Consider the following 111,280-nt stretch of genomic DNA (forward strand, 5'->3'; position numbering starts at 1 on the left):
ACACGAGCCGATCTGTTTGACGGCGTAGTGACGCTGAAAGCGGATGCCCTGGCAATCAATGAAGCGGACTGGACGAGCTTATACCGGACCCGCCCGCCTCGCGAAGAGCCAGCTACGCTGACTGCCCTTCCCTACTATCTCTGGGCCAATCGGGGGCAAGGCTCGATGGTCGTTTGGTTGCCCGAAGTCCATTGACTGAGGGCACGCCTCACACTCCAGAGGGAACCCGGAACACCGGCAAGCATTGGAAAGGAAACTAGTCCTTTCAGTGCTTCAGAGGCGTACATGGTGTCCGACGGCCAAGGTGATGAAAGAAGTGGGCAGGAAAGCATTTCGCCTTCCGCAATCGCCCACAACGATCTTTTCACAGCCAAGGAAAAAATCGACCTGCTTAGCCAGATGAAAGCGGACTTGAGCGTGGCCCAGCAAGAAGGGCTCGAGCCTGCCTTTTCCCTGGAGGCTATAGACCAGGCAATCGCCGAAGTGCGCAGGGATATAGAGGACGGCCACGGCACAGAAACATTGTCACGAGGAGACGCCTGATGGCTACAGCACCCCACACACCAACGCCAACGATTGCCAACGTTGACCACCTTGTTGACGAGAACGGTGCCAGGCTTGATGTGCCCGATAATTCATCGATCAAGGTAGCAGGCGAGCATGAAGCCACAGTCGGCTCAACGGGCCCGACGAATTGGTGGCTCTATGGACTTATTGGGCTCGCCATCGTTATCGCCGTGCTCTTCGTTCTGCAGATGCTGAACGGAGCGCCTGCTACCGATGTCCAGCCAGGCACGCCAACATCTGAGAGTGTCGTGGCGCCTGTAACTGACCCAGCAGTTCCCCCTGCCGTTCCAGCAGTTCCTGCGGCCCAATAAAAAAGCGCGGCTCGTTGGCCGCGCTTCAATATTCAATCCTGTCTTGGATCAGCCGTTGATCGGCGCAATCTGGATTTCCACGCGGCGGTTCTGGGCGCGGCCAGCTTCCGTAGCGTTAGAGGCGATTGGGCTCGTTTCACCTTTTCCTTCGATATAGAAGCGGCGCTGATCAATGCCTTGGTTGGCAAGGATAGTCGCGACAGACACGGCGCGACGCTGGCTAAGGCTCAAATTATAGGTGTCGTCGCCTTCGCTGTCGGTGTGGCCGTAGACGTCGACGATAGATTTGTCGAACTTCTTGAGCACAAGCGCAACCGAGACCAGGGTCGAATTGAATGCAGGCTGGACCGTAGACTGATCAGTCGCGAAGGTGATGTTGGATGGCATGTTGAGGACAATATTCTGTCCCACACGGGTCACGGAGACGCCGGTACCCTGGAGCTGTGCGCGCAGCTCGGCTTCCTGCTGATCCATATAGTTGCCGATGGCGGCACCCGTAAGCCCACCGACACCGGCGCCGATCAGAGCGCCAACGCGCGGATCACCGCCAACGGCCGCGCCCACCAGGGCGCCCGCAACAGCACCACCGCCAGCGCCAAGCAAACCACCGCCGGCCGTGTTGGAGAGTTGGGACTGGCCCGTATAGGGATTAGTGGTTGTGCAGGCGGTCAAGGCGAGCGTTGCTGCCAGCGTGACCAGGATTTTGGACTTCATAGGTGGTCCCCCAATAGAATCAAAGTGGCCGGCTTGGTGACCACTGAATAAGGCAGGACGGTGATCCACCACTGGTGGTGAACGGCAGATGAACGCTGCCACTCTTTGCTGCGGCATTCGAGCATCAGCGCTCAAGTGTTGCGTACTTGCCATGACCAATCATGGACAGACACCAATAGCGCAGCGGAGTTCCCCTTGGTTCCCCAATCAAGGCTGGATGTCGCGCTGCTCGGTTGTTTCCAGCAAGGCGAGCACGTCATCCACGCGGTCGAGGAAGCGTTGCTCCATGGCGAAGTTGAACGTCACATACTCGCGTGCCGGCACAAAGGTGCACAAATTGGCGCTTGGGTGAAACGAGCCGACATAAACGGGTTCAACCAGGCTCCTGGTCATGTTGCCATACATGCGATGGGGCGGCACAAGGGTCAGCACCACGTCAGTGGAACCGTTGAAGCGGAAGAAATGCTCCCGATAAAGAAGCGGCAGCACCCGTGAAATCTTGCGGTGTATCGCAAACATTTTCATCAGGATGAATTGGAAGGTAGTCGTGTCCTTGGACTCGATCTCAGTTAGGGACTGATCGATTGAGCGGACATAGTCAATGAAATCGCTTTTGACAGTGAACTTGGCGTTCAGTGCGCGAACCCGGAACTGATCGTCGTCCACCTCCGAACGTTCAGAATTATCAAGCATGGTGTAGGCGGCAGTAATCACATCGGCCGTCTGGCTCTTGCCGGCAAAATTGAGCGCTTGCGTAATAAGGCCGAACATAAGCGAGCGCTGGCGCACGCCGATCCGGTTGGCGAGCTCTCGCAGGCGCGAGCGCTTAATCGCCAGAGACCGAAAGCCCAAATCCTTGATCGGAACAGGGCGGGAGTTAGCTTTGTAGAGCTGGATGGATACGCCAAGCAGCGCACCAATGCTCAACCCGAGCTGACGCTTGAAGGGCAGTTTGACCTTTGGCTTGGCGGCCTGGGTGCGGGCAATCGAGTGCGAGCGGGTGAGGAGCGAGGAGTCGTGGCCCTCCAGCAAGGCATGGCTGGAGCGCACCAGAACCATCGATGCACGGCCGTGTTTATCGGGTCCGCCGCGCCGCGTAATGGCATATACCCGAAAAAGGGGCAGATCCTTGCGCTCGAAAATATCGAGCCCCTTACCGAGCCACGCATCCGGATAGCCCTCGAAGTCGTCAACTTCTTGAACAAACGTAATGGCATCAAGGATATGCTTGGGAAACGGTTGGCCTGGCAGAGCTCCAACAAAGCCGTGTGTTAATTGCGGTGCCAGCGACACCATTTCGGCAACGAAGTTCTGCAGCCTCTCGGCGTCAAAAGCCGTCTCCGAGAAGGCGGTGAAGTAAACAGTGTTCTTGCTGTTGAACAAAAACCACTGGAAATTAGTGAATAGAGCCTGCGGATTTTTGCTGACGGCCTGGGCAGCGCGGCGAAGCAATTCTTCGCGCTGAACGGCGGTATTGTCCAATGAGCCTTCCAATGCAGTTCCTCCCAAAACCATATTGAAGCCTTCGGCCATCTTACCTCTTGCCGTAATGTCCGCAATGGGGGCCTTTGACGAATTGGAGGCTCTATAATGGTGATCACGAGCAGGCGATGAGACGCGGATTTTCATGCCTGCGGGATTCTGGCGCATTGGCAGATTGCCTCGGGCAGTTTAGAACGAGTCTTACTTGAGCCTGCATATTGCGGCTCTGTTCTTGCGAGCCCAAGGACCATCGAAGGCGCTTCGATCATCCGGCGGTGCAATTTGAACCGGATCCTGCTGACCATCTTTGCAGGTGCGGAACAGAAGGACGAATGATGGACTATCGCGGTATCTTCGAAGATGCAGTGGACACGCTGCGGGCCGAAAAACGCTATCGCGTCTTCGCCGATCTGGAGCGCATAGCCGGCAAATTCCCGCGCGCCATCTATCGGGATGACGCGGACAATCAGCGCGAAATCACCATCTGGTGCTCCAATGACTATTTGGGCATGGGCCAGCATGCCAAGGTAGTCGGCGCCATGCAGGAAACCGCTGGCCGGCTGGGCGTGGGCTCGGGCGGTACGCGGAACATCTCGGGCACCAACAGGCCTTTGGTGGAACTCGAGCGGTCATTGGCAGATCTGCATCGCAAGGAAGCCGCGCTGGTTTTCACTTCGGGTTTTGTGTCCAATGAAGCGGCCATCTCGACCATTGCGCGCCTCCTGCCTGAATGTGTGATCTTTTCGGACCAGCTCAACCACGCCTCGATGATCCAGGGCGTGCGCCAGTCGGGCATGGAAAAGAAGATCTTCCGCCACAATGACGTGGCGCATCTGCGCGAATTGCTCCAAGCCACGGATCGCAAGCGGCCCAAGCTGATCTGCTTTGAATCGGTTTACTCGATGGACGGCGATATCGCTCCAATCGAAGCAATCTGCGATCTGGCCGAGGAATTCGGCGCGCTGACCTATATCGATGAAGTTCATGCCGTGGGCATGTATGGCCCTCGCGGCGGTGGTATTGCCGAGCGGGATGGCTTGATGGAGCGTATCGATGTCATCGAAGGTACGCTAGCCAAAGGCTTTGGCGTGATGGGCGGGTATGTTGCAGCCAATCGCTCCATCATTGATGCGGTGCGCTCCTATGCGCCCGAGTTCATTTTTACCACATCGCTCCCCCCTGCCCTCTGTGCCGCAGCGCGTGCGTCGATCGAGCACCTTAAGGACAATGCGCATGAGCGCATGATGCATCAGCGTCAGGCGCGACTTACCAAGGCTATCCTTGCCGATGCCGGCCTGCCAGTCATGGAAACGGACACGCACATCGTGCCGCTGATCGTGGGCGATGCCCGCCAGTGCAAGGCTGCCAGCGACATGCTGCTCGACAAGCACAACATCTATATCCAGCCGATCAACTACCCGACCGTGCCCAAGGGCACCGAGCGCCTGCGCATCACACCCACGCCGCTACACAGCGATGAGATGATCTTTGCGTTGCGCCATGCGCTGGTGAGCGTCTGGACGAGTCTGGAGCTGCCACGCGAAAAGGCCGATGCCAAGATCACGGCGAGTAAGCTGACCTCGGGTGACCTGACGCTGCCGACCATCGGGGGTTGATGCCCAAGCCGAACGGCTTCAGCGAGGAGCAATTGTCCTGGGCAGTTGAGGCGCCTTAGCGCCTCGCTCACTAGCTCGTAAGGACGATCCGGATCAAATCGGCTGTGTTCCGTGCGCCAAGCTTTTCCATCACGCGCGCGCGGTGGACCTCAACGGTACGCGGCGAGATGCCAAGTTCAAGCCCGGCTTCCTTGTTGGACTGGCCGTTGGAGATCAGTTGCAGCACTTCGCGTTCGCGGGGTGTCAGCTGGGAAAAGCCTCGCACTTCGACCGGGCGGCGGGAATGCTGGGTGGTGCCGGATTGCATCTCGCGTCGCAAACCATCGCGAACGGAGGCCAAAAGGTGTTCTGTGTCCACCGGCTTGGACAGAACATCCGCAGCACCCATTTTCATGGCGTTGATGGCCGCTTCAAGTTGCGCCGTGTCCGAGAGCATGAACACCGGCGTTGTCCGCCGAAGGGTCTTGATGCGGTGCAGCAGCGTCAAGCCATTGACCGGCCCGATCTGCAGATTCAGGACAACCGCATCCGGCATGCGCCGCTCCAGACTTGCAACAAAGCTGCCTGCATCTATTGAGAAATTGGTCTGAAACCCTTCGAGCCGAAACAGAACGCTAAGCGCCTCACAAATGGCGGGATCCGCATCAACGATGTGGATCAGCCGGTCCCTGTTCAAGAATGATTGGTAGTAGTCCTCGGTGGTCATGTGCTCCCCCGGCTTAGCGCGCGGCTTCATGGACAAACTCTGCTTGCAGCAAAGCCGCCCAAAGCGAACTGAACCTCTTGCGTTCACTTGCGCGTCTCTACGGCAAGTCTCGGAAGTATTTTAAGCTAGGTGCTGTTCCGTGTCTCAGCTCCAGATTACGTACGTTTTGGCGCGTATGTATAGGCATATTTTCATATTCTGCGGGCGTCAATGACTATTTTCCTAGATACTAGCAACTCCGCACCGACATCCATCCGTTCTGACCCGGTCGCCAAAGAGCCAGCAAGCTGGGCGCCAGGAAATCCTCGCTTGCTTCGCTTGTCCGCAGGTAGATAGTTGGCGCATCTGTTTTCTGCCGGGACTGCTGATGGCATTTTCCTCTCCAAACGCGTTGGATAGCCTGCGACAAGCAATTGAATTCCTGCCACAGGGCGTAGCGGTGTTTGACGCCGAGGCACGGCTGGTGATTTCCAACGGGCGCTACCAGGCTCTTCTGGACTTGCCCAGCGCTCTGGTGGAGCCGGATACGGGCCTTTCAGATATCCTTGCGTTCCTGGGAGAGCGGGGTGATCTGGGCATCGGGCTAGTAGGCGATCTTGCGAGCGAACGCATCAGCCACCTATATGCCGCGCCCACAAGTGTCATGCAGCTGATCGGCAATGCTGGCCAAGCCTTGGAGCTCCAATCAAGCCGATTGCCCGATGGCGGGCTGGTGATCAGCTTTTCCGATGTGACGCAGCGCATCGAGGCGGAGCGGGCGCTTGAGCGCATGAACCAATCGCTGGAACAGCGAGTGGAGGAGCGGACCGCCGCACTTACGCGGGTCAATGCGGAGCTGGAAAGCGCTCGAGCCAAAGCGGACGCTGCCAATCACGACAAGACACGATTCCTGGCAGCAGCAAGCCATGATCTCCTGCAGCCCCTTAATGCCGCCCGACTTTATACCTCTACCCTGATCGAACGCGCCAAACTCACCGGCTTGTCGGATCTGGCGAACTCAATCGAGGCCTCGCTGACGGCGGTGGAAGAGATCATGAGCGCCCTGCTCGACATTTCGCGTATCGATAGCGGCGCCCTCAAGCCTGCACCAGCGCCGGTTTCCGCGCGCGACCTGCTCAAGAAAATGGAAGTGGAATTCGGGCCTCTCGCGCGCGAACGAAACATTGCGCTAACGATAAAGGACACCGATGTCGCCGTCCTGGTCGACAAGGCGCTAGTGGGCCGCATCGTGCAGAATCTCGTCTCCAATGCCATCAAATACACGCCACCGGGTGGTCGTGTTCTGGTGGGCATCAGGCGGCGCGGCAGCCGCATGCGCCTTGATGTGGTCGATACCGGCATCGGGTTCAACCGGGACCAACACCGGCTCCTCTTTGCCGAGTTCTCGCGCCTGGAACGAGGCGCGCGCATGGCGCAAGGTCTCGGCCTAGGCCTTTCCATCGTACAACGCCTGGTCTCGGCAATGGGGCTGACCTTGGAACTCGATAGCCGTGAGGGCAAGGGCTCCCGCTTTTCCCTGTTTTTGCCAGCGACACGCACTATCCGCACAGCCAATAACCAAGGCCCTGCACAGCCGGAGGCAAGCGTTGGCGCACTGGATTACAAGGTCTTGTGCGTAGACAATGAGCGCGCCATTCTTGAAGCGATGGAAGGCCTCTTGCGCCACTGGGGATGCGATGTGCGTACGGCCCTTTCGCTTAAGCAGATTGATCGGGAACGGCTACTTGAGGGATGGTATCCCGATCTGGTGCTGATGGACTACCATCTCGACCAAACCTCAGGGCTCGATGCCATTGAATGGTTGCGGCACAATCTCGGGGGACATCTACCGGCAGCACTGGTGACGGCAGACCGCAGCCCGGCGGTGCGAACCCTGGCGGAAGATCGGGGCATCGCTGTGGTTACCAAGCCAGTCAAGCCCGCAGCCCTCCGGGCGGCAATCAGCGGCCTAGCCAACCAGAGCCGGAGCCCTGCCAAACGGGTAGGCTAGCCTGCGGCGCCACGACGGGCGGCAGAGCCGGTTGCTATGCAGCCGCGGTGAAGAGCCCGGCACGGCGGCGCTCGAGCGCCCACCAGTAGATTGCGCCACGCGCAATGAACCAGCAATGCAAGGCAGCCCACAGGCCCAAATTGCCAAAGCTTGGCTGCAGCACAAGGGCAGCGGCCAGGAACACCAATAGGGAAAGTACCATTCCATTTCGCATGGTGGCGTTGAGGGTAGTGCCGATCAGTATGCCATCGTAGACAAAGGCTGGCATAAAGGTGATCGTGCATAAGGCGGCGATCAGCAAGTGGTCCATGGCATAGGCCTGAACCTCAGCGTTCGTGGTCATGAGCCCGATGACCCAAGGGCCGCTGGTATACCAGGCCAAACCTAGGCCCAGCGATATAACCAGCCCCCACAGGAAGCTCAAACCATAGGCCTGGTCGAAGGCCGGGCGCCAATTGGCTCCTACGGCCTTGCCCGTCAGCTGTTCCGCAGCCTGCGCTATGCCATCAAGAAAGAAGCCCACGACCATAAGCAGGTTCAGGAGCACAGCATTTGCGGACAGCGCCACCTCGCCCATGCGCGAGCCCTGCGCGGCAAACCAGGCATAGGCGCCCATCAAAGCCGCCGAGCGGATCATCAGATCGCGGCTAAGGCCGAACATGCGCTGAAGCGCATGAGCATTGTGCAACTCCGCAGGCCTGATCTTGTCCAGTACAAGAGCTGGCCCACCATAGTGGCGCAGAAACAGGAGCGTTCCGGTTCCGGCCGCCACAGCCTGTGCGATCACCGTTCCGTAGGCAGCGCCTGCCACGCCCCAGCCAAGCCCATGTACGAACCAGATAGAGAGGGTGATATCGATGCCGTGCAGAAGCAATTGCAGCATCATGCCGGTTTTGGCCGAGGCACGGCCATAGAACCAGCCGAGTAGGGCGTAGTTGACGAGGCTGAACGGCGCTGACCATATCCGGGCACCGAAATAGCCGGCCAAGGCGGCCGATGCCCCAGGTTCAGGCGCCAGCAGCGATGTGGCGAGCCACAGGATCGGCGAGGCAAGCATAATCATGCCAAGGCCAATAAGTGCGGCCAGGATCATGGCGCGACTGACATGCAGGAGGCCGTCAAGCGGATCCCGGGCTCCGATTGCTTGCGCCGTCAGCCCCGCCGTGCCGATGCGCAGGAAATAGGCGAGCGAAAACAGAACATCGAAGACCAGCGCACCCAGCACCAACCCGCCCAGCAGACCAGCGTCGCCAAGGCGGCCGATGACAGTAATATCAACCAGTCCCACCAATGGCTCGGTGATGAAAGCAACCGAGGCGGGCAAGGCGATCTTCCACACATCGGCGTGGCGGACATTGAATGGGTGTTGGGGCCGAAGAAGGGTCATGAGATGTCGAGTCTAGAACACGGCCAGAATATCCACGAGTTCATTCCCGCGAGCCGGGAACAATCGCCTGCTTCCGTCGGCACCAGGTTAGTGCTCCACATCCATGGCGATGATGACGTCTCCACGATGCCGGGACTGCTGGACTAAATCAAAATTGGGCAGGTCGGTCCGCTCTATGTGGGCGCGGTTGCGCTCTTCGGTGAAAAGGCCTTCTTCGCCATGCCGCTTGAGCAGCCTTGCCCTGACGAGTTCGCGCGGAACATCGATGAACACAGCATAGTCAAGCAGCGCGCGTACACCGGCCCAAGGGCCTTCGGTCAAGAGCAGGTAGTTGCCTTCCACTATCAGGATCCTGGCTTCGGGCTGCACGGTGAAGGCGTCTTCAACCGTGTCCTCGATCTTGCGGGAATAGCCGGGGCCACTGACAGGCTCGGTGGCATTCTTCAGGTGATGGAGAAACGACACGAACGCCGCGCCTTCGAAAGTATGTGGTGCGCCTTTGAAGTCGACCTGCCCCATTCCCTCGAGCTTTGCGTGCTTCATGTGGAAGCCATCCATGGGGACTAGCGCAGCACTACCCGGATGCGTGGCGTTGAGGATGTTCACCAGTTCGCCTGCAAGGGTCGACTTGCCCGTACCTGGGCCGCCTGCAAGACCAATGGCGATGCGGTGCTGTGCATCGCTCGCCATTTGCAGGATATGCGGCACCAGCCTGGAGAGCGCCTGCTGAGGCGTGAGGGTGAGCCGTTCGGGTTTCATCTGCGAGCCTTGCTTAGTCGGATCAGGAACCAGATTGGAACGACCAGAACGGCACCAGTAAGGACATAGGCACCGATATCGTGGAACACGCCAAAGCCATCACGGATTGCTGCGTGGAAGAGGTCAATTGTGCCATCAACGACGTCCTGCGGCCGAATGCCAAAGATGCTCATGAAGAAGCCGACAATCAGCGAAACAACAAGGAGGCGCAGGATAACGCCAGCGGGGCTACCACCTAGAAAGCGTTCAAGGCCACTCCGAGAGGGTGTTTGCATGGGATATTGATCGCTCATCGGATGACCTCACGGGACTTCATGGCTTGTGGACGATCATATAGGGTATTCTTGGTTTTGCAGAAGGTGTGAGTTGAGAAGTTTGTGTCTAAACAGAACCTCGACACGGCCTTCCCAAGAGGCTGACGAGCAGGATCGGGTATTGGGCGACATTCTTCCACAAACACAGTCTTCGCTCCTCGGCCCACCAAAGGGAGGCGGCAGAGGGTGTTGTTGAAACCAGATCTGCCACCCGTCATCAGCAACTGGTTCGCCCAGAAGGGCTGGGCGCCGCGTGAGCATCAATTGGCGGTTCTCCGAAGCTGGCAGGCTGATGCTTCGGCGCTGCTGATTGCGCCAACTGGTGCCGGCAAGACGCTTGCGGGGTTTTTGCCCACGCTGGTTGATCTGGCCGAAGGAAACTTCGAAGGGCTGCACACGCTTTACATCTCACCGCTCAAGGCTCTTGCGGTGGACGTGCAACGCAACCTCAATGCGCCGCTCCTTGAGATGAACCTGCCGATCCGTGCCGAGACGCGAACCGGCGATACGCCAGCGAGCAAACGAGCGCGACAGCGCACCAACCCGCCCCATGTGCTGCTGACGACCCCCGAGCAATTGTGCCTGCTGATCAGCCATCCCCATGCCAATCTCCTGTTCGGCTCGCTCAAGCGCATCGTCCTGGACGAACTGCACGCCCTGGTGACGTCCAAGCGCGGGGAGCTGCTGTCGCTTGCCCTGGCACGCGTCGCGCGTCTTGCACCTGACATGAAGATCACTGCACTGAGCGCGACTGTGGCGCTCCCTGATCTGCTGCGGGACTGGATTGCACAGCCCCTGCCCGGCCGAGAAACCCAGCTCCTGGTCACCGAAGGTGGCGCGCCGCCGGTGCTGGAGATCTTGGAAACCGAGCAGCGCCTTCCTTGGGCTGGGCATTCGGCCAACTATGCCCATCACGAGCTCTACGAAGTAATCAAACAGCACAAGACGACGCTGCTTTTCGTCAATACGCGCTCCCAAGCCGAAATGCTGTTTCAGGGCTTATGGGCCGTCAATGATGACCTGCTGCCCATCGCGCTTCATCATGGATCACTTTCAGTGGAGCAGCGGCGCAAGGTTGAAACCGCCATGGTCGCTGGATCGCTCAAGGCGGTGGTTTGTACCTCAACGCTGGACCTTGGCATCGACTGGGGTGATGTGGACCTGGTGGTGCAGGTGGGGGCGCCCAAGGGCAGCTCACGCATGCTGCAGCGGATCGGGCGAGCCAATCACCGGCTCGACGAGCCGTCCAAGGCCATGCTCGTGCCCTCCAACCGCTTCGAGGTTTTGGAATGCGAAGCAGCACTGGAGGCAGTAGCCGAGCGGCAGCAGGACAGCGAGGATCCGGTTGATGGCGGCTATGACGTGCTGGCGCAGCATGTGCTGGGCATGGCCTGTGCCGCGCCGTTTGCATCCGATGCGTTGTTCGATGAAGTTCGTTTGGCCTGGCCCTTTCGGGATTTGCCCCGCCAGCAGTTTGATCGAGTGGTGGAATTCGTGGCCACTGGCGGCTATGCGCTGCAGGCCTACGAGCGCTATGCGCGGCTCAAGAGAACCGAAGATGGCAAGTGGCGCATCGCCAATGCGCAGGTCGCGCAGCAATACCGGCTCAATATCGGCACCATTGTTGAGGAGCCCATGGTCAAGGTGCGGCTGATCCGCGGAAGGCTGACCAAAAAGGGGCAAGCGGAACGGCCGCTCGGGGCAGGCGGGCGGGTGCTGGGAGAAATGGAGGAGTATTTCTTTGGCACGCTGCTCCCCGGCGACACCTTCATGTTCGGGGGCGAGATCCTCGCGTTTCAGGGCATGCGCGACAATGAAGCCTATGTCACCCGGGCCCAGGCAACCGATCCCAAGATCCCCTCCTACATGGGCGGCAAGTTTCCGCTTTCAACCTATCTTGCCGCGCGGGTACGAAGGATCATGGATGACCCTTCTAGTTGGGACAAGCTGCCAAACCAGGTCAGCGACTGGCTAAGGCTCCAGCGCGACGTATCCGTGTTGCCGGGGCGAGATTCCCTGCTGGTGGAAACCTTCCCGCGTGGCACGCACAACTACATGGTCTGCTATCCCTTTGAAGGACGGCTGGCGCACCAAACCCTGGGCATGCTGCTGACGCGCCGGCTGGAGCGTGCCCGAGCGCGCCCGCTTGGATTTGTAGCTTCGGAATATGCCCTCGGCATTTGGGGACTGGGAGATCTCTCGGCGCTAATCCGAACCGGCCGGCTTTCACTCGATGAACTGTTCTCCGAGGACATGCTTGGCGAGGATCTGGAAGATTGGCTAGACGAGTCGGCGCTGATGAAGCGCACTTTCCGCAACTGCGCAATCATCGCGGGGCTGATCGAGCGGCGTCATCCGGGCAAGGAAAAGACTGGGCGGCAGATCACGATGAGTTCAGACCTGATCTATGATGTGCTATATCAGCACGAGCCAGACCACATCCTGATCCAGGCCACGCGCCGTGATGCCGCGCGCGGATTGCTGGATATCGGGCGTTTGGGCGACATGCTGCGCCGAATTCGGGAGCACATCGTGCATCAGCCGCTTGAGCGCATCTCGCCCCTCGCGGTGCCGATCATGCTCGATATTGGTCGCGAGCCAATTTATGGCGAAGCACGCGAATCAGCTATGGCGGATGCAGCCGATGAACTGATGCGGGAAGCTTTGAGCGGCCCCGGACCGGCAAGTCGCTCCCGTGGAGCGACTTGACGTCAAAAGGCCACGAGAGCTGTGCTCGAATGGCGGAGCAAGAGTTGAGCCAGACGCCAATAAGAGCCCAGAGCACGGAGACCCCGCTCTTGCGCTTCGCCGGAAAGAATTTCGAACCCCTGCCCTCCGGTGCGCTGTTCTGGCATGCCGAGCAGACCTTGCTGGTAGCCGATCTGCATCTTGAGAAGATGAGCAGCTTTGCCCGGCGCGGACAGATGCTGCCGCCCTATGATACCGGCATGACGCTGGTGCGGCTTGAAGCCGACATGCGCCGGACAGGAGCCAGCCGCGTCGTATCGCTGGGCGACAGCTTTCACCGCGACGAGGGCACAACGACGCTGAGCGAAATGGATCGGGCGCGGCTCGACGCGATGACCGACATGGCCGAGTGGCTTTGGCTCTCCGGCAACCATGATCCCAGGCCACATGCCCTAGGCGGCCGGTGTCTGCCAGCGCTGCAACTGGGCGGACTAACTCTGACCCATGAGCCACAACGCGGCGCCAGTGGTTTGATGGCCGGGCATTTGCATCCGGCAGCACACATTCATATCGATGGCCGCTCCAGCCGCCGTCCCTGCTTCGTGCATGATAACAGGCTGATGATCCTTCCGGCTTATGGTTCATCGACAGGCTCGATCAATATCCTTTCACCCGCCTTTGTGGGGCTCTTGCACTGGCCTGGACTAGAAGTGGTGATGCTGGGCAAAGACCGGGTTTATCCCGTCAGTCCCAAGCGATTGGTCCGCGGCTAGCGCTTGAAGATCACCCCACCAAGCCAGCCGGTAAACAGGGCAAGGATCACGCAGACAATACCGTAGAGCAGCGGGTACTGGATCGCCGAGAGCGCAATAAAGCGCTCGAAACCGATCTTTCGCACCGCGAAGCCTTCGGATTTGCGCGCGATGATCTCGCCATTCTTGAACACATAGGTCAGAGCTATATAGGGACCTGGCGGTGCATTGCTGGGCAGCGTCAGGCGGGCCGAGTAGAAATTGTTCGACAGAAAATTGACACCGTTTTCCTGAACGCCGAAAAAGCCTTGCTGTGTCATCAGGCGCACCAGTTCGCGGCCAAAGACTGGCCCACTCCACCAGTCCCCGGAGTCTGATGAAAGCGTATAAGCCTCGGGTAGGATGTTGTTGGTAGTCAGCGTCGTGATGTCGCTGATGTCCTCCAGCTTGCCGCTGGCCAAGACATGGAAGTAACTCGGGAAGTTATCGTATTCGACCTGCTCGGTGTTGATCCAGATCCCGAAATTGTTGGTCTTGCGGCGAGCAACCCGATCCTGCGTGGGACCCACAACCACCACAACAACATGGAACGGTCCCTCGACCCGTTCAGTGGATCCGGCATCTGGCTCGATGGAGCCAAAGAACGTCAATCGCTCCCCTGCATAGCTCGAGGTAATCTCCACACTGTCGTTGCTCAACTGGGAGACCAGACGGGCGCCATGGGCTGGGACGAGCAGCAAGCACAAGCCGAGCAGCGCAAGAACAAGCCTCATCGGGCGCCCCCAACCACTGCAGTGCTGAATACGTCGCCGGGAGTAAGCACGAGCGACAAGCCGAAGCGGATCGCGACTGCTAGGATCAGTAGCGCCAGAAGGCCGCGCAACTGTTCGCCCCTCAATTGCTTGCCCGCGGCCGCACCAAACTGGGCACCTGCAGTGCCGCCGACCATAAGGCAAAACGCGAGGAGAATGTCGACGCTCTGGCTCTGAACAGCATGGAGAATGGTGGTTGCCGCCATCATTGCAACCACCTGGGCAAGGGAAGTGCCGATGACGACATTGCCGGGCACCCGCAGCAGGTAAACCAACGCCGGCACCATGATGAAACCGCCGCCGATGCCCAACAACGAACCGACAAAGCCGATAAAGAGGCCGATCAGAAGCACCGGCAGCACACTGATATAGAGCCGCGATTTTTTGAATCGCACGCGCATAGGTAGCCCATGAATCCAGCTATGCTGGTTGGGCAGGCGCTCGCGCACCACGACGCCTTTTCGTGTCCGCAGCAGGGCCCGTGACGATTCGATCAGCATCAGCACGCCAACCGAACCGAGCAGGATCAAAAAGCCCAGTGAGATCACCAGATCCAACTGGCCCGCGTCCCGCAGGAGGGCGAAAGTGGCAACGCCGCCGAAAGCTCCCAGAATACCCGAGAGCACCAGATACATAGCCAGATGCAGATCGATCCCGCCGCGCCGGTAGTGACTGAGCGCCCCAGAGGTCGACGCCGCCACCACCTGCCCTGTGACAGAGGCAACGGCAACAGGTGCCGGAACCCCAGAAAAAATCAGCAAGGGCGTGAGCAGGAAGCCGCCACCAACGCCAAACAGGCCCGACAAGAAGCCGACCGCCCCTCCGATCCCGACAAGAAAGAAGAGGTTTACGGAAAGCTCGGCGATCGGCAGATAGATCTGCAAGACCAGATTCCGTTCGAACTGATGGCACGCACCGCCAGCATAGGGGCGTGTGAGTCAACAATAGGTCAAAGGTCCCCGCTTTTTGGCGAGAACCCCAATGGCCCTATTGGCTTAGGTCCGACACCTTGTGGTGTCAAACACCGCTTTGAGTATCACACAGGCTGGCTGCCCAGAACCGCCAGGAGGCGCGGATTGATGGTACCGACCTCCGTCATGCCGGTGCCGCGCTCGAAGGCCTTGATGGCGTCGGACGTTTTCGGCCCGGCAAGCCCATCTGGTGTTCCCACATCAAATCCCAGCTTGGTCAATGCCTGCTGCACCTTGGCAACGACATCCTGCGTTGTAATGGCGTCGCCCGGATCAAAGCTCGCTGACCAGGTGCCCAGAGGAGCATAATTGGCAGCAAGGTCGATCGGCTCGGCCTTCCAGCTTGCAATTTCAGCGCCTATGCGGCTCACCGCGTCAGCATTGAGTGACTTGGCGATGTCGTCGCGCGCCTTCGCAGCATCCGCATCGCCGCTGTTGGCGGCCAACGCGAACCATTTGTAGGACTGCTCGAAATCCTGAGCGAGGCCAAGCCCCCGGGCATAGAGCATGCCTAGATTGAACTGGGAGTCCGTCATGCCGCGCGCAGCGGCCTGCTGGAACCATTCGGCCGCGCTTTCAAACTCCTGCTCGCCCAATTGGCCGCTTGCATAAAGCGCTGCCAGATTGTGCATGGCCATCCGGTTACCCGCTTCGGCCGCGCGCTGATACCATAGCTTGGCAGTCTCAAGGTTCTTTTCGACGCCGGTGCCTGTTTCATAAAGATTGCCGAGCCGGTACTGGGCTGGCACCAGACCCTGTGCGGCAGAGCGCTCATACCATTTTGCCGCTTCCACATAGTCCTGCTCGACAGCGCGGCCTTCGGTGTAGATTGCAGCGATCTCGAACTGGGCACGTGCGTCGCCATCGGCAGCAGCCTGGCGGAGTTCCATGGGTCCGACAGCTTCCGCTGGCAGTTCAAAGGTGGCCGGAACTGCAGGATCTGCTTCGCCGATGCTGCCGGTCGTTTCCGGCGCCAAGCTATCGGGAGCAACAAGAGGCTCCATCTGCATGGCTCTTTCCTCGACGCTTGCGATCAGCGTCGAAGGCATGGGGGTTACCGGCGCCGGCTTGCTGAAGGTCGAAGCGGTAGCGGGATTGATGGAGCCTGTTGCGGTGTTATCGACCATGTCGATGACACGTGGCTCGGGCAGAACCAGCGAGACGTCCTGATCTGCTGCAGGTTCGGCTTGGGGCATCGAGCTTGAGGTCTCCGCCGGCACTGGTTCCCTAGCCGTCTCGGCCGTGCGCTGCAGGACGAGGTTGAGCGCGAGAACCGACACGGTTGCCAGAGCCGCCGCGAGCAGGAGCGGACGGCGATAGCGAACCAGAAAGCTCGTCTGGGGAGCGGTCTCGTCGGCTGTGTCGGCGGGCTGCGGCGCTTCTGGCTCGCCGGCAACAGCAGGAGCCTCTTTGCCGCGCTTGGGCCTCCTGATCTTTTCCGCCTTAGCAGGCTTAGTTTGCTCGACTTCAGCCGCAACCTCGACGGGCACAGCTTCGCTCTCGGCCGGCTTGGTTGGGCGGAAGCGGGCGAAGGCGCGGCCCATTGCCGAAGCGGACGCGTCGGCAGCAGCAGGTGCTTCCTGACGGGCACGCTGGGCACGACGGGCAGCGGCCACGAACGTGCTGGTGCTGCTTGGGGCTGGTGAAATTTCTACCTGCGGCGTTGGGGCCGCCGCCGGGGCTGCGAATGGATCGGGGTCGGAGGCAAAGCTCGACTGGGGGCGAGCAGGGCGCTCGATCTCACTGGGGTTGAACGGCGGCCGCGCCATCGCTTGCGGGCGTGGCCCCTGCTCTGGTTCGACCCGCCGCTGGTCCCTAGGCCCCATCTTAGCTTCCCATGCCGCCCAATCGGGATCGGCGTGTCCAAAGCCTGGATCAATCAGCGGAGCATCTTCGGCTGGATTAGCCGGCATGACGTCCTCGTCCGATTCAGCCTGTTTGGCAGCCAGGGCCATGAGCATGGCGTCGAGCTTGCCTGATGTGGCCTGGGGCGCAGGTTCAGCTTCAGCCGACTTTGAAACGACGACTGCCGCCGCTGGCTGCGTTTGTACTGCAGCCTGGGGCTCCTCACCGCTGCGCTCGTTCCGCGCCGCCAATGCCGCTTCCAGCCGGGTAAGTCGCTCGGCGGTCTCACGCCCAGTGGTGTTGAGGATGGCAGTGACGCGCTGCTCCAGAGCGTCCATGCTTTCTTCGCTGATGGTCGGCTTGCCTGCTTTAGGCGCCGACTTGGCAACAGCCGCCGAGGTCTTTTCGGCAACCATGGACGCGATAGTCTCGTAGTCCGGGCCCTTTCCGGCAGTTTTGATCAGGCTATGAATGCGGTCTTCAATGCTCTTGAGGCTGTCCGGCCCGAACATGGCCACCGGCGCTGGCGCCTTGCGCGTCATGGCATCGCTCGTGCGCTCGGCAACAAGAGTTGCCATGGCCTCGAGTTCGGCAACGTCCGAGGGGGTAGAATAAAGCTCTGCCAGTCCGTCGAGCTGGGCGCCGGTTTCATCCATGCGCTGCATCAGGAGCTTAAGCTGGGTCTCGACCTCGCCCTGGTCGGGCATTGCGCCCATACGTTCGGAGAGTTGCCCAATCTGGGTTTCGATGTGGTTGAAGCGGGGCTCCATGGCTGCAAGAACGGTATCGCGCAGAGCTACGATATCGCCCTTGAGCCCGGCGACATCACCATTGGCCGTGTGCAGATCACCAATAGCGCTCGCCAGCGCCTCAACCTTGGACACCAGCTTGGTGGGCGCGGTTTTCTGATCCTTCATGGCCTGCGTGAAGCTGGCCATCTCCCCCGTCAGCCGCTCGAAATCGTTCGAGGACAGCGCAACATTTTTTTCAATCGAGTCGATGCGATCGTAAACATTGCGCACGCTCTTCTCGATGGCCTGCATGGCCGGCGCCAGGGCGCTGGCGGGCTCAGGCTTTGGCTCGGCGGCACGTACGTCCTCGCGGACGATCTCGCGTTCCATCTGTTGGGCCTGCAGTTCGGCAAGCTTGCCAACAGTGGCCGACACGTCATCGAGGCGCTTGTTGATGGTGCTGAGGTCAACCTTTGGCCCCTCGTGGATCAGCGCGGCCAGCGCACCAATCTGGGACTCCAGTCGCTTGACCTGGCCGGTTTCGCCCACGGCGCCCGCCAATAGTTCCACGACATGGGTGAGTTGCTCGACCTGGCTGGCCACCTCGCGCACACCGTTGCCGGTTCGCTGCGCCTTGAGCTCGCCTTCAAGGCGCTCCAGGCGCCCTGATAGGCCACCAACCAGGGTGTTCAGTTCGCGAAATTCGGTATCCACAGGCAAGCGTGTTTCGGCGTGGGCCGCAGCAAAGCGCGGTGCCCGCTGGCCACGGATCTCGGCAATGGCATTGCTCAGGGCTTCTTGCTGCCCATGCACCGTTGCGTCGTCACGATCGCTGAACCGGTCTACGGCACGCTTGACGGTACGCAGCGTGTCTTGGCGCCGCACAGTGGGTTCGGGTCCAATTACTTGGTCGCGCAAATTGCGCACGCGCTGTGTCAGCCCGGCAAGAGCGGGCTCTGGCTCAGGCTCTTCCACCCGTGCATAACGTCCTTCCACCTGGTCGAGCAAGGCGACCAATTCGCCGCGCAGCGCCTGCCATTGACCGGGCTGGGGGTCGATCGGCAGATCGGCATCATCGTGGACGGAATAGGCGCGGGCCATGGCGTTACCTGTCGCAAAAGAGACGGTCCCTCCGCATTCAACACGAAGGTCTAAGCGCTACTCTTGGAAAAACATGGTAAAGAACCCGTTAAGCATTGACCCATTTTGCGATAGTGCCGTCTCAAAACCGCTGTTTTGCAGCAGTTTAGCGCGCTAGGCTGGGTCGACCTAAGCGTCCTTTTCCCTGTGAGGTCGAATTTGACTCGCCGCCGCATAATCATTGTTGATGACCATCCCCTGTTCCGGGCCGCCCTGCGCCAGACCTTGGCAGGTGGGGACGCTACCGTCAGCGTGGAGGAAGCAGGCGATCTGAATGGCCTCAGCACGGCGCTTGATGCCGACCGGGATTGTGATCTCGTGCTGCTTGATCTTAACATGCCCGGCGTGCGTGGCTTTTCCGGGCTCCTGTTGTTGCGCGCCCAATATCCCGACATCCCGGTCATGATCATTTCAGCGGTCGAGGACAGCACCGTGGTGCGCCGGGCCTTCGAACTGGGCGCTGCGGGCTATCTGCATAAGTCAGTCGGTCCAACAGAAATCCGCCGTGCCATCGAAACCGTGCTTTCCGGCGAGGTGTTCGTGCCAGAGGGAACCATCATGGGCGGCGATGATGCTCATACAGCGCTGATGCGGCGCCTCGCGACACTAACGCCGCAGCAGGTGCGCGTTTTGATGATGCTTAGCGACGGGCTGATGAACAAGCAGATCGCCTATGAGCTCTCGATTTCAGAAGCCACGGTAAAGGCGCATGTGTCGGCCATTCTGCAGAAGCTGGACGTCGACAGCCGCACCCAGGCCGTTATCGCAGCCGCCCGGATCGAAGACGGGCAGTTCGAGGCGTTGTTCTCGGTCGGGGCAGAAGGCGCGCCGAGCTAGGCCCCCTCGCGGCCGTCCGCCCACTCACCCGTACGCGTACCCACCAGTTCGGCAATGCTGCTCTTGCCTTGGGCCCGCACTGCGGCAACCAGGCTGCTCTTGATGCGGTCGAGCAGATCAAGCCCGCCAAACACCAGTGCCGAATAAAGCTGAATGGCATCGGCACCCGCTTCAATCTTGCTGAGTGCTGATTGAGGCGAATGAATGCCGCCTACGCCAATGATCGGCAATCGGCCGACCCGTTGACGCATCTGCGCCAGGCGCTGTGTGGACAGCTCAAAGAGGGGCTTGCCGGAAAGCCCACCCGTTTCGCCCGCATTTTCTTGGCCCGCTACGCTATCGCGGGTGATGGTGGTGTTGGACACGATCAGGCCATCGAGATCTGTGGCCAGCACCACCTTGGCGATGCTATCGAGCGCCGCCTCGTCGAGGTCAGGCGCAATCTTGAGGAACACCGGAACTCGCGTCCGTGCCTTGGCGCGGGCGCTCAGGACTTCTCCAAGCAGGCGCCGCAGCGCCTCGTCAGCTTGTAGATTGCGCAAGTTTGGCGTGTTGGGAGAGGACACATTTGCCGTCAAATAGTCCGCGATATCAGCAAATCGCTCCACGCCCTTCACATAATCGGCGACAAAATCCTCGCTGTCCTTGTTGGCTCCAATGTTGACGCCCAGAGCCGCGGGCACGCGCAGGTCCTTGAGCCGCGCAAGGGCTGCTTCGTGCCCTTCATTGTTGAAGCCCATACGGTTGATCACGCCTTGGCTCTCGCCAGTGCGGAACAGGCGCGGCTTGGGATTTCCCGGTTGTGGGCGTGGCGTTACCGTGCCGATCTCCACCAGACCAAAGCCCAGGAGCGCGAGGGGGCGTGGCACCTCGGCGTTCTTGTCGAAGCCTGCAGCCATGCCGACCGGGTTCGATAATTGGAGACCACATAAATTGGTGTGCAGCTCAGGCAGATCCGGCTGCGTCTGCACGGGTGCCAGGCCAGCGCGCAATGCGTTGATGGTGGCGCCATGTGCCGTTTCGGCATCCATCTTGAGCAGAGCTTGCTGCGTCAGACTGGAAACAATGGGATTGCGCAAAAGCGGGGAGAGCTTGGAAAAGATCACCGGACGGCCTCGGGCAGTTCACAAGACCCATCAGCGTCAACGCTCACCGGCGCTTCCCAGGCAATAGCGCTGGTTTTCAAGGCCCCCCCATAGAGATGGGGAAAGAGCGCGCCGCCACGGGAAGCCTCCCAAACAAGATCTGGGCCCAGATCGGCTGTGCGAACCGCAAGGATCACCAAACCGGTTTGGCCGGGAAAATGAAGCCGCAGGGTTTCGCGGAGTTGCGCGGCCGTGGAGAAGTGCATGTAGCCATCGGCAGCATCGATCGGCATGCCAGAATAACTGCCGCTTTGACGCGCTGGGGCATAGCTCGCTTCTGTCGCGATCTTGTAGATAAGTTCAGGGGTGCTCATGAGCGCGGACCCTAATCCGCAGCCCGGCAAGGCGCAAGTTCGCGCGACCTTTTGCCTATTGTGAATACACCGAAATAGGACTAAATTCCGGCAATAAGAAGCTTTTCCTTTTGGGCATTGTCAATGCTATCGCACCGAGCTATTTGGGACGGGATTGATGCCTTGGCGCGCCGCCAGGGTATTTCTGTTTCTGCGCTTGCTCGCATTGCTGGTCTTGATGCGACGGCTTTCAATCCCTCCAAGCGGGTTAGCAAGGATGGCCGGGAGCGCTGGCCTTCGACGGAAAGCCTTTCAAAGATTCTGGAAGCCACAGGAGAAAGCTTTGAGAGCTTTCTTGCCGGAGGCACGTTTTTGCATATGAACGACAATGCCCCAAGAAGCCAGACGGTGCCCCTGCTTGGCTTGGCCCGTGCAGGCATTGGTGGGTTTTTCGATAGTGCAGGATTTCCGGTGGGTCAGGGCTGGGAAGAAATCGACCTGCCCAGGCCAGGAGAAGGCGGTGTGTATGCCCTCGAAGTGACCGGGGATTCCATGGAGCCGCTGTATCGCGAAGGCGACCGGATCGTGGTTTCACCCACCGAGGCGGTGCGGCGCGGTGATCGCGTGGTGGTCAAGACGCGCGATGGAGAGGTGATGGTCAAGATCCTTGCCCGCCAGACCCATAAGCAAATCGAGCTACGCTCGGTAAACACAGCCTATGAACCGCGTATCGTTGACCTTGCCGATGTGGAATGGATCGCGCGCATCATCTGGGCAAGCCAGTAAATGGAAGAATTGCCCTAGTGGCGGGATTGCACTGCCGGCCTTGTGGTTCGACAGGCTCACCATGAGGCCCTGACCACCATTGTGCGAGCAGGCAGCACATCCCAACTGCCACATTCAGCACAACAGACAGTAGACCTCATCCTGAGCCTGTCGAAGGACGAGCTCGTGGCAATCAGACCAGTGCCGCTCCTAGCCGAATAGGTTCGCGCGACCCTACTTCGCCAGCATTTTTCCCGCCAAAGCATCGGCGATCAGCTTACGCGTCTCGGTCACACCGAACAGCGCAATGAACGAGCCGAAGCGTGGTCCCTGCTCGTCGCCCAAGAGCACCTGGTAAATAGCCTTGAACCAGTCGCGCAGGGGCTCGAACTTATGCTCATTGCCCACGGCATAGACCAAATCCTGCAGACCTGATGCATCGGTTGAGCCTTCATGCTCAGCCAGCCGATCATGCAGATCCTGCAGCGCAGCGCGCTCGATGTCCGTTGGCGCACGATAGGTCTTGAACGGCTTGACCTTGTCATTGAAGTACCGCACCGCATAGCCGGCGAGCTTATCAAGCTCGGGATGGGTTGCCGCGGTGGCGCCCGGAATGTAGCGGCCGATAAAGCCCCACATCACCTTGGTGTCCTGGGCATTGGCCGTTGCCACCAGGTTCAGCAGCAAGGCAAAGCTCAGCGGCACTTCGGGGTTCGGCACGGTGCCATAGTGGACGTGGAACGCGGGGTTCTCTAGCCGAGCGGCTGCATCCTGCCCCTGATATGCGGAGATGAAGCTGTAATATTCGTCCACAGCGCGCGGAATGACATCGAAGTGCAGGCGCTTTGCCGTGCGGGGCTTCTGGAACATGTAGAGCCCAAGGCTGTCGGTGCTGGCATAGGTCAGCCATTCATCGATGGTCAGTCCATTGCCCTTGCTCTTGGAGATCTTCTGGCCCTGGTCGTCCAGGAACAGTTCATAGACATAGTGCTCCGGAGCCTTGCCGCCCAGGATCTCGCAGATGCGGTCATAGATCGGGGCATTGGTCTGGTGATCCTTGCCGAACATTTCGAAGTCGACACCCAGTGCAGCCCAGCGCATGCCGAAATCGGGCTTCCACTGCATCTTCACATGCCCACCCGTCACCGGCACTGTCGTGTCGCGCCCATCTTCATCGGCGAAGGTGATCGTGCCGTCCTTGGCATTGACCTCCTTCATCGGCACGTAAAGCACGCGGCCCGAGATCGGGGAGATCGGTAGGAATGGCGAATAGGTGGCCTGACGCTCGGCCCCGAGCGTTGGGAGCATTACCTTCATGATATCGTCATAGCGCTCGGCGGCACGCAGGAGCACTTCGTCAAACTTGCCAGAGCGATAATATTCGGTAGCGCTGGCGAACTCATAATCGAACCCGAAGGTATCGAGAAACCGCCGCAACATTGCGTTGTTGTGGTCGCCAAAGCTTGCGAACTCATTGGTCCAGGGGTCCGGTACCGATGTCAGCGGCTTTTGCAGATGCGGCTCCATGACCTCCTTGGACGGCACATTGTCCGGGATCTTGCGCATGCCATCGAGATCGTCCGAAAAGCACAGGAGGCGCGTCGGGACCTGGTCGCGTGTCAACAGGCGAAAAGCCGTTCGCACCATCGTGGTGCGGGCCACCTCGCCGAACGTGCCAATATGCGGCAGGCCCGAAGGACCATAGCCGGTCTCGAACAAAGCTTCGCCCTTACCTGACTTTTCGATCCGCTTGACCAGTTTGCGTGCTTCTTCGAACGGCCAGGCCTTGGCGGTCTGGGCAGCATCAAAAAACGCGGGATCGAGCGGGGGCAAGGAAGCGGGCGACAAGGGGCTCATGCCTTTCAACGATAATCTGAATGGCGGTGTGTTGCATTCCCTGCTTTCGCCGTCAATGCGCCAACGTCTTGCCAAGCCTTGTCGTGCCGCCTACCTGTTGAGCCACGGACAGCCATTTGGAACAATTCTATGCCCAATCAAGCCCATGACGCACTGATCCATTTGATGATCCTGGCGGCATCTTCCGATAGCCAGATGACGGAAAGGGAATTGGTGCGGATTCAGGCTTTGATCGGGCGCCTGCCAGTGTTTGAAGGGTTCGACAAGAACCGGCTGATGGCTGTGGCTAATGCGTGCGCAGACAAGCTCAATGGCCTGGGCGGGCTAGACCAGGTTATGGACGAGGCGATTGCCGCTATTCCCAAAAAGCTGCAGGACACCGCCTATGCGGTGGCGGTGGAAGTTGCTTCGGTTGATCTGCACCTTGAGCAGGAAGAGCTCCGCTACCTCGAGATGCTGCGCGACAAGCTTGATCTCGACCGGCTTACCACCGCAGCGATCGAAGTTGCCGCACGGGCGCGGCACCGACGCATGCCTCAGTAGAAGCCGACGGGGAACCAGCGCAGGTATAATTCGTCAAGCGCGCCATTGTCCTTGAGCTTGATCAGCGCCCAATCAATCGCGTGCCGGATCGCGTCGTTACCCGCAGGAACGGCGATCGACAATCCCTCTCCGAACAGCGCCGGGCGGAAATAGGCCTCGCCAGCAAAGGCGCAGCAGCTCAGATTTTCGTTGAGCCAGAAGGACGAGCGCATGCCGTCACCAAAAAAGGCATCGGCCTGGCTGTCGCGGACAGCTTGAAGCCCTTCGAGCTCAGTCGCAAAACCTGCAAGCTCAGCATCAGGTAAATAGCGCTTCATAAAGGCCTCATGAGCGCTGCCGCTACGCACGGCCACGGTCTTGCCGCTCAAGGCACCAGGATTGAAACCTTCCACGTCCGGCAGGCGAGTAACAAAACGCCCCGGCAGAGCCATGTAGACGGCAGAAAAATCAAACCGCGTTCCGTTTTCGGGGGTCATCTGAAGCCCCGCAATCAGGGCATCGCCCTGATTGTCGCTTAATGCATCCGCCGCCTGCTCCCACGGCCAAGCCTGGATGGTGCAGGCAACATTGGCTTCGGTGCAGATCCGGCGCGCCAGATCGACGTTGAAGCCGATCAACTCCCCGCCGGCATCTCGAAAATTGAACGGCGGGAAGTCTGCCGTGGTGAGAAAGCGAATTGCCGGCACGGGCGTCAGCGTCGGCGACATTTCGCGCGCGCTGGGATCGGCGTGGTAGGGCAGCGCCTGGGCGAAGGCAGGGGAAGCTGCCGCGAACATCAACCCAAACAACCAGACTAGAGCTGTTTTCATCATCGGCGGCACCGGGTCATGTCTGAACCTGATCCAGGCCATACATCAAATCGGCAAGCAGGTCCTCAGGGTTCTCCAGCCCCACCGAAAGCCGCAACAGGCCCGGCGTGACACCAGTTTCCAGCCGCACCTCTTCGCTCAAACGCTGATGGGTCGTGGTGCGCGGATGCGTGATGATGGAGCGCGCATCGCCCAAATTGTTGCTGATCAGGATCACGGACAGGGAATCGGACAGGGTGAACGCTGCCTCCTGTCCGCCCTTGACCTCGAACGCGACCAAGGTAGAACCCGTCTGCATCTGCCGCTTGGCCAAATCGTATTGCGGATGACTGGGGTGGTGGGGATAGATTACCCGGTCGATCTTGGGATGGTTCGCCAAAACTTCGGTGATCTTGGCGGCGCTCTCGGTCATCTGGCGGACGCGGAGGGGAAAGGTTTCCAGCCCCTTAAGCAGTACCCAGGCATTAAAGGCGCTCAGCGTGGCGCCGGTCTGGCGCAAAAGCGTGTGCACATCCCCTTCGATCACCTTTTTGGAGCCCAGCACGATGCCGCCGAGTACCCTGCCCTGCCCATCCACATGCTTGGTGGCCGAGTAGGTCACCAGATCCGCGCCCAGCTCAAGCGGCTTTTGCCAAAGAGCAGTCGCAAAAACATTGTCCACGATCAGCACCGCGCCATGTGCATGGGCAATGTCGGCCACAGCTTTGATGTCTACCAGTTCCAACGTGGGATTGGTTGGGGTTTCAATAAACACCAGCTTGGTGTTCGCCTGCATGGCCCGCGCAAAGTTCTCCGGATCGCGTCCGTCCACCAATGTGCTCGCCACGCCCCAGCGTGGCATGAAATCCTCCACCACATAGCGGCAGCCGCCAAACAGGGCACGTGATGCCACGATATGATCACCTGCTCGAACCTGGCTCATCACCGCATTGGTGACCGCCGCCATGCCGCTCGCAAATGCCCGCCCCGCCTCGGCGCCCTCCAAAAGAGCCATGCGCTCCTGAAACACATCCACGGTCGGATTGGCAAAGCGTGAGTAATTATGCCCGCCTGGAATTTCGCCCTTGAACAGCAGTTCGGCATGTTCGGAGCTGGGGTAGGTGTAGCCCGAGGTCAGAAAAAGCGCGTCGCTGGTCTCGTTGAAAGGGGAGCGCTCGGTGCCGCCATGGACCAGCTGTGTCTCGGCCGCGCGGCGGGCTGGATCATTGAGCGGGTTGTTGGCTTTGGACATGGTCACGCTTTCACAACAAAAAACCGGCGCGCAGAAGGCGGCCGGTTCCAACGGTCTTTAGCGATTTCTTTTAAGTGGCTGCAAGCGACCGGCCAAATCACCACTAGAGCGCGATCTAAAGCCAATTGCCTCACGGCGTCAATAACAGTAGGAACAGCCAGCATCACCCGGGGCATTCCATGGACACGCAACAGGCCTGGCCGCAGGGCGTCTTTCCGGCGCGATTGATTGAGCAACTTGCCAAAGGGGGCGCGATATACAGCGCCCGCGCCTTTGACGCCGACCAGGTGCAGCCCGCTAGTCTTGATCTGCGGCTTGGAAATGTTGCCTATCGCGTGCGATCGAGCTTTTTGCCGGGCCCAAGTCATTCTGTTGCCGAGCGGATCGAAGCTCTCAAACTGCACGAAATCGACCTCACAAAGGGTGCCGTGCTGGAGCGCGGCTGCGTGTACCTGGTACCACTCCAGGAGAGCCTCGCCCTGCCCCAAGAAGTCAGCGCCTCGGCCAATCCCAAGAGCTCCACCGGGCGCCTCGATGTTTTCACCCGCGTCATTGGCGATCGCGCCCGCGGGTTCGATCAGATGCCTGCAGGCTATCAGGGGCCGCTTTACCTCGAGATCAGCCCACGCACCTTCCCCATTCTGGCACGCACTGGCTCACGCTTGAGCCAGATGCGATTCCGCAGCGGCGATCACCGCCTTACCGCGGCCGAGCACCAGGCACTGCATGCCAGCGACACCCTGGTGTTCGACAACTCCGTTCAGGTCGGCGATGGCGTTGCCCTGTCCATCGACCTCAAGGGGCAGGATCGGAATGGTCTTGTCGGCTTCCGCTCGCGCCGCCACACGGCAGTGGTAGACGTCGACAGGAAAGCGGCCCTGGATGTGCTCGACTTCTGGGACCCCCTTTACAGCCGCGGCCGGGACGAGCTGATCCTTGATCCAGACGAGTTCTATATTCTGGTGTCAGACGAAGCCGTGCATGTGCCACCCACTCACGCCGCCGAAATGGTGCCGTTCGACCCGCTCGTCGGCGAATTCCGCGTCCACTATGCTGGCTTCTTCGATCCAGGTTTCGGCCATTCAGAGGCCGGCGGCACGGGCAGCCGTGCGGTTCTAGAAGTGCGCAGCCGGGAAGTGCCGTTCCTGCTCGGTCATCGGCAAACCATCGGCCGGCTCGTCTATGAGCGCCTGGCCGAATTGCCCGATCGCCTCTATGGCACCGCCTCGGGCTCCAACTACCAGGCACAGACCCTGAAGCTCTCCAAGCATTTCAAGCCGTTCGCCAGCTAAGCTTAAGACCCGCTTGACGCCCACCGCGATTTGCCGCATCTATCCGCCTGTTGCGGGTGTATCTCAATGGTAGAGAAGCAGCTTCCCAAGCTGATGACGAGGGTTCGATTCCCTTCACCCGCTCCACTTGCGCTCATTGTCAGCATAGATGAACCGCAGCGATCGCTCGGTGATTTTGCCTGAAGCTGACGCACAAATTGCCTCCTTCAGCAGATGTGTGCAGGACCCCGTATTAGCCGGACCACGCAGAACGCCGCGCATCCCAGTTGCCGACAAGATCGCCATCTCGCCGGAACGTAATTCGAATACACCCTAATCGCACCTTTATTTTCTGCGATGGGGATTAAACCTCCGGCAGCGGTGTTGACGCTGGTGAGGGCAGCAGACGCCGCTCTCCTGATGGAGGAAAAATACCATGAAGTTTCGTTTGATCCTGGCGACCGCTGCGGCAGTGGCGCTGTTTGCGGCTCCAGCCTTTGCGGAAGATTATCTGGGCGGTGCGGTCAAGACCGTTGAAATCAATGGCAAGCAGGTCTTAACCGATGCTCAAGGCATGACGCTCTACACTTTCGACAAGGATACGGCCGGCAAGTCCAACTGCAATGGCGATTGCGCGGTGAAATGGCCCCCGCTGATGGCCGAAGACGATGCCAAGGATGAGGGCGACTTCACCGTCGTGACCCGTGACGACGGCACCAAGATGTGGGCCCACGGAGGTATGCCGCTTTACTACTGGTACGAAGATACCCAGCCCGGTGACATCTCGGGTGACGGCGTCGGCGGCGTCTGGCATCTTGCGGTAGATTGACCGTTGCGAGCTTGAGCTTTTGAGCGATTTCCTCGACCAGGTCGAAGCCTGTGTGCCGGCCCTGAGGCGCTATGCCCGGGCCCTGACGCGCAATGTCGACCTGGCCGATGATCTGGTGCAGGATTGCCTGGAGCGGGCAATCTCACGGCCAGGGCTGTTTCGCCCTACCGGACCAGTTCGGGCCTGGCTCTTTACCATCCTCTTGAACCTTTATCGCAACTCCCTTCGTTCCTCCAGACGTCGGACTTGGATGCTCGACAGTGCCGCCCCCGATGAACTATCCACTCCCGCTCCACAATTGGGGCATCTTGCCTTGGCTGAGATGGGGCGGGCGATAGACGCGCTGCCATCCGAACAGAAGGAAGCCTTGCTGCTGATTGCCCTTGAAGGTTTGCCGTACCAGGAGGCTGCCGACATTTTGAAGATTCCGCTGGGCACGCTGATGAGCCGATTGGGCCGGGCCCGTGCCACCTTGCGTTCGGTCACTGGAACACCGGCCGAACCACGCCTGAGAACGGTCAAATGAGCGAGATCACCCGCGACATGCTGATGGCCTATGCCGACGGGCAACTTGATCCGGCAACGCGTCAGGCCGTGGACGAGCATCTTGCCACAGACGGGGAGGCTGCAGCAGAAGTGGCGGTGATGCAGCGGCAGTCGGACGCCATTCGCGCGCTCTATGGTCCTGCTGGGGCCGAGGTTGTTCCGGGCCGCCTTGATCCACGAAGGATCGCGGCCGGCATGTCGCGCAATAGGGCGAGGCGCTTTGTCTGGGCTACCGCTGCTGCTGTGTTGCTGGGGCTCGGCCTGGCCGGTGGTTGGTTCCTGCGCCCTGTGCTGGAACAGCGGCCCGCGAGCGCAGTGCTGATCGCCGACGCAATCAACGCCCATAGCGTCTATGTGGCAGAAAACCGGCATGCGGTGGAAGTCGGGGGAGCCGATAGCGAGCACCTGAGCACATGGTTGTCCAATCGTCTGCAAACCAATCTGGGCATGCCCAACCTTGAAGCCGAAGGCTTTACGCTTGTTGGAGGGCGGCTGCTGCCCGGGGAGCCAGAACTGGGCGGCCGGGCTGCACAACTGATGTATGAGGACGCCGGCAAGGAGCGGGTGACTATCTATGTCACGGCAGCCCTGCCGGACAAGGAGCCCACTTACCAGTTCAGCCGGTATGAAGGAACGGACGCCTTCTACTGGGCCAACAGCCGTATCACCTGCACTGTCGTGGGGACGCTGCCAGATGAGCGCATGAAGGCCGTATCGCAAATGATCTATGCGCAACTGACCGAAGGCGAGCCGGAGCAAACACCCTACCGCGGGTCGTGAATGGCGTGCTTGCAACTGAGCAAAAGGCCCAGATGGCTGGGGGCAGCGTAGGGGCGGGACGCGGACTGTGGTTTTAGATGGTGAACCGACAGCAGAGATCGATGGAAGGCGGCAGAAGTTTGTATGCCGTGAGCTATTCCATTGGCGCTTACAGATCTTGGCGACCTGCTTCCTTTGCCAGGCGCATGAGCGTGCGCGCCATTTCGCGGACGCGCTTGTTTTCATCCCCAACCAAAGGTGCAACTGCCTCGAATATGTCTTGGTGCGCCGCTCGATCAACAAAGGAGGAAAGCCCATAAAGAGCTTGATACCTCACCTCCCAATCGGGGTCACTGAGACTAGCCATCAGTTTCGGTACCGCAGTAGCATCTTCGCTTCGGCCCAAAACGTCGAGAGCAGCGACTCGCACACCATGCCACGGCGACTGCAGTGCTTGCACTGCTGTGTCCACAATAGCCGATCGATGGTTCTTGCTACCTGCCAGAAGGTGGGCGAGCACTTTCAGAATATTGGCCTGCCTGTCGGCCCCGGAACGATGGAAAGCGTCGATCAGTCTGGGTATTGCTGCTAAGTCCGCATCGGTTGGATTGTGCTGCAGCAGCCGAAGCACCTCCACATTTACGTCCTGCAAGAATTGGTCGGTATCAACAGAGATATCCGTGGCTCTCTCTGCCAGGCCGCTCAATGAGCCTTCCGCCGCTGCGGGCACCGCCGTTATGAGCCAAAGCACCAGAACTGCCCTGAGGCTTGTGATGTTGGGCATCCAATCTGTCCCCAAAGCTTGCCAATGAAGATACGACGTTTGTTGGTCAGATAAGTTTTGTCACCCCAGCACCGGTTCAACGGCCCCAAGTCGCTAATGGATTTCCCAAACACTTGTCGGTTTTCTGATCATCATTTTCTCAGTGCTTCCAGGAACAACCGAGAGGGGTCCACTAGCGCCGGGCGCCTTCGGTGTGGTTAGCCTTCACTCCGCTTCCAACTGGCGGCATAGAACAGGATGTCATCCGCGGAGAAAGGATGGCCATCGCTCCATTTCATGCCTTCGCGCAGATGAAAGGTATAAGTGCGAGCGTCTTCGCTGATCTCCCAGCTCTTGGCGATGCCGGGCACCACATCGGAGCCATCAACGCTCCAGCGCACCACTGGCTCATAGCCGAACTGGCGAATGTCGGCGATATTGCCGCCGCCCCAGCTATCGATGAACTGGCCGCCATAAACGCTCACTTCCTCGGCCGGCTGGATCACCAGCGGCTCGAGCGGCAGGCGCTCGGCCACAGCAGGGAGCGTACCGGCATCGACCTGGCTCTTGAGTTGGGGGCCTCCGTATAGCCACTGGCGCAGGCATTGGCCGGGGCATCCTGCGCACCGGCCGGAAGGGCCAGAGCACCGGGCATGGCGGTTGCGCCGAGCAGCACGGATGTCACCGCCAGCAGCCTTGAAATGCCGGAAAGATCTTTATGCATAAGCTGTACCTCCCACGAAATGAATTTCGCATCCTCCGATCTGGAGCGGGATATCGGCGGAGCAAACCAGCTCGGGATCATCAGCATCTGGCAAAGCTGGTCCACCAAGCGCAGCCATATCCCGGCGTTCAGCCACGAAGTGCCGCGCTACACCATTCGCTCGCCCGGCGAACTGCCCGCCCTGCTCGCGGAAATCGAGCGACAAATGGCGCGCTCAAGCCACAATCCCTTGTTTGCACCAGCCTGACGGCAGCCGCCATGAGCTTGCAATTCGTGGTTCTCAGCGATCTGCACATTATGCCCGAAGGGGAGTTGTCGGTTACCCTAGACACGGGCGCGCGGCTGGAACGGGCGGTTTCCGCCATTATCGCGCGCTATGGCAAGGCCGATTTCTGCGTTCTTGCCGGCGACCTTGTGGATGCAGGACAGCCTGACGCCTACCGCCGATTGCAGCAGATCATCGCACGCATCCCTATTCCGGTTCATCTGACCCTTGGCAATCACGACGACCGCGAAGCATTCCGCTCCGTCTTCGGCGCTGCCTATTTTACTGAAACCGGCAAGGTGGACAAGGTTCTGGACGTCCAAGGCTACCGATTGATCCTGCTTGATTCATCCGAGCCCGGACGGGTCGATGGGGTTTTGACGGAGCGGCAAATCGCCTGGCTGCGCGCCCGGCTGGCAGAAGCGATGGGGCAGCCGGTGATCGTTATCCTGCACCACAACGCCCATGCCCTCCACATCGAGTCCGATGACATCCGCATCCTTGAGCCCCAGCCGTTTATTGACGCACTCAAGACGCACCCTGACATACGGCAGGTGATCGCTGGCCACGTCCATCTCACCTCGACAGCCATGTGGCAGGGCCTACCTTTCACAACGCTGGCGGGAAACCATTATTACTGCACGTTCGATCAGCCCGGCGTGCCAATGCGCCGTCTCGCCGGTCCAGGGCAGATGGCCATCGTCATCGGCAATCCGGAAAGCACAATTGTGCACTTCGACAACTACCTCGATGCGAATCTGGAAATAGAACACACGAGCATCTGACCTGCATGTGCCTCGATCAGGTGCCGACGCACAGTTACATCATGGGCAACAACTATGCCGAAGGCGTTCTGAGCCATGACAATTTCCTGCATCGCAGCTTCAAGGAAGTACCAGCCGAAGGTCGAGCCTCCTGGTGCTGACTGACGCAGTGCCTTTGCGTTTCCCGACCGTCTCTAGGGCGCGTCGTCAGCGCCTACAGCGCCACCTTCGGACTCCAGCCGCGTGAGTTGACGAACGTCCGTGCGTGAGAATTTCAGGCGCACGCCTGCGCCCATGCCGTCCTCTTCATCGATGATCACAACGCCGAAATAGTCGAGCGCCTTGCAAACGGCGATCCGGTCACTTTCTTCAGACAGTCGAGCGCTTCCGCTCGCTTCGAGAAGCTGCAGTTCGGGTAGGGACAGGCCTGCCGAAAAGGCGAAGTCAGCTTGAGATACGCCAGCGAGGGCCCGCGCAGCTGCGATCATTCGTCCGGTGATTTTGCCATTCGTCATCATCAACCTCCGTTCTTCGCGATATTCCAGGCGTCCAGAATAACATATCTAGATAAAGGGAACAAATTCGCGACAACAATGCCATTTTCTTGCGGCGTAAATTCATAGCTCTGCCACGGTATGCTTCCGGTCACTTTGTTGCACGGCCGTTGCTTATTCCGTTTCTGTAACAACATCGGTGACGAACCCCAGAATTACTACTTAATGAACAAGGAGGCATTTCATGGGCACGAGGAACTTCAACAAACCGATCGTTCTCCAGTTGAAGCAGGGTCATGCGGCAAGCTTACGGGCGCGGAACGCCGCAGATGCACTCGAATATCTGAAGCGCTTTTGGTCTGGCGCGCGCACAAGGGAGTATCGGCGAGCTTATGCGATTTGCCAGAGCGCCTTGGATAATCTGGTTTCGGCGGAGTCGGCGCGCGCCTATGTCGTTGCCGCGGCCGAACGGGCCGGGATCTTGCATCGCCAGCGGGACCATTCGGGGGCCTCCCCTTATCAGTTGCAGCGTTAGGCGTTGGCTCTCTTCAGCAGCTTCATCCTGACCACACCAGGGAGTTTTACAAAAGTCAGCACGCCGAGCGGGAGTGCTGGCGCCGTTCAAGAAGGATATTCTCATGCAGATCAATCATCCGGTGCAGGCTTCGGCTGAAGCGCCGCTTGCTCCGCAACCTATCGCCGCTAAATCTCAGAACGCCCTTGGCACGATGAAGCGTTGGGCAGGCCGCGTCCTCGCTCGTGTACAAAAAGGTCGCACCGAAGCTGCACTGATGCGGCTAAGCGACGCCGCCCTCAAGGACATCGGGATTACCCGCGGGGAGATTTCCCATGCTGCCAGCGTAGTCGCCGGCTTGGCACCACTACCGGTTTCCGCATCACGCCCGGGACCGGATGTGGCGCTTCCGAGGAGTGGCGGCGAAGTTCACTTCCTATCCCGGCCACAACAACCAAGCGTGACTAGCGTGAATGACAATGGGATGCTGCAGTCTCAAAGCAGACGGGACGCTCGCCGCCGTTCCTAACCCAATGGGCCGCAGCAGGGCTGTGCAACCCGCGAATTTGCAAACAGCGACCGCCCCCCAATGCAGCGAACTCGGGAATGGCCTCGTACTGGACGCCAGTATAGAAAAGGGCTGAGCTAAATCGGACTCCCCCGGGTCAAAGAGGTGCAATTTGATGTCTGCCGGTCCCACCATCCTAGCAGTCGGGGAATTGCTCGTTGAGTTCGTCTCGCATCAAAAAGGATGCGGGCTCGAAAAGATCTCACCCTATACCGGACCCTATCCCAGCGGCGCTCCCGCCATTTTCCTGGATCAAGCGGCGCTTTGGGGTGCCCGAACAATGATGTTCGGTGCCGTGGGCGATGACGGCTTCGGCCGCAGCCTCGTCGGGCGCCTTGAGCGGGATGATGTGGGCATTGCGGGCATCAGCGTGCACCCGCACCTCACCACGGGAACAGCGTTCGTTTCCTATTATGAAAACGGCTCGCGCGACTTCATCTTTCACCTCGAGAACACGGCGGCCGATCATTTCGTGTTTTCGCCAGACCTTCTGCCGGAGGGCGATTTAATCCTGCATGTGTCGGGATCTTCGCTGGGGTCGAAACGATTGCGCCCCCAGATCATGGCTGCGGTAGAGGCGGTTGCCTCCCGGGGCGGACGCATCTGCTGTGACCCCAATGCCCGGCCAGAAATCATGCGAGACGAGGAAGGGCGCGCAGCACTCGATACGATTATTGCGCAGAGCTTCTGTTTGATGCCGAGTATTGGTGACCTCGACTTTCTTTATCCTGGCTTGGGTGAGAGCGCCGCCATCAATCGCCTGCTGGAACGATCGGCAGAATTGGTGGTCGTGAAACGCGGCGCAGAAGGCGCCAGCGTCATCAGCAGGGGCCAAAGGCACGACATCGCACCACACGGCGTCAATGAAATCGACCCGACCGGCGCCGGCGATGGCTTTTGCGGTGCATTCGTCGCGCTTCTTGCCCAAGCTTGCCCTGCTGAGGAGGCAGCAATTTTGGCGAACGCGGCAGGCGCTTTATCTGTTACGCGGCGGGGACCCATGGAGGGCAATGCGTCGCCTGCGGAGGTGCAGGATTTCCTGGCGGCACAGGCTGGAGCCGGAGCTCTCTCATGAAGGTCATACGAGACCTTATCGCACAGAACCGCTCCGGCGTTCCTGTCGGGATGCCGAGCTTTTGTACGGCCAATGAACAAGTACTTGAAGCAGTTCTCCAGTATGGCGCGACGTCGACAGCCCCCATTCTGGTTGAAGCCACCTGCAACCAGGTCAATCAGGAGGGTGGATATACCGGCCTAACCCCGCAGCGATACATGGATTGGATAAGAAGCCTCGCCGCGGACCGCGGGCTGCCCCTGTCCCGGCTGATCCTGGGCGGCGACCACCTGGGACCCAATCCATGGCGTCACCTAAGTGCGGAAACTGCCATGGTTGAAGCGCGCGAGCTTGTTCGGCAGTTCGCGGCGGCTGGCTACACCAAGATACACCTTGATGCCAGCATGGCATTGGGCGGCGAAGCTCATCCCAGCTTCGAAACCGTCGCTGCCCGAGCCGCAGACTTATGCGAAGTGGCTGAGCGGCATGCACCTGAGCCAGACGCCCTGGTCTATGTCGTAGGCACCGAAGTCCCCATCCCTGGCGGAGAAACGGAAGAGTTGAACACGCTCGACGTTACGTCCGTGGACCGCCTGCAAAAAACGCTCTCGACTCACAAGGAGGCGTTCGAGCAGCGCGGCTTGAGCGACGCCTGGGATCGCGTCGTGTCCGTGGTCACCCAGCCCGGCGTGGATTTTGGCCACACCACGCTTTACCCATTTGACGCGCAGCGTGTAAAGCCGCTCAAGGACGCCATCCTGCACCAGGAGGGGCTGACCTTCGAGGCTCACTCGACCGACTACCAGACGAGTGATGCGCTGAGGCAACTCGTTTCCAACCACTTCTTTTTTCTTAAAGTCGGTCCCGAGCTCACCTTTCGGTTCCGCGAGGCCATCATGGCATTGGCGGAAGTAGAACGGCGCATGGGCGTAGCCTCGCCATCTGGTGTAATCGAGGCCCTTCAATCCTCTATGAATTCCTATCCGCAGTATTGGCGCGACTATTACCGCACCGAAGGCAAGGAGCTCGAACTGCTGCAATTGTTCAGCTACAGCGATCGCATTCGTTATTACTGGAACTTTGCCGAAGTCCAGTCAGCCCTTGGCAGGCTGGTCAGCAATATCGAAGGCATCAAAGTGCCCGATGGCTTGCTGCTGCAACATTTCGGCGCGGCCGAATTTGGCGCTATGTCCCGCGATCCCAGAGCTTTGATCGAAGCACGGATCGGCTTGACCGTGCAACGTTACATGGCCGCATGCGGCCTCGTTGAGACGGAACACTAGCTTCGCTGGATACGGAGGCGCCCTAGCGGACGCCCAACCCTGCCGTCAGGCCACCGTCGATCCGATGATCGGAGCCGGTGATGAACCCTGCACGATCCGAAGCGAGGAACGCAATAAGCTCCGCCACTTCTTCGGGCTCGCCAATCCGCCCAAGGGGGTGTGCAGCGCCGAACCGCTTGAACACGGCCTCGATATCGGCATCCGGACCATCTGCGGCCCGCGCCGCGCGTTCCAGGATTGGGGTGCGCACAGAACCGGGGCTCACGGACAAGACGCGGATGCGATCGGGGGCAAAGTCCAGCGCCATGGCGCGCGTGAGGGCATGGATTGCCCCCTTTGAGGCCGCATAGGCAGCAACATTGGTTTGGCTGGCGTGCCCCTGAACACTGGCCACGTTGACGATTACTCCGCTGCCGCGAGAGCGCATGATGGGTACGCCGAAATGTGCCGTAAGATAGATGGAGCCCACATTAACCTGCAGGCAGCGGTTGAAATCCTCCGGTGAGGTGCTGACCGCATCGCCATAGGGGTGAACGGCAGCAGAATTGACGATGATGTCGAGGCCCCCCAACTCCCCTGCCATCTCGGCCATGGCAGCCTCTAGCTGCAGCGGGTCGGCAACATCCACATGCTTGACGCAGACCGAACTCTCGCCCGCCAAACGCGCATTGCCCGTCTCGTCTATGCCAAAGGCCGTAACACGCGCCCCTGCCGCAGCGAGCCGCAACGCAACGCTGCGCGCAATGCCCGTGGTGCCAGTCACCAGGGCGATCTTGCCGTCGAACTCAGCCACTAGCCGCCCACCATCAGTTTCACTACCTCATCATGCGTCGTCTCCGAAATCTTGCGCTCTCCGGCCTGCACCCCGCGGCGCAGTACGATGATGCGGTCCGACACCGCGAAAATGTCTTGCAGGTTGTGGGAGATGAAGATCACGCCCCTGCCTTGCGCCTTGAGCTGATGGATCAGGGAAATCACCTTTCGCTGTTCGGGCACACCCAAGGCAGCAGTGGGCTCATCCATGATCAGGATTTGGGCGTTCCAATACACGGCACGGCCAATTGCCACCGCCTGCCTTTGCCCACCCGAAAAATTGCTGACGGGGGCGTTCATCCGGCTCACATGGAAGTCGAGCAAGGCCATGGTCTGTCGTGCAGCATCTGCCATTTTCTTGCGGTCCAGCACCGGGAGGAATCCGAACGCCCTGGTCATGGGTTCGCGCCCCAGGAAAATATTGGCACCGATCGAGAGATTATCCGCCAGCGCCAGGTCCTGGTAGATCGTCTCGATCCCCTTCTCGCGCGCTTCCTGGGGCGTGGAGAAGTGCACGGGTTCGCCGCGGAGCCGGATTTCCCCGGCCGAAGGCCGATATACGCCCGAGATCGCCTTGATCAAGGTTGTCTTGCCAGCGCCGTTATCGCCCGCCAGCGCGACGACCTCGCCGGGCTGCACCACCATGGAGAAATCGCTCAGGGCCTGCACCGCCCCAAAGTTCTTGGAAAGGTTGCGAACCTCGAGAAGGGGCTCGCGCGATAACGGCTCACTCATCGACGCGCCCTCCGCTAAAGCGGCGCTGCGCCTGGTCGATCAACACCGAGATGATGATGACCACACCCACGCTGATGAACTGCCAGAACGGCTCGACGTTGACGAAGACCAGGCCGTACTGGATGACCGCGATCACGAACGCGCCGGCAACCGTACCCAGGATCGTGCCCGACCCACCGAAAAGGCTGGCGCCCCCGATCACCACCGCAGCCACGGAATCGAGCAGGAGCGGCTCCCCCGCCTGCGCGGCGCCGGCATTGAAGCGAGCCGAATAGAGCACCCCTGCCAAGCCGGCACAAAGACCGGACAGCACATAAAGACGGGTGAGGTGACCCTTGATGTTGATGCCTGCCCGGCGCGCTGCCTGAGGATTGGCGCCGATGGCGTAGTTGTGCTGGCCAAACCGTGTCTGGCTCAGAAGGTAGTGCATCAGCAGCACAAACACTGCAGTGATGATCACGATATGGGGCACGTTGAAGATGCGACCGTTCCCCAGGGCCGAGAAGAACGGATTGTTGCTGACGGGCACGACCGTGCCACCCGCCAGAAGGAAGGCCACGCCGCGCGCTACGCCAAACATGCCCAACGTTCCGATGAAAGGTGGCACGCGCAGCCGGGATATCAGCAGCCCGTTGACCAGTCCGGGAATGCCCGCCACCAGCACAGCCACCAAAGCTCCCAGCAACACAGCCATCGGCAGCGGCATCAACGCTCCGGCAGCATTGATCACATGCGCCGCCACCACTGCGGCCAGCCCCATGATGAAGCCAACGGACAGATCGATGCCGCCGGAGATGATCACGAAGGTCTGCCCGGTTGCCAGAAGCAGCGGCGCTACCGCGAAAATGGCGATCGACTGCAGGTTGAAGGGGTTGAGAATAAAGGTGCCATTGAAGGCTATGCGCGCCCAGGCTTCAAACCCAATCACGAGGGCAGCCAGGAACAGCCACGCCCGGAGGCTCGCAATACGTTGCACCCAGCTTTGAGCCATGTCGGCGTGGTCTGCCTGAGGCGCCACGTGTTCCTGGGCAGGCTGTGGTGGTATTTCAGTCGTTGTCATGTCTCAACCTGATCAAACGCCCGGGCTCATGTCCAAGCCGTCTTCGGAGAGCTCCCGAAGACGGCTGCGCGTTCTGATCAGTCAGAATAGATATACTTCGCGACTTCCGGATCGGTGACATTGGACTTGTCGATCACGGTGAAGCCCGTGCCGATCAGGGTTGGAATGGACTGCTCCGTAAGGTGTGCATAGGCCGATACCACACCAAAATAGCCGATTTCTGCGGGATGCTGGGCAATCGCGACGTCGACAAGGCCAGAATCGATATTGTCGATGATGGAGGTCGGCGCGTCGAAGGCCACCACTTTGATCGTGCCGGTCTGACCTGCCTGCTGCACGCCATTAGCGGCACCTAGGGCCGAGAACAGATTGGCTCCAAACACGCCCTTGAGATCACCATTGCGCGCAAACACAGCCTGCAGCTGGCTTGCTGCATTGTTGGCATCGTTCTCGTTGAATTGGGTTTCCAGCACTTCAATTTCGGGGAAGTTCTCGCTCATCTCGAGCTTGAAGCCTTCCTCGCGCTGGTCAGTGGTGGAGATGCCGGGGTTGACGTTGGAAACGTAGACCTTGCCCTCTCCGCCGATCGCATCAGCCAAAGCCCTGGCCGCCATACGGCCACCCAGTATGTTGTCCGAGGCAATATAGGACAGCGGGAAATCCGCATCCCCGCTACCAGTTTGGTACTGTCCCGTGCCGATAAAAGTATCCACTGTGATGATCGGAATGCCCGCATCATGGGCCCGGCGCAGCGGCTCGATCAGTTGGGTGGTGTCCGTAGGGGCTATCAGGATCGCGTCAGGCTGGCGGGCGATCACGGCATCAAGGACCGGTACCTGCACGGTCGGGTTGAACTCTGGTCCGCCCTGGAAGACCAGTTCCACGCCCAAGGCATCAGCTGCTGCCTGAGCGCCCTTGCGCATTGTGATGTAAAAGGCATCCGTCGTGAGGCCCGGGATTAGGGCGATTGTGAATTTCTCATTGTCCTGGGCGATGCTTGGCCCAGCAGCAAACGCGACAGTAGTGGCCAATGCCATTGCGGCTATTGCCTTGAAGATAGAACGACGCTCCATAGTATTCCCTCCCTAGCGAGCTGTTCAGCGGCGACTCATGCCCAGCAAGGAGAAGTTTCCCTTTGTCCTCGTTAGGCAGGCGGCTTGCTTGGCACAGTGTTGACTGTGCCAGCCGAGCAAACCAGCGCTGTTTCCAACAATGTCCTCCCCCGCGCCCTAGCGCGGTCGGGTCTCACATCTTCGGTGAATTTCCCGCCAACAAGTAAGACGCCAAGCCGCAGCAGCCGTCAACAGTTTAGTGGAAGGAAAGAACTAAGGAGTAAGTGCCAAGCCTAGTGAGCAACGAAACCGCTTGCGTCGCCGGGGTGCATTTGCCCCCATTCTTCAGTCCAGACAGACTGATCGCCGGCCAAATACCACGGCGTATAGGTCAGCATGCTTAAGGTAACTGCAATGCCTACCGCCATGGGCAAATGGTAGGCGTGACCTGTTTCAAACTGATCATAGCCGGCCCTTCGCAACTCTCCACAGATGGCAGTTGGAATGTGCAGCACACCCTCCGGCTTGCTGCCGTTCCAGCGCATCTCGACGAATACGCAATCTCCCAGAATGGATGTTGAAAAAGGGAATTGACCGGTCACCGTCCTGTAAGCACCTGATGCGTGTGGAACAATGGGAAGAATGTACCACACGCCAGATGAAAAAGGCCTGACAAAAACCCCAGCTTACTCGCGCATTGGGGCTGAGGCAGTCTCGGCGGCTTACCTCAAGCCATCCCCTGCGGCTACTGGCTGCAGGCCCACGCCACGATCCGGCATCCCCGATCGTGATTGGAGCACGTCTGGAGGGCGTTGCGCTCGGCAGCAGTTCGGCTGGTGCCCCAGTTGGCACCCCAACCACCCTCGCGACCGGCCGCGACAGAACCGCATGCGTTGACGAAGTTCGTCACGACGCGGCAGTCGCGCGCATAGTTCGCGCATCTGGACAAGGCCTCCTGCTGGGCGGCTGCCTTGTTGGGATAGCGGACGCCATAACCATAGGCTCCGCTACCGCTCGAATAGGCGATGGCGCCATATCCCGCCGCATAGGCCGAAACACTCATGATGCCGATGAGCACCAAGGCGCCAATCAATCTGATCATCTTAGATTCCCTCGAAGTAGGAGCCGCTTCAGCACGTCGAAGAGCATGCGAAGCGCACCCTGGCGTGCCCCTGCCTAGTTCAAATCGAAACCATTCAGGCTCAGCGTGTCCGCAGCCAGTTGAAGCGACAGGCTGCCGGCATTGTAGATCGAATGACTGGTTGATGTTGACGTCACCCGGGCATTGGAAACAACATAAACGGCAGCGGCCTTGTCGTCGCCAATGTCGGTTGTAATCTCCATATTGTAGAGCACGGGATCGGCCCCGGCTTTCTGCGCCGCCCATGCCAGAAGGCCTTCATCCACCGGCGTCATCCCGCTCAGCGACAAGGTGAGACTGGTGGAAGGATCAACACCTTCGTAGCCCTCCTGAGAAGCCAGGTACACACCCACGTCCTGGGTCCGGTACTCACCAATTGCTATGCCGTCCGACGCTGTGAGCACGATAACTGCCTTCTCGTGAGTCACCTCCTCCTGCGCAACCACAAACGATGTCGTCGGCATCGCTACTGCAGCTGTCATCATCAGGGCCGTCAGGCCGCGGTGCAGGATTTTGCTCATAAAGTTTTCCCTCTCGAAAGCGTACGTCAGAACATGGATTTTTCTTCCTCATACATTCGGTGCGGCGTGCAGCCGTTGAAGCGGGGTTTCAGGGGGTTTGAACGGCTGTTCCAGCAAAAGCACTTGCCCTAACGTTAAACTTGCTAAAAGTTCGCTCGCCGTCCGGAGCCGAGCGCATGCAAGAAAACACAGCCAAGCTGCAAGTAACGCGCTTTTCCACCGGGGCATTGCCGCCCGGACAACGTCACGAGGCTTGGCTCGCGCGAGATTTGCCCAGCATCTCGCGGGTCTATAAAACCGATCCGCAGGAGCCATTCAACGTCAGCAGCGAAATGCTTGCGCTGGGTGAGTTGAGCATCAACTACGCCGATATCACCGCCCAGCATTGGACCCGTGAGAAATCCCTGCAGCGCAGTTGGCATCCGGACGGCATGGTTGTCGCTCTCACTCTGGAGGGCGACACGCAAGGAGACTGGAACGGCAGGGCGGCACGGACCTCTCCAGGCACTTTGCAGGTCGCTGATCTGGCGCTTCCGTCCGAGCATATTTCCACGCGAAGCAAGACGATCCTGGTCAATGTTCCCAGGGCCATAGCCTATCGCCATGGCATCGACCCGGCACAGCTTCATGGGCAAGCCACGCGCTCAGGCCTGGTAAATTTCTTCTCGGCACATTTGCAAAACTTGCGACAGGAAGCTGCCCATTTGCCGGCCGGAGCCGCGCCTGATTTGGCGCGCAGTGTCATGGCGCTTCTCCAGACAGCCTTGTCTCACGGAATGGGCACGGAGCCCGTGGCCGAGCGGGCCGATCTCGCCATCCTTGCCCGCACGCTGATTGAAAAGGAACTAGCGTCATCGCGCCTCAGCGTTGCGGCACTATGCCGAAGCCTTGGCATTTCCAGGTCCACACTGCACCGCCTGTTTAGCCAGGAAGGCGGCGTCGGCGCCTATATTCGAGAACGCCGGCTGCAATTGGCTCGTGACGCAATCCAGAGCAGCAAGGAGCCACTGCATATCATCGCCGAGCGTTTCGCTTTCAGCGACGGCGCTCATCTGTCCCGGCTATACAAGGCCCGGTTCGGGCAAACGCCTGGCGCAATGCGCAAGGAAAGGAAGGTTGATATCCAGAATTAGGCTGACCTGCCCCTTCGGCTAAACTTCCGGCAGGGGCACGGGCTCCGCTGCAGCGCTTCTGAATGCCTGAACAACGTGGTTGAACGATTCTTCGGGTCCGCTGTCTGCCCTGGCACCTTCTGCCGGGCGCACCATGAACAACAGCAGTGAGCGCCCGGTGACCGTATAGGCGTCCCCGAATGGGAAATAGGAGAGGCTTTCCTCGTCAGGCTGGTTGGTGTCGATCAGGCGCACCCAGCGTTGACCACCGGCCGCCTCGGGGAGCTTGAACGAAACCGCATCGTCATGGGCATTGAGCACCAGCAGGATGGTTGCGTCCGTACCAACGCGGCGCACACCGGTTTCCTGCGCACGACCATCCATCAGGACGCCCATGCACTTGGCATTGCCATCTCCCCAGTCGGCTTCGGTCATCTCATCGCCGTTGGGATTGATCCAGGCGATGTCCTTGACACCAATTTCCTCGTCATAGCTGCCGGTCAGGAACCGCCCGCGGCGCAACATGGCAAGGGCGCGTCGCAGGCGCGCGAGCTTCTGAGTGAAATGAGCGAGATTGCGCCCATCCTCGTCGATGCTTTTCCAATCAATCCAGGAAATCTCATTGTCCTGGCAATAAGCATTGTTGTTGCCGTTCTGGGATCTGGCAAATTCATCGCCGGCCACCAGCATGGGCGTGCCACGCGACAGGAACAGCGTGGCGAGCATGTTGCGCATCTGCCGGAAGCGCAGCGACTTGATGTCGGGATTGTCGGTCGGGCCCTCGGCGCCGTGATTGTTGGAGAGATTGTCGCTCGTGCCGTCCCGATTATCCTCCCCGTTCGCTGAATTGTGCTTGTCGTTGTAGGAGACGAGATCGTTGAGCGTGAAGCCATCATGTGCCGTGATGAAGTTGACCGATGACCAGGGCCTGCGGCCACCCTTGTTGAAGAGGTCAGCCGATGCGGTCAGGCGAGAGGCCAATTCAGGCAGCTTGCCCTCATCGCCGCGCCAGAACCCACGCACGGTATCGCGGAAGCGGTCGTTCCATTCGGCCCAACCGGGCGAGAAGCGTCCGACCTGATACCCGCCGGGACCGCAATCCCATGGCTCTGCAATGAGCTTGACTTCGCTCAGCACCGGGTCCTGGCGGCACGCATCAAGGAATCGTCCGTCTTCCTCGAATCCATGTGGTTCGCGGGCCAGAATGGTTGCCAGATCGAAGCGGAAGCCATCGACCTGCATTTCGGTGGCCCAGTAGCGCAGGCTATCCATGACGAGCTGCAGCACGCGGGAGTCACTCAAATTAACCGTATTCCCGGTGCCCGTATCGTTGATGTAGTAGCGCGGGTCCGGTGCCAGACGGTAATAAGAGGCGTTATCGATGCCCTTGAATGAAATTGTGGGGCCGCGCTCGTTGCCTTCGGCCGTGTGGTTGTAAACCACGTCGAGGATCACCTCGAGCCCGTGATAGTGGAGACGCGCCACCATTTCCTTGAACTCAGCAAAGGCAAAATCCCGGTTGGCGGCGTAGCGCCGGGCGGGCGAGAAAAAGCCGATCGTGTTGTAGCCCCAGTAATTGCTCAGCCCCTTGCCGAGCAGATAACCGTCGTCAAGAAAGGTGTGTACCGGCAAAAGCTCAACCGCGGTCACGCCAATCGAAAGGATGTAATCAATCACTTGCTTGGTGGCGAGACCGGCATAAGTGCCGCGCAGCGGCTCCCGGATGTCAGGGCGCAGCTTGGTAAAACCCTTCACATGGGTTTCATAGATGATCGTATTGTCCCACGGCGTTTCTGGCTTGCGCGTTTGCCCCCAGGTGAATGCCTGATCGATCACCCGGCCCTTGAGCATGGAGGGCGCACTGTCTCGCTCATCAAAGGTGAGATCGTCGCCGCTTTCCATGTTGTAGCCGAATAGGGTGGCATTCCAGTCGAGCCGGCCAACCGTCGACTTAGCATAGGGGTCGAGCAGCAATTTGTTTGGATTGAAGCGGTGTCCCGCTGTTGGCTCATAAGGGCCATGAACGCGATAGCCGTAGATGGTGCCGGGCCGCCCTTCCGGGAGATAGCCGTGCCACACGGAGTCCGTGTATTCGGGAAGTGTGATGCGCTCGAGCTCGGTTTCCCCGGCATCGTCGAACAAACACAACTCGACCTTGGTGGCGTGTCGTGAAAAGAGGGCAAAGTTGACCCCCAACCCGTCCCATGTGGCACCCAGGGGATAGGGTCGCCCTTCGAGCACCCTGCTTCGGGTCTGAAGTGCGGGCGCCGCACTTGCAGGATTGGTGTGGGGTGAGACTGCGCGCTTCTTGCTATGGCTCAACGAGGCTGCTCCAGCTTAGGCTGCCCCAGCAACGCGCCAATGCCCAGGTTCGCTCCCCATCCCAAGCGTTCTTTTTTCGAGCGCTTCCCTGATGCGCGCTTGCTGTTCGCTCCAGAAGATCTTGCCGGCTGAAATCCCCATTGCCACCATGAAAGACAGCAAGCAGATCCAGATCAATCCATGGACCAGTCTTGATCCTGGCCATCTGAAAAGCCGCAGCATGCCTAGCGCCAGCAGTCCAAAGCCATAGGCGGCCAGATATGCAGGGATGGCCGCGTAGCCGATGAACCATCCTTGGGCGTAGGGGGCGCTCTTGGTGCCAGGGATGCCAAGGATCCACAAGGGATACAGAAGCGCTGCTGCGACAGCGACAATGAGGGGAATACCGGCAATGGCAGCGAAGCGAACGGCGCCCATTCTTAGACCCTACACCAAGTCACCCGATATCATGCCTGGCTTCATGGCAGTTTTGCCACTGCCATTAAAAGAGGGTGCCCATCGCTGGACACCTTCGCTCGCTCAGTGGCCGCCCGGCTCAACTACGGTAAAGAGCCGGGTTTGGAGGTCATGCTCGCCCCTGAGTTATACCGGAACACGCCGAATTCTGCTGGCCCATCCTTAAGCCAGTTGTGGCGCCAGTTTCGCGTCTTCGGGCTCCCCCAGGAAGATGAGTTCCAAAAGGGCAAGCAGCAGGATCCCGCCGATCATGGCGCCAGAGGTGAGCACAACTCGCTGCAGCACCACTTCGAGTGCATCGCGTCCGCCTGAAGTCGCCGACAGCACCATCACCAATGCGGTCGAGCAGATATATTGGTAGCGCAAAGGCCGCCCGCTGCCCGTCGTCATCTTGTCGATCAGGAAAAAGGTCACCGCCGTCAGCAGCAGAATGAGGATCGCGGGCTGCGGCACCATGCTGTAGACGATGAGCACGCCAGCGGCGATGACACCGCCGATCAAAGTACCACCGCCCCGGTCGATCACCTGGTTCATGCGCTTGTCGTGGCTGGGCTCCGCGCACACAAACAACAGCATTATCGGGACGATCAGCATGTTCATGTCGCCCATCGCAAAGGTGAGCAGCAGAACCGGGATAAAGACTGCAAGCCTGATCATCAGCGCCGAAAGGGGCCGGTCGGTGACAAGGGGCGCTACAATTTCCACATGAACACGGGATGTCTGGGGTGGGAACAGGATGTTGAGCACCACGACGGCGCCCCCGAGTGCAATGCCACCCAGAACCATCGCATCACGCATCGCTGCCAGCGCATAGTCGCTGTAAAGAGCCATCATCGACATCAACAGTGGAAACACCGTCAGCATCATGCCGCCGCGCGAGCCGCGGAACAGCATGAGCGCCATGCCACCAACCATCAGCAGGATATTGACCAGGGTGAAAAGCAGCGGAGCATTCACCGTGGCTGCGGCCAGCCAGCTGAAGATGATCGCGATGATCGGCAGCATGATAGGACCGGCGAACGTTCTTGGCGTCAGCGCACCGCGTTGGCCTGAAGCAATGCTCATGGCCATCACCACGGGCAGCATCGGAATGGTGATGCCCATCGGTTCAGCCAGTACGAGGCAGATCGCTACAATCAGCGCTGTTCGAAGCGCAAGATAGGGATCCTCAAGTGGATCGACCCTTGGAAGCTCTTCCATCGCCCGCGCCTAGTTGAAACCCGCCATGAAGCCGCCCATTGAGAGCAGCGTCGTGGCGATGGCTGGAATGATCCCTTCCTCGGGAACGATCAGCACTCCGGCTTCCGAGCCAAGCCGGACGTTGCGCGGCAGGGCATCGAGATTATCGATCTTTATGCGCACGGGAATTTTGCGCGCAGGCGGAAACCAGCGCGAGTCAGTGCTCGATTGCGACAGGCCATTCACGCTGGTGCGGCCGCTATTGATGCCCCAGGCGACGCTGTCGACCTTTGCTTCGAACTGGTGTCCTGGCGCTGCTTCAAACGTAACCACCGCCCGATCGCCCGGCTCGACGTTAATCAACTGGTTTTCCCTGAAATCCGCGATGATCATCTGCGTGGCCGGATTGATGAAGGTCAGGGCTGGTGTGCCGGCGGCGACAAACTGACCTTCCGTCATCGAAAGGTTCGTTACATAGCCATCGGCCGGCGCGACGATCCTGGTGCTGGCAAGGGCGAACTCGGCCTTCTCAAGGGCGGCCCGGGCGGCGCGCACATTGGGATTGTCCGCATCGCTCGCGCCAGCCGCCACAGTGAGCCGTTCCACCTCGGCCCTCGCCGCATCCACATTGAGCTTGGCCGAACGCTGCGCCGCTTCGGCCTGGGAGAATTTGGCCAGGGGAAGCAGGCCCTTGTCGGTCAGTTGGCGGGCCCGGTCGAGATCGTCATTAGCCGTGCCAAATGCCACTTCGGCCTGCTCCAGCTTGGCAGCTGCAGCGGGAATGGCGGCAAAGCCGGAACCCACGCTGTTGAGGACCTGGTTCAGTTGCGCGCGCGCCTGTTCCACATCGATGCTGTAGGTCGTTGGATCGATTTCGAACAGCGTTTGACCAGCCTCCACCTCGGCATTGTCGGTGATCATCACATTGGTTACCGGCCCGGCAACGCGGGCGGCGATCTGGGTGACATCGGCTGTGACGGAAGCTCCCCCGGCATAGGGGGCATGGTGGTCAGAGAGGGGATACCAGGCAATGGAGCTCCCTATGCTGACAAGCAGCAGCAATCCAAAAAGCTTGGCTTTCTTGCGCTTGTTTGTTGGCTTGGCGACCGGCTCTTCTTCTAGCCCCTCAACAACCGGCTGGAGATGTTGAACGGGCTGCTCAAGCGTGGTCACGGAACGGGAAACGTCGGATCTGGCCTGCGCGTCCGTTGCCGAGCTGGAATCCTCGGCACGGTTCTCTTTGTTGCCAACAAATGCTGTTACCTGTGCCATCATACGCTCCGCTGCTCGGGTGAGGAGCGGATATAAGTGACACCGTTTGGCTTTGCAACTAAGATACTTTATTGCATAGGTACTTTGTGGATAGTGGATGGCACACGAAAAGCTGACTGAAATCGAAGACCTGGTTCGTGAGTTGTCCTCCGAGATCATGCAGGTGTACCGCTGGGTGGCCGAACAGGCAGGGCTGAACCAGACCGACCTGATGAGCCTTTACTTCATCAGCCGCAGCAACGGCTCCGCCACGCCCAAGTCGCTGGCAGAGCGTTTGGGGCTGACCACTGGCGCAACGGCCATCCTGCTCAACAGGCTCGAAAAGCGGGGCTATGTTGTGCGCAATCCTCATCCCACGGACCGGCGCGGCGTTCTTTTGTCATTGGGGCAAGCAACGCGAGATCATCAGTTCGCCAGTCTGCGCGAGCGCCTCTATCGCGTGAACGCTGATGTTATTGCGGAGCTGTCACCCGATGAAGCCACTATTGTCCGCAACTTCATTGCGCGCATTGCGGCCAATACGCGCGAAGCCCTTCAGCATATGCGAACCGCAGAGGATAACGCCGAGGGGAACAAGCCGACTTAGTGCGAGCGAAAATCCCGGCTGTTCACAAATGAGTTCCTGGCGGCCCATCGGCCGCATTGCTCCTTATTGTTTTAGTGAAAATTAGGACGGGGATCGCACTGTTCGGGCATCAAGCTATTTGGTTGCCCATGAAAATTGCCCATTTGCTCTCCGTCGCCTTTCTCGCTCTTGTGGCTCCTGCCTGGGCCGCTTCCCTCCCCGCTCCAAGCTCGACGCCAATCCTGGTCGTCTCGGGCGAGATCGGGGTGACCAATGTTGATGGCACGGCGCAGTTCGATCGGGCCATGCTTGAACAGATGATGGATTCAAGCTTTGAAACCAAGACGCCCTGGCACGATGGCCCCTCGCTCTTTGAGGGCATTTCTATGACGACGCTCATGGACGCGGTTGGCGCCACGGGTGACATGCTGACCGTCACCGCACTCAACGATTATGTAACCGATATCCCCGTTTCCGATTTCGAGCAGTTCGGAACGCTGCTTGCCCTCAAGCGAAATGGCGAGTTCATGTCGGTCCGGGACAAGGGGCCGTTGTTTATCATCTATCCGTTCGACAATTCCGAGGAGCTTCGCAGCCAGACCTATTTCGGTCGCTCGGCATGGCAGGTTGCCAAGATTGCCGTGAAGTAAGACGGCCGGTGCCCCATGCCCCTTAAGCCCCTGAAATGGCTGCTTGCCGCCACCATCATCATCTTCGCGCTGGCCAGCGGCTATGTCTCGGTGCTGACCAAGGACAGGCAGGCGGCTCTGCAGAAGATTTCGCGCTATGACATAGCCTGGACAATTGGTCAGGCTGTGAGCGAATTCATGCGCCTCGAGCAAAGCCTCGCCCATTATGCGATCCCGGGCAGCGACTTACCCATCGAAGAGGTGCGCCTGCGTCTCGACATCGCCTTCAGCCGCCTCAATACTTTCGAGCAGACAGCGCCGCGCCCCGAAACCCAGCGCAGCCTGCGGCTGTTTTTCGAAAGCGATGGAGAAAACGAGGCGACCCTTGCCATCGTGCGCCGCTCGCTTGAGGCAGTGGATGCCGTGGTCAATTCGGGCAGGAATCCACAGCGCGAGGAGCTCGTTGCGGCCCTCAACACGCTTCGGCCCGTGGACGGCAGGCTCACTGCGCTCGCCTCATCCGCTGCCTCCTATGCTGCTGCAGGCGTTGCCCAGGATCGCAGTGAACTGCAAAATCTGTCATTGCTTTCAAGCGCCCTATCGGCCGTTTTCATCGTCTGCGGCGTCCTGCTGATCGCCCTCCTGGTGGTCCACAATGAGATGCTCAGCCGCGCTCAGGGACGGCTGCGCAACCTTGCGGACCAGCTAAGGGACGCCTTTGCCGATCTGCAGATTCAGCACACCCGGTTCGATGCTGCCCTTAACAACATGGCCCAGGCCCTTTGCATGTTCGACAAGGCGGGCAAGCTGGTCGTCTTCAATGGGCGTTTTGCTGAAATCACTGGCTTGGGGCCAAAGCTTCAGGCTGGAATAAATGTCGCAGAACTGGTGCGGCGTAGTTCCCCCTCGTTCCAGAGCCTTTTCCTGTTCCAGCAAGCGCTGCTCACCAGTCCAAAAACTGAGACCCGCATTTGCGATATCGACGAGGACGAGTGCGTTTCCCTGGTTCACTCTCCGCTGCCCGATGGCGGCTGGCTTGCTACTTATGAGGACATCACCGAGCGCCGACGCGCCGCGGCTCGCATCGTCCACATGGCCCATCATGACGCACTGACCGACCTGCCCAACAGGGTGCATTTCAACGACCAGCTCAGTTCGGCCCTCGCAGCCGCCAAGAGAGAACACCAGCAAGTCGCCCTATTCTTGCTGGACCTTGATGATTTCAAGGACATCAACGATAGCCTTGGCCATCACATCGGCGATCAGCTCCTGCAAGTCATCGCGGATCGCCTAACCAGCTTTGTTGGCGATCCCATGCGCATCTCGCGCATTGGCGGGGATGAATTTGCCGTATTCGCCACCGGTGAAACGGCCGGTGTGTGCCTGCACTATGCTGGTCAGTTGATCGACCAGCTCTCCCAACCCTGCGCTATCGATGGCCATGAGATCCAGGTCGGCGTCAGCGTCGGCGTGGTGGAGGCCCAGCCTCATCAGACAGCCGAGCCACAGGAGCTGTTCCGCCGCGCCGACCTTGCCCTCTACAAGGCCAAGGCCGATGGTCGCAGCTGCGCGCGGCTCTACGAGCCCCTGCTCGACGAGAAGCTGCAGGAGCGCAAGAAGCTCGAGCAGGATCTCGGTCGCGCGCTTGAATGCGGCGAGATGTCGGTGCATTACCAGCCCATCATCGATGCGGCCACCCAGCGCCCGACCAGCTATGAAGCGCTGCTGCGCTGGGAGCACAAGGAGCTTGGCTTTGTGTCGCCGGCGGTCTTTGTTCCCATTGCCGAGCAGACCGGCGCGATCCTTGCGCTAGGCGAATGGGTGCTGCAGCAGGCCTGCGCGGAAGCGGCCAGCTGGCCCTACAAAGCCTCCATCGCCGTTAATCTCTCGGCGATACAGTTCCGCGATCCCCTGCTTGTGGAACGCATTACGGGCGTCTTGCGCAAGACGGGGCTCGAGCCCTCGCGGCTTGAACTTGAGATCACCGAATCCGTTCTGCTCGAAGCCTCTGACCTTACGCTTTCAAGCCTGCGGCGCCTGAAAGCTTTGGGCATAAGGATCGCCATTGATGATTTCGGCACCGGCTATTCCTCGCTCAGCAGCCTGCGCAGCTTTCCTTTCGACAAGATCAAGATCGACCGCTCCTTCGTGAAGGACCTGCCCCTGTCCAACGATGCCCGCGCCGTCGTGGAGCTCATCGTCCAGTTGGGCAAGCTCCTGGGCATGAAGACAACAGCCGAAGGCGTCGAAACCCAGGCTCAGTTCGACTGTCTGCGCGCCATGGACTGCACCGAAGTCCAGGGTTTCCTTTTTGACCGCCCCCGCCCGGTCAAAGACCTTGCGCTCCCATATCGCCCTACCGGCACCCACAACGTGCTGGAAGCGCAAAGGCGCGCTTAGTCGCCAGGATGGAGGCGGACGCAATAGGGTTCATGCCGCCTTTAAGCATCTCCTGAGAGGTTGAAAGCTGCTCGCTGCAGCGTTGGCGTTTCATGCCTCGCCCCGGGGATAGGCCACATAGGCCAGACGCTGGCTGTCGGGCGCCCAGGAATTCACATTGATCGTGCCTTGCCCGCCAAAGAATTCGGCGATCGTTTTCTGCCCTTGCCCATCTGGCGACATCACGCGCAACAGCACTGGCTTGTCCGGCGGATGGCCGATCGTGCCCTCGGGATAGCTCAGGAAAGCGACAATCTTGCCGTCCGGGGAAATATGGGGGAACCAGTTGACGCGCGTGTCGGACGTTAATTGCTCGATCCCCGAGCCGTCGGCACGCATGCGAAAGATCTGCGCATGGCCCGGTTGGCTCGCCTTGAGCTCGGAGTTGAAATATATCCACTCACCATCAGGCGAATATTCCGGCCCATCATTTGGCACCGAAAACCTCGTCAATCTCCTGTCAGGCCCACCAGCGGCGGGTATGGTGAAAACATTGACCATGCGCTCGCCTTCGGGCCGCTCCACGGCAACATAGGCCAGCGTTGATCCATCCGGCGAGATCCCATGGAGATAGTAATGGTGTGGCGTTGTGTGCTCGTTGGAGACGCGGCGCGGCTCGCCGCCACCAAATGGGACGGCATAAAGATGGCCATCATCGGAGCTGACATAAATGGTGGCGCCATCAGGCGAGAGGACATGATCATTGTTGAGATCGCTCAACCAGCCCGTGTCGATTTCTTGGGGATCGCCACCGTCGATGCTGATCCGAAACAGCCCCCCGCCGGCGTTGAACACGAGCCATTGCCCATCAGGCGACCAGTTCGGCGCTTCGATCACCTCATCAGCGGTAAAGATAATCCTTTGGGCGCCATCGAGATCGATGATCGTCAGTTCGGAACGCTGCCCAGGCTGGAGGGATCGACCGCGGCGAGGAAAAACAAAGCTCAAGGCTGCACCAGTTTTTAAGTTCGGCTGGCCGTTTTTGCTGGCCAGCAATGTTGCCGCACCTTAGCCAACACCGGCGGTCGCCGGCCAGCTCAAAACCGCCCCGGCACAACGCGCCAATGCCGATCGCAAAGCGAACGGCATTGGCTAGAGGATTTCTGCACTCTTATTTGACCGGCTGGTCTACCGGCTTGCCATTGGGGTCGTTTACCGGGCGACCCATGTCATCGATATTGTCGTCCGGCTGCTGCCCTGGCTCGGCCTGGGAAGGCACGCTGTCATTGGGCTTGTCGGAAGCGGGCTTTTTTTCTGTTTCTGACATTTGTGATGGCCTTTCGTTGTTGCGAACCAAATGGTCAGTGGTGATGCTCGGGCATGTCGCGCAGCTGGTCCTTGGTCCAGTTGGTCACGGCATGAACGTCGCCCGCTTCGTCGCGCATGAATTCCAGATGCTGGAGCGGAAGCGCTACCGGCTTGGCGCCCAGCCCAAGGAAGCCACCGACATCGACGATGACCTGGGTAGCCGCGCCGCTGCCATGCAAGTGCGATACCGTTCCGATCTTGTGGTCGGCGCTGTCATAGATGGTTGCGCCATCAAGCACCGCCGGGGTGAGTTCGGTGGTTGTGAGCCGCGTGTGTTTGGAATGATCCATGGTCTTGCTCCTTCCAGGGATTGCAAGATCAACCGATCCGGCGCTTGTTCTGTTCCCGCCCATTTTACCCCCGCGAGCCTTAAGCGGGGCTCGACACCCTGCCACCCCCAATGGTCAAATAGAGGAACCAGGCCCCACCTCGGTGAATTCGGTGAGATGCAATTCAAGGTAACAGCGTCGCGTTATGATCCGGCTGCCCAAAGGCTGCACTTTACAGCCTCGGGCGAGCGCATGGGCATCCGGTTCACTGTTGCTTCCCATGTCCGCTGCCTCAAGGATCCTGGCACGCCCGACCGCATTCACCTCGTGGCGCTGGTGGCTCTCACCGATATCTTCAAGCGGCCATCAGCTTCCGGGCGTTAGGGCAAACCGCAAGCTGTGAAGCAACCAAGCCGGGCGTGGGCAGTTTGAGTGCTCAGGCGATGATTATCCTGGCGATCCGATGCCGCGCTATTTCTTTGACATCAAAGACGACAAGGAAAGCTCTGTCGACAGCACCGGCATCGAGCTGCCCAATATGGATGCCGCTATCCGGGAAGCTCGGCGTGCACTTGCAGAGATGGTTGGCGAATCCTTAAGAGACAGGGGCAATGGCGACATCGCTGTCCGCATCCGCGATGGTGCCGAAGGACCCGTTCTTCTTGAGGTCAGCCTCAGCACGACCATGCCGGACGGCAAACCCAAGCAGAAGTGATTCTTTGCCTGCTATCATACCTTTAATGGCAATTTTGAGATCAGGCGGGAACGCACGGCACCCCGGGGCATTTACCTCTTCGATAGGAGGCGCCAATGCTGACGATACGCAAAAAACAAAAAATGTGGAATCTGGCAAAGCTGGCAGCCGTCGTGGCCTTTGGAACCCTGCTTCTCACTCCAAAGGACATCGATCTCTCCGCCGTCGCCGGTTTCAACCCCCTGGTCACTCAGGCGCAGGCTTCTGGCCTGTAACAGTGCTCCCGCACGTGAAAACGCCCGCTCGCAACGATCTGCAGCGGGCGTTTCGCATTCCGGCGCCTCGATGAGCCAAATTGCCCCGCTGGCATGGGAAAAAGCAGTTTACCCTTGATGAAGCATCCGATTTAGGCAATGTCACATCCCAAACAGGGGATCCTCATTGCCTATATCCAGCCATGCATTTGTGCGCTCCACAGCCCTGCTGTTGCTGGTCGGCTTTGTCGCGCTCCTGGCCATTGTGGGCACGACGATATGGCTGGTGGAGTTCAACCAGCGATCCTTCGAACAAACAACCGAGGCTCGTGTTGCCCGCTCGGTCACCGTGGGCCTGCGCAATGCGCTCCAGGATCTTGAATCAGGCCAGCGCGGCTTTTTGCTGACCGGCGAAGAGCGCTACCTCGAGCCCTACAATCGCGCCCTGCCTGAAACACCCAACCACATCGCGCGGCTTGTGGAAATCCTGCAGCCCTATCCCGAGGCAAGCCAGTCGCTGGCCAATGTCCGCGAAGCCATCTCGGCCAAGCTCGAGGAAATGGCTCAGACTATCGAGCTGACGCGCAATGGCAATCGGGAGCAAGCCATTGCCATCGTCCAATCGGACGAGGGCAAGGAGGCCATGGACGAGGCGCGCGTGCTGCTGGACCGGATCATCCAGGCAGCCGACCAACGGATCATGGACGGCGTTGAAAGCCAGCGCAATGCCAGCACTGCCCTGCGCTGGGTTACCATTATTGGGGCCTTTGTGATCTTTGCCGTGGCGGCGGGTGCGGTTTGGACCGTTATCCTCTATACGCGTGAACTGGCTGCTGCACGGGCCGAGGTCGAACTGGCCCGCTCGAGCCTTGAGGAGCGGGTGCGCGAGCGCACCTCGGATCTGGGCCGTGCCAATGAAGAAATCCAGCGTTTTGCCTATATCGTGACACATGATCTGCGCGCGCCGCTGGTCAATATCATGGGCTTCACCAGCGAGCTTGAAACCAGCGTCGGCATGCTGTCGGACTACATGGCCAAGGCGCCACAAACCGAAGATGCCGCCTTCAACGAGGCAAAGCTCGCCGCGACCGAGGATTTGCCCGAGGCGATCACCTTTATCCGTGCTGCCACCAAGAAGATGGACAGCCTGATCAACGCCATCCTCAAAATCTCGCGCGAAGGCCGCCGCCAGCTCAAGCCTGAAACCATCAGGCTCAACGAGCTGATCGAGAGCACCGCCAACACCGTGCACCACCAGGTGGTCGACAATGGCGGCAGTGTCACCTCCGATGTGCAACTGCCAAAGATCGTTTCGGACAAGCTCTCGCTGGAGCAGGTGCTGGGCAATCTGCTTGACAACGCCATCAAATACCGCAGCCCCGATCGGCCTATCGAGATCGCCATTCGCGCACGCTCCGCGCCGGGCAACCGCGCGGAAATCAGCGTGGAAGACAATGGCCGGGGCATTGCCGACACTGACCACGAACGCGTATTCGAGCTCTTCCGCCGATCGGGGGCACAGAGCCAGCCGGGCGAAGGCATCGGCCTGGCGCATGTGCGCACCATGGTTCGCAGCCTTGGCGGCGACATTACCCTGCGCTCCAAACTGGGCGTTGGAACGACTTTCATCATCAGCCTGCCGCGCGATTTGCGCAGCCACCTTGGGACAAGAACCACATGAGCAATGACGGCAAGCCAGTAACCATCATCATGATCGAGGACGATGAGGGCCATGCCCGCCTCATCGAAAAGAACATCCGTCGTGCCGGTGTGGGCAACCAGATCATCCCCTTCACCAATGGCACCGAAGCCCTCGAATTCCTGATGGGCCCCGATGGTTCGGGCGAAAGCAACAAGGGGCGTCAGCTCCTGGTGCTGCTCGATCTGAACCTGCCTGACATGACGGGCGTCGACATTCTTGAAAAGGTCAAGGGGAACGAGCACACCCGCCGTTCGCCCGTCGTGGTTCTGACCACCACGGATGACCAGCGCGAGATCCAGCGTTGCTATGATCTGGGCGCCAATGTTTATATCACCAAGCCGGTGGATTATGACGGGTTCGCCAATGCCATCCGGCAGCTCGGGCTGTTCTTCTCGGTCATGCAAGTCCCGGAAACTGAATAGTTAATGCCTAACCGCATTCCCAACGTCCTTTATATCGACGATGACCCGGGCCTTGCGCGTCTTGTGCAAAAGGCCATGGAGCGGCGCGGCTATCGGTTCCAGCATGCGGCCAATAGCGAGGATGGCCTCAAGCGCATTTCCGAGGGCGGGATCGACGTCGTGGCGCTGGACCATTACCTGCCTACGGGTACGGGATTGGACGTTCTGGCGCAGATGGAGGGAATGCAGGATCGGCCAGCCGTGGTTTACGTAACCGGGACAGCCGAGACCAGTGTTGCCGTAGCGGCACTCAAGGCGGGTGCGGCGGATTATGTGCTTAAAAGCGTCGATACAGGCTTTATCGAGTTGCTGATGACGGCCGTTGACCAAGCGATCGAGTTGATCCGGCTGAACCGGGGCAAGGCCCGCGCCGAGCAGGACATGCGCGAAGCCAAGGAGCGCGCCGAAGTCCTTCTGGGCGAGGTCAACCACCGGGTTGCCAATAGCCTTGCCATGGTGTCGGCTCTGGTCGGGCTCCAGGCCAATGCGATCGACAATGACGAGGCGCGCGAGGCGCTATCGGAAACACAGGCGCGCATCCAGGCCATCGCTGGCGTGCATCGGCACCTTTACACCACTGACGATGTTCGTTCGGTCAATCTGCGCGATTATCTGCAGAGCCTCGCCGCGGAACTCGAGACCACCATGCAGGCCAAGCAAACGGCCACGCGCATCCTCCTTGACGTACAGGACATCTCCATCCCTACCGAAAAAGCCGCATCGGTCGGCGTGATCGTCACCGAATTGGTAACTAATGCCCTCAAATACGCCTATGCCGATGGCGAAGCGGGCGAAATCCGCATTGGCCTCAGCCGGTCCGGCACCAAGGATATCGGGCTTGTGGTGGAAGACGACGGCATTGGCTGGGACGGCACCGGCGCCCCCAAGGGAACCGGTCTTGGCAGCCGCATCGTCAAGGCCATGGCCGTGAGCCTTGGTGCCACAGTGAGCTATGCCAACAAGCTCCCCGGCACCAAGGTTGGCGTGCAGTTCCCCGTCTAGCTGCGCAGCCCAGGCGCTTCCTGACCCGTGCTTTGCACATATTCGGTATAGCCGCCACCATAGGCATGCACGCCCTCGGGCGTCAGTTCCAGCACGCGGTTGGAGAGTGCCGCAAGGAAATGCCGGTCGTGGCTGACAAACAGCATGGTGCCCTCATATTGCCCTAGCGCGGAGATCAGCATCTCCTTGGTCGCGATATCGAGGTGGTTGGTGGGCTCATCCAGCACCAGGAAATTTGGCGGATCAAACAGCATCATCGCCATCACCAGGCGCGCCTTTTCGCCACCGGACAGGACGCGGCATTTCTTTTCGATCTCGTCGCCCGAAAAGCCGAAGCATCCTGCCAAGGCGCGCAAGGGCGCCTGCCCCGCCTGGGGAAAGCTGTCCTGCAATTGCTCGAACACGGTGCGATCGCCATCAAGCACATCCATGGCGTGCTGGGCGAAATAGCCCATCTTGACGCTGGGACCACGGGACACCGAACCATTGTCGGGCGTCGCCTCCCCGGCAACAAGCTTGAGCAGCGTTGACTTGCCCGCGCCATTGACGCCCATGATGCACCAGCGCTCGCGCCGACGTACCTGGAAGTCGAGCCCCTCATAGATCGGGCGCTCACCATAGCGCTTGTGAACGTTCTTAAGGATAACCACATCTTCGCCAGAGCGCGGCGGCGCGCGGAATTCGAATTCCACCGTCTGCCGGCGTTTTGGCGGCACCACCCGGTCGATCTTGTCGAGCTTCTTGACCCGGCTCTGTACCTGGGCGGCATGGGATGCCCGGGCCTTGAAGCGCGCGATGAAATCGAGCTCCTTGGCGAGCATGGCCTGCTGGCGCTCGAACTGCGCCTGCTGGTTCTTGTCGGCAATGGCGCGCTGCTGCTGGTAGAATTCGTAATTGCCGCTGTAACTGGTGAGCGATCCGGCATCGATCTCGATGATCTTGGTGACGATGCGGTTCATGAACTCGCGGTCATGCGAGGTCATCAAGAGGGCGCCCGAATAGTTCTTGAGAAAGGCCTCGAGCCAGATCAGGCTTTCCAAATCCAGATGGTTGCTCGGCTCATCAAGCAGCAGCACATCGGGACGCATCAGGAGGATCCGGGCGAGCGCCACGCGCATCTTCCAGCCGCCGGATAGCGCGCCGACATCGCCGTCCATCATCGCTTGCGAGAAGCCCAGGCCATCAAGAACTTCCCGGGCACGGCCATCCAGCGAATAGCCGTCCAGTTCCTCGAACCGTCCCTGCACTTCGCCGTAGCGGTTGATGATCTCGTCCATCTCGTCGGCCCGTTCCGGATCACCCATTGCGGCTTCCAGCTCGGCCATTTCGCGCATGAGTTCGCTGACGGGGCCCGCCCCATCCATGACTTCAGCGACTACGGAGCGACCAGCCATCTCGCCCACGTCCTGGCTGAAATAGCCAATGGTCGTGCCACGATCCACCGACACCTGGCCCTCGTCGGGCGCTTCCTCGCCGGTGATCATGCGGAACAGCGTGGTCTTGCCTGCGCCATTGGGCCCCACCAGACCCACCTTTTCGCCCTTCTGCAGCGCGGCAGACGCGTCGATAAAGACAATCTGCTTGCCGTTCTGCTTGCCGATGGATTCAAGGCGGATCATGTGCGGGTAACCTGGGAGCGCGATAAGAAGTGTGCGCCCCTAAAGCATCCATGACTTGCCGGCACAAGGCCCGAACGGGCGCGGCAGCCATGGCGCAGCACAAATGAGCGGCACGACGTGCTGCCAAAACGGGGGAAATCGCTTCATTCCGATTCAGGAATGAAAAACTTCTACCTGCTAAAAATTACGGGAAACCCATTTACGCCCCGCACTTTAGCCGGTGCGTCGACGCCAACCAAAGGCATCCAATTGGCCTCTCCCTGGCAAATACTGGCTGGGAATCTCGCTGTAGTCGCCCTGTTCGTCCTGGGCTGGGCGCATGCGCGCTATTGGCTGCGTGCCACGCCCAAACGCTACCGGGTGATCCTTTTTGGCCTGACCATGGGCATTGGCACAATCGCCACGATGAGCATGGCGATCTCCTTTGACCAAGGCGTCTTTTTCGACCTGCGCTCGTCACTTCTAGTTGTCACCGCTTTTTTTGGTGGCCTGCCAGCGGCGCTGATAACCACCGCCATCGCCTTGGCCTATCGGATCTTGCTGGGCGGCGCTGGCATTTACGGCGGCACGGCGAGCATTGTGGTTGCGAGCCTCCTGGGCCTTGGGATCCGCCATTTCTCTCGCTCACGGCAGATCGGCGCCGTCCATCTCTGCGTCCTTGGGCTTGCTGCGGCCTTTTCCACTATCGTGGCCAAAACCATGTTGCCAGGAGGCTTGGCGGCGACTTCGCTTACCATGACGAGCCTGCAGATGCTGCCGCTCAATTTCCTCGCGACTGCTCTTGCGGGCCTTGTGCATGTGCAGGCGCGTCGGTTGGGAGCCGAGCGGGACCTGCTTGCCGCCGCCATGGCCCAGACGCCTGACTACACCTATGTCAAGGATCGCCGCGGGCGCTATGCTGCGGTTAATGTGGCCGTCGCCAAGGCTTGCGGCTTTGATGATCCGGCCGACATGATCGGCCGAACGGATGCGGCCATACAAACCCGTGAGCGGGCGTTGGCTCTGCATGAACGCGAGCGCAAGGTGTTGACCAGCGGGGAAAGCCTGCTGGACCATGTGGAAGAAATCCCCGGCCATGGCTGGTTCTCCTCCTCCACAGTGCCGCTCAGGAACAGCGCTGGCGAGGTGATCGGCATTGCCGGCGTCACGCGCGACGTCACACTCGATCGCAAGCTGCAGCAGGAGCTGATCCAGAGTCGCGATACCCTTTCCTTTGCCCTCCAGGAAATGTCGGACGGCCTTGCCATGTTCGACAAGCACGGGCGCCTTGTTTTCAGCAACGCCCAATATCGGCAAAGCTTTCCCCTTAGCGGCAACATCCGCCAGCCCGGCGTCCACATGAAAGAGATCCTCCGCTCGGTGGTCGAAAGCGGCGAACAGCTCACCGTGCCGGAGCGCAACACGGCCTCCTGGGTCAACAAGATCACAGGCAATTTGCGCGTCGAGAGCGAGGAAGTGGTCAGCCTTTATGACGGACGCTGGCTGCAGATCCGCACCCGCCCCGCCAGCACGGGCGCAACCCTGGTGGTGGTCACCGACGTCACCCGCATCAAGCACGCCGAACTGGCCCTTCATTCGGCAACCGACGAGCTCAAGGAACTCGTCCGCACCGATAGCCTGACGGGCCTGCTCAATCGTCGCGCGTTCGATGACACCATTGAAAACGAGATCCGCCGATCCAGCCGCAGCAGCGCACCGTTGAGTTTGTTGCTGATCGATGTGGACCGCTTCAAACCCTATAACGACCATTATGGCCACCAGGCCGGCGACGCCGCCTTGCGCCGGGTTGCTGAAATCCTCAAGGCCAGCCTCAAGCGCCCTGCCGATGTTGCCGCTCGCTATGGCGGCGAAGAATTCGCAGCCGTCTTGCCCGATACGGACGAGGACGGCGCCTATCTTGTGGCCGAAGCCTTCCGCCGCGCCTTGGCCGAGATGCGCATCGATCACCGTACCAGCGAGCGCGGCTATCTCACCGCCAGCATAGGCGTTGCGACCTATATGCCCGAGGCAGGGCAGCGCAGCAGTGCCGAGCTGATCCAGGTGGCCGATGAAGCGCTCTACAGCGCCAAGGCCGCCGGCCGCGATCGCGTCTTTGGCAAGCGGGTCGCCTCCTCACCAGAGCGCTTTGCCAAAGCCATCTAGCCCTACTCGGCCGGACGTTCCCCCAGATCCTTCTGCCAGTCTGCACCGGCCGGCGGTTTGGGCTCGGGCGGCACTTCATAGGGCGTGTGCGGCGACTTGAACCAATGGAAGGGCTGTCGCGCCAGCTCAATCGCCGCCCGGATCGTGGCCACACCGATCATGGCCCAGTAGAGCGGCAAGAGCATCTGGCCCCAAAGCAGGTCCGCGCGGTTTGCCCGCCGCAAACCAAGGAGGGTCACTGCCAGCGCACTCCCCAGTCCAAGCGCCAGGATACCTCCATAAAGCGCCGCCCAGCCTACCCAGTCGGTCCAGGGTGGCAGCCCCCGCAGCGCTTCCACGAGGGTAATCAGCAAAAATCCCAAAAATAGGATGGGCGAGGTAATCATCCCCAGCACCAGCACTTCGAACGCGATGGTTGCCCGCCACCCCATTTCGCGCACCAGCACACGAGGATGCAGATTGTGGACGATAAACGTCTGCATCCAGCCCTTCATCCAGCGCGTGCGCTGTCCCAGCCAGGGCAGCAATCGCGTGGGCGCCGCCTCACGCGTGCGGGAGTCTAGTGTATCGACCTCCATGCGCAAACGCGCCAGCCGCATGCCAATGTCGGCGTCTTCGGTCACGTTGAACGCGTCCCAGCCGCCGATCTGGCGCAGCGCTTCGATGCGGAAATGATTGGAGGTGCCACCCAGCGGCATGGGCAGGCGCCAATTGGCCAGCGCCGGCAGCAGCACGCCAAAAAGCCCCGCATATTCCCCCGCAAACAGAGCCGCCAACCAGTGCGTGGGCCCATTGGCGATCACCAGCCGCGCCTGGAGACACACAATGTCTGGGTCCTGCCGGAAGCGCAACGCCGCCTTCCAGAGCTGGTCAGGGTCGGGAATATCCTCGGCATCGAACACCACGACGAACTCGCCCCGGCATAGCGGCAGGGCATAGTTGATGGCCTTGGGTTTTGTATAAGGCTTGGCGTCGATCACCCGAACGATGGAAAAGCGGAAATCCCCCAGATTTCGCTCCACCACCGACACCGTCTCGGGCGAGCGGGTTTCCACGACGAACTTGATATCGAGCCGCTCGGGCGGATAATCCAGCCGCCGCATGGCCGCAAACAATTGCGGCACCATGGCCTGTTCATCCCGCAAGGGGATCAGCACGGAATAGATGGGTAGTTCCGCGTCCGGCGGTCGGCGCGGACGCCGCTGCCGGCGAAGTGGTGTGCGCAGAGCCGCCAGCCGGATCAGCGAAGGTCCGATCAGCACGCAAGCGGCAAGCGGGAGCAGCAAGCCTTGCGCGAGATACGGCGCCGCCAGCACCAGCGCGAGGAGCAAGCCCAGAAGCGCGATGAAGCCATAGCGGACCAGCTTGGTCAGCGCCAATTGCGCCGTGGCAAGGGGCCATTTGCGTGCCAATGCCTGCCGCGCCTGATCGATGAGGGCCAGGCTCGAGCATCGCGCAAGATAGTCCTGCAGCGCCGCCCGGGGCACCAGGATCGGGCGCGCACCGGGACCAATCCGTTGCCGGGCAAGCCGCAAAACATCGAGGAATTCGGGCGCGGCATAGATCCAGCGCTGCTGGGCGCTGACAAGGCTGACCAGCTTTGTCTGGGGAATCGCGTCGAGCCGATTGGGCGCCATGTCGCGGTCAAAGGCGGCGGGAACAGCCTCGGCGAAATCTAGGCCGGCCCATGCAGCGGCCCGCTCCATCACATGGGCTTCGCCCATGCCCATCGTTGCCGCACAATATTCGAGCGGATCGACCTCGAGCTCCAGCGCCCGATCCAGCAAGCGGATGGCACTGCCTTCATCGGGGCAGAATTCCCCCATGATGGTACGGATCAGCGCGGTGGCATCGGACATGGCAAGCCAGTCGCTGCTTGTACCTGAAAGCCCCCGTCCAGATACTTATCGAATAAATACTTATCAGCCTCACGCACTTAGGCAAGGGCAAGCGCAATAGGGAGCCAACAAAAAAGCCGCCTTGCGGCGGCTTTGATGCGCTTAATTGTTGGCTTCAAACTGGTGCGGGTTGAAGTGGTAGGCGGTTGAACAGAATTCACACACCACTTCGATTTCCCCGTCCACCGCCATTTCCTCTCGGTCCTCGGCGGTAAAGCTTGTTGCCAGCATGTCTTCGATGCGATCAGCCGAACAGGTGCAGCGCTCGACCATGGGCAAGGGCGTGAACACGCGTACCCCGGTTTCATGATAGAGCCGGAACAGCAGCCGCTCGGAGGAAAGGTCCGGATCGGCGAGTTCGAGATCATCCAGCGTTGCCAAGAGGGTCTTGGCCTCGGTCCAGCCATCGGCCTCCTGGAACTCAGGATCGGCCGTTTCCGGATTGTCCCAGTTCCCGTCGCCCGGCAAATCCGCCATGTGGGAAATGCCATGCTCCGGCAGGTGCTGGATCAAGACGCCGCCGGCGCGCCAGTGGGGGCGATGATCGCCCTTCTGGGTGAACTCGGCCACGGCCATCCGCACCTGCGTCGGGATCTGCTCGGACTGCATGAAATAGGTGTGCGCCACCTCTTCAAGCGAATTGCCCTGCAGCGCCACAATGCCCTGGTAGCGTTCAGTATGCGGCCCCTGGTCGATCGTCATTGCCAGATGCCCATTACCCAGCAGTTCGCCCGGACGGGTGCGGCCTTCTTCGGCCGCCTTGACCAGCGCTTCCCGGTCGAAGCGCGCATAGCCGCGCAAACCGTCCGGCGCATCGAAATCGACCACCAGCAGACTGACAGGACCATCGGTCTGGGTCTGCATAATGAAACGCCCGTTGAACTTGAGCGAAGATCCAATCAAAGCTGCAAGCACAACGGCCTCGCCCAGCAGGCGTGCAACCGGTGCGGGATAATCATGGCGGCTCAGAATGGTGTCGAGCGCATCGCCCAGCCGCACGGTGCGGCCGCGCGTATCGAGCTTGTCTAGCGTAAACGGAACGACCGCATCGTCTCCGCTTTCCGGCCGGTCGAGCCCCAGGGAGCTCATGAGGTTCTCGGTCATGGTCGTCGTATCCGTCGTCATTAGGTTTAGCTTTCAGGTGGGCTGGGCCTGACACGAAAACACCAGCAGACCTCATCCTGAGCGTGTCGAAGGACGAGGTCGTGGCACCATGGCGGTACGACCCCGTGGTTCGACAAGCTCACCATGAAGTCTACTCATGGTACCGGTCAATATCGGGGTCTAGTTGACGTCCACCCCGAAGGCCCAGCACAGAACGGCTTTTTGTGCATGAAGGCGGTTTTCGGCCTCGTCAAACACCACTGACTGGGGACCATCGATCACCTCGTCGGTCACCTCGTCGCCCCGATGGGCCGGCAGGCAGTGCATGAAAAGGGCGTTCTTGTCCGCCAGTGCCATTAAACTGGTGTTGACCTGATACGGTTTCAAGACCCGGCGCCGCTCGGCCGCGTCCGTATCGCCCATGGACACCCAGGTGTCGGTGATGACGAGGTCAGCCTTCTCGACCGCCTCGCGCGGATCCTCGATCAGCTTGACCCATTTGCCCGCCTTCTGGATGTCCAGCATCAGGTCTTTTTCAGGCCAGTATTCATCCGGCACGGCAATGGTCAGCTCGCATTCAAACAGCTCGGCCGCGTTGACCCAGGAATGCAGCACATTGTTGCTGTCCCCAACCCAGGCCACCTTGGCGCCTTTGATGGGCCCGCGATGTTCTTCAAAGGTCATGAGGTCTGCCATCACCTGGCAGGGATGCGCCCGGCGCGTCAAACCATTGATCACCGGCACGGTCGAGCCTTCCGAAAGCTCCACCAGATCGGCGTGGCTCAAGATGCGGATCATGATGGCATCCACATAACGGCTCATCACCCGACCCGTGTCGAGCAAGGTTTCCTCGCGCGCCAGCTGCATTTCCTGGCCCGACAGCATGATGGTTTCGCCGCCCAATTGGCGCATGCCCACGTCAAAGGAAACGCGGGTGCGTGTGGACTGGCGCTCAAAGATCATCGCCAACACCTTGTCGGCCAAAAGCCGCGGCCGGTCCCCGTCCTTGAGGCGCGTCTTGAGCGATGACGCGGCATTGAGCATGCCGCGCAGTTCGGAATATTGGAAATCGTCGATATTAAGAAAATGCCGTGGGGTGCCGGTCGAAGACATGGGCCGGGTTCCTTTGTGACGCTAAACTGTTGATAATAGACCTCATCGAGGTGCCTACCGAAGGACGAGATCATCCCTCCGACAGGCTTGCCATGAGGCTAGTCTATTGACCTGTCCTGCCAAGAAGGAGGAGGGAACAGCCCGCGTCGCCGGCGTCCAAAATGGTAAAAGGTCAAAGCCATCAGCTTGCTACCGCAACAGAAGCGGTTTCAGCCTCGATCGCGTCGAACGCGGCGCCAATCTTGCTCATGGCTTCCTCGATGTCCGCTTCGGTGACGATCAAGGGCGGGATCAGGCGCAGGACATTGTCCCCTGCCCCGATCGCGAGGAACTGGTGGTCGTCCCGGAGCCTTGCCACGAAGTCGCGTACGGGCGGGGTGATCTTGATGCCCGCCAGCAATCCCTTGCCGCGCAGCTCGAGCACATAGTCGGGATATTTCTGCGCCAATTGCTGCAGATGCCAGCTCAGCTTTTGCCCCATCTGGTTGACATGGTCCATGAAACCCGGCGCCAGGATCCGGTCCAGCACGGCATTGCCCACCGCTGTTGCCAGCGGATTGCCGCCATAGGTCGAGCCGTGCGTGCCGGGCACCATGGACGCGGCCACCTCACCCTTGGCAAGGCAGGCGCCCAACGGGAAGCCGCCGCCGATGGCCTTTGCCACCGCAACGATGTCGGGCGTGATCCCGGCCCATTCGAACGCAAAGAACCGGCCGGTCCGGCCATAGCCGCACTGCACTTCATCCAGGATCAGCAGCATGCCATGCTCGTGGCAAAGCGCACGCAGCCCCTGTAAGAATTCGGGCGTCATGGCGGTTACGCCACCCTCGCCCTGCACCGTTTCGATCAGGATGGCGCAGGTCTGCGGCCCGATCAGCGCGCGTACGGCCTCGAGATCGCCGGGCGCGGTATGCTTGAAGCCCGGCAGTGGCGGCCCGAAACCTTCAAGGTAGGACGGGTTACCGCCCGCGGCGATCGTGCCCATGGTGCGCCCATGGAAGGAGCCGGTAAAGGCAATGATCTCGTAGCGCTCGGTGTCGCCCTTGGCCCAGAAATAGTGCCGGGCCGTCTTGATGGCACATTCCAGCGCCTCCGCGCCCGAATTGGTGAAGAACACCGAATCCGCGAAGGTCGCATCCACCAAGCGCTGCCCCAGCCGTTCCTGCTCGGGAATGGTGAAGACGTTGGATGTATGCCAGACCTTTTCAGCCGCAGACTTGAGCGCGCTGATTATATGCTCGTCGCCATGGCCCAGGGCGTTCACGGCGATGCCGGAATGAAAATCGAGATATTCTCGGCCATGCTGATCATAAAGGCGCATACCCTGCCCCCGCTCGAAAGCGAGTTCAGACCGGGCATATGTGCCGTAGAGCGCAGACATGGCAGTTCCTTTTAGGGTGTGCGAGAACAGGTGGGACAGCGTGGCAATCCGGCCACAATCGGGAGAAACGCGCTTCTTGCGCAACGCGTTCCAGCGCGGAAATAAGGCCCAATTTCGCTAGATAAGTCAATGATCAGCCGCCAAGTGCCTGAAATGACTCAAAGATCGTTAGCGAAGTTTTAACCAGTTAATATGCGGGGAAAGTCTTGGGCGACTCTTGATCCCGATTCCTTGGCTGTCGTAAACTGCCTGTCATTGGGAACACGATATCTCGTGTGGCGGACCCACCTAGCATACGACGCCTAGCGTTTATGGCTGCCATGGCCATTTGGCGGCACAATGAAGGATTCTGTTTTGACGATGGATTCGGGAGCACAATCGGCGGGCTGGACTGACGAGCGCGTCGAGACCTTGAAAAAGCTTTGGATGGAGGGCCTGAGCGCCAGCCAGATCGCGGGCGAACTGGGTCAGGGCGTCACGCGCAACGCGGTGATTGGCAAGGTGCACCGGCTCAAGCTTTCGGCGCGCGCCAAGCCAACCAATACCGCACCGCGCGCCCGTCCAGCGGCGCCACGCCCCGCGCCACGCCGTCCAACCGGGCCTTCGGCCGGCATGGCACCCAATATGGGTGGTGGCAGTGCGGCTGCTGCGGCAAGCGCCGCCAAGATGCGGCCTGCGATGGCGCGTCCACAATCGGTCGGCGCCACGGCACTGGCGCATAATCCGGAAATGGAAACCGAACTCTATGTTGCCCCCATGGCGGCCGAGATCTTTATCCCCGAAGACAAGCGCCTGAGCCTGCTGCAGCTGAGCGAAAGCACCTGCAAATGGCCGATCGGGGACCCGCTCTCGAAAGATTTTTATTTCTGCGGCCAACACAGCCTGGAAACCGGCCCCTATTGCGACTTCCACTCCCGCCGCGCTTACCACCAGGTCGACAAAAAGCGCCGTTAGGCGAATCGACTGAAATAAAAGAAGGCGCCACCGGCGCCTTTTTTGTTTTTGCCGGCCACTCCCCGCCCCCGCCCTGCACCAAGCCCCTCGCCTTTGGTGCCCCCAAAGCCCTCATGGTGAGCTTGTCGAAACACGAGGGCGAGCGAGTGGAGGCCTCGAGTGCCACGACCTCATCCTTCGACAGGCTCAGGATGAGGTCTACTGAAGCCATTCCCTCACGGCAAAAACACATCCACCCGCATGCCCTCGCCCGGCTTGCTCTTGATGCTCAACTGCCCCCGGTGCCGGTGCACGATGTGCTTGACGATCGCCAAGCCCAGCCCCGTCCCCTTTTTCTTGCGGCTCACATCGGCATCGATGCGGTAAAAGCGCTCCGTCAGCCGCGGCACATGCTCGGCCTCCACGCCCGGGCCATGGTCGATCACCGTCACCTGATGGGCAAAGCCCGGCCGGCTCGATGGCGCCAGGCTCATCTCGACGAACTTGCCTTCGGCCCCGTACTTGACCGCGTTCTCCAGCAGGTTCTCGAACACCTCATAAAGCTGCCCGCGGTCGCCAATCGTGGTGCTTGGCCCTTCAAACAAGGACAGCCGGATTTCAAGATCCGCCGCCTTGGCCTGCATCATCAAGCCCTCGCGCACTTCACGCAGCAACCCTCTCAGCTCGATCGTGCCGGATGGGCGCACATGCTGGTGCATTTCGATGCGCGACAGGCTCAGCATATCGTCGATCAGCTTGCTCATGCGCTCGGCCTGCCCGCGCATGATGCCCAGGAATTTCTCGCGTGCCACCGCGTCCTTGGCGGCCGGGCCCAGCAGCGTATCGATAAAGCCCAAGAGCGAAGCCAGGGGCGTGCGCAGTTCATGGCTGGCATTGGCGATGAAATCCGACCGCAGGGCATCAACGCGCTTGAGTTCGGTCAGGCTCTGGAAGGTGATGATGAGTTGGCGCTGATCATCCTCGAACCAGTCCACACCGGGTCGCAAGAGAGGCGAAACAACCACTTTCTCCCAGGTTTCGGAGGGAATTGTTTCATGCAGTTCAACGCTCCGGCTGGTGCCGGTGCGATTGGCGTTGTCGATCGCCTGGACCAGTTCGGGATTGCGCATGGACAAGGTCAGCGGATTGCCATTGCCGAGCGCCGGAAACTGCCGTTGCGCTGCCCCATTGGCATGCACGACAACCCCGCGCCGGTCCAGCACAAGACAGGGATCAACCAGCGCATCGGCAAAGATATTGACTGACGGCGGCGCCGCTGCCGGCACCGGCTGGGCTGCCTCGACAGCCTGCGTCACCGTCACGACACGTGCCGGCAGCATGGCTACGGCCGCAGCAACGGCCACAAAGCCAATCAGACCGCCGATAAGGCTCAGATGCCCAAACAGCACCAGTGCCCCGAACACGCCCAAAACTGCGGCAAGGAGGCTGCCTTGCGCAACCAGCCGCGCCCTGGCCGATTGCAGATGCGATGGAGAAAGTTCGGTGTTTGGCTGGTCCATGCTCTTTTGCCGATCAGGAGGTCCTGGCCCCTCTTGTGCCAAAGGGCGAGCCTATAGCACGATGCTGATGACAATGGAGCGACACCTGTGAGCGACCCTTTCGAGCAGTTCCACATCGAGAATCCCGAGCTTCCCAAATCCATCAAGAAACACGCCATGCGCTCGGGCGGCTACCCCTATGACGATAAGCTCGATGGCGCGCTATACCAAGCGCAGATGTATGAGCTGCAAAAGCAGCTGGTCCTCTTGCAGGCCCATCTGGCGGCCAGTGGCGAGCGGGTGATGATCATTTTCGAGGGCCGCGACGCTGCCGGCAAGGGGGGCACGATCAAGACCTATCTCGAGAACCTCAATCCCCGCTACAACATCATCGCCGCCCTGCCCAAGCCGAACAGCCGGGAAGCTTCGCAATGGTATTTCCAGCGCTATATCGACTGGTTCCCGGCGGCTGGCGAAACCGTTCTGTTTGACCGATCCTGGTATAATCGCGCCGGCGTCGAGCGCGTCATGGGCTTTGCCACGCCCGAGCAAACCGAGAATTTCCTTGAAGAAGTCCCCGAAGTTGAAAAGCGCATCACGCGCGATGGCATCCACTTCTTTAAATTCTGGCTTTCCATTGGCCGCGAGATGCAGCTCAAGCGCTTCCACGATCGCCGCCACGATCCGCTCAAGGTCTGGAAACTCTCACCCATCGACCTCGAGGCCCTGGGCCAATGGGACGCTTATTCTGCAGCCCGCGACGAAATGCTCAAGCGCACCGACAGCCCCCACGCCCCCTGGACCGTGATCCGCGCCAACGACAAGCGCCGCGGCCGCATCAACGTCATCCAGCATGTGCTCCACCACCTGCCTTTTGCGGGGCGAGACAAGAAAGCCATCGGCGAAATCGACCCCAAGATCACGATGAAGGCGAAGGACTTTCTGGCATTGCATAAAGCCGACTGATCGAGCTGCCGCCCGCACATCCCATTGACACCACGCTATTTCCCCTCCCTACTGCCCCCATTCCAAACGACATGTGAGCAAGACTTTGGTCGCAAGCAGGGCGAAATCGGTTGTGGTGTCCAATGCGCGCGGAAGCTCGCCCTTCGTGCTGGTCTGCGATCACGCCTCCAACCGCATTCCCGATCAATATGGGGACCTGGGCCTTACCCCGGTCGAGCGCGTCAGCCACATAGCGTGGGACCCGGGCGCCCTATCGGTTAGCCGGCTCCTTGCGGACAAGCTCGATGCGCCCTTGGTGCAGTCCACCGTGTCGCGCCTCATCATTGATTGCAATCGGGACCTCGATGCACCAGACCTGATCTGGACCCTGTCGGAAAAAACCCGGATCGCCGCCAACGAGAATTTGCATCCTGGCGAGCGTGCCTTCCGGATCGACCACTATCATCGCCCCTACCATGCTTCCATTGGAACGCTTCTTGAGGCGCGGCGCCATGCAGGGCAGGAAACGATCCTGGTCTGCATGCACTCCTTTACGCCGGTCTTTCATGGCGTGCCCCGTCCCTGGCCCATCGGGCTCATTCACGGCCGCGACCAGCGCTTCACCCGCGCCGTCTATGACGCGCTCAAGGCTGATGATCCCGCGCTCAATGTCGGCTGGAACGAACCATATGCCGCGCTCAAGGGCGTCACGCTGACCCTGGAAAAGCATGGCGACGCCCGCGGGCTTGAAGCCGTGATGATCGAGATCCGCCACGACGAAATTCTTGAGCCCACCGGCGTCGCCCAATGGTCCGATCGCCTCGCCCAGAGCCTGCACACGGCACGGCTGGCGAGGCGAGAAGCGATGGCGGTTTAGCGGCGCCAAGCTCTTGGGGGAGCTATCAGGGCTCCCCTTCCACGACATCCCTGACCGTTTCCTTCACGCCGATATCGAACAAGCTATCGAGATGCGTGGCGACAGTCTCGCCGAACACCTGGTTCCCCGCCACATCGGACCCAAACACCTCAGCCAGCCCCACCAGCCCTTCATAGAGCGTCTCGGCATCGTCCCCAGCATCGGCCGCAATCGCCATCATGCGCATGGCTAGGGGATCGCGCACGTCGATATTCTCGCCCTTCTCGTCGATCCCCACCACATAGCGCATCCAGGCCGCGACACCGAGCCCCAGCCGCTCAAACGGCTCCCCGGCGGCGATCCGGTCCCGGATGGTGCCTAGGAGGCGCTGCGGCAATTTTTGCGAGCCATCCATGGCAATCTGCCAGGTGCGGTGCTTGAGCGCCGGATTGCGGAAGCGCTCCAGCAGCTGGTCGCGATAGGCGCCAAGGTCGACGCCTGGCATGTCGAGCGTGGGCATGACTTCTTCCGTCATAAGGCCATGGATGAGCCGGACGAAATCCTCGTCGCCCATCACGTCCGAAATATATTCATACCCTGCAAGGTAACCGAGATAGGCCATTGTCGAGTGGCTGCCATTCAGCATGCGCAGCTTCATGCGCTCGAACGGCTCCACATCCCCAACCATCTGCGCACCGGCACGCTCAAAGGGCGGTCGCCCATCGGGGAAATGGTCCTCGATCACCCATTGGGTGAACGGCTCGGTCATGATCGGCCAGGCGTCTTCTGCCCCGATCAGTTCTCCAATCATGGCGCGGTCGGCATCGGTGGTGGACGGCACGATGCGATCCACCATGGTGCCGGGGAAAGCCACCTGGCCAACCCACTCGCCCAAAGCGGGGTCACGCAGCTGGGCAAACTTGCTTACGATGCGCTTCACCGTTTCGCCATTGCTGGGCAGATTATCGCAGCTCATCACCGCAAAAGGCGCGATCCCGGCCGCCTTCCGTCGCGCCAGGGCCTCCACCAATATGCCGGGCGCCGATTTGGGCGCCGTTGGATTGCTTAAGTCATGCACGATATCGGGGTGCCGCTGATCCAGCTCGCCCGTGGCCGGGTCATGGCAATAGCCCTTTTCCGTCACCGTTATTGAGACAATGCGGATTTGTGGGCTCGCCATCAAAGCTAGCAGATCCTCGCGCTCGGCATTGGCATCGAGAACCTTGAGAATGGAGCCGATCACACGCGGATGGGTGCCCTCAGCATCCCTGACCGCTACGGTGAACAGGCCGTCCTGTGGCTCCAGCGCCTCCTTGGTGTCCGGCCGGCGCAAGCTCGCGCCCACAATCGCCCAGTCAGGATGATCCTTGAGCAGGTCATCCACATAAACCGCCATATGCGCCCGGTGAAACGCCCCGATACCTAAATGGACGATGCCCGGCGTGATCTGGGTCCGGTCATAATCAGGCACGCGGACCCCCGAGGGAACAGAGCTCAGGGTTTGGGCGCTCAGGCGCGTCATGGCAGTCTCCGAGATCAAATCGTGCGTCACCATAGTCGCTTCCGATCTTGTATGGAAGAAGGTGACTTGCGGGTGCGAAGGCTTTACCGGCATAAGCTTCGCCAACGCAAGGGAGGGGCATCAATTGGCACAGCAGCGCTTCGTCAGCATCGGGGAATGCATGATCGAGATGAGCGGCGGCGAGGACCGGCAATATCGGCTGGGCTATGCCGGCGACACGCTCAACACCGCCTGGTACATGCGCGCGCTTTTGGGTGACGACTGGTCGGTAGATTATTTCACCGGCCTGGGCGAAGACCGCTATTCCACCGATATCAAGGCGTTTCTTCAAGCTCACAATATCGGCACGAGCCACATCCGTACCATCCCCAATCGCCGCCCCGGCCTTTACATGATCCACCAGGAAGCGGGCGATCGTCATTTCACCTATTGGCGCGACACTTCGGCCGCAAAGCTCCTGGCCGACAGCAAGGACGATCTTGCCGATGCCGTGCGCGACGCCAAGGTCGTTTACTTCTCGGGCATCACCCTTGCCATCCTCGCGCCGCGCGCCCGTGGCCGGCTCCTTGGCGCCATCGTGCGGGCCCGCGATTCCGGCGCGCGTATCGTCTTCGACACCAATATCCGCCCCGCCCTCTGGACCAGCCCGCGCGTGATGATGTCGGTGCTTACCGCCGCCGCCACCCTCTGCGATGTGGTCCTGCCCACCCACAGCGACGAGGCACCGCTGTTTGGCGATAGATCCATTGAGGACACGGCCGATCGATATCTGGAACTCGGTGTCGAGGAAGTCGTAGTCAAGGACGGCGCTAACGAGGCCCTGGTCGCTACATCAACCGAACGCTTCCGCATCGCCCCTCCACCCGCTGCCAATGTGGTTGACGCTACCGGCGCCGGCGACAGCTTCAACGGCGCCTACCTCTCGGCTCGCCTCGCCGGCAAATCTTATCAAGAGGCCGCCCAAGCCGCCCACCGCATCGCCGGCATCGTCATTGGCCAAAAAGGCGCATTGGTGGACCCAAAGCTCTTGGCCTAGGCACTCCCCTCTCCCACCCTCGATGTCATCCCGGCCTTGAGCCGGGATCCATCTCGAGATCGCGCCGCAGCCGCGAGGTGGATCGTCCTGATCGCCTCAGGATGGGCTTCGGGTCACGCCCGAGGTGAAACCGCGTTTGGGGAAGCAACGGAGGTCAAAACCCTCGATCCCCCGCCTCCGCCATATACGCCAACTCCTCCGCCGTACTCTGGCGCCCCAGGGCCTTGTTGCGGAATGGGAAGCGTCCAAACCGCGCAATGGCCTCGCGGTGCTTTTCCATATAATCGAGCTGTTCCGCATCTCCCAACTCGCGGTAGAGCCGCACGCCCTCATCTTGCATCGCCAGTGATTCCGCATGCATGAAGGGCAGGTAGAAAAACGGCCGCCGCACCGGGTCCACTGCCTGGTCAACGCCCGCGCTGATCGCCTCCTGCGCCAGAACCAGCGCCATCTTGTCCTGTGCGAAGGCCTCGGGCGCGCCGCGATGCAGCTGGCGGGAAAACTGGTCGAGCACGATGATCTCGGCGAGCCGCCCCTCGGCCGTCGTCCGCCAGCTCCACGCCTCGCCCCGGGCAACAGGGGGATGGGTGTCGCCAAAGGCTGCCGCCAGTTCGGCATCGAACTCCGGCTTGCCGCCGAACCAATCCTCTTTTCCGTGCTCCACGAACCAGAACCGGATCACATCTTCGCTCGTGCGCATCATCTCCCCCTAAACCGTGATGATCGCCTTGATCAGCCCGCTCCGCTCATGCGCCCAGCGCGGCAGATTGGCGGGCACATCATCAAGGCTCGTTGCGTGCGTTGCCAGCCGATCAGTCGGCACATCGCCATTGCGAATGGAGTCCATCACATGGTCGAAATCCTCCCGCGTGGCATTGCGCGAAGCCCGGATGGTCAGCTCGCGCCGGTGGATTTCCGGATCTTCCCAGCTGAGCGTTCCCTTGACCACGCCCACCAGCGTCAGCGCACCGCCATTGCGGCAATAGCCCACCGCCTGGTTCATGGCAGGAATCGCCCCCGTGGCATCAAGCACAGCATCAAAGCCCGAACCCATCTTCCCCCTGAACGCCTCGCCCTCGCGCTCATCGAGCCCCACTGCACCAAAGCCAAAGCCGCGCGCCGCCTCGAGCTTGTCGGGTGCTGCATCCATGATTGTGACATCCGCCCCGGCAATCCGGGCAAAGAACGCCGTGCCTAGCCCGATCGGCCCGCCGCCGACCACCAGCACGCGCCAGCCCGGCTTGATCTCCGTGCGGCGCACCGCATGGGCGCCAATAGCGAGGAATTCCACCATGGCCGCATCGCGCAGGCTCAGCCCCTCGGCGCGATAAAGATTGGCCGCCGGAAGGACGATCTCCTCGGCCATGCCTCCATCGCCATGCACGCCCAGAACGGTCAGCGTTTCGCAGCAATTGGTCTTGCCCTCGCGGCAGGCGGGGCATTGGTAGCAGGGCAGATAAGGGTTGATGACAACGGGGTCACCATCGGCCAAGTCTTCCGCGCCATTGCTGTCCAGCACGACGCCGCTGAGCTCATGGCCCATGATGCGCGGGTACTGCAGGAACGGGTGCTTGCCTTCGAAGATATGGTAGTCCGTGCCGCAAATGCCGATATGGCGGATGCCGACGCGCACCCAGCCCGCTTGCAATTTCGGCTTCTCGATCTCGATCAGCGCCAGTTCACCCGGCGCGGCACAGCTGATGGCGCGCATGAAAATCCTCCCGATCTGTTATCGGGAGGACTAACATGTCAGTTACGGCTTGACCATGATCCTGATCCGGTTGCCCGAAGGATCCTGCGTATCAAAGCCATTCTCGAGCGGTTCGATTGGCGCTTGAGCCTTCGTCAGTCGCTCGCGAACGCCATCCAGGGCGGTCGCATCGGGCACTACGATGGTGAACCAGCGCAGCCCTGCGGCACCTGAGGGGGGCAGGCTTGCTTGTGAACCGGACCAGATGTTGAACGCCAGCGTGTGCGGCATGTAATCGAGCCCCACATCGCCCATGCCAAAGGAATGGATCAGCATGAACCCCGCAAAGCCGAGGACATCACGATAGAAATCCATCGCTTCGTTGAGTTTCCGCACATGCACATGCACGTGCCCGATCCGCGTGCCCTCGAGCATGCGCGGCTCAAGGACGGGGGACGGTCCCAGTTCTGCCAGCAAGCCATCAAGGTCGATCGGATCGCGCCCGGAATGCGGCCGTCCATCGGCCGTCACGGCATAGCTTTCGCCCTTGTCCGGATCACCCAGCGTGCCGCGCCAGGGCGTTTCAAATGTGATCTCGATGCCATTGCCATCCAGATCCCAGAGGTAAATGGCTTCGCTCACCAGATGGTCGGTCGGGGAAATGCGCACATTGCGCTGCAAAGCCCGAACGGCCAGTTGCGCCAGGGCCGCGCGGGTCGGCACATGGAGCGCCACATGGTAGAGCCCGATCGTGCGCGGCACGGATGGCTGCGTGGCGCCGGTCTCGAGCACAAGCAGCGGCTTGTCCGCCACCCCGAGCGTCAGCACATTGCCGGCTTCCGCCAGGATATCGAGCCCCGCGACGTCCTGCCATATGGCAAGCGCCTTGGCGCGGTCGGTTACGGCAAGATGCACCGGTCCCAGCGTCGTGGTCAGCGGCAGGATGGGCTCGGAGCGAACATTGGTCTGCACGGATGCATCAATCACGATGACCTCCTTTTGTGTGTGACCCAGATATAATCCTCACCCGTCGGTCACACCATCGAGCCAATGGCGAAGGCATCGTTCGCTAAAGCCGGGGCAATACTTTTGGTTTGTTTGCACCGGAGCCCTCCACACCCCCGATGTCATCCCGGGCTCGACCTGGGATCCATCTCGAGATCACTGAACAGCCGCAAGGTAGCCAGCTCGCTACACAATCAATAATGCGGCGTCATCTCAGGATGGGCCCCGGGTCGAGCCCGGGGTGACATCGAAAATGCGGCACAGTCGGCGGCGTAGCACCGAGCAGTCCCTCCCTCCCCCTCGTGAGGGGGAGGAAAGGTGGGGGTCTCGCCCTAAGCCACCAACCCCTTGGTCAGCTCCAGCGCCTGCCGTTCGAACAGTCGCCGGTAGATCCCGCCCTGGAGCCGGATCAGAGCATTGTGGTCGCCCTCTTCCACGATCCGGCCCTTGTCGAACACCAGAAGCCGGTCCAGCGCGACAACCGTCGACAGCCGGTGTGCGATCACCAGCGTCGTGCGCCCCACCATCAACCGTTCCATCGCCTGCTGGATCTGCACTTCGCTTTCGCTATCAAGGCTCGAGGTCGCTTCATCCAGGATCAAGACGCGCGCATCGGCCAAAAACGCCCGGGCAATGGCCACGCGCTGCCGCTCGCCGCCCGAAAGCTTGACGCCGCGCTCGCCCACCATGGTTTCATAGCCCTTGGGCAAACCAGCGATAAAATCATGCGCATTGGCCTGCCGTGCCGCCTCCTCGATCTCGGCGCGTGATGCGCCGGGGCGGGCATAGGCGATGTTTTCGGCAAGCGTCCGGTGAAACAGGATCGGCTCCTGCTGCACAATGGCGATCTGCGCACGCAGGCTCGATTGCTGCACATCGGCAATGTTCTGACCATCGATGATAATCGCACCATCGTTGATGTCGTAGAGCCGCTGGATCAGCTTGACGAAGGTCGTCTTGCCCGAACCCGAATGCCCCACCAGCCCCACGCGCTCGCCTGGCGCGATCCGGACCGAAAAGTCCCGGTAGAGCGGGCTTTCATGCGAACCATACTGGAAGGTCACGTGGTCGAACGCGATGGCGCCCTCCTTGATGCGGATCGGCTTGGCACCCGGCTTGTCCTGAATGCCATAGGGCTGCCGGTCGAGCTCCACCAGCTCTTCCATGTCGTTGACCGAGCGCTGCAGATTGCGGATGTGCTGGCCCACATCGCGCAGATGGCCCTGCAACACAAAGAACATGGTGAGCACGAAGGTGATGTCGCCCGGCGTCGCGGCACCCGCACGCCACAGCAGCAGCGCCGTCCCAAGGATCGCCGCCTGCATCAGGGCCATCATCAGGCCCTGCGCACCGCCATTAAGCGTGCCGCGCTGCCAGACCCGCCGCGTCCGCTTGCGCCACTTGCCCACGACGTGCTCGAGGATGGACTCCTCGCGCGTTTCAGCGCCAAAGGCCTTGACCACGGCATTGCAGCTCACCGCATCGGCCAGCGCCCCGCCCATTTTGGTGTCCCATGTATTGGCTAGTGCGCCGGCAGGCGCGACAAAGGCCATGGAGAGCCAGGCCGTCACACCCACATAGATCAGCGATCCCAACCCAACCACGAGGCCCATGACCGGCCAGGCCAGGCCCAGGATCACCGTTGCGCCCACCAGCATGACGAGCGAGGGCAAAAGCGCGATCAGCAGCGTGTCGTTGAGCAGGTCGAGCGCGCTCGAGCCGCGCGTGATCTTGCGCACGGTGGATCCAGCAAAGCTATTGGCGTGCCAATCGGTTGAAAAGCGCTGCACGCGCTGGAAAGCGGTGCTGATCACGTCGTTCATGATCTGGAGCGTGAAGGTGATCAGATTAAAGAACACGAACTGACGCAGCACGACGGCGCTTACATAAAGCGCGACCATGGTCAGGAAGGCGGTAATTGCCGGCGCCCAGAACGCGTCGTCCGAGCCGCTGCCGGATGCCACAGCATCCACCAGCCGTCCGGCAAAGATCGGGCTGAGTGCATCGGCCAGCGTTGCCGCCAGCACAAGCAGGCCGATCAGCGTGGCGCGCCAGGGTTGCCTGGCCCAGTGGCGAAAGGTGAAGCCGAGCACCTTGGCAAAGGCGTCGGCACGAAACAGTGTCTTGAAGCGACTCATGTAGCCTAGCCCGATCCCGTTTTCCGGCGATCGGTCCTCGCGTGAGGGGAAATGGAGGCACAGCCGCAACGGAATCGGCGAAAAAGCTGTTCCGTCGGATCTGGTGGGCTGTGGTGGAAAACCGCTGCGGCGCCCCGAAGGCGGGCCGCGAGGGGCGAAAACCTAAGCTCGGTTTTTACCCATGTTGGGAAGCTCGACGAATGCTGCCATACAACGCCTCCCTTGCTGGTCATCTCAGGCGGTAGACGGTTTGTAGCCAAACCGTTTGCACTTGCCAAGCCCGCTGTTGGACGCCCTCGTGCGTTTATTCATGGCGCCACCCCGCTCGGATCAAGTCCGAGGGAGGCGATTGTGGCTGGACACAAATTTCTCCCACCCTCGATGTCATCCCGGGCTCGACCCGGGATCCATCCTGAGATTTCTCCCCAGCCGCAAGGTGTGTCGTCCGCGTGGGCCAACCCCAACACCTCAGGCTGGACCCCGGCTCAAGGCCGGGGTGACACCGAGTTTAGTCTCGCAATGTTGCCCCACCCTCCCCGATCGTCACCCTTGGGCTCGACCCAAGGGCACTTCACTTAACGAACCACCCGCAAGTACAGAGCCCTCGGGTCAAGCCCGAGGGTGACGTCTGGTGTGTGTGATTGATTGCAGATCACCCTCACGGCGCAAATACCCTCACCGCGCCCGGCATTATCCGAAAATGCGCCGGCGTCTGGGTTACAATATCCCCGTCCGTATTGATCGCCTTGGGCTCTCGCGTCCGGATATCGAACTCCGTGCTCTTGGCCGTGCGCACTTCGTCCCAGGCCCCATGCTGCCCGCGCCGAAACGCACCAAGCATCAAGCCAAACTTCCAGACGTTTTTGAGTTCCAGGCTATAAAGATCGAGATGGGCATCATCGATGCTGGCGTTCTCATGGATCACCGTTCCCCCACCATAATGAACGCCATTGCCCACCGCGATCTGCAATGTCCGCACCGTCACCGTCCCCGCATCGCTGACGATCTCGGCGCGAAACGGCCTCGCGGCCGCAACGACGCGCATAGCGGCGAGGGCATAGCCGAGCTTGCCCCAACGTCGCTTGGCTTCCCGCGTCAGCCCGCGCGCCAGATCGGCGCTCAGTCCAAGGCTCGCCACATTGAAAAAGGGATGGCCATTCACCTCCCCCAGATCGATCCGCCGCTGCTTGCCGGCTAGAATAATATCGGCTGCCCCAAGCAGATCATCGGGAATGCCGAGCGTGCGCGCCAGATCGTTGGCCGTGCCCAGGGGGATAACCCCCATGGGCAGTCCCGTTTCCAGAACACCCCTGGCCGCGGAATTGATGGTGCCATCGCCGCCGCAAACGATCACCAGATCCGCCTCGTGGCGCCGTCGCGCGATATCAGCGGAAACCTCATCGGGCGTGTGAAAACGCTCCACCACCACATGGATCCCGCCCGCCTCCAGCCGCTTGATCACTGGCTCTAGCGCTTCGGTGCCCCGGCGCGCATTGGGGTTGACCAGCATCAGGCCACGTCGCTTGCTCGGCATGCTCATGGAATTGCTTCAACTCCGCTCCAGGCGCTGTAGATGGATCGCGCTGGGCATGGCGGCAAGACGGACCAACATTACCATTTGGTAGCCTGGTGCCCGCCGCATATTTTTTGTGGGACGGCTGACAATAGTCGCAAAGCAAGTTTAGGTTCCGCCGAAGCGATTCAAACCCAAGGTTTATCTCATGACCAATTCCCTCATCGATCCTGTGAAGCTCGACAAGCTCGCCGAAGTGGCGATCAAGGTGGGCCTCCAGCTGGCCGAAGGGCAGGATCTGGTGATGACCGCGCCGATGACGGCAGCGCCCCTGGTGCGCCGCATCACCGAACACGCCTACAAGGCCGGCGCGGGCCTGGTCACCACGATTTATTCGGACGAGGAAACCACTCTTGCCCGCTACAAATACGCCAATGAGGCAAGCTTCGACAAAGCGGCAGGCTGGCTTTATTCGGGCATGGCCGAAGCCTTCCGCAACAATGCCGCGCGCCTTGCGATTTCGGGCGACAATCCCATGATGCTGGCCGGCCAGGACCCTGAAAAGACCTCGCGCGCCATGCGCGCCAATTCGGCGGCCTACAAGCCGGCGCTGCAGCTGATCACGGGTTTCGACATCAACTGGAACATCGTGTCCTACCCAACCCCCGCCTGGGCCAAGCTCGTCTTCCCCAATGACAGCGAGGACGTTGCCGTGGGCAAGCTGGCCGACGCCATCTTCAAGGCCTCGCGCGTCGACCAGGAGGATCCGATCGCGGCCTGGAAGGAGCACAATGCAAACCTCAAGGCGCGCTGGACCTGGCTCAATGGCAAGTCTTTCTCGGCGCTCCATTATACCGGGCCCGGCACGGACCTCACCGTCGGCCTTGCCGATGGGCATCGCTGGAAGGGCGGCGCTTCGGAAGCCAAGAACGGCATCACCTGCAATCCCAATATTCCGACGGAAGAAGTGTTCACCACGCCGCATCGCATGCGCGTCGATGGTTATGTCGCCGCCACCAAGCCCCTCTCGCATAATGGCGCCTTGATCGAGGACATGCAGGCCCGCTTCGAAGGTGGTCGCCTTGTGGAGCTCAAGGCGTCCAAGGGCCAGGACATCTTCAACAAGGTGCTCGACACAGACGAAGGCGCCCGGCGCCTGGGCGAAGTCGCCCTTGTGCCCCATTCCTCGCCGATTTCGGCTTCCGGCATCTTGTTCTTCAACACACTCTACGATGAAAACGCGTCCTGCCATATTGCGCAGGGCCAGTGCTATTCGGACTGCTTTGTGGGCGGTAAGGATTTGACGCAGGAGCAGATCAACGCCCAGGGCGGCAACAGCTCCAACATCCACATCGACTGGATGATCGGCTCGGACAAGATCGATATTGACGGCGTTCACGCCGATGGCTCGACCGAGCCGGTGATGCGCGGGGGCGAATGGGCCTAGCGCGCCGCTCCTACCGCGCCATTCTTGCCCTGACGCTTGCAGCGGTGCTGCTGTGCGCAGGCCTGGCCTGGGATATCTGGCGCTTTGCCGGCTATTCCGCGCCAGGCCCTGCGGGCGCAGCATTGGTGCTGGGTGCGGCGGTGCTAGGGGACGAGCCCAGCCCCGTCCTGATCGAGCGGTTGCGCCACGCCGAGCAACTCTATCGCGCCGGCAATGTCGGCAAGATCGTCGTCACCGGTGGCCTCAGCCCCGAGGATGACCTCACCGAAGCCGAAGCCAGCCGCAATTGGCTTCAGGCCGAGGGCATCCCCGAGACGGACATCGTGCTTGAGGATCGCTCGCGCACGACCTTTGAGAATTTTGCGCTCGCCAAGCCGATCCTGGAACAGGCTGGTATTGAAGATGTGCTGATCGTTTCGGACCCTCTGCACATGCGCCGGGCCAAGCTCATCGCTGACCGCACCGGCATAACAGCGGACACCTCCCCTACCCGCACCAGCCTTTATCGCTCCTGGGATACGGTGCTCCCGTTTCTCGCCCGGGAGGTCTGGTTCATGGGCCAATATCTCCTGTTTGGCCTTTAGGCGCTTTCACCAGCTGTCACACTCAAGGGGAACAGTCTGCTAACCTTTTCGAGCGTGATGCTACACCGTGCGGCGGACCCAAACCCTTGGCAAAAGCCGGTTTGCCGCTTCCTTTTAGCATCAAGGCACGGAAATAAGCCTTGGGGCAGCGGGGGCAAATCGAAAACCCGCCAAACTTCTCCACCAAGATGCCCGGCAGGCTATAAGCTTTGGGCAAGGTTCGAGTCGGACAAAAAAGCGGAAGGGTTTTTCTGTCCTCCGAGGAAAACGGGAATAACATGAGCATCTCAGCCGATCGTATCGCCGTCTCCACCTGGTCGCTGCACCGCCTCCTGGGCACCACCTATCCGCATGATCTGTCCACTCACGAAGTGGGACCCATGCAGGAGACCTTTGGCGAAGGCAGCGAATCCCTCCTTGGCCTCCCATCTGTCCTTGCCAACCACGGCTACCATCGGCTCGAGATTGTCTCCTTTCACATGCGCAGCCGGGATCCCATCTATCTTGGCGAACTGCGCGACCAGCTGCGCATGGCCAAGGTGCGCCTGCAGACGCTCCTGATCGATGCCGGCGACATAACCGATCCTGTCCATGGCGCGCGCGACCAGCGCTGGATTGCTGGTTGGATCGAAACCGCCAATGAGCTGGGTGCCGAAAACGCGCGCATCATTGCCGGCAAGCAGTTGCCGACACCCGAAGCGCTGGAACGATCAGTCACGGCCCTGCGGCAGCTGGCGGATGGTAATAGCGGCTCGTCCGTTCGTCTGGTGACGGAAAACTGGTTCGACCTCTTGTCCGAACCCGCGCATGTCAATTATGTGCTCGATCGCCTTGAGGGCCGCATCGGGCTTCTTGGCGATTTCGGCAATTGGCGCGGACCCGATAAGTACAGCAATCTCGAGGCGATCTTTGGCCGCGCCGAACTCTGCCACGCCAAGGCGAGCTTCACAGATGGCGAGCTGGACACAACCGATTACGCCCAATGCGTGAGTTTGGCCGAGTCGGCAGGCTATACCGGTCCCTATACGCTGATCTTCGACAATGACACGCCCAGCGAATGGCATGGGCTTGCCGCCGAGCGCGATTTCATCCTGTCCCACTAGCGAGGGGCAGGCTTACTCGATATTGGCCACCGGCACATTGTGGGGCATGCGGTTCCAGGCATCCAGCGCCGCGATCTTGTAGGCTTCAGCAAGGGTTGGATAGTTGAAGGCATTCTCGACGAAATAGTCGAGCGTGCCGCCCAGATTGAGCACGGCCTGCCCGATATGGATCAGCTCGGTCGCCCCCTCGCCAACAATGTGGACGCCCAGCAATTTGCGGGTCTCGAGCGAGAAGATCATCTTCATCATGCCGGACTCAAGGCCCATGATGTGACCGCGCGAGGTCTCCCGGAAACGGGCTATGCCGTTTTCATAGGGAATGCCCTGGTTGCGAACCTCCTGCTCGGTTAACCCGACTGTGGAGATCTCGGGGACGGCATAGATGCCATAGGGAAAGAACTGAGGTGCCGGCGGCATGGGTGCGCCACAGGCATGCAGCGCCGCTATGCGGCCCTGTTCCATGGAGGTCGAGGCGAGCGATGGAAAGCCGATCACGTCGCCCGCCGCATAGATATTTCGCACATTGGTCTGGAAGGTCACCGGATCGACCTTGAGCCGGCCGCGATCGCTTGGAACAATCCCGCAATTTTCCAGGCCCAGCCCTTCGGTCGCGCCCGATCGCCCGGCGGCATAAAGCAGCATGTCTGTGCGGATGCGGCGGCCATCAGCCAGCGTCGATACGGCCCAGCCCTGCTCGTCCACCTCAACCTTTTCCACCTTGGCGCCGAAGCGGATGGTCATGCCGCGCTGGCGCAGCTCGTGGGTGAATTCCTCCACGATCTCGCGATCGATGAAGTCCAGGATGGTCTCCTTGGGCTCGATGATCGTGACGGGCACGTCCAGCGCCGAAAAGATGGTGGCGTATTCGATCCCGATCACCCCAGCACCCACCACAGTCAGGCTGCGCGGCACACGCGGCTCGCTCACAAGGCTGTCGCTATCGAGCACCGAATGGTCGTTGAACGGAATATGGGGCGGCCGGTATGGCGTTGTGCCCACTGCAATCACGGCATGGTCGAACCCGAAAACGGTCTCGTCGCCATCATGGGCCGTTACGCAGACCCGGTTGGTGTCGAGAAACCGCGCCATGCCACCAAAGGTGCGCACGCCATTGCGCGCGAACTGGTGCTCCAGCACCTCGATCTCATGGTTCAGCGTCATGCGCAGCCGGGCGCCCAGATCCTTGCCCTCGATGTCCTTCTTGACCCGGTAGGACAACCCATAGAAGCCGCGCTCACGCCAGCCGGACAGGTTCAGCACAGTTTCGCGCAGGGTCTTGGAGGGAATGGTTCCAGTATGGACGGACACGCCGCCCAGGCGCAGCCGGTTCTCGATGACCATCACCGACTTGCCCAGCTTTGCGCCCTGCACGGCGGCACGACGGCCCGCCGGGCCGCTGCCGATCACCAAAAGATCGAAATGTTCCAAGCTCTAAGCTCCCAATTCGGCATCAAAACGCCTGGCAAACAAGTGTGGCACCACCCTTGCGCGCCCGGCAATGGCGCGGGGGGCAACGCTGCCCTGCGGCCCTATTGTGGCGCCACCACATGGCTGCTGGCCGGCAGGTCATAGAATTGACGGATGATCTCCCAGCCCTCTTCAGCGCTGTCAACGATATGGAACAGCTGCGGATCAGTGGGCGCGATCGTGCCAGCTTCGGCGAGCGCCTCGAAATTGATGACATTGCTCCAAAATTCTGCGCCAAACAGCAAAAGCGGTACCTTGGCCATGCGGCCGGTCTGCACCAGGGTCAGCGTTTCAAAGAATTCGTCCAGCGTACCGAACCCGCCGGGAAACACCGCAACAGCCTTGGCCCGCATCAGGAAATGGATCTTGCGGGTCGCGAAATAGTGGAAGTTGAAGCTGAACTCAGGGGTCACAAAGGCATTGGGCGCCTGCTCATGCGGCAGGACGATGTTGAGCCCGATCGATGGGGCCCCCACATCGGCGGCACCGCGATTGCCCGCCTCCATTACACCAGGGCCACCGCCCGTTACCACCACGAACTCCTTGAAATCCAAAGCTCGCGAGGTTTCCGACGCAAGCTGGGCGAAGCGACGCGCTTCATCATAATAGCGTGACGCTTTTTCCAGATTGGCCTTTTGCGTATCGTTCATCGCCGCCCAGGCCGGCTTGCCGGGCTCTGGAATGCGCGCGCCACCAAACAGCACCACGGTGGAAGCGATCCCAGCTTCACGCATCCGCGCTTCGGGCTTTTGGTATTCGAGCTGGAACCGTATACCGCGCGTTTCCTCGGCGGTCATGAACTCGTCGTCGGCGAAAGCCAGGCGGAAAGCAGATGATTCAGTTTGGGGCGTAGAGGGCGCGCGCTTGGCGGCTGCTACGTCCTGTTCGGACGTGCGCAAAGGTGTCTGGCGGCGCTTGGCCATTATGTGAGCTCTCCAATATAGGGCCGCTTGTCCGGCGCTTCGGTTTTGAATTCCTTGGCAGGGCATAGCCAGCCGAGCAGGTGGGGGCAAGGGTGAGCGAGGCCGATCTTCCATGGGGCGGGCATGGAGATGGAACTGTTCAGGACTGCGGGCGGTTCCGGAGCCTACCTTCAGGCGGCAGTCTTGGGGCTCTACTGCTGCTTATGCCCATGCATCTGCCACAAGCGTATAAACAAGCTCGTGGAGGGCCTTGCCAATGTCGCATTTTGTTTCCATATAGGCCGCGGGAGGTTGGCGCGGACGTGTTCCTCGCCAACCGGGTCAGGTCCGGAAGGAAGCAGCCCCAACGAGACCTTCACGGGTCGTTGCCAGCCTCCTACTTCAGCTTATGATGCCTATGGCTCTAGGCAGACTCCCCAAGGTACACGATATGGAAGGGCTGGATGGCTGACGCTGCGACATCGCCCTATCTTGTGCTTGCCCGCAAGTACCGGCCGCGCGACTTCACCACCCTGGTTGGCCAGGATGCCATGGTGCAGACGCTGGGCAACGCGTTCGCGCAAAAGCGCATCCACCATGCCTTCATCCTGACCGGCGTACGCGGCGTGGGCAAGACCACGACCGCCCGCATCCTGGCGCGTGCTTTCAACTACGAAGATGCCAATGGCCCTCGTCCGACGCTCGATCTGAGCGTGGAAGGCGAGCATTGCCGCGCCATCATCGAGGGTCGGCATGTCGACGTCATCGAGATGGACGCCGCCAGCAATACCGGCATCAACGACATTCGCGAGATCATTGACTCGGTCAAGTATGCGCCGGCTTCAGCGCCCTACAAGGTTTATGTGATCGACGAAGTGCACATGCTCTCGACGGCCGCCTTCAACGGCTTGCTCAAGACCCTGGAAGAGCCACCGCCCTACGTAAAATTCATCTTCGCGACAACCGAAATCCGCAAGGTTCCGGTGACGATCCTGAGCCGCTGCATGCGGTTCGACCTGCGCCGCATCACCCCCGAGATCATGTCGGGTTATCTCCAAACCATCCTGAACCAGGAAGGCATCAGCTTCGAGCCCGAAGCCTTGGCCATGATCGTGCGGGCGGGCGAAGGCTCGGCGCGTGATAATCTGAGCCTCCTCGATCAGGCTATCGCCCATGGCAACGGCACGGTGACGGCCGCGACAGTCAAGGCCATGCTGGGTCTTGGCGATCGGGCCCGGATCATAGACCTGTTCGAAGATCTGATGGGCGGACGCATCGGCGATGCGCTTGAAACAATGCGCGCCCTCTATGACATGGGTGCCGATCCGCAGACGCTTGTGGCAGACCTCGCCGATTTCACTCACCTCGTAACGCGCATCAAGGTCGTTCCGGCCGCTGCTGACGATGTCTCCTTGACCCCTGACGAGCGAACGCGCGGTGCGGAATTGGCGGGCAAGCTTCCCATGCGCGCCCTGACGCGTGCCTGGCAGATCCTGTTCAAGGGCCATGACGAAATCGCGCGGGCCAACCATGCGCTCCAAGCTGCGGAGATGGTCCTGATCCGGCTCGCCTATGCGGCTGATCTGCCGAGCCCAGACGACCTTATCGCCAAGCTGGCGAACCAGCCGGCTCCCGCCCCTGCCCTTCAGCCAGTTGAGTCGGCGCCGCGTAGCCTGCCCAATGGCTCGTCGGCTATGCGCCGGGAATTGCCGCAGCCTGTGGCCACCGAGGCAGTCGCCCAGCAGCAGGCAGTTACACAGGTAGCGCCTGCTTTAGCTACAGTGTCGAGCTACAAAGAGCTTATTGCCCTGGCGGGGGCCAAGCGAGACGTTCTCGTGCGGCTGGCGCTAGAAGGGCAAATGCGACCGATATCCTTTGAGCAAGGCCGGATCGAAGTTGCTTTAGCAGAAGGTACCGACCCCGGCATCATTGCTACGCTATCTGCGCGCCTGCAGACCTGGACTGGTCAGCGCTGGCTCGTCAATGTGTCGAGCAAGCCACCCGAAGGGCTGACCCTGCGCCAGGAGCAGGAGCAGCGCAAGGAAGCGGCCCATGCTGCCGCGCATGAAGATCCGCTGGTCAAAGCCATTCTTGAAACCTTTCCCGGTGCCAAGGTCGTCAATGTGACCGTCCGCGACGAGGCCACTGCCGCGACCAGTGAAGTGCCACCGCCCCCAATCGAGGAGGAAGACGAATGAAAGACATCATGAACATGATGAAGGCAGCCAGCGAAATGAAAGGCAAGATGGAGGCCATGCAGGCCGAACTTGCCGAGCTGGTGGTGGAAGGCCGTTCCGGCGGCGGCATGGTCACCGTGTCGCTCTCGGGCAAGGGCGACCTCAAGGGCGTCAAGATCGACCCGAGCCTCTTCAAGGAAGACGATGTCGAGGTTCTCGAGGATCTGATCGTTGCGGCCCATGGCGATGCCAAGGCCAAGAGCGAAGCCGAAATGCAGCGGCGCATGAGCGAAATGACGGCGGGCCTACCGATCCCTCCGGGCATGAAGTTCCCGTTCTAGCATTTCATGGCGTCTGGTGGTCCCGAGATCGAGCAGTTGATCCAGCTCCTAGCGCGCCTGCCGGGGCTTGGGCCGCGTTCGGCACGCCGGGCCGTGCTGCAGCTCGTCAAGAAAAAGGAGCAGCTGATGATTCCGCTCTCCGCAGCGCTGGACCGGGCGGTGGCGACGGTGCGGACCTGCGAAGTCTGCGGCAATATTGATACGAAGAGCCCGTGCTCTATCTGCTCCGACCCACGCCGCAGCGAAAGCGGCATGCTGATTGTGGTAGAGGATGTGGCCGACCTTTGGGCGCTGGAGCGTGCAGGGGTGGGGCTGGTCAAGTATCACGTGCTGGGCGGCGTTTTGTCGCCGCTCGACGGGATCGGGCCGGACGACATCTCGGTCGATGCTCTTTTGGGCCGGGCGCATGAGTTCAGCGAGATCGTGCTGGCCGTTAATGCCACGGTCGAGGGGCAGACGACAGCACACTACATCACGGACCGGCTAGGGGAATCCGCGCCCAAGGTGACCCGCCTCGCCCATGGTGTGCCGGTGGGCGGTGAACTCGACTATCTGGATGAGGGCACGCTCAGCCAGGCCTTGCGTGCCCGTACCCAGATCTAGGGCCTAGTGGACGCCCTTGGCGGGATCGAAATCATCGCCGTCTTCCCACTCGGTTTCATCCAGCGGTTCGAGGTCGTCTTCGTCCTCTTCATCATCTTCGTCGTCGGCAGCATCAACATCGACGCCAGCTATGGCGCTGATGGCGTCGACGTCATCAGGGGAAAGGCTGTCGAGCTTGTCTGACGGGTCGGTGACCAGCGCCGGCTCCAGCAGCATGTAGTCGTCCTCGTCCTCATCATCGGCATTGGCGATTTCGGCACTAAGCTCGTCGATGGCGCGGTCAAGTTCGTCGATCATGGAGGCGGGATCCTGATCGCCCCAATCGCCACTTTCGCGGACGGCCATTTGATCGCGGATTTCACGCAACCTTGCCAGGCGTTCGCTGGCGGAGCGATCAACGCCATAAAGCAGCTCGTCAACTTCATCCTGCGTGTAGGGGAAGGCGATGCCGGGCTGGTCGGCGGCGTCGTAGATGGCGTCTTGCGGTACTATAGAGCCGTGCTGGTTGTTAGGCCGAGCCATTCTTGTCTCCAATGCTTGTTGCTGATGCGCTAACGCTTGCATGGCAAAGCGGTTCGAAAAGCAGGAACAATCGTGATCGCAAGCGTGTTCTCCCCCGCAAAAGGAGATCGCCATGGCCGGACTGCGCAAGGGTTCGAAGGTGAACTGGAACTGGGGCGGCAATGTCGCTCATGGGAAGATCGTGGAACGGTTCACCAAAAAGGTCACGCGGACCATCAAGGGAACCGAGGTGACACGCGATGCCACCACCAAGGAGCCGGCGTTCCTGATCGAGCAGGAAGACGGCGATCGCGTGCTCAAGAGCGCGAGCGAACTTAAGCGGGACTAGACCTTAGGCGAGATCGCCCGGTTCTTCGCCAACCAACCGGAGAATGCGCGGCTCCTCGCTGCCACTCTCCCAGCCGGACGGCAATTGCTTGGCTGATTTGGCGCCGAGTTCGCGCAGCATTTCCACTTGCCGCACGACGCTGCCTTTGCCCGTCGCCAATTGGCTGCGCGCATCGCTGAAGCTTTGCTGCGCCTTGTCGATATGGCCACCCATCTTGTCCATGGTTGCGAGAAATCCCACGACCTTGTCGTAAAGGGCGCCAGCGCGCGCGGCGATCTCCTCGGCGTTCTGGTGCCGTTTCTCGATGTCCCAGACATTGCGCACTGTGCGCAGCACAGTCAGCAAAGTTGTTGGCGTCGTCAGCATCACGCCTTTGCTCATCCCAAATTCCACCAGCTTGGTGTCGTTCTGGATGGCAGTGGCCAGGGCTGACTCGATCGGCACGAACATCATGACGTAGTCGACGCTAGACTTGGCGGCCCGATGATAGGTCTTTTCACCAAGGGTCGTAATGTGTGTACGCACCGATGTGATGTGGGCTCGCAGATGACGTTCGCGTTCCATTTCCTCGGCATTGACGAAGGCTTCAAATGCGGTGAGCGAGACCTTGGAGTCGATCACCAGCCGGTCGTTGTTCGGCATGATGATTTCAACGTCGGTGCGCAGGCGCTGCCCGTCTTCGCCGGTATGGCTCTGCTGAATGAAGTACTGCTCACCCTCGCGCAGACCCGACTGCTCGAGAATGGTCGAGAGGATCATTTCACCCCAGGCGCCCTGTGTCTGCGAAGATCCCTTAAGAGCGCGCGTCAAGTTACTGGCTTCGGTGGTGATCTGGACATTGCTTTCGAGCAAGGCCCGAATCTGCTCGCCCATGGCAGCACGATCCTTGATGAGCCCGGTGTGAAACTCACCGATCTTTTCCTGCAAGGGCTTGAGGAGCGTGTCGACCTGCTCGCGATTTTGCCGCGAGAAGGTTTCGCTGTGACTCTTGAGGACATCGCCGGCTATCGCCTTGAACTCATCCGTCATCTGCTGGCGTGCCTGCTCGAAGCGAGCCAGATTGGCCTCGGCCTGCTTGGCTTGTTCGCTCATGCGGGCGCGCAATGCCGAAACTTCGGCCAGAAGCTCGCCACGTCGTTCACGTTCGCTCTCAAGCAGTTCGGCACTTCGCTCGCGCTCGTTGGAAAGCTCCAGATCGAGTTCGCGGATACGCGTATCGCGTTCTGCAATCTGCGCGAGAAAGCTCGCCTTGAGCTGTTCGGCCGCCTGCTGTGCAAGGGTTTCAACCCGTTCCGTGCTGGCGCGCATGGCGCCTACCAGAACAAATAGAACGATCGCCAGGCCCGCGAGGACACAAGCAGAAGCGGCGACAGGAACGGTAACGGGGAAATCCCCCAGGGCAAACAGAACAATATCCATTCGCCAAGCTTAACGCGATTCGCCTGTTCGCGGAATGTTCTAGGCGGGAGGGTCTTCGCGGAACTGTCCCGCGCCCGCAACGCCGACCATCCAAGGTTCGCGCCGCTTGATCCATCCTTCCGTCTCAGGCACGAGCCCAACCGGGGCTTCATCGAGCGAGCCCAGCGCTATTTCGACGTGATCACCGCTGAGGTGGAACAGGGCACTCACGCAATTGGGACAAAAGCTGCGGCCCTCGAAGGTCTTGTATTCGCCGGTGACGGTGAAGGCGCCTCGTGTCCAATCGGCATAGTACAGGAAGGGCGAGCCAGTTTCCTTGCGGCAGTCGGTGCAGTGGCAAAGGCCCGTCTTGAAGGGCTCTCCGGAAAGCCTGTAGCGCACGGCGTGGCAGCGACACCCGCCTTCGAAGAGCTTGTCCATGCCAGCCTCCTTTGCGTCTGGAAACGCGTGCCAAAGTCCCAAGTTCCGCCGGCGGAGTTGACCGCACGTCGGGAAATACCATATCGGAAGGGAAATCCCTTTTTTGCCGGACCTCTTGCCATGGCTGTACGCCCCATTCTCGTTATTCCCGATGCGCGCTTGCGCGCAGTTGCCGATCCCATCGTCGAGGTGGATGACGAGATCAAGACGCTCGCCCAGGACATGCTGGACACCATGTATGACGCGCCCGGGATCGGCCTGGCTGCACCACAGATCGGCGTCATGAAGCGCATCGTGGTCATGGATTTGGCACCTGAAGGGGAGACGCCCGACCCGATGGTGTTGATCAATCCCGAGATCACCCATTTCGGCGAGCAGATGCAGATAACCGAGGAAGGTTGCCTGTCCATCCCCGAACTTTACTATGAGGTCGAGCGGCCCAATGAAGTGACGGTGAGCTATACCGACCTCGATGGTAACCAGGTGACCAAGGAAGCAGAAGGCAAGCTGGCCGTTTGCATCCAGCACGAAATCGATCACCTTGATGGTGTGCTCTACATTGATTACCTCAGCCGGCTGAAGCGCGACCGCGTGATCAAGAAGTTCGACAAGGCAGCCAAGCGCGCGGCTGGCTGACGCCTTCCCAGTAGTAGCTTGATCGACGTCATCACCGGGCCTGTCGCGGTGATGCAATTTTTGGGCTGCGAGGTAGATTGCCCGGACTAGCCGGGCAATGACGGCGACGGTTAGAACCTGCCCAAGGATGGAGCGGCGAGCATGCGGATCATTTTCATGGGCACGCCGGAATTTTCCGTGCCGACACTGACCGAGATCGTCTCGTCCGGGCACGAGGTCGTGGCGGTTTATACCCGTGCGCCCAAGCCGGCGGGGCGTGGCCAGGAAGAGCGCAAGACGCCCGTGCATCTGGCGGCAGAGGGGTTCGGCATCCCTGTTTTCACGCCCAAATCGCTGCGCGGGGAAGCCGAACAGCTGCTTTTTGCCAGCCATGGCGCCGAACTCGCCGTGGTGGTGGCCTATGGCCTGCTGCTGCCCAAGCCGATCCTCCAAGCGCCCGAACTTGGATGCCTCAATCTGCACGGTTCGCTCCTGCCCCGCTGGCGCGGAGCGGCGCCGATCCAGCGCGCCGTGATGGCCGGTGATGCTCAAACCGGCGTCATGGTGATGCAGATGGATGAAGGGCTCGATACCGGGCCTGTTGCGCTGGGGGAGGTTATTCCCATTGGTCCCGACATGACTGCCGGCGAGTTGCATGATGCCATGATGCGCGTCGGCGCCGATCTGATGGGCCGGGCTCTGGCCGCTCTGGAGCGGGGCAGCCTCGACTTTGTTCCGCAGCCGGAAGAAGGCGCGGTCTACGCCAAGAAGATCGAAAAGGCCGAAGCGCGGATCGATTGGAACCGGCCGGCGCAGGAGGTCCATAACCATATTCGGGGCCTCTCGCCCTTTCCCGGCGCCTGGTTCGAGATCACCCTTGGGGGCAAGCCGGTGCGGGTAAAGGCACTGCGCTCCACCATGGCGAGCGGAGCGGGTGCGCCCGGAACCCTGCTGGACGGGCTGACCATAGCTTGTGGGGATGGCGCGGTGCGGCTGACCCAGGTGCAGCGCGAGGGCAAGGGCGCCATGGATGCCGCGACGTTCCTGCGCGGCGCCGGTCCCCTGCCCCTCCTTGTTAGCTAAATGCATCGTTTCAAGCTGACGCTCGAATACGACGGCACGCCTTTTTCTGGCTGGCAGCGGCAAAGCGATCGCCCATCGGTGCAGCAGGCGCTGGAGCAGGCGATTTTTCGCATGTCGGGCGAAACCGTCGCGACGCAGGCTGCGGGGCGCACCGATGCCGGCGTGCATGCCCTGGGACAGGTCGCGCATTTCGAGCTGAGCAAGCCTTGGGACCCGTTCCGGGTGCGTGAAGCGCTCAACTACCATCTGCGGCCAGACCCGGTCGCCGTTGTCGCCGCGGAAGCGGTCGGGCCGGCATTCGAGGCCCGGTTCTCTGCCAAGGCGCGGCACTATGAATATCGTATACTGAATCGGCGGGCACCGGCCGTTATCGAGCGTAACTATGTGTGGCATGTTCCCATGCCGCTCGATGCCGAGGCTATGAACAAGGCTGCAGGCACGATCCTGGGGTTGCACGACTTCACAACGTTCCGCTCATCCGAATGCCAGGCGAACTCGCCTTTGCGCACTCTAGACGTGTTTTCGGTCCGGCGGGAAAACGAGCATATCCTGGTGACGGCAAGCGCCAGGAGCTTCCTGCACCATCAGGTCCGCTCGATGGTTGGCTCGCTGAAACTCGTTGGCGAGGGTAAGTGGGCGCCTGAAAAGCTGCGTGCCGTGCTGGATGCGCGCGACCGCAGCAAATGCGGGGCCATGGCGCCGGCCAGCGGGCTCTTTTTTACCATGGTTGACTACTAGCCGGCGGCCGTTGCGGATGGGCCCAGAAGAACGGCCACGATGCCCAGCGCGAGGAACACGCCGACGGCCTGGGACACGAACAGGATGCCGATCTGCACTGGCGTCAGGGTGACGATCAGGCGGCCGATATTGATGAAGGTCGCTATGGCGACGATCACCACGCCCAGCAGCACGATCATGCCCAGAGGGCCCAGCATGAACGAGAGCAGCAGCAGAATGGCCGAAACCAGCGTCACCCAATTGGATGCCACAAAATAGGGCAGGAAGCCATCCTGCCGGCTCATTTGGCGCAGGGCGACATAAGCCGTTCCGGCCTGGGCGAGGAACAGCACCGCATTGACAATGATCGACTGGGTAGCCGCGCCCTGTGGCAGGGGGACCCCGACCAGCAAGGGGCCAAAGCCGGCGATCGCAATGCCGAGCACAACGGCAATGAGGCTGCCCAGGAGACCCCGCTGGGAAAAATCAAAATAGGATGGCGCATCACGCTTGCCGGTGACCAGGGCGATGCAGCCTTGCACGGCCGACGTCAGTTCTTCGAGGAAAGTTGCATTCGGTTTGGCCAAGGGTTGGTCTCGAAGGTTAGATGGTGATGCCGGCGGAACTGGAGAGCATGTAAAGCGCCAAGCGCAGGGCAACAAGCAGGAGAACGGTGAAAACGGCAAAGCAGGAGGCTACGCCGACATTCCAGCCAGTTGCGGCGCGAGCAAGGCGGAACAAGACAAAGCCCAGAGCAATCCAGGAAAGCACGACAATCGGCCCGCCCAGCATAGCGAGAAGCCCTTCGATCAGCAGAAAGGCGGTCAGGGCATAAATGCCGGGCACCATCAGCGGCAGGATGGGTTGATTTGTCTTGAGCATGGACCGCGTTGTCAGCAGCGAAAGCCAGAAGGCCAGGATCGGCAGAGCAAGGACGAACATGGCGGCGATGAAGCCAGGCAGGCTGGGCACGCCTATGCTCATGGAGGCAAAGATTAGCGCGATGAAGGCGGCAAGGGCAAAGACCAGGAATGCGGTGACAAGGCCTGGGGCCGACAAGGAGAAATGCTCCTGCCATTCAGGTTTGCCGCGCATAACCAGCAGCCAGCCCTTGGTTGCGTCGCTGAGGACGCCCCAGAGTTTCACGCGGCACCCGCAAAAAAGCGCTGCATGAAGCGGCGGTAGAGATCGGTAAGTTGGGTTAGGTCTTGGAGGCGGATGTGTTCGTCCGCCTTGTGCATGGATGGGCCGGGTAGGCCGCATTCGACGACCGGGCCATAGGGCGCAATGAAGCGGGCATCGGATGTGCCGCCACCGGTGAACATTTGCGGGCGGTTCCCGGTCAGCTCCGCGATCGTCGTGGCAAGAGTTTCGACATCGTCGCTGAGGGGCGACAGGAAGGAGCGGGAGGGAACGCCAGAAACGGTGAATTCGATTTTGCTGCCGGCGGGATCAACGCCCGCGATGCGCTCTCGGACCCAGGCATTGAGGGTTTCGGGGGTCCAAAGGTCATTGTAGCGGATGTTGAACCGGATGGTGCCGGAGGCTGGAATGACGTTGCCAATAGGATTGCCAACATCGATCGAGGTAACTTCGAGATTGCTGGGCGGGAAGTGGTCGGTGCCGGTGTCGATCGTCGTGTTGAGTGCGGTGACGATGCGGGCAAGGGTTGGCAGGGGATTGTTGGCGCGCTCGGGATAGGCGACGTGGCCCTGCGTGCCGGTGACGGTGATGAGGCCAGAAAAGGAGCCGCGGCGACCGATCTTGATGCTGTCGCCGGTCTGTGCGGTGGCGCTGGGCTCGCCGACGATGGCAAAATCGAAATGATGCTGTTGCGCCTGCGCCCACTCCATCAGCTTCTCGGTGCCGTTCACGGCGTCAGCTTCCTCGTCATTGGTGATGGCCAGCATAACAGTGCCACTTTCGAGGGGGATATCCGAAACAGCCGCAATGAAGGCTGCAATGCCGGACTTCATGTCGGCGGCGCCACGGCCAAAGAGCTTGCCTTCGGCTTCACGCGGGGTGAAGGGGTCGGCACTCCATTGGGCGAGATCACCGGGAGGGACGACGTCGGTATGGCCGGCAAACAGAAGGCGGCGGCCCCCTTTGCCGCGAATGGCAAAGAGATTGTCCACGGGATAGGAGCCATCGCCTTCAAAGCGCAGCCGAGTAACGGTGAAGCCAATGCCGGCCAGTTGGGCCTCGAGCAGGTCGAGCACGCCGGCCTCATCGGGGGTGACCGACGGGCAGGCGATCATGCGCTTGAGCAGGTCGAGGGCTTCAACGCTCATGGGTTCAGTCGCGAAGGAGATCGTTGATGCCGGTCTTGGAGCGGGTCTGGGCATCGACGGTCTTGACGATCACGGCGCAGTAAAGGTTCGGACCCGGGGTGCCATCGGGGAGCGGCTTGCCCGGGAGGGAGCCGGAAACAACGACGGAATAGGGCGGCACCTTGCCGATGTGGATTTCGCCGGTGTTGCGATCGACGATCTTGGTGGAGGCGCCGATAAAGACGCCCATGGAGATGACGGAGCCTTCTCCGACGACGACGCCCTCGACGACTTCAGAGCGGGCGCCGATAAAGCAATTGTCCTCGATGATGACGGGACCGGCCTGGAGCGGCTCGAGCACGCCGCCGATGCCGACGCCGCCCGAGATGTGGACGTTCTTGCCGATCTGGGCGCAGGAGCCGATGGTGACCCAGGTGTCGACCATGGTGCCTTCATCGACATAGGCGCCAACATTGACGAAGCTAGGCATAAGGACGACGTTGCGACCGATAAAGGCCGGGCTGCGGACCACGGCACCGGGCACGGCGCGGAAGCCAGCTTCGCGGAAGCGGTTCTCGCCCCAGCCTTCGAATTTCGTTGGGACCTTATCCCACCATGAGGAGCCGCCGGGCGCGCCTTCCATCAGGCGGTTGTCATTGAGGCGGAAGTTCAGCAGCACGGCCTTTTTGAGCCATTGGTTGACTTGCCAGTTGCCGTCGACCTTTTCGGCAACGCGAGCCTCGCCCTTGTCGAGCAGCGCCAGAGCCTGCTCCACCGCATCGCGGACTTCGCCTTTGGTGTCGAAGCGGATCTCGGCGCGGTTTTCGAAAGCGTCGTCAATAATCCTGGCGAGATCGGCGTGTGACATGGCGGGAGTTTCCGTAAACAGATGAGCGCGCGGACCATAGCCGTGGAGGGCGCGGTGTCAATCGGTTCAGGATAGTGCAGGCGTGCCAAAGCGCCGCCCCGGGTGCGGTGATGAGCAGCGTTGATGTGGCGAGGCCTTGCCCCGGAGTAGTTTAGTGTAGTGAGACAAAGCCTCGCCACATCAGATGGGATTTTAGGCTGATCCCGGCGCGACTCTGGACGAGAGGCGTCAATAGCCCCCACAATCACTTCCGCCGTCCTACGGGGATCGCGACATCCCCGCCCCATCTGCCCCTTCACAAGCCGGTTCGCGCGACCCGCTGGTTAGTGAAGGCAGTGGGGAGAGATTAGTGGATGTTGAGGGTGGGGGGAGAAGGGGGATAACTATAGGTGAAGGAACACCACCTAGCTTCCCCTGGAGGGAGGAACTTTAGTTTACCGGATCAGCCACAAGCGCGGTGTCATCCCGGGCTCGACCCGGGATCCATCCTGAGATGGTTAGGTTAGAGATGGGCTTTTCGAACCACCTTGCGGCTGGGGTGGGATCTCGGGATCGGCCCCGGGTCGAGCCCGGGGTGACATTGTGGGTGGGTGGGATGGTGCCACTGGCCGCTCTTCTTAAGCAGAGCGGCGGCCGCAGTCGCTCAGTAGTCCTCATGGTGAGCCTATCGAGCCATGGCGACTTGGCACCTAGCCTCCACCCGCGCAGCCTCCTGGTTCGACAGGCTCACCATGAGGCCTTTGGGGCATTGTGTATTAGGTGGCGGCTATTTGTTTTCGCTGGCTGGGTAGACGCCTAGAATCCTGAACTGGTCGGTGAAGAAGCCCAGTTCCTCGAATGCGTGCTGGACGCCGATGTCGTTGGGGTGACCTTCGATGTCGGCGTAGAACTGGGTGGCGGTGAAGGCGCCGCCGACCATGTAGCTTTCTAGCTTGGTCATGTTGACGCCGTTGGTGGCAAAGCCGCCCATGGCCTTGTAGAGGGCGGCGGGGACGTTGCGGACGCGGAAGACGAAGGTGGTCTTGACCTTGCCGGCAGCCTGGGGCGCCTCCTGCTTGTCGCGGGAGAGGACGAGGAAGCGGGTCGTGTTGTGCGCGGCGTCCTCGATGTTGGAGGCGAGGACGTTGAGGCCATAGATCTCCGCGGCAAAGCGGGACGCAATGGCGGCGACAGCCTTGTCTGCTTTCTGGGCCACTTCGCGGGCAGAGCCGGCTGTATCGACGGCGTTGATGGTACGCAGGCCGCGTTCGGAAATAAAGCGGCGGCACTGGCCAAGCGCGACAGAAAGCGACTGGACCGCCTTGATGTCATCCAGCGTGGCGCCGGGAACGCCAAGCAGGTTCATTTCGACCCGAAGGTATGTTTCCCCGATAATGAAGAGGCCACTTTCGGGCAGGAGATGGTGGATATCGGTGATGCGGCCATAAAGGGAATTTTCAACCGGCACGACGGCGAAATCGGCCTTGCCCGATTGCACGGCACCAATGGTTTCCTCGAATGTGACGCAGCCGATCGCTTCTTCGCCGGGGAAAACATTGTTGGCGGCGGCATGGCTGAAGGCGCCCGGCTCACCCTGAAAAGCGATCTTCTTGGTCATTGAATAATTCCATTGCTGGTCGGCACCGGGTTTTGCCCCCCGGCGGAACCGGAGTCAATCAAGCTGCATTGCCTCGAGGGAAGCGCAGCGTGGAGGAATTGTCGCAAGGCGGTTTTGCACTGTTGCGCAGCCAAGGGCTTGCGACTATCTTCCGGCCGCGTTTGGCCCGCCGTTGAGGCGATTTCCTTTGGACAATCGGGGGTTGTGGCCGATACGAATAGATGTCCATGCGGATGGACGGGCAGAGAAGGTCAAATGGATTCGTTCGAGCTAAACAAAATCATGGGCGCCGTGCTGGGCACGCTGTTGTTCGTCATGGGTGTCGGCTTTGTCGCCGAGGCGATCTACCATCCCATCGAAAATAGTGGACCTGGCTATCCCCTGCCCGAGCCTGAAGTTGCTGATGCTGCTGCACCCGAGGAGGCCGCACCGGCCGTTCCGCTGGGCGTGCTGCTGGCCAGCGCCAGTGCCGAGCGTGGCGCCAACGCCGTCAAGAAGTGCCAGTCGTGCCACAATTTTGGTGAAGGCGAGCCCAACAAGCAGGGTCCGCATCTTTATGACGTTGTGATGCGCCCAGAAGCCAGCGTTCCCGATTTTGCTTATTCCGAAGCTCTTTTGGCCCACAACGCGGCAGGCGATGTCTGGACCTATGAGAACCTCGACGCGTTCCTGCTTAAGCCGAGCGATTATGCGCCTGGCACCAAGATGAATTTTGCCGGTGTGCGTTCGCCAGAAGAGCGCGCCGACATCCTTGCGTATCTGCAGACTCTGTCGGCTGAACCCAAGCCATTCCCTGCGCCAGAAGCTGAACCCGCTCCTGCGCCGGCAGAAGGGGAAGCACCAGCGCCTGCACCTGTGGATGGCGCCGGCGCCGTTGAAGGCGATCCCGAAGAGCCCTTCGAGGACATCGCTGCGCCTGAAGAAGTTGTTGCGCCGCAGGAAGATCCAGTTGCTGCACCGGCAGCGCCAGCCGCCGTTACCGATTCGCCTGTGACGACGCAGCAGGAAACGCAAGTGGAAGGCACGCCGACGACGAGCGGCACTGGCGGCTCGCCTGCCCCGCAGGATCAGGTGGATGCACCGCCGCCTGCTGCTCCCGCAGCTTCCCCGGGAACCTCGTTCCCGCAGAGCACGACACCGGCTCCGGCGCAAACGCCTTAAGGCTTCCGCCCGATTGTGATTTGTTTAAGCCGCGTCCCCTGGATGCGGCTTTTTCTTGAGGGTTTTACCAATGTTGCTCCTGCACCTGTCCGATGTCGATGAAGCCAGCTGGGCAAAGCGCTTTGCCGAAGCGCTGGCCCCCTACCCCGTTGTGCGGCGGGGCGACCAATTCGACCCAGCGGAGGTGCGCTACATTTTCGTATGGAAGCCTAAGCCGGACGCCTTTGAGGGGCTGACGGGTTTGCGTGCTGTGCTTTCACTGGGTGCGGGCGTTGATGCACTGCTCAAGCACCCCAAGCTGCCGGACGCCCCTATCGTGCGTTTTGTAGACGAGGATCTGAGCCAGCGCATGAGCGATTATGTGGTGGCTCATGTCACCATGCATCATCGTGGGTTCAGCAAGTTCCAGGCTGACCAGAAGGCACGGCGCTGGGATCAGTACTATCCACCGGCGGCGTCGGAAACCGCCGTGGGCATCATGGGAATGGGTGTGCTCGGCCAGGACGCGGCGCGGCGGCTCAAGCCGCTGGGATTTGCCGTGCGTAGCTGGAGCCGGACGCCCAAATCAATCGATGGCGTGGAGGCGTTCACCGGGCCCGAGCAGTTCGATGAATTCCTCTCAGGCACCGATGTCCTGGTTTGCCTTTTACCGCTGACGCCGGAGACCACGGGAATTCTCAACCGCGAAACCTTTGGCAAGCTCAGGCGCGGCCGCTTGCTGGGCGGGCCGGTTATCATCAATGCGGCGCGCGGGGGCCACCAGCGCGAAGCCGAAATTGTCGCGGCGCTAGCAGACGGAACGCTGGGGGCTGCGAGCCTTGACGTATTCGAGACCGAGCCCCTGCCCCAGGACAGCCCGCTTTGGAACATTCCCAATTGCTTTATCACGCCGCATGTGGCGGCGATTTCCAACGAAGCTTCGGGCGTGCGCTATTTCTCGGGGATCATCAAGGGCCACGAAGCGGGCGAGCCCTTGATCAATGTGGTCGATCGTGGGCGGGGCTATTAGCCCTGCCCGTAGCGCTGCTTGAGCACGCTGTAGACGGCGCGGATGCCCTGGTCGGTGCCGCCAACAGGGCGGCCGGGACGCGCCTCCGGCGCCCAGGCCATGATGTCCAGATGGACCCAGGCGCGGGCATTGCCGACGAAGCGGCGCATGAACAGGGCTGCCGTTATGGATCCGGCAAAACCGCCGGAGCCGGCATTGTTGACGTCGGCAATCTTGCTTTTCATCATCGCGTCATAGGGCGACCAGAGCGGCATTTGCCAGAGCGGGTCGTCTGCTGATTGTCCGGCGTTCATGAGGTCCCGCGCCAGCGTGTCGTTGGTGGCGTAAAGGGCTGGGAGTTCCGGGCCCAGCGCCACACGGGCGGCTCCGGTCAGGGTTGCCATATCGAGGAGGAGCTCGGGAGCTTCTTCATCGGCAAGGGCCAGGGCATCGGCCAGGATCAGCCGCCCCTCGGCGTCGGTATTGCCGATTTCCACAGTCAATCCTTTGCGCGAAGTAAGGACATCCCCCGGGCGGAAGCTGTTGCCGCTGATGGCATTTTCAACGATCGGGATAAGGACGCGCAGGCGCAGCTTGAGCCCGGCCGAAACAATGGCGCTGGCCAGCCCCAGGACGTTGGCAGCGCCGCCCATGTCCTTTTTCATGAGGAGCATGCCAGTGGCGTTCTTGATGTCGAGGCCACCAGTATCGAAGGTGACGCCCTTGCCCACGAGGGTGATCCTGGGGTGGGATTCGTCGCCCCAGGTGAGATCAAGCAGGCGGGGCGGCTGGGGCGCGGCGCGGCCCACGGCGTGGATCATGGGGAAATTGGCGGCGAGGAGTTCGTCGCCCACAATGGCCCGAAGGTGCATGCCGCGCTTTTGGGCGAAGTCAGCGATAGCGGCATGGAGGGCGTCGGGGCCCAGATCATTGGTGGGTGTGTTGATCAGGTCGCGGGCCAGAAAGGCGGCTTCAACGAGGCGGTCGATTTCGGCACTATCAGCCTGCCTTGGCGCAGCAAGGCGCGCGGCAGGCTTGCCCTTGCGGTACCGGTCAAAGCTGTAGGTGCCCAGGCGAAACGCTGTTGCGGCCAGGGTCGGATCGCCATAGGCGCCCTCAAGATGGTAGTCGCCCTCGGGCAGGGATGCGCCCGCAAGGCCCAGCACCAAGCCGGAGCGGTCTTCGGGCTTGCCCATGCCGAAAAGATATCCCGTTACTGCCCCCTCATTGTCAGGGAGCGCCAGGATGCGGCCGCGCTGCCCGGTGAAATCATTGGCCGCTGCCCAGTTCGCATGGGTGCCGGAGAGGCCGGCTTGCGCGAGCCCATTTTCCTCGACGGCAATGATGGGCAGGGAAGAAGAATTTGGCATGGCGCGCTCCGAAGCAGGGACTTGCCGGGCAAACTAGCGGTGGCGGGCAGCGCTCACAACACACCAAAATCTCCTTTTAACACAGCGTTAGGGTTAATGAATTACTTCTAGGGATGCACTGTGCCACAGGAGTTGCCCCGTGACGTCCCTCCATCGCTTTTCCCGCACTATGCGCCGCTTGCTGATGGTTGGAGTGGCGGCCGTGGCGCTAGGCGCCTGTGCATCAAATCGCACGGCTTCGCCCGATTATTCCGGCCGGCCGCTCGCCGAAAGCCAGCAGACACTGGCGGAGCTGACGGCGCGCTACAGAAAGAACCCCAAGGACAAGAACGTCATCATCCATTACGCGGCGGCCTTGCGGGCGGCCGGGCAAAGCCAGCAGGCGGTTGCGGCGCTCGAAGTGGGCGTTGCGGCGCATCCAAGGGATGTCGATATCACCGTTGCCTATGCCAAGGCGCTGACAGCGCAGGGGCGGTTCGACCAGTCGCTAACCCTGCTGGATGGGGTGATCCGGCCCGATGCGCCGGATTGGAATGCGCTGCTGGTCAAGGGCGCGACGCTGGACCAGTTGGGGCGTAACCAGGAGGCGCGGCAGATCTACAAGCAGGCGCTTGTAGCGGCGCCGGGGGAAGCCTCGATCGAGGCCAATCTGGGGCTTTCCTATGCCATGACAGGCGATCTGCAGGTGGCCGAGCAACATTTGCGGCGCGCGGTGCAGATGCGGGGGGCATCGAGCCAGATCCGGCAAAATCTGGCGCTGGTCGTGGGCCTGCAGGGGCGGTTCGAGGAATGCCGGGCCATCTATGCGGCGGAACTGCCACCCGAGCAGGTGGAAAGCAACATGAACTATGTGCGGGCCTTGCTGACGCAGCAGAACCGCTGGGAGGCGATTGCCGCTGGGTAAAGCGAGCTGGTGTTGAAAAGGCCCTGCTTTGCAGGGCCTTTGTTTTTGCGCGTTAGCCGACGCCCCCGGCAGCCGCGCCACCAGGGCCGAAGATCTTGATCATGGCGGGGGCGATGATGACGATGAACAGGACGGGCAAGAAGAACAGGATCAGGGGGACGGTGAGCTTGGGCGGCAGGGAAGCGGCTTTCTTTTCAGCTTCCATCATGCGCATTTCGCGGCCTTCTTCGGCCATGACACGCAGGGCCTGGCCAACAGAGGTGCCGTAGCGATCGGCCTGGATCAGGGCGGTCATGACGGATTTGACGCCATCGAGGCCGGTGCGGCGACCCAGGTTTTCATAGGCGCGGCCACGGTCTTCGAGAAAGGCGAGTTCGGCCGTGGTCAGGGTCAGCTCTTCGGCGAGCTCGGGGCTCTGGTGGCCGATTTCCTTGGCGACGCGCTTGAAGGCATGTTCCATGGACATGCCCGATTCTACGCAGAGCAGAAGCAGATCGAGGCAGTCAGGCCAGGCGCGCTTGATGGAGAACTGGCGCTTGGTGGTGGTGTTTTTCAGCAGAACCATGGGCAGATAGCTGCCCACGATGCCCCCGCCAATAGCGTAGACCAGGTTCAGGTAGAGTGGGCGATCGCCAGGGTTGAGGAAGAGAAGATAAACGGCGAGCGCTGCAAAGAAGCCGATCGGGGTCGCAAAGCGCATAAACAGGAACGTCGTCAAATGCCCCGGGCCGCGGAAGCCGGCCATGGCGAGCTTGTCGACGGTGGCATCGTCCTGGAACGCCTTTTTTAGGTCGAACCGCTCGACGATCTTTTTCATGTAGGTCTTGGTTTCGGCGTTGCGGCGAATGCCGCGGCCGTCCGTTACGGCCGAACCGCCGCGAAGACGTGCCATTTCCTCGGCCCGCATCTTTTCGCGCTCAAGGGCCACGCGCTTGATGCGCTCGCGCATCTCGGACTTGACGATGAAGCTCGAGCCAAAGGTGAACACCACGGCCGCGGCCGAAATGGCGGCTAGAACGGAGATCAGGAATTCGCGGTTGCTGAGTAGCGCAACGATGTTCACCGGCTATCTCCTAGTACTCGAACTTGACCATCTTGCTCATGACGAACACACCGGCCGAGAGCATGATGATGCCGATGCCGAGCCAGATATGGCCCAGCGTGCTGCTGACCAGCGGCAGCAGATAGGTCGGGGAGGTCAGGGAGACCAGGATACCCACGACAAAGGGAAGCGAGCCGATGATTCCAGCGGAGGCCTTGGCTTCGGAGGACATGGCCTTGATCTTTTGCTTCATCTTCTTGCGGTTGCGCAGCACCTTGGCAAGGTTGCCCAGCGCTTCGCTGAGATTGCCGCCGGCCTGCTGCTGAACGGTGATCACGACCACAAAGAAATTGACCTCCGGGAGCGGCACGCGGTCGAGCAGGACACCAACGGCCTCGGTCATGGACATGCCAAAAGCCTGCTGGTCGAGGACACGGCCGAACTCGGATTTGACCGGCTCCTTGGCGTCCTTGGCAACGACGCGGATGGAGTCGTTGAGGGGCAGGCCCGTCTTGACGCCGCGCACGATGGCTTCAACGGCGTTGGGCAGCTCGTCCAGGAACAGGCTCTGGTATTTCTTGCGCTTGCGGCCGACCCACCAGCGCGGGCCCAGATAAGCGGCGGCGGCGCCAAAGATGGGCGCAAGGAAAATCGGTACCTGCACCAGAACCAGCACGAGGGTGAGCACCACACCGAAGATGATGCTGTTGCGGATAAAGGTAGCAGGCTTGATGGTCATGCCGGCCTGGAACAGCAGGCGTGCCAGCGTCAGCCGCTTTCGCGCCATCAGCGAGTCGTTCTGCTGCTTGAGAACGCGCTGCACGTCCTTGCGGCGCTGATCGCGATTGCGAGCCGCGGCCGTTTCCACGCGCTTGGCACGCAGATCGCCTTGCAGGGCCTTGCGGCGTTGCTCGGCGCGCCCCCCGCCCAGGGCGGAAGGCACAAGGGCCAGGCCCAGCGCTCCGATGCAGATCGTTCCCAGCAGGGCGAGAAGAAGCATGTTCATGGGATCAGGAATCCAGCAATTCGCGCTGCTCGGTGTTGGACTTTTCGAGCGCTTCGATGAGGTTAGCTTCCTCGTTGAAATAGCGCGCGCGCTCGGCAAATTGCGGCTTGGTGATGCCGGTAGAACGGTGACGGCCGATCAGCATGCCATTGCTGTCTTCACCCAGGATATCGTAGAGGAAGATGTCCTGCGTGACGATCACATCGCCTTCCATCCCGAGGATTTCGGTAATGTGGGTTATGCGGCGCGAACCATCGCGCAGGCGGGCAGCCTGGACGACCACGTCGATGGACGAGGTGATCATTTCGCGAATGGTGCGGCTGGGCAGCGAATAGCCGCCCATGGTGATCATGGATTCAAGACGGGACAGGGCTTCGCGCGGAGAGTTGGCGTGGAGCGTTCCCATGGAGCCGTCATGGCCCGTGTTCATGGCCTGGAGCAGGTCAAAGCTCTCGGGGCCACGCACTTCGCCCACGATGATGCGTTCGGGGCGCATACGCAGGCAGTTCTTGATGAGATCGCGCATGGTGATCTCCCCCTCCCCTTCCAGATTGGGCGGGCGAGTTTCAAGGCGTACAACGTGCGGCTGCTGCAGCTGCAATTCAGCCGAGTCTTCGCAGGTGATGACGCGTTCGTCTTTTTCGATAAAGGCGGTAAGGCAGTTGAGCAGCGTGGTCTTGCCCGAACCGGTACCTCCCGAGATCAGGACATTGGCGCGCACACGCCCCAGAATGCGCAGAACCTCGGCGCCTTCGGGGGAGATGGAATTGTATTTTACCAGCTGCTGAAGGGTCAGCTTGTCCTTTTTGAACTTACGAATGGTGAGGGCTGCGCCATCGATCGCAAGTGGCGGCGCGATAACGTTGACGCGCGACCCATCAGGCAGGCGGGCGTCGCAAATGGGGGAGCTTTCATCGACGCGGCGGCCCACCTGGGACACGATGCGCTGGCATACGTTCATCAGATGGGCATCATCACGGAAGCGCACATTGGTGAGGCGCACCTTACCGGCCACTTCGATGTAGCATTTCTGCGAGCCGTTCACCATGATATCGGCGATGTCGTCCCGCGCCAGCAGGGGCTCGAGGGGCCCGTAGCCAAGGACGTCGTTGCAGATGTCCTCGAGCAGGTCTTCCTGCTCGGAAATGGACATGATGATCGACTTGAGCGCGATGATCTCGGCAACAATGTCGCGGATTTCCTCGCGGGCCGCTTCGGACTCCATGGTCGCAAGCTGGCTGAGGTCAATGGAGTCGATCAGGGCGTTGAAAATCGCGGACTTGGTCTGGAAATATTCCTTGTCGCGCGCAGCTTCGGCCGGAGCGCGGACATCCACGACCTCTTCATGGGGCCGCATGCGGGAGCCCATGGAATCGGTGTCGGTCGACCGCCGAGTGGGTGGAGAGACTTCGGCGCGCGGTGGAGCGCTGGGGATTGGCCGCGCGACTTCGCTGACGCCGGGCGTGTTGCCGCCAAAAGTGGTGCGCTTACCAAACATTGTAGTCCTACCGTTTCAGCGGGCGCTCAGGCCCGCTTCTTGAGGAACGAGGGCAGCTTCATCCGGCTCGATGACTTGCCCGCGCTGTGGGCTGCGTTGCGCCCCGTGACATGCATGCCGATGGAGCGGAACACGTCGTTGATCTTGTTGTTGGCCGACACCTCGGCGATCATCTGCCCGTTGTTGGCAGCGGTGCCGAACAGGGCCGCATCAAACGGAATCTGGCCGATCAACTCGCATTCAACCGACAGGGCAAACTCGCCGGGATTGATTTCGGGGCGCCGTGGCATCCCAACTTGGTTAAGAACCAGTGAAGGTGCGTTTTCCGTAGGGCGCAGCGCCTTGATGGTATCGGCCAAATTCTTGGCGTTTCGCAGATTGGCCAAATCTGGCTCGGCAACAATCACCAGCTCGTCAATGGTTGCAAGGGTGTGGCGCACCCAAGCGTTCCAGGCATGGGGGATGTCGAGCACCACGATAGGCATGGTGTTCTGGCACATTTCGATGATCGGCTCGAACTCGCGTTCTTCGAAGTCGAAGGTTCGGTCCAGCGTGACCGGCGCCGTCAGGAGGTTGATGTGGTTGGCCGCCTTGCTCATGAGGCGGTCCAGCATGGTCTGGTCGACCTTCTGGTTGGCCAGAACCGCATCGGCAAGGCCATGGGGCGGATCCTGGTTGAAGTTCAGGCCGGCCGTGCCGAATGGCAAATCCATGTCGAGGATCAGGCTGTCCTGCCGCAAGATTGTCGCGATGGCCCAGCACACATTGTGCGCCACCGTCGAGCCGCCAGCGCCGCCCTTGGCCGAGATGAAGCCAATGGTGCGCCCGATGGGCGCGGCGTTCTCAGCAGCGAACAGTTCGGTAATGGCCAGAACGATCTGCGCCGCAGTCGCGGGCAGCACGATGTATTCGGAAATGCCTGAGCGGATCAGGTCGCGATAGAGCACCACGTCATTGACATGGCCCAGGACCACGACGCGGGTGGATGCGTCGCAGACTTCGGCCAACCGCTCCAGCGCCATCGGAATTTCAGCGGGCGAGAGGGTGGTTTCAACGATGATGAGGTTGGGCGTCGGGTTGGACTTGTAGGTCTCGATTGCCCCGTCGATGCCGCCATTATGGGTGGTCAGCGCAACCTTGGACATGCGCCGATCATGGATCGCGCTTTCCACCAGCTGCGCCGTTTGCGAATTTTCGCAAAAGGCCTGGATGGTGATACGCGGGATCAGCCGGGCACCCTGCGCGATTTCCGTCGCGGGTTCTTCTTTGATTTTTGCGTCAGGGGTGAGGAAACTCATGAAACAAACACTCCTTCGCCAGGGACCATGGCTTCCCTAGTCGAGAATAAAACCCACCGAACCCGAGATGCTGCCGCGGATTTCGCCGGTCTTGCCCACGCCGTACATGGTCTCCAGCTTGCCCAGGAAAATCGCCTCGGCGTCGCTGGCTGGCATTGTGCGGTCGGTGGGAACGGCGATGGCGTTGAGCGGGCTGGGCGCAACCAGATAGGGCGTGACAAGGATCACCAGCTCGGTCTGCTGGGACTGGTAGTCGCGCGAGCGGAACAGGGCGCCCAAGATCGGGATATTGCCCAGGCCCGGCAATTGCTGGATCTGCTGGCTGGTGCGCTCCTGAAGCAGGCCGCCGATCGCCAGCGTCGTGCCGGGCTGGAGCTCGACCGCGGTTTTGGCAGAGCGGCTGGTCAGGGCGAAGGTGCCGGCCTGGACTTCGGAAACGCCGGTGTCGATGGTGAGTGCAACAAAGCCGTTTGACTTAACCACGGGGGTGAAGTTGAGGGTGATGCCGTAATCCTTGTAGGTGATGACAGTGTTGCCATTGTCATCCAGCACAGGGATCGGGAACTCGCCACCCACCTGGAATTCTGCGGGCTGGCCCGAGATAGCCGTCAGGGTTGGCTGGGCCAGGACGCGGAGCCCCCCGCGGGTTTCGAGCGCACGAATGGCGGCGTCGAGCTGCAGGTTGCCAATGCTGAAATCGCCAGTGCCAGCGTAAGTCGGCGTAGCGGCGGGTGCGGGTGCATTGAGGCCGAGATTGACGCTGCCGACGCTGAGGGAGCCGGAAAGATTGACGCCGAACTGCTTGGCGAGGTCGCGGTTCACTTCCGACACGGTGACCTGCAGCATGACCTGCTGATGGCCGGTGATATCGATGATGTTGGCGACGTTTTCTGGATCGCCGGCAAACTGCACGGCAATGGCCGTGGCGCGCTCCCGGTCTTCGCCGGAGAGCACGGTTCCAGTCAGCACGACGCGATTGGTGTCGTCGCCCAGAGTGACGGATTCCACCGAGATGCGCGAGCCTGGGATGACGCGGGCAAGAGCAGATTCCAGGGCGTTGCCAACTTGCGAAGGCTGTTCAATGACTTTGACGTCGAGCACCGCAATGGTGCGGCCCTGCGCATCGATGAACAGCACATTGGTGTCGCCGCCGGTTATACCCTGCAGGATCGCCCGGCTCTGGGTGCGCATGATGGCTGCGGCCACATCAGGCTGGGAGACGATCACTTCGGCCGCGCCCGCCGGCAGATCGACCAGCATGGTCTTGTTGAGTTCGATCTCGACCTTGCGCGTTGCGCCATAAGCGTTGGGCGAAACGGTGATGTGGGCTTCCTGGGCCTGCACAGCAGGGGCGCCGATCGCCGTTGCGGCCAGAAAGGCAGCAAGGGCCGTGGTCCGGAACAGGCGGGGGAGACTGTTGGTGGTCTTGGACATTGTGGTCTCCACCCTATTGGGCTTGCTGGCTGGACGCGGTGTCAGCGTCTTCGGTGGCGAGTTCCATCGGCGGGACAGGCGTCACGACAGCCTGGGGCGTGACACTGCTCACGGTGGTGCCGGCATTGATGCTCTGCTCGCGGCCGAAGCGGATCAGGCGCACGGTTTGGGTTGAATTGGTGGTGTGAGGCGCGCTTTCGGTGAAATCGGCAACCGAGCGCAGGGTGAGCGAGAGCTGGCCTTGCGTTGCGGCCGTCACCAAGGTTTCGGCCTGGGCGGGGTCCAGCTCAAGAGTGGCGATCGTCGCGTCATCAAAGGTGATGGGGGTGGGTGACGAGGCTGCGGGATCTTCCTGGCCGCCGCTCGTGCCCACTTCTCCCAGCCGCTTGCCAATGGCCATGATGCGCACATTGGACAGGACAACTTCGGAGAACTGGCCGGCATCGGTGCTGCGCGTGAGGAGGACGTCCACGCGATCGTTCGGCAGGATAAAGCCGCCGGCGCTGGAGGCGGCCGTTACGGGGACGGACACGCCGCGCTTGCCTTCAGCCAGCACGGCCGAAAGATAGCCCTGGTCGGTGTGGGCAAGCTTGGCCTCGCGGATCGGCTCGCCGGGGAAGAATTCGAAACGCGCAACGGCGCCGGTGAGATCGGTGGTGGCCTCGGGCATGGCAGCGATGGTGACATATTCGGGGCGCACGGCGCCTTCGGGCCAGTCTTGCCATTGCAGGTTCGTTTGGGATAGCCGCTCGCCAACGCCGATAGGCAGGCTCGCGACTAGAACTTGCGTCTTGGCTTCCTCGATCACTTCGGTGGTGACGATCTGTTCCGGCGTGGAACCGCCACCGCGCGTCACCAGAAAGGCCGCGAGACCACCAGCAACAATGGCCACGAGCAGCAATATCAATCGGGCCGGCTTCATCTGTCACTCCGGTTACAGGCAGGACGGAGACGTCCTTATCCACCGGGTGAAGTGTGAACCCAAAGGGTCAAAGTTTGGTTAATCGAAACTTTGCCGGGAGAGTTAACGCGGCGTTGATTCTATGAAAGTGCAAGTCTGATACGGCTTGGAGTTTCCTGACTAAGCGGTGAGGCGCTCAAATATGGCCGAATTGGAATAGACCAGCAGGCCTGCGGCGGCGAGCGCGACGCCGTAGGGCACGCCGGACTTGCGGTCATGGAGGCGCTCGATCCAGCGGAAGCGGGCGATAAACGGGGTGAGCGGCAGACGACGGAAGGAAAGGATCAGGAGGGTCAAAGCGCCGCCCAGCAGACCGGCATAGACGATAAAGGGAAGCGCGAGCCCGAAGCCAAGCCAGAGCGAGGTGGCAGCTGCAAGTTTGGCGTCGCCGCCGCCGATCCAGCCAAAGGCGAAAAAGGCAAAGCCGACGACGAGCACCACAAGGGCGCAGGTCAGGTGCATGGCAAATTCTGCGAGCGGCAGGCCGGTTGCTAGGGCCACGATCAGGAAAGCGCCGACTAGAAGCATCACCAGCTTGTTGGAAATGCGCATGGTCAGGAGGTCCGAGGTGGCGGCAAAGGCCATCGCGAAGGGAAATATCAGCAGCGCTAGGGAGGACATGGCGGACTCCGGATCGGTTTGCCGGAAGGATAAAGCGCCAGGGTTAAGGAAAACGAAAAAGGAGGGCATGATGCCCCCCTTAGACGCGCTAAAAAGTTCGGTCAGCCACCAGTGCCAGCGCTAGCGCCAGCTGTGGTCTTTGCGGTCTCGCCCGCCAAACGGGTGGCGATACCGCCAAAAAGACCCGAAAGGTTGCCACCAAGGGTGGTTGCTGCTGCGATGATACCGACAGCGATAAGGGCGGCGATCAGGCCGTATTCAATTGCGGTTGCGCCAGACTCGTCCTGCGCGAAGCGTGCGAAGATGTTCATTACCAGGCTCCAGTTTCTACGTCATCCAGTGACGCTCATCGTTCGACACGTCACACATCGAACACTGGCGAAATTATTGGTCACATCTTGAGATAGTGTTAAACGGAGCGCTCGCTGATCGAAGCAAATCAAGCAGATTTCCGCATGTTTATCAGCAGGTTAATGGAACACTTCTCATTTTATCCAATGGGCACCGTTTGCAGCTCTACATGCGGGAAGGAGGCACAATACTTCCGCAGATAGTACGCCTCAAGTTTATCTGGCGCAGAATGCAGTGCGCGTCAGCACTATACAAGGGCCACGGAAACTTTCACCACTGGTGCTGTTTGCAAAATGTTCACCATTCCGGTGGAAACTGGTTGGCGTTGTAGTTGAGTAGCCGGACCAGTCCCCATGCGTAAAAACCTTACCCTTGTTCTTGCCGTGGCTCTGTTCGGCTCCGCCTTGACGCCGCTTGCAGCTCTTGCGGCCGACGCGCCCATCAATGTCAATGTGAACATGGCGCGTATCCTGCGCATCAATGCGTCGGCTGCAACGGTGATCGTGGGCAATCCTGGCATTGCGGACGTCTTGATCCAGGATCCACAGACGCTGGTGCTGACCGGCAAGAGCTATGGGCAGACAAATCTGATCGTACTCGACAGCCAGGGTCAGCCGATTGCCGACACGATCGTTGAGGTGGTGCAGATGCAGGCGGGAACGCTGACCGTGTACCAGGGTCAGGCACGCACCAGCCTTGCTTGT

The 111,280-nt window shown here is 60.6% G+C and carries 113 protein-coding genes, 1 tRNA gene, 1 other RNA gene and 1 riboswitch (2 of these 116 only partly in view); of the genes, 52 read left to right on the top strand and 63 right to left on the bottom strand.

Going from position 1 to position 111,280, the window contains the following annotated elements; genetic code table 11:
* The 3 genes from DDE77_RS02835 to DDE77_RS02845 form a co-directional block, all read left to right on the top strand.
* On the top strand, positions 1 to 195 hold the 3' end of the coding sequence (locus DDE77_RS02835; protein ID WP_108395936.1) for a glycoside hydrolase family 127 protein. It extends 1,719 nt beyond the left edge of the window; only the last 195 of its 1,914 coding nucleotides appear in the window; its start codon lies off the left edge, out of view; its stop codon occupies positions 193 to 195.
* 93 nt (positions 196 to 288) lie between these two features.
* Positions 289 to 543: a hypothetical protein gene (locus tag DDE77_RS02840; RefSeq protein ID WP_170116468.1), complete on the top strand. Its 255-nt coding sequence runs from the start codon at positions 289 to 291 to the stop codon at positions 541 to 543.
* Positions 543 to 878, top strand: a complete 336-nt coding sequence (locus DDE77_RS02845; protein WP_108395938.1) for a hypothetical protein — start codon at positions 543 to 545, stop codon at positions 876 to 878. The genes DDE77_RS02840 and DDE77_RS02845 overlap by 1 nt, the downstream gene beginning before the upstream one ends.
* Before the next feature lie 48 nt (positions 879 to 926).
* On the opposite strand, the gene DDE77_RS02850 is transcribed toward DDE77_RS02845, so the two are convergent.
* On the bottom strand, positions 927 to 1,592 hold the full coding sequence (locus DDE77_RS02850) for a YiaD family glycine zipper/OmpA-like lipoprotein (RefSeq protein ID WP_108395939.1): 666 nt from the start codon (positions 1,590 to 1,592) through the stop codon (positions 927 to 929).
* Between the two features lie 207 nt (positions 1,593 to 1,799).
* Positions 1,800 to 3,074, bottom strand: coding sequence for a hypothetical protein (locus DDE77_RS02855; protein WP_157959640.1), 1,275 nt, complete (start codon positions 3,072 to 3,074; stop codon positions 1,800 to 1,802).
* Between the two features lie 335 nt (positions 3,075 to 3,409).
* Between DDE77_RS02855 and hemA the strand changes: the two genes are divergently transcribed.
* A complete protein-coding gene (gene hemA / locus DDE77_RS02860; RefSeq protein WP_108396258.1) occupies positions 3,410 to 4,690 on the top strand; it encodes a 5-aminolevulinate synthase in 1,281 nt (426 codons plus the stop codon).
* 70 nt (positions 4,691 to 4,760) lie between these two features.
* Here hemA and DDE77_RS02865 read toward each other — a convergent pair whose 3' ends face one another.
* The gene (locus DDE77_RS02865) at positions 4,761 to 5,426 is read right to left on the bottom strand and encodes a response regulator transcription factor (protein WP_108395941.1); all 666 of its coding nucleotides are present in this window, start codon (positions 5,424 to 5,426) and stop codon (positions 4,761 to 4,763) included.
* A 337-nt stretch (positions 5,427 to 5,763) separates the two neighbouring features.
* Between DDE77_RS02865 and DDE77_RS02870 the strand changes: the two genes are divergently transcribed.
* Positions 5,764 to 7,386 carry a hybrid sensor histidine kinase/response regulator gene (locus tag DDE77_RS02870; protein ID WP_108395942.1) on the top strand — a complete coding sequence of 541 codons (1,623 nt, stop codon included), beginning with the start codon at positions 5,764 to 5,766 and terminating at the stop codon, positions 7,384 to 7,386.
* Positions 7,387 to 7,420: 34 nt separating this feature from the next.
* Here the strand turns inward: DDE77_RS02870 and DDE77_RS02875 are convergent, their stop codons facing one another.
* The 3 genes from DDE77_RS02875 to DDE77_RS02885 all read right to left on the bottom strand — a co-directional run bounded on the left by DDE77_RS02875 (position 7,421) and on the right by DDE77_RS02885 (position 9,825).
* Complete coding sequence (locus tag DDE77_RS02875) at positions 7,421 to 8,773, bottom strand: MATE family efflux transporter (RefSeq protein ID WP_108395943.1); 1,353 nt, start codon at positions 8,771 to 8,773, stop codon at positions 7,421 to 7,423.
* 87 nt (positions 8,774 to 8,860) lie between these two features.
* Positions 8,861 to 9,532: a nucleoside/nucleotide kinase family protein gene (locus DDE77_RS02880; RefSeq protein ID WP_108395944.1), complete on the bottom strand. Its 672-nt coding sequence runs from the start codon at positions 9,530 to 9,532 to the stop codon at positions 8,861 to 8,863.
* Entirely contained in the window at positions 9,529 to 9,825 is a 297-nt protein-coding gene (locus DDE77_RS02885; protein ID WP_108395945.1) for a DUF6460 domain-containing protein, read from the bottom strand. The genes DDE77_RS02880 and DDE77_RS02885 overlap by 4 nt, the downstream gene beginning before the upstream one ends.
* A gap of 213 nt (positions 9,826 to 10,038) precedes the next feature.
* On the opposite strand from DDE77_RS02885, the gene DDE77_RS02890 reads away from it, so the two are divergent.
* Together DDE77_RS02890 and pdeM are read left to right on the top strand one after the other, a co-directional pair.
* Positions 10,039 to 12,555, top strand: coding sequence for a ligase-associated DNA damage response DEXH box helicase (locus DDE77_RS02890; protein ID WP_342748539.1), 2,517 nt, complete (start codon positions 10,039 to 10,041; stop codon positions 12,553 to 12,555).
* 44 nt (positions 12,556 to 12,599) lie between these two features.
* Positions 12,600 to 13,307, top strand: coding sequence for a ligase-associated DNA damage response endonuclease PdeM (gene pdeM / locus DDE77_RS02895; RefSeq protein ID WP_157959641.1), 708 nt, complete (start codon positions 12,600 to 12,602; stop codon positions 13,305 to 13,307).
* Here pdeM and DDE77_RS02900 read toward each other — a convergent pair.
* From DDE77_RS02900 to DDE77_RS02910, 3 genes are all read right to left on the bottom strand, one after another.
* Positions 13,304 to 14,059, bottom strand: coding sequence for a TIGR02186 family protein (locus tag DDE77_RS02900; protein WP_108395948.1), 756 nt, complete (start codon positions 14,057 to 14,059; stop codon positions 13,304 to 13,306). The two genes, pdeM and DDE77_RS02900, sit on opposite strands and share 4 nt — an antisense overlap.
* Positions 14,056 to 14,982, bottom strand: a complete 927-nt coding sequence (locus tag DDE77_RS02905) for a sulfite exporter TauE/SafE family protein (protein ID WP_108395949.1) — start codon at positions 14,980 to 14,982, stop codon at positions 14,056 to 14,058. Before DDE77_RS02905 ends, DDE77_RS02900 begins: the two co-directional genes overlap by 4 nt.
* A 152-nt stretch (positions 14,983 to 15,134) precedes the next feature.
* Positions 15,135 to 18,746 carry a peptidoglycan-binding protein gene (locus DDE77_RS02910; protein ID WP_108395950.1) on the bottom strand — a complete coding sequence of 1,204 codons (3,612 nt, stop codon included), beginning with the start codon at positions 18,744 to 18,746 and terminating at the stop codon, positions 15,135 to 15,137.
* 198 nt (positions 18,747 to 18,944) lie between these two features.
* Here DDE77_RS02910 and DDE77_RS02915 point away from each other — a divergent pair, with 198 nt between their 5' ends.
* The gene (locus tag DDE77_RS02915; protein ID WP_108395951.1) at positions 18,945 to 19,622 is read left to right on the top strand and encodes a response regulator; all 678 of its coding nucleotides are present in this window, start codon (positions 18,945 to 18,947) and stop codon (positions 19,620 to 19,622) included.
* Here the strand turns inward: DDE77_RS02915 and DDE77_RS02920 are convergent.
* Positions 19,619 to 20,689 carry a quinone-dependent dihydroorotate dehydrogenase gene (locus DDE77_RS02920; protein ID WP_281261289.1) on the bottom strand — a complete coding sequence of 357 codons (1,071 nt, stop codon included), beginning with the start codon at positions 20,687 to 20,689 and terminating at the stop codon, positions 19,619 to 19,621. The two genes, DDE77_RS02915 and DDE77_RS02920, sit on opposite strands and share 4 nt — an antisense overlap.
* Before the next feature lie 35 nt (positions 20,690 to 20,724).
* Entirely contained in the window at positions 20,725 to 21,081 is a 357-nt protein-coding gene (locus DDE77_RS02925) for a DUF952 domain-containing protein (RefSeq protein ID WP_108395952.1), read from the bottom strand.
* A 123-nt stretch (positions 21,082 to 21,204) separates the two neighbouring features.
* On the opposite strand from DDE77_RS02925, the gene DDE77_RS02930 reads away from it, so the two are divergent.
* Positions 21,205 to 21,846 (top strand): S24 family peptidase, encoded by a 642-nt coding sequence (locus tag DDE77_RS02930; RefSeq protein WP_108395953.1) that lies wholly within the window; start codon positions 21,205 to 21,207, stop codon positions 21,844 to 21,846.
* Positions 21,847 to 22,059: 213 nt separating this feature from the next.
* Here DDE77_RS02930 and DDE77_RS02935 read toward each other — a convergent pair whose 3' ends face one another.
* The gene (locus DDE77_RS02935; RefSeq protein WP_108395954.1) at positions 22,060 to 23,682 is read right to left on the bottom strand and encodes a lysine--tRNA ligase; all 1,623 of its coding nucleotides are present in this window, start codon (positions 23,680 to 23,682) and stop codon (positions 22,060 to 22,062) included.
* A gap of 129 nt (positions 23,683 to 23,811) precedes the next feature.
* On the opposite strand from DDE77_RS02935, the gene DDE77_RS02940 reads away from it, so the two are divergent.
* Positions 23,812 to 24,225, top strand: a complete 414-nt coding sequence (locus DDE77_RS02940) for a tellurite resistance TerB family protein (RefSeq protein ID WP_108395955.1) — start codon at positions 23,812 to 23,814, stop codon at positions 24,223 to 24,225.
* On the opposite strand, the gene DDE77_RS02945 is transcribed toward DDE77_RS02940, so the two are convergent.
* Positions 24,219 to 25,037 (bottom strand): transporter substrate-binding domain-containing protein, encoded by an 819-nt coding sequence (locus tag DDE77_RS02945; protein WP_157959642.1) that lies wholly within the window; start codon positions 25,035 to 25,037, stop codon positions 24,219 to 24,221. The two genes, DDE77_RS02940 and DDE77_RS02945, sit on opposite strands and share 7 nt — an antisense overlap.
* A gap of 13 nt (positions 25,038 to 25,050) precedes the next feature.
* Positions 25,051 to 26,265: an O-succinylhomoserine sulfhydrylase gene (gene metZ / locus DDE77_RS02950; protein ID WP_108395957.1), complete on the bottom strand. Its 1,215-nt coding sequence runs from the start codon at positions 26,263 to 26,265 to the stop codon at positions 25,051 to 25,053.
* Between the two features lie 38 nt (positions 26,266 to 26,303).
* Positions 26,304 to 26,379, bottom strand: a riboswitch (SAM riboswitch).
* Positions 26,380 to 26,444: 65 nt separating this feature from the next.
* On the opposite strand from metZ, the gene DDE77_RS02955 reads away from it, so the two are divergent.
* The 5 genes from DDE77_RS02955 (at position 26,445) to DDE77_RS02975 (ending at position 29,691) form a co-directional block, all read left to right on the top strand.
* Positions 26,445 to 27,557, top strand: a complete 1,113-nt coding sequence (locus tag DDE77_RS02955; RefSeq protein ID WP_108395958.1) for a 2'-deoxycytidine 5'-triphosphate deaminase — start codon at positions 26,445 to 26,447, stop codon at positions 27,555 to 27,557.
* Positions 27,558 to 27,609: 52 nt separating this feature from the next.
* A tRNA-Gly gene (locus DDE77_RS02960) sits at positions 27,610 to 27,683 on the top strand.
* Between the two features lie 289 nt (positions 27,684 to 27,972).
* Positions 27,973 to 28,365, top strand: a complete 393-nt coding sequence (locus DDE77_RS02965; protein WP_108395959.1) for a COG4315 family predicted lipoprotein — start codon at positions 27,973 to 27,975, stop codon at positions 28,363 to 28,365.
* 19 nt (positions 28,366 to 28,384) lie between these two features.
* The gene (locus tag DDE77_RS02970; RefSeq protein ID WP_108395960.1) at positions 28,385 to 28,891 is read left to right on the top strand and encodes a sigma-70 family RNA polymerase sigma factor; all 507 of its coding nucleotides are present in this window, start codon (positions 28,385 to 28,387) and stop codon (positions 28,889 to 28,891) included.
* Positions 28,888 to 29,691, top strand: coding sequence for an anti-sigma factor family protein (locus DDE77_RS02975; protein ID WP_108395961.1), 804 nt, complete (start codon positions 28,888 to 28,890; stop codon positions 29,689 to 29,691). Before DDE77_RS02970 ends, DDE77_RS02975 begins: the two co-directional genes overlap by 4 nt.
* 148 nt (positions 29,692 to 29,839) lie before the next feature.
* On the opposite strand, the gene DDE77_RS02980 is transcribed toward DDE77_RS02975, so the two are convergent.
* From DDE77_RS02980 to DDE77_RS19655, 3 genes are all read right to left on the bottom strand, one after another.
* On the bottom strand, positions 29,840 to 30,454 hold the full coding sequence (locus DDE77_RS02980) for a HEAT repeat domain-containing protein (RefSeq protein WP_108395962.1): 615 nt from the start codon (positions 30,452 to 30,454) through the stop codon (positions 29,840 to 29,842).
* 197 nt (positions 30,455 to 30,651) lie between these two features.
* Positions 30,652 to 30,939: an ABC transporter substrate-binding protein gene (locus DDE77_RS02985; RefSeq protein WP_170116470.1), complete on the bottom strand. Its 288-nt coding sequence runs from the start codon at positions 30,937 to 30,939 to the stop codon at positions 30,652 to 30,654.
* Complete coding sequence (locus tag DDE77_RS19655; protein WP_170116471.1) at positions 30,936 to 31,157, bottom strand: hypothetical protein; 222 nt, start codon at positions 31,155 to 31,157, stop codon at positions 30,936 to 30,938. Before DDE77_RS19655 ends, DDE77_RS02985 begins: the two co-directional genes overlap by 4 nt.
* 19 nt (positions 31,158 to 31,176) lie before the next feature.
* On the opposite strand from DDE77_RS19655, the gene DDE77_RS19340 reads away from it, so the two are divergent.
* The 3 genes from DDE77_RS19340 to DDE77_RS20035 are packed head-to-tail and all read left to right on the top strand — an operon-like array spanning position 31,177 to position 32,347.
* Positions 31,177 to 31,404, top strand: a complete 228-nt coding sequence (locus DDE77_RS19340) for an HAD family hydrolase (RefSeq protein WP_157959644.1) — start codon at positions 31,177 to 31,179, stop codon at positions 31,402 to 31,404.
* Between the two features lie 11 nt (positions 31,405 to 31,415).
* Positions 31,416 to 32,207 (top strand): metallophosphoesterase, encoded by a 792-nt coding sequence (locus DDE77_RS02990; RefSeq protein ID WP_157959645.1) that lies wholly within the window; start codon positions 31,416 to 31,418, stop codon positions 32,205 to 32,207.
* A 5-nt stretch (positions 32,208 to 32,212) separates the two neighbouring features.
* Positions 32,213 to 32,347 carry a hypothetical protein gene (locus tag DDE77_RS20035; RefSeq protein ID WP_281261286.1) on the top strand — a complete coding sequence of 45 codons (135 nt, stop codon included), beginning with the start codon at positions 32,213 to 32,215 and terminating at the stop codon, positions 32,345 to 32,347.
* 33 nt (positions 32,348 to 32,380) lie between these two features.
* On the opposite strand, the gene DDE77_RS02995 is transcribed toward DDE77_RS20035, so the two are convergent.
* Positions 32,381 to 32,701, bottom strand: coding sequence for an XRE family transcriptional regulator (locus DDE77_RS02995; RefSeq protein ID WP_245895062.1), 321 nt, complete (start codon positions 32,699 to 32,701; stop codon positions 32,381 to 32,383).
* A gap of 223 nt (positions 32,702 to 32,924) precedes the next feature.
* Here DDE77_RS02995 and DDE77_RS03000 point away from each other — a divergent pair, with 223 nt between their 5' ends.
* The 4 genes from DDE77_RS03000 to DDE77_RS03015 all read left to right on the top strand — a co-directional run bounded on the left by DDE77_RS03000 (position 32,925) and on the right by DDE77_RS03015 (position 36,099).
* Positions 32,925 to 33,215 carry a DUF982 domain-containing protein gene (locus DDE77_RS03000; RefSeq protein ID WP_108395966.1) on the top strand — a complete coding sequence of 97 codons (291 nt, stop codon included), beginning with the start codon at positions 32,925 to 32,927 and terminating at the stop codon, positions 33,213 to 33,215.
* Positions 33,216 to 33,408: 193 nt separating this feature from the next.
* On the top strand, positions 33,409 to 33,723 hold the full coding sequence (locus DDE77_RS20195) for a DUF1127 domain-containing protein (RefSeq protein WP_425430726.1): 315 nt from the start codon (positions 33,409 to 33,411) through the stop codon (positions 33,721 to 33,723).
* A 154-nt stretch (positions 33,724 to 33,877) separates the two neighbouring features.
* Positions 33,878 to 34,837, top strand: a complete 960-nt coding sequence (locus DDE77_RS03010) for a carbohydrate kinase family protein (RefSeq protein ID WP_108395967.1) — start codon at positions 33,878 to 33,880, stop codon at positions 34,835 to 34,837.
* The gene (locus tag DDE77_RS03015; protein WP_108395968.1) at positions 34,834 to 36,099 is read left to right on the top strand and encodes a class II D-tagatose-bisphosphate aldolase non-catalytic subunit; all 1,266 of its coding nucleotides are present in this window, start codon (positions 34,834 to 34,836) and stop codon (positions 36,097 to 36,099) included. The genes DDE77_RS03010 and DDE77_RS03015 overlap by 4 nt, the downstream gene beginning before the upstream one ends.
* A 22-nt stretch (positions 36,100 to 36,121) precedes the next feature.
* Here DDE77_RS03015 and DDE77_RS03020 read toward each other — a convergent pair whose 3' ends face one another.
* The 7 genes from DDE77_RS03020 to DDE77_RS19350 form a co-directional block, all read right to left on the bottom strand.
* A complete protein-coding gene (locus tag DDE77_RS03020; protein WP_108395969.1) occupies positions 36,122 to 36,892 on the bottom strand; it encodes an SDR family NAD(P)-dependent oxidoreductase in 771 nt (256 codons plus the stop codon).
* Positions 36,892 to 37,647 (bottom strand): ATP-binding cassette domain-containing protein, encoded by a 756-nt coding sequence (locus DDE77_RS03025; RefSeq protein WP_108395970.1) that lies wholly within the window; start codon positions 37,645 to 37,647, stop codon positions 36,892 to 36,894. The genes DDE77_RS03020 and DDE77_RS03025 overlap by 1 nt, the downstream gene beginning before the upstream one ends.
* Positions 37,640 to 38,707, bottom strand: a complete 1,068-nt coding sequence (locus DDE77_RS03030) for an ABC transporter permease subunit (protein ID WP_108395971.1) — start codon at positions 38,705 to 38,707, stop codon at positions 37,640 to 37,642. The genes DDE77_RS03025 and DDE77_RS03030 overlap by 8 nt, the downstream gene beginning before the upstream one ends.
* A gap of 77 nt (positions 38,708 to 38,784) precedes the next feature.
* Entirely contained in the window at positions 38,785 to 39,780 is a 996-nt protein-coding gene (locus DDE77_RS03035) for an ABC transporter substrate-binding protein (RefSeq protein WP_108395972.1), read from the bottom strand.
* A gap of 272 nt (positions 39,781 to 40,052) precedes the next feature.
* On the bottom strand, positions 40,053 to 40,361 hold the full coding sequence (locus tag DDE77_RS03040; RefSeq protein WP_157959646.1) for a hypothetical protein: 309 nt from the start codon (positions 40,359 to 40,361) through the stop codon (positions 40,053 to 40,055).
* 143 nt (positions 40,362 to 40,504) lie between these two features.
* A complete protein-coding gene (locus tag DDE77_RS19345; protein ID WP_157959647.1) occupies positions 40,505 to 40,861 on the bottom strand; it encodes a DUF4189 domain-containing protein in 357 nt (118 codons plus the stop codon).
* A gap of 74 nt (positions 40,862 to 40,935) precedes the next feature.
* Positions 40,936 to 41,421 (bottom strand): hypothetical protein, encoded by a 486-nt coding sequence (locus tag DDE77_RS19350; RefSeq protein WP_157959648.1) that lies wholly within the window; start codon positions 41,419 to 41,421, stop codon positions 40,936 to 40,938.
* A 176-nt stretch (positions 41,422 to 41,597) separates the two neighbouring features.
* Here DDE77_RS19350 and DDE77_RS03050 point away from each other — a divergent pair, with 176 nt between their 5' ends.
* Positions 41,598 to 42,554 carry a helix-turn-helix domain-containing protein gene (locus DDE77_RS03050; RefSeq protein ID WP_108395975.1) on the top strand — a complete coding sequence of 319 codons (957 nt, stop codon included), beginning with the start codon at positions 41,598 to 41,600 and terminating at the stop codon, positions 42,552 to 42,554.
* An 18-nt stretch (positions 42,555 to 42,572) separates the two neighbouring features.
* Here the strand turns inward: DDE77_RS03050 and glgX are convergent, their stop codons facing one another.
* The 4 genes from glgX to DDE77_RS03070 all read right to left on the bottom strand — a co-directional run bounded on the left by glgX (position 42,573) and on the right by DDE77_RS03070 (position 47,762).
* Entirely contained in the window at positions 42,573 to 44,855 is a 2,283-nt protein-coding gene (glgX, locus tag DDE77_RS03055; protein WP_108395976.1) for a glycogen debranching protein GlgX, read from the bottom strand.
* Between the two features lie 15 nt (positions 44,856 to 44,870).
* The gene (locus DDE77_RS03060) at positions 44,871 to 45,272 is read right to left on the bottom strand and encodes a hypothetical protein (protein WP_108395977.1); all 402 of its coding nucleotides are present in this window, start codon (positions 45,270 to 45,272) and stop codon (positions 44,871 to 44,873) included.
* 201 nt (positions 45,273 to 45,473) lie between these two features.
* Positions 45,474 to 46,511: an FUSC family protein gene (locus tag DDE77_RS03065; protein WP_108395978.1), complete on the bottom strand. Its 1,038-nt coding sequence runs from the start codon at positions 46,509 to 46,511 to the stop codon at positions 45,474 to 45,476.
* Positions 46,512 to 46,520: 9 nt separating this feature from the next.
* Positions 46,521 to 47,762 (bottom strand): HlyD family secretion protein, encoded by a 1,242-nt coding sequence (locus DDE77_RS03070; RefSeq protein ID WP_157959649.1) that lies wholly within the window; start codon positions 47,760 to 47,762, stop codon positions 46,521 to 46,523.
* A 97-nt stretch (positions 47,763 to 47,859) separates the two neighbouring features.
* On the opposite strand from DDE77_RS03070, the gene DDE77_RS03075 reads away from it, so the two are divergent.
* The 3 genes from DDE77_RS03075 to DDE77_RS03085 all read left to right on the top strand — a co-directional run bounded on the left by DDE77_RS03075 (position 47,860) and on the right by DDE77_RS03085 (position 51,356).
* Positions 47,860 to 48,348 carry a MarR family winged helix-turn-helix transcriptional regulator gene (locus tag DDE77_RS03075; RefSeq protein ID WP_108396261.1) on the top strand — a complete coding sequence of 163 codons (489 nt, stop codon included), beginning with the start codon at positions 47,860 to 47,862 and terminating at the stop codon, positions 48,346 to 48,348.
* Positions 48,349 to 48,476: 128 nt separating this feature from the next.
* Positions 48,477 to 48,977, top strand: a complete 501-nt coding sequence (locus DDE77_RS03080; RefSeq protein WP_108395980.1) for a putative pterin-binding protein — start codon at positions 48,477 to 48,479, stop codon at positions 48,975 to 48,977.
* Between the two features lie 15 nt (positions 48,978 to 48,992).
* Positions 48,993 to 51,356 (top strand): putative bifunctional diguanylate cyclase/phosphodiesterase, encoded by a 2,364-nt coding sequence (locus DDE77_RS03085; RefSeq protein ID WP_108395981.1) that lies wholly within the window; start codon positions 48,993 to 48,995, stop codon positions 51,354 to 51,356.
* Positions 51,357 to 51,446: 90 nt separating this feature from the next.
* On the opposite strand, the gene DDE77_RS03090 is transcribed toward DDE77_RS03085, so the two are convergent.
* From DDE77_RS03090 to DDE77_RS03095, 3 genes are all read right to left on the bottom strand, one after another.
* Complete coding sequence (locus DDE77_RS03090; protein WP_210204332.1) at positions 51,447 to 52,343, bottom strand: TolB family protein; 897 nt, start codon at positions 52,341 to 52,343, stop codon at positions 51,447 to 51,449.
* Positions 52,344 to 52,506: 163 nt separating this feature from the next.
* Complete coding sequence (locus DDE77_RS19355) at positions 52,507 to 52,662, bottom strand: hypothetical protein (RefSeq protein ID WP_157959650.1); 156 nt, start codon at positions 52,660 to 52,662, stop codon at positions 52,507 to 52,509.
* A 34-nt stretch (positions 52,663 to 52,696) separates the two neighbouring features.
* Complete coding sequence (locus DDE77_RS03095) at positions 52,697 to 52,993, bottom strand: PRC-barrel domain-containing protein (RefSeq protein WP_108395982.1); 297 nt, start codon at positions 52,991 to 52,993, stop codon at positions 52,697 to 52,699.
* A gap of 156 nt (positions 52,994 to 53,149) precedes the next feature.
* On the opposite strand from DDE77_RS03095, the gene DDE77_RS03100 reads away from it, so the two are divergent.
* The 6 genes from DDE77_RS03100 to DDE77_RS03120 all read left to right on the top strand — a co-directional run bounded on the left by DDE77_RS03100 (position 53,150) and on the right by DDE77_RS03120 (position 57,085).
* Positions 53,150 to 53,356 (top strand): hypothetical protein, encoded by a 207-nt coding sequence (locus DDE77_RS03100; protein WP_108395983.1) that lies wholly within the window; start codon positions 53,150 to 53,152, stop codon positions 53,354 to 53,356.
* Positions 53,357 to 53,435: 79 nt separating this feature from the next.
* Positions 53,436 to 53,687 carry a DUF6894 family protein gene (locus DDE77_RS03105; protein WP_108395984.1) on the top strand — a complete coding sequence of 84 codons (252 nt, stop codon included), beginning with the start codon at positions 53,436 to 53,438 and terminating at the stop codon, positions 53,685 to 53,687.
* A gap of 95 nt (positions 53,688 to 53,782) precedes the next feature.
* A complete protein-coding gene (locus tag DDE77_RS19360) occupies positions 53,783 to 53,941 on the top strand; it encodes a hypothetical protein (RefSeq protein ID WP_157959651.1) in 159 nt (52 codons plus the stop codon).
* A gap of 166 nt (positions 53,942 to 54,107) precedes the next feature.
* Positions 54,108 to 55,601 carry a sensor histidine kinase gene (locus DDE77_RS03110; protein WP_108395985.1) on the top strand — a complete coding sequence of 498 codons (1,494 nt, stop codon included), beginning with the start codon at positions 54,108 to 54,110 and terminating at the stop codon, positions 55,599 to 55,601.
* Positions 55,598 to 56,044 carry a response regulator gene (locus DDE77_RS03115; RefSeq protein ID WP_108395986.1) on the top strand — a complete coding sequence of 149 codons (447 nt, stop codon included), beginning with the start codon at positions 55,598 to 55,600 and terminating at the stop codon, positions 56,042 to 56,044. The genes DDE77_RS03110 and DDE77_RS03115 overlap by 4 nt, the downstream gene beginning before the upstream one ends.
* A 3-nt stretch (positions 56,045 to 56,047) precedes the next feature.
* Positions 56,048 to 57,085: a histidine kinase dimerization/phosphoacceptor domain -containing protein gene (locus tag DDE77_RS03120; protein WP_108395987.1), complete on the top strand. Its 1,038-nt coding sequence runs from the start codon at positions 56,048 to 56,050 to the stop codon at positions 57,083 to 57,085.
* Here the strand turns inward: DDE77_RS03120 and DDE77_RS03125 are convergent.
* Positions 57,082 to 58,704, bottom strand: a complete 1,623-nt coding sequence (locus tag DDE77_RS03125) for an ABC-F family ATP-binding cassette domain-containing protein (protein ID WP_108395988.1) — start codon at positions 58,702 to 58,704, stop codon at positions 57,082 to 57,084. The two genes, DDE77_RS03120 and DDE77_RS03125, sit on opposite strands and share 4 nt — an antisense overlap.
* 159 nt (positions 58,705 to 58,863) lie before the next feature.
* On the opposite strand from DDE77_RS03125, the gene DDE77_RS03130 reads away from it, so the two are divergent.
* Entirely contained in the window at positions 58,864 to 60,846 is a 1,983-nt protein-coding gene (locus DDE77_RS03130) for a diguanylate cyclase (protein ID WP_108395989.1), read from the top strand.
* 2 nt (positions 60,847 to 60,848) lie between these two features.
* Here the strand turns inward: DDE77_RS03130 and DDE77_RS03135 are convergent, their stop codons facing one another.
* From DDE77_RS03135 to DDE77_RS03150, 4 genes are all read right to left on the bottom strand, one after another.
* Positions 60,849 to 62,705, bottom strand: a complete 1,857-nt coding sequence (locus DDE77_RS03135) for a glycosyltransferase family 2 protein (RefSeq protein ID WP_108395990.1) — start codon at positions 62,703 to 62,705, stop codon at positions 60,849 to 60,851.
* Between the two features lie 141 nt (positions 62,706 to 62,846).
* A complete protein-coding gene (locus DDE77_RS03140) occupies positions 62,847 to 63,848 on the bottom strand; it encodes an Hsp33 family molecular chaperone (protein WP_108396263.1) in 1,002 nt (333 codons plus the stop codon).
* A 180-nt stretch (positions 63,849 to 64,028) separates the two neighbouring features.
* On the bottom strand, positions 64,029 to 64,961 hold the full coding sequence (gene argF, locus DDE77_RS03145) for an ornithine carbamoyltransferase (RefSeq protein WP_108395991.1): 933 nt from the start codon (positions 64,959 to 64,961) through the stop codon (positions 64,029 to 64,031).
* A 181-nt stretch (positions 64,962 to 65,142) separates the two neighbouring features.
* Positions 65,143 to 66,342, bottom strand: coding sequence for an aspartate aminotransferase family protein (locus tag DDE77_RS03150; RefSeq protein ID WP_108396264.1), 1,200 nt, complete (start codon positions 66,340 to 66,342; stop codon positions 65,143 to 65,145).
* A 360-nt stretch (positions 66,343 to 66,702) separates the two neighbouring features.
* Between DDE77_RS03150 and DDE77_RS03155 the strand changes: the two genes are divergently transcribed.
* A complete protein-coding gene (locus tag DDE77_RS03155) occupies positions 66,703 to 67,296 on the top strand; it encodes a GcrA family cell cycle regulator (RefSeq protein ID WP_108396265.1) in 594 nt (197 codons plus the stop codon).
* Between the two features lie 215 nt (positions 67,297 to 67,511).
* Here the strand turns inward: DDE77_RS03155 and DDE77_RS03160 are convergent, their stop codons facing one another.
* Positions 67,512 to 68,795, bottom strand: coding sequence for a sensor histidine kinase (locus DDE77_RS03160; RefSeq protein WP_108395992.1), 1,284 nt, complete (start codon positions 68,793 to 68,795; stop codon positions 67,512 to 67,514).
* An 87-nt stretch (positions 68,796 to 68,882) separates the two neighbouring features.
* On the opposite strand from DDE77_RS03160, the gene ppk2 reads away from it, so the two are divergent.
* Together ppk2 and DDE77_RS03170 are read left to right on the top strand one after the other, a co-directional pair.
* Complete coding sequence (gene ppk2, locus DDE77_RS03165; RefSeq protein ID WP_245895063.1) at positions 68,883 to 69,740, top strand: polyphosphate kinase 2; 858 nt, start codon at positions 68,883 to 68,885, stop codon at positions 69,738 to 69,740.
* 73 nt (positions 69,741 to 69,813) lie between these two features.
* Complete coding sequence (locus DDE77_RS03170) at positions 69,814 to 70,596, top strand: N-formylglutamate amidohydrolase (protein ID WP_108395993.1); 783 nt, start codon at positions 69,814 to 69,816, stop codon at positions 70,594 to 70,596.
* A gap of 25 nt (positions 70,597 to 70,621) precedes the next feature.
* Here the strand turns inward: DDE77_RS03170 and DDE77_RS03175 are convergent, their stop codons facing one another.
* Positions 70,622 to 72,097 (bottom strand): mannitol dehydrogenase family protein, encoded by a 1,476-nt coding sequence (locus DDE77_RS03175; RefSeq protein WP_108395994.1) that lies wholly within the window; start codon positions 72,095 to 72,097, stop codon positions 70,622 to 70,624.
* A 124-nt stretch (positions 72,098 to 72,221) separates the two neighbouring features.
* On the opposite strand from DDE77_RS03175, the gene DDE77_RS03180 reads away from it, so the two are divergent.
* Positions 72,222 to 73,133: a sugar kinase gene (locus DDE77_RS03180; protein ID WP_245895064.1), complete on the top strand. Its 912-nt coding sequence runs from the start codon at positions 72,222 to 72,224 to the stop codon at positions 73,131 to 73,133.
* Between the two features lie 154 nt (positions 73,134 to 73,287).
* Here DDE77_RS03180 and DDE77_RS03185 read toward each other — a convergent pair whose 3' ends face one another.
* The 5 genes from DDE77_RS03185 to DDE77_RS03205 form a co-directional block, all read right to left on the bottom strand.
* Positions 73,288 to 73,833 carry a DUF924 family protein gene (locus tag DDE77_RS03185; RefSeq protein WP_245895065.1) on the bottom strand — a complete coding sequence of 182 codons (546 nt, stop codon included), beginning with the start codon at positions 73,831 to 73,833 and terminating at the stop codon, positions 73,288 to 73,290.
* A 9-nt stretch (positions 73,834 to 73,842) separates the two neighbouring features.
* Positions 73,843 to 74,844, bottom strand: coding sequence for a zinc-binding alcohol dehydrogenase family protein (locus DDE77_RS03190; RefSeq protein WP_108395997.1), 1,002 nt, complete (start codon positions 74,842 to 74,844; stop codon positions 73,843 to 73,845).
* Between the two features lie 42 nt (positions 74,845 to 74,886).
* Positions 74,887 to 75,810: a VOC family protein gene (locus tag DDE77_RS03195; RefSeq protein ID WP_108395998.1), complete on the bottom strand. Its 924-nt coding sequence runs from the start codon at positions 75,808 to 75,810 to the stop codon at positions 74,887 to 74,889.
* Positions 75,811 to 76,160: 350 nt separating this feature from the next.
* Positions 76,161 to 77,966 (bottom strand): ABC transporter ATP-binding protein, encoded by a 1,806-nt coding sequence (locus DDE77_RS03200; protein WP_108395999.1) that lies wholly within the window; start codon positions 77,964 to 77,966, stop codon positions 76,161 to 76,163.
* 658 nt (positions 77,967 to 78,624) lie between these two features.
* A complete protein-coding gene (locus DDE77_RS03205) occupies positions 78,625 to 79,506 on the bottom strand; it encodes a lipid kinase (protein ID WP_108396000.1) in 882 nt (293 codons plus the stop codon).
* Positions 79,507 to 79,687: 181 nt separating this feature from the next.
* Here DDE77_RS03205 and DDE77_RS03210 point away from each other — a divergent pair, with 181 nt between their 5' ends.
* From DDE77_RS03210 to DDE77_RS03220, 3 genes are all read left to right on the top strand, one after another.
* A complete protein-coding gene (locus DDE77_RS03210; RefSeq protein ID WP_108396001.1) occupies positions 79,688 to 80,926 on the top strand; it encodes an aminopeptidase in 1,239 nt (412 codons plus the stop codon).
* Positions 80,917 to 81,510, top strand: a complete 594-nt coding sequence (locus DDE77_RS03215; RefSeq protein ID WP_108396002.1) for a YdcF family protein — start codon at positions 80,917 to 80,919, stop codon at positions 81,508 to 81,510. Before DDE77_RS03210 ends, DDE77_RS03215 begins: the two co-directional genes overlap by 10 nt.
* A gap of 278 nt (positions 81,511 to 81,788) precedes the next feature.
* Positions 81,789 to 82,613, top strand: coding sequence for a sugar phosphate isomerase/epimerase family protein (locus DDE77_RS03220; RefSeq protein ID WP_108396003.1), 825 nt, complete (start codon positions 81,789 to 81,791; stop codon positions 82,611 to 82,613).
* A 12-nt stretch (positions 82,614 to 82,625) separates the two neighbouring features.
* Here DDE77_RS03220 and sthA read toward each other — a convergent pair whose 3' ends face one another.
* Positions 82,626 to 84,041 carry a Si-specific NAD(P)(+) transhydrogenase gene (gene sthA, locus DDE77_RS03225; RefSeq protein ID WP_108396004.1) on the bottom strand — a complete coding sequence of 472 codons (1,416 nt, stop codon included), beginning with the start codon at positions 84,039 to 84,041 and terminating at the stop codon, positions 82,626 to 82,628.
* A gap of 101 nt (positions 84,042 to 84,142) precedes the next feature.
* Positions 84,143 to 85,003, bottom strand: a complete 861-nt coding sequence (locus DDE77_RS03230) for an LOG family protein (RefSeq protein ID WP_210204333.1) — start codon at positions 85,001 to 85,003, stop codon at positions 84,143 to 84,145.
* A gap of 285 nt (positions 85,004 to 85,288) precedes the next feature.
* On the opposite strand from DDE77_RS03230, the gene ffs reads away from it, so the two are divergent.
* From ffs to recR, 4 genes are all read left to right on the top strand, one after another.
* Positions 85,289 to 85,384, top strand: an RNA gene (gene ffs / locus DDE77_RS03235) — signal recognition particle sRNA small type.
* A gap of 62 nt (positions 85,385 to 85,446) precedes the next feature.
* The gene (locus tag DDE77_RS03240) at positions 85,447 to 87,180 is read left to right on the top strand and encodes a DNA polymerase III subunit gamma/tau (protein WP_108396006.1); all 1,734 of its coding nucleotides are present in this window, start codon (positions 85,447 to 85,449) and stop codon (positions 87,178 to 87,180) included.
* Positions 87,177 to 87,500, top strand: coding sequence for a YbaB/EbfC family nucleoid-associated protein (locus DDE77_RS03245; protein WP_108396007.1), 324 nt, complete (start codon positions 87,177 to 87,179; stop codon positions 87,498 to 87,500). The genes DDE77_RS03240 and DDE77_RS03245 overlap by 4 nt, the downstream gene beginning before the upstream one ends.
* 6 nt (positions 87,501 to 87,506) lie before the next feature.
* On the top strand, positions 87,507 to 88,103 hold the full coding sequence (gene recR / locus DDE77_RS03250) for a recombination mediator RecR (RefSeq protein ID WP_108396008.1): 597 nt from the start codon (positions 87,507 to 87,509) through the stop codon (positions 88,101 to 88,103).
* A gap of 3 nt (positions 88,104 to 88,106) precedes the next feature.
* Here the strand turns inward: recR and DDE77_RS03255 are convergent, their stop codons facing one another.
* A complete protein-coding gene (locus DDE77_RS03255; protein ID WP_108396009.1) occupies positions 88,107 to 88,625 on the bottom strand; it encodes a hypothetical protein in 519 nt (172 codons plus the stop codon).
* A 112-nt stretch (positions 88,626 to 88,737) separates the two neighbouring features.
* Between DDE77_RS03255 and DDE77_RS03260 the strand changes: the two genes are divergently transcribed.
* Entirely contained in the window at positions 88,738 to 88,953 is a 216-nt protein-coding gene (locus DDE77_RS03260) for a hypervirulence associated TUDOR domain-containing protein (protein ID WP_108396010.1), read from the top strand.
* Positions 88,954 to 88,956: 3 nt separating this feature from the next.
* Here DDE77_RS03260 and DDE77_RS03265 read toward each other — a convergent pair whose 3' ends face one another.
* Together DDE77_RS03265 and DDE77_RS03270 are read right to left on the bottom strand one after the other, a co-directional pair.
* Positions 88,957 to 90,372 carry a DNA recombination protein RmuC gene (locus DDE77_RS03265; protein ID WP_108396011.1) on the bottom strand — a complete coding sequence of 472 codons (1,416 nt, stop codon included), beginning with the start codon at positions 90,370 to 90,372 and terminating at the stop codon, positions 88,957 to 88,959.
* Positions 90,373 to 90,411: 39 nt separating this feature from the next.
* Complete coding sequence (locus tag DDE77_RS03270) at positions 90,412 to 90,792, bottom strand: GFA family protein (protein ID WP_108396012.1); 381 nt, start codon at positions 90,790 to 90,792, stop codon at positions 90,412 to 90,414.
* 120 nt (positions 90,793 to 90,912) lie between these two features.
* On the opposite strand from DDE77_RS03270, the gene def reads away from it, so the two are divergent.
* The 3 genes from def to truA all read left to right on the top strand — a co-directional run bounded on the left by def (position 90,913) and on the right by truA (position 93,228).
* Positions 90,913 to 91,428: a peptide deformylase gene (def, locus tag DDE77_RS03275; protein ID WP_108396013.1), complete on the top strand. Its 516-nt coding sequence runs from the start codon at positions 90,913 to 90,915 to the stop codon at positions 91,426 to 91,428.
* A gap of 141 nt (positions 91,429 to 91,569) precedes the next feature.
* Complete coding sequence (gene fmt, locus DDE77_RS03280) at positions 91,570 to 92,490, top strand: methionyl-tRNA formyltransferase (protein ID WP_108396014.1); 921 nt, start codon at positions 91,570 to 91,572, stop codon at positions 92,488 to 92,490.
* Positions 92,491 to 93,228 carry a tRNA pseudouridine(38-40) synthase TruA gene (gene truA / locus DDE77_RS03285; RefSeq protein WP_108396015.1) on the top strand — a complete coding sequence of 246 codons (738 nt, stop codon included), beginning with the start codon at positions 92,491 to 92,493 and terminating at the stop codon, positions 93,226 to 93,228.
* Here truA and DDE77_RS03290 read toward each other — a convergent pair.
* The 5 genes from DDE77_RS03290 to DDE77_RS03310 all read right to left on the bottom strand — a co-directional run bounded on the left by DDE77_RS03290 (position 93,225) and on the right by DDE77_RS03310 (position 97,942).
* Positions 93,225 to 93,794, bottom strand: coding sequence for a hypothetical protein (locus DDE77_RS03290; RefSeq protein ID WP_108396016.1), 570 nt, complete (start codon positions 93,792 to 93,794; stop codon positions 93,225 to 93,227). The genes truA and DDE77_RS03290 overlap by 4 nt on opposite strands.
* A gap of 16 nt (positions 93,795 to 93,810) precedes the next feature.
* On the bottom strand, positions 93,811 to 94,353 hold the full coding sequence (locus tag DDE77_RS03295) for a hypothetical protein (protein ID WP_108396017.1): 543 nt from the start codon (positions 94,351 to 94,353) through the stop codon (positions 93,811 to 93,813).
* On the bottom strand, positions 94,350 to 95,498 hold the full coding sequence (gene dapE / locus DDE77_RS03300; protein WP_108396018.1) for a succinyl-diaminopimelate desuccinylase: 1,149 nt from the start codon (positions 95,496 to 95,498) through the stop codon (positions 94,350 to 94,352). Before dapE ends, DDE77_RS03295 begins: the two co-directional genes overlap by 4 nt.
* Before the next feature lie 4 nt (positions 95,499 to 95,502).
* Positions 95,503 to 96,345 (bottom strand): 2,3,4,5-tetrahydropyridine-2,6-dicarboxylate N-succinyltransferase, encoded by an 843-nt coding sequence (gene dapD / locus DDE77_RS03305; protein ID WP_108396019.1) that lies wholly within the window; start codon positions 96,343 to 96,345, stop codon positions 95,503 to 95,505.
* A 766-nt stretch (positions 96,346 to 97,111) separates the two neighbouring features.
* Positions 97,112 to 97,942, bottom strand: a complete 831-nt coding sequence (locus DDE77_RS03310; RefSeq protein WP_108396020.1) for a prephenate dehydratase — start codon at positions 97,940 to 97,942, stop codon at positions 97,112 to 97,114.
* 255 nt (positions 97,943 to 98,197) lie between these two features.
* Here DDE77_RS03310 and DDE77_RS03315 point away from each other — a divergent pair, with 255 nt between their 5' ends.
* Complete coding sequence (locus tag DDE77_RS03315; RefSeq protein WP_108396021.1) at positions 98,198 to 99,103, top strand: c-type cytochrome; 906 nt, start codon at positions 98,198 to 98,200, stop codon at positions 99,101 to 99,103.
* Between the two features lie 70 nt (positions 99,104 to 99,173).
* Positions 99,174 to 100,112: a 2-hydroxyacid dehydrogenase gene (locus tag DDE77_RS03320; protein WP_108396022.1), complete on the top strand. Its 939-nt coding sequence runs from the start codon at positions 99,174 to 99,176 to the stop codon at positions 100,110 to 100,112.
* Here DDE77_RS03320 and DDE77_RS03325 read toward each other — a convergent pair.
* Positions 100,109 to 101,461, bottom strand: coding sequence for a leucyl aminopeptidase family protein (locus DDE77_RS03325; protein WP_108396023.1), 1,353 nt, complete (start codon positions 101,459 to 101,461; stop codon positions 100,109 to 100,111). The genes DDE77_RS03320 and DDE77_RS03325 overlap by 4 nt on opposite strands.
* Before the next feature lie 139 nt (positions 101,462 to 101,600).
* Here DDE77_RS03325 and DDE77_RS03330 point away from each other — a divergent pair, with 139 nt between their 5' ends.
* Positions 101,601 to 102,365 (top strand): tetratricopeptide repeat protein, encoded by a 765-nt coding sequence (locus DDE77_RS03330; RefSeq protein WP_157959652.1) that lies wholly within the window; start codon positions 101,601 to 101,603, stop codon positions 102,363 to 102,365.
* A gap of 52 nt (positions 102,366 to 102,417) precedes the next feature.
* Here the strand turns inward: DDE77_RS03330 and DDE77_RS03335 are convergent, their stop codons facing one another.
* From DDE77_RS03335 to DDE77_RS03370, 8 genes are all read right to left on the bottom strand, one after another.
* On the bottom strand, positions 102,418 to 103,428 hold the full coding sequence (locus DDE77_RS03335) for a type II secretion system F family protein (RefSeq protein ID WP_342748540.1): 1,011 nt from the start codon (positions 103,426 to 103,428) through the stop codon (positions 102,418 to 102,420).
* Between the two features lie 10 nt (positions 103,429 to 103,438).
* On the bottom strand, positions 103,439 to 104,413 hold the full coding sequence (locus DDE77_RS03340; RefSeq protein ID WP_108396025.1) for a type II secretion system F family protein: 975 nt from the start codon (positions 104,411 to 104,413) through the stop codon (positions 103,439 to 103,441).
* Positions 104,414 to 104,417: 4 nt separating this feature from the next.
* Positions 104,418 to 105,911, bottom strand: coding sequence for a TadA family conjugal transfer-associated ATPase (locus DDE77_RS03345; RefSeq protein WP_245895066.1), 1,494 nt, complete (start codon positions 105,909 to 105,911; stop codon positions 104,418 to 104,420).
* Positions 105,912 to 105,937: 26 nt separating this feature from the next.
* A complete protein-coding gene (locus DDE77_RS03350; protein WP_108396026.1) occupies positions 105,938 to 107,209 on the bottom strand; it encodes a CpaE/TadZ family protein in 1,272 nt (423 codons plus the stop codon).
* 36 nt (positions 107,210 to 107,245) lie between these two features.
* Entirely contained in the window at positions 107,246 to 108,643 is a 1,398-nt protein-coding gene (locus tag DDE77_RS03355) for a type II and III secretion system protein family protein (protein WP_157959653.1), read from the bottom strand.
* A 13-nt stretch (positions 108,644 to 108,656) separates the two neighbouring features.
* Positions 108,657 to 109,565 (bottom strand): Flp pilus assembly protein CpaB, encoded by a 909-nt coding sequence (gene cpaB / locus DDE77_RS03360; RefSeq protein ID WP_108396028.1) that lies wholly within the window; start codon positions 109,563 to 109,565, stop codon positions 108,657 to 108,659.
* A gap of 159 nt (positions 109,566 to 109,724) precedes the next feature.
* Positions 109,725 to 110,294 (bottom strand): A24 family peptidase, encoded by a 570-nt coding sequence (locus tag DDE77_RS03365; protein ID WP_245895067.1) that lies wholly within the window; start codon positions 110,292 to 110,294, stop codon positions 109,725 to 109,727.
* A 32-nt stretch (positions 110,295 to 110,326) separates the two neighbouring features.
* Positions 110,327 to 110,536 (bottom strand): Flp family type IVb pilin, encoded by a 210-nt coding sequence (locus DDE77_RS03370; RefSeq protein ID WP_108396029.1) that lies wholly within the window; start codon positions 110,534 to 110,536, stop codon positions 110,327 to 110,329.
* Positions 110,537 to 110,929: 393 nt separating this feature from the next.
* Here DDE77_RS03370 and DDE77_RS03375 point away from each other — a divergent pair, with 393 nt between their 5' ends.
* On the top strand, positions 110,930 to 111,280 hold the 5' portion of the coding sequence (locus DDE77_RS03375) for a pilus assembly protein N-terminal domain-containing protein (RefSeq protein ID WP_108396030.1). It continues 102 nt past the right edge of the window; only the first 351 of its 453 coding nucleotides appear in the window; it begins with the start codon at positions 110,930 to 110,932; its stop codon lies beyond the right edge, outside the window.

It is taken from the genome of Devosia submarina (assembly GCF_003056345.1).
GTDB classification, from domain to species: domain Bacteria; phylum Pseudomonadota; class Alphaproteobacteria; order Rhizobiales; family Devosiaceae; genus Devosia; species Devosia submarina.

Bases quoted from the DNA above. Each gene is read 5' to 3' on its own strand.
- DDE77_RS03140 (WP_108396263.1), bottom strand. From the start codon at position 63,848: ATGACCGAGAACCTCATGAGCTCCCTGGGGCTCGACCGGCCGGAAAGC.
- DDE77_RS03320 (WP_108396022.1), top strand. From the start codon at position 99,174: ATGTTGCTCCTGCACCTGTCCGATGTCGATGAAGCCAGCTGGGCAAAG.
- DDE77_RS03265 (WP_108396011.1), bottom strand. From the start codon at position 90,372: ATGGATATTGTTCTGTTTGCCCTGGGGGATTTCCCCGTTACCGTTCCT.
- DDE77_RS03100 (WP_108395983.1), top strand. From the start codon at position 53,150: ATGCAATTCAAGGTAACAGCGTCGCGTTATGATCCGGCTGCCCAAAGG.
- DDE77_RS03245 (WP_108396007.1), top strand. From the start codon at position 87,177: ATGAAAGACATCATGAACATGATGAAGGCAGCCAGCGAAATGAAAGGC.
- DDE77_RS02925 (WP_108395952.1), bottom strand. From the start codon at position 21,081: ATGAGCACCCCTGAACTTATCTACAAGATCGCGACAGAAGCGAGCTAT.
- DDE77_RS03115 (WP_108395986.1), top strand. From the start codon at position 55,598: ATGAGCAATGACGGCAAGCCAGTAACCATCATCATGATCGAGGACGAT.
- DDE77_RS02910 (WP_108395950.1), bottom strand. From the start codon at position 18,746: ATGGCCCGCGCCTATTCCGTCCACGATGATGCCGATCTGCCGATCGAC.
- DDE77_RS03135 (WP_108395990.1), bottom strand. From the start codon at position 62,705: ATGTCCGATGCCACCGCGCTGATCCGTACCATCATGGGGGAATTCTGC.
- dapD (WP_108396019.1), bottom strand. From the start codon at position 96,345: ATGTCACACGCCGATCTCGCCAGGATTATTGACGACGCTTTCGAAAAC.
- DDE77_RS02975 (WP_108395961.1), top strand. From the start codon at position 28,888: ATGAGCGAGATCACCCGCGACATGCTGATGGCCTATGCCGACGGGCAA.
- DDE77_RS02955 (WP_108395958.1), top strand. From the start codon at position 26,445: ATGGACACGCAACAGGCCTGGCCGCAGGGCGTCTTTCCGGCGCGATTG.
- DDE77_RS03025 (WP_108395970.1), bottom strand. From the start codon at position 37,647: ATGAGTGAGCCGTTATCGCGCGAGCCCCTTCTCGAGGTTCGCAACCTT.
- DDE77_RS03065 (WP_108395978.1), bottom strand. From the start codon at position 46,511: ATGGAAGAGCTTCCAAGGGTCGATCCACTTGAGGATCCCTATCTTGCG.
- DDE77_RS03070 (WP_157959649.1), bottom strand. From the start codon at position 47,762: ATGGCACAGGTAACAGCATTTGTTGGCAACAAAGAGAACCGTGCCGAG.
- DDE77_RS03035 (WP_108395972.1), bottom strand. From the start codon at position 39,780: ATGGAGCGTCGTTCTATCTTCAAGGCAATAGCCGCAATGGCATTGGCC.
- truA (WP_108396015.1), top strand. From the start codon at position 92,491: ATGCATCGTTTCAAGCTGACGCTCGAATACGACGGCACGCCTTTTTCT.
- DDE77_RS02880 (WP_108395944.1), bottom strand. From the start codon at position 9,532: ATGAAACCCGAACGGCTCACCCTCACGCCTCAGCAGGCGCTCTCCAGG.
- DDE77_RS03150 (WP_108396264.1), bottom strand. From the start codon at position 66,342: ATGTCTGCGCTCTACGGCACATATGCCCGGTCTGAACTCGCTTTCGAG.
- DDE77_RS02945 (WP_157959642.1), bottom strand. From the start codon at position 25,037: ATGATGAAAACAGCTCTAGTCTGGTTGTTTGGGTTGATGTTCGCGGCA.
- DDE77_RS03060 (WP_108395977.1), bottom strand. From the start codon at position 45,272: ATGGGCGCCGTTCGCTTCGCTGCCATTGCCGGTATTCCCCTCATTGTC.
- DDE77_RS03210 (WP_108396001.1), top strand. From the start codon at position 79,688: ATGACCAATTCCCTCATCGATCCTGTGAAGCTCGACAAGCTCGCCGAA.
- DDE77_RS03095 (WP_108395982.1), bottom strand. From the start codon at position 52,993: ATGGATCATTCCAAACACACGCGGCTCACAACCACCGAACTCACCCCG.
- DDE77_RS03255 (WP_108396009.1), bottom strand. From the start codon at position 88,625: ATGGCTCGGCCTAACAACCAGCACGGCTCTATAGTACCGCAAGACGCC.
- DDE77_RS02930 (WP_108395953.1), top strand. From the start codon at position 21,205: ATGCTATCGCACCGAGCTATTTGGGACGGGATTGATGCCTTGGCGCGC.
- DDE77_RS03190 (WP_108395997.1), bottom strand. From the start codon at position 74,844: ATGCGCGCCATCAGCTGTGCCGCGCCGGGTGAACTGGCGCTGATCGAG.
- DDE77_RS03010 (WP_108395967.1), top strand. From the start codon at position 33,878: ATGTCTGCCGGTCCCACCATCCTAGCAGTCGGGGAATTGCTCGTTGAG.
- fmt (WP_108396014.1), top strand. From the start codon at position 91,570: ATGCGGATCATTTTCATGGGCACGCCGGAATTTTCCGTGCCGACACTG.
- DDE77_RS03185 (WP_245895065.1), bottom strand. From the start codon at position 73,833: ATGCGCACGAGCGAAGATGTGATCCGGTTCTGGTTCGTGGAGCACGGA.
- DDE77_RS03015 (WP_108395968.1), top strand. From the start codon at position 34,834: ATGAAGGTCATACGAGACCTTATCGCACAGAACCGCTCCGGCGTTCCT.
- DDE77_RS03120 (WP_108395987.1), top strand. From the start codon at position 56,048: ATGCCTAACCGCATTCCCAACGTCCTTTATATCGACGATGACCCGGGC.
- DDE77_RS03355 (WP_157959653.1), bottom strand. From the start codon at position 108,643: ATGTCCAAGACCACCAACAGTCTCCCCCGCCTGTTCCGGACCACGGCC.
- DDE77_RS03310 (WP_108396020.1), bottom strand. From the start codon at position 97,942: ATGACCAAGAAGATCGCTTTTCAGGGTGAGCCGGGCGCCTTCAGCCAT.
- hemA (WP_108396258.1), top strand. From the start codon at position 3,410: ATGGACTATCGCGGTATCTTCGAAGATGCAGTGGACACGCTGCGGGCC.
- DDE77_RS03200 (WP_108395999.1), bottom strand. From the start codon at position 77,966: ATGAGTCGCTTCAAGACACTGTTTCGTGCCGACGCCTTTGCCAAGGTG.
- DDE77_RS02990 (WP_157959645.1), top strand. From the start codon at position 31,416: ATGAGCTTGCAATTCGTGGTTCTCAGCGATCTGCACATTATGCCCGAA.
- DDE77_RS02870 (WP_108395942.1), top strand. From the start codon at position 5,764: ATGGCATTTTCCTCTCCAAACGCGTTGGATAGCCTGCGACAAGCAATT.
- DDE77_RS03130 (WP_108395989.1), top strand. From the start codon at position 58,864: ATGAAAAACTTCTACCTGCTAAAAATTACGGGAAACCCATTTACGCCC.
- DDE77_RS19345 (WP_157959647.1), bottom strand. From the start codon at position 40,861: ATGATCAGATTGATTGGCGCCTTGGTGCTCATCGGCATCATGAGTGTT.
- DDE77_RS03350 (WP_108396026.1), bottom strand. From the start codon at position 107,209: ATGAGTTTCCTCACCCCTGACGCAAAAATCAAAGAAGAACCCGCGACG.
- DDE77_RS03340 (WP_108396025.1), bottom strand. From the start codon at position 104,413: ATGAACATGCTTCTTCTCGCCCTGCTGGGAACGATCTGCATCGGAGCG.
- DDE77_RS19350 (WP_157959648.1), bottom strand. From the start codon at position 41,421: ATGAGCAAAATCCTGCACCGCGGCCTGACGGCCCTGATGATGACAGCT.
- DDE77_RS03325 (WP_108396023.1), bottom strand. From the start codon at position 101,461: ATGCCAAATTCTTCTTCCCTGCCCATCATTGCCGTCGAGGAAAATGGG.
- DDE77_RS02940 (WP_108395955.1), top strand. From the start codon at position 23,812: ATGCCCAATCAAGCCCATGACGCACTGATCCATTTGATGATCCTGGCG.
- DDE77_RS03175 (WP_108395994.1), bottom strand. From the start codon at position 72,097: ATGACGCGCCTGAGCGCCCAAACCCTGAGCTCTGTTCCCTCGGGGGTC.
- DDE77_RS03125 (WP_108395988.1), bottom strand. From the start codon at position 58,704: ATGATCCGCCTTGAATCCATCGGCAAGCAGAACGGCAAGCAGATTGTC.
- DDE77_RS03220 (WP_108396003.1), top strand. From the start codon at position 81,789: ATGAGCATCTCAGCCGATCGTATCGCCGTCTCCACCTGGTCGCTGCAC.
- DDE77_RS02980 (WP_108395962.1), bottom strand. From the start codon at position 30,454: ATGCCCAACATCACAAGCCTCAGGGCAGTTCTGGTGCTTTGGCTCATA.
- DDE77_RS03270 (WP_108396012.1), bottom strand. From the start codon at position 90,792: ATGGACAAGCTCTTCGAAGGCGGGTGTCGCTGCCACGCCGTGCGCTAC.
- DDE77_RS19355 (WP_157959650.1), bottom strand. From the start codon at position 52,662: ATGTCAGAAACAGAAAAAAAGCCCGCTTCCGACAAGCCCAATGACAGC.
- DDE77_RS02900 (WP_108395948.1), bottom strand. From the start codon at position 14,059: ATGAGGCTTGTTCTTGCGCTGCTCGGCTTGTGCTTGCTGCTCGTCCCA.
- DDE77_RS02865 (WP_108395941.1), bottom strand. From the start codon at position 5,426: ATGAAGCCGCGCGCTAAGCCGGGGGAGCACATGACCACCGAGGACTAC.
- DDE77_RS03000 (WP_108395966.1), top strand. From the start codon at position 32,925: ATGGGCACGAGGAACTTCAACAAACCGATCGTTCTCCAGTTGAAGCAG.
- DDE77_RS03160 (WP_108395992.1), bottom strand. From the start codon at position 68,795: ATGGACCAGCCAAACACCGAACTTTCTCCATCGCATCTGCAATCGGCC.
- DDE77_RS03085 (WP_108395981.1), top strand. From the start codon at position 48,993: ATGCCCCTTAAGCCCCTGAAATGGCTGCTTGCCGCCACCATCATCATC.
- dapE (WP_108396018.1), bottom strand. From the start codon at position 95,498: ATGAGCGTTGAAGCCCTCGACCTGCTCAAGCGCATGATCGCCTGCCCG.
- DDE77_RS03315 (WP_108396021.1), top strand. From the start codon at position 98,198: ATGGATTCGTTCGAGCTAAACAAAATCATGGGCGCCGTGCTGGGCACG.
- DDE77_RS02935 (WP_108395954.1), bottom strand. From the start codon at position 23,682: ATGAGCCCCTTGTCGCCCGCTTCCTTGCCCCCGCTCGATCCCGCGTTT.
- DDE77_RS19360 (WP_157959651.1), top strand. From the start codon at position 53,783: ATGCTGACGATACGCAAAAAACAAAAAATGTGGAATCTGGCAAAGCTG.
- DDE77_RS03240 (WP_108396006.1), top strand. From the start codon at position 85,447: ATGGCTGACGCTGCGACATCGCCCTATCTTGTGCTTGCCCGCAAGTAC.
- DDE77_RS02965 (WP_108395959.1), top strand. From the start codon at position 27,973: ATGAAGTTTCGTTTGATCCTGGCGACCGCTGCGGCAGTGGCGCTGTTT.
- def (WP_108396013.1), top strand. From the start codon at position 90,913: ATGGCTGTACGCCCCATTCTCGTTATTCCCGATGCGCGCTTGCGCGCA.
- DDE77_RS02995 (WP_245895062.1), bottom strand. From the start codon at position 32,701: ATGACGAATGGCAAAATCACCGGACGAATGATCGCAGCTGCGCGGGCC.
- DDE77_RS03260 (WP_108396010.1), top strand. From the start codon at position 88,738: ATGGCCGGACTGCGCAAGGGTTCGAAGGTGAACTGGAACTGGGGCGGC.
- DDE77_RS03050 (WP_108395975.1), top strand. From the start codon at position 41,598: ATGCAAGAAAACACAGCCAAGCTGCAAGTAACGCGCTTTTCCACCGGG.
- DDE77_RS02885 (WP_108395945.1), bottom strand. From the start codon at position 9,825: ATGAGCGATCAATATCCCATGCAAACACCCTCTCGGAGTGGCCTTGAA.
- recR (WP_108396008.1), top strand. From the start codon at position 87,507: ATGGCGTCTGGTGGTCCCGAGATCGAGCAGTTGATCCAGCTCCTAGCG.
- DDE77_RS03155 (WP_108396265.1), top strand. From the start codon at position 66,703: ATGGATTCGGGAGCACAATCGGCGGGCTGGACTGACGAGCGCGTCGAG.
- DDE77_RS03230 (WP_210204333.1), bottom strand. From the start codon at position 85,003: ATGGCCAAGCGCCGCCAGACACCTTTGCGCACGTCCGAACAGGACGTA.
- DDE77_RS03345 (WP_245895066.1), bottom strand. From the start codon at position 105,911: ATGTTTGGTAAGCGCACCACTTTTGGCGGCAACACGCCCGGCGTCAGC.
- DDE77_RS03370 (WP_108396029.1), bottom strand. From the start codon at position 110,536: ATGAACATCTTCGCACGCTTCGCGCAGGACGAGTCTGGCGCAACCGCA.
- DDE77_RS19655 (WP_170116471.1), bottom strand. From the start codon at position 31,157: ATGCATAAAGATCTTTCCGGCATTTCAAGGCTGCTGGCGGTGACATCC.
- DDE77_RS20035 (WP_281261286.1), top strand. From the start codon at position 32,213: ATGTGCCTCGATCAGGTGCCGACGCACAGTTACATCATGGGCAACAAC.
- argF (WP_108395991.1), bottom strand. From the start codon at position 64,961: ATGTCTTCGACCGGCACCCCACGGCATTTTCTTAATATCGACGATTTC.
- DDE77_RS02875 (WP_108395943.1), bottom strand. From the start codon at position 8,773: ATGACCCTTCTTCGGCCCCAACACCCATTCAATGTCCGCCACGCCGAT.
- DDE77_RS03030 (WP_108395971.1), bottom strand. From the start codon at position 38,707: ATGACAACGACTGAAATACCACCACAGCCTGCCCAGGAACACGTGGCG.
- DDE77_RS03365 (WP_245895067.1), bottom strand. From the start codon at position 110,294: ATGCCCTCCTTTTTCGTTTTCCTTAACCCTGGCGCTTTATCCTTCCGG.
- DDE77_RS03215 (WP_108396002.1), top strand. From the start codon at position 80,917: ATGGGCCTAGCGCGCCGCTCCTACCGCGCCATTCTTGCCCTGACGCTT.
- DDE77_RS19340 (WP_157959644.1), top strand. From the start codon at position 31,177: ATGAATTTCGCATCCTCCGATCTGGAGCGGGATATCGGCGGAGCAAAC.
- DDE77_RS02845 (WP_108395938.1), top strand. From the start codon at position 543: ATGGCTACAGCACCCCACACACCAACGCCAACGATTGCCAACGTTGAC.
- DDE77_RS03075 (WP_108396261.1), top strand. From the start codon at position 47,860: ATGGCACACGAAAAGCTGACTGAAATCGAAGACCTGGTTCGTGAGTTG.
- metZ (WP_108395957.1), bottom strand. From the start codon at position 26,265: ATGTCCAAAGCCAACAACCCGCTCAATGATCCAGCCCGCCGCGCGGCC.
- cpaB (WP_108396028.1), bottom strand. From the start codon at position 109,565: ATGAAGCCGGCCCGATTGATATTGCTGCTCGTGGCCATTGTTGCTGGT.
- DDE77_RS03080 (WP_108395980.1), top strand. From the start codon at position 48,477: ATGAAAATTGCCCATTTGCTCTCCGTCGCCTTTCTCGCTCTTGTGGCT.
- DDE77_RS02850 (WP_108395939.1), bottom strand. From the start codon at position 1,592: ATGAAGTCCAAAATCCTGGTCACGCTGGCAGCAACGCTCGCCTTGACC.
- DDE77_RS03205 (WP_108396000.1), bottom strand. From the start codon at position 79,506: ATGAGCATGCCGAGCAAGCGACGTGGCCTGATGCTGGTCAACCCCAAT.
- DDE77_RS03105 (WP_108395984.1), top strand. From the start codon at position 53,436: ATGCCGCGCTATTTCTTTGACATCAAAGACGACAAGGAAAGCTCTGTC.
- DDE77_RS20195 (WP_425430726.1), top strand. From the start codon at position 33,409: ATGAAGCGTTGGGCAGGCCGCGTCCTCGCTCGTGTACAAAAAGGTCGC.